Annotated in this window: 109 protein-coding genes, 3 tRNA genes, 1 pseudogene and 1 riboswitch (2 of these 114 running past the window's edge); of the genes and pseudogenes, 45 read left to right on the top strand and 68 right to left on the bottom strand. The window is 33.0% G+C overall.

Features of this window, described 5'->3' with window-relative positions; genetic code table 11:
- The 9 genes from cobA to ACXHHC_RS08105 all read right to left on the bottom strand — a co-directional run.
- Positions 1 to 189, bottom strand: partial view of a uroporphyrinogen-III C-methyltransferase gene (gene cobA / locus ACXHHC_RS08065; RefSeq protein WP_458229119.1) — the start only. The gene continues 570 nt to the left of window position 1, outside the view; the window shows 189 of its 759 coding nt (coding positions 1-189); the start codon lies at positions 187 to 189; its stop codon lies beyond the left edge, outside the window.
- A gap of 153 nt (positions 190 to 342) precedes the next feature.
- Positions 343 to 2,442 (bottom strand): HEPN domain-containing protein, encoded by a 2,100-nt coding sequence (locus ACXHHC_RS08070; protein ID WP_458229120.1) that lies wholly within the window; start codon positions 2,440 to 2,442, stop codon positions 343 to 345.
- 162 nt (positions 2,443 to 2,604) lie between these two features.
- Complete coding sequence (locus ACXHHC_RS08075) at positions 2,605 to 3,846, bottom strand: sulfate adenylyltransferase subunit 1 (RefSeq protein ID WP_458229121.1); 1,242 nt, start codon at positions 3,844 to 3,846, stop codon at positions 2,605 to 2,607.
- 126 nt (positions 3,847 to 3,972) lie between these two features.
- Positions 3,973 to 4,872 (bottom strand): sulfate adenylyltransferase subunit CysD, encoded by a 900-nt coding sequence (cysD, locus tag ACXHHC_RS08080; RefSeq protein WP_458229122.1) that lies wholly within the window; start codon positions 4,870 to 4,872, stop codon positions 3,973 to 3,975.
- A gap of 116 nt (positions 4,873 to 4,988) precedes the next feature.
- Complete coding sequence (locus ACXHHC_RS08085) at positions 4,989 to 5,615, bottom strand: phosphoadenosine phosphosulfate reductase domain-containing protein (RefSeq protein WP_458229123.1); 627 nt, start codon at positions 5,613 to 5,615, stop codon at positions 4,989 to 4,991.
- Entirely contained in the window at positions 5,612 to 5,872 is a 261-nt protein-coding gene (locus ACXHHC_RS08090) for a DUF2061 domain-containing protein (protein ID WP_458229124.1), read from the bottom strand. Before ACXHHC_RS08090 ends, ACXHHC_RS08085 begins: the two co-directional genes overlap by 4 nt.
- Before the next feature lie 171 nt (positions 5,873 to 6,043).
- The gene (locus tag ACXHHC_RS08095; protein ID WP_458229125.1) at positions 6,044 to 6,256 is read right to left on the bottom strand and encodes a putative signal transducing protein; all 213 of its coding nucleotides are present in this window, start codon (positions 6,254 to 6,256) and stop codon (positions 6,044 to 6,046) included.
- 95 nt (positions 6,257 to 6,351) lie between these two features.
- Entirely contained in the window at positions 6,352 to 6,765 is a 414-nt protein-coding gene (locus tag ACXHHC_RS08100) for an RrF2 family transcriptional regulator (protein ID WP_458229238.1), read from the bottom strand.
- A gap of 95 nt (positions 6,766 to 6,860) precedes the next feature.
- On the bottom strand, positions 6,861 to 7,319 hold the full coding sequence (locus tag ACXHHC_RS08105; RefSeq protein WP_458229126.1) for a helix-turn-helix domain-containing protein: 459 nt from the start codon (positions 7,317 to 7,319) through the stop codon (positions 6,861 to 6,863).
- A 328-nt stretch (positions 7,320 to 7,647) separates the two neighbouring features.
- Here ACXHHC_RS08105 and ACXHHC_RS08110 point away from each other — a divergent pair, with 328 nt between their 5' ends.
- Positions 7,648 to 7,803, top strand: a complete 156-nt coding sequence (locus ACXHHC_RS08110) for a hypothetical protein (protein ID WP_458229127.1) — start codon at positions 7,648 to 7,650, stop codon at positions 7,801 to 7,803.
- A 39-nt stretch (positions 7,804 to 7,842) separates the two neighbouring features.
- On the opposite strand, the gene ACXHHC_RS08115 is transcribed toward ACXHHC_RS08110, so the two are convergent.
- The 3 genes from ACXHHC_RS08115 to nirB form a co-directional block, all read right to left on the bottom strand.
- Positions 7,843 to 8,211, bottom strand: coding sequence for an RDD family protein (locus tag ACXHHC_RS08115; RefSeq protein ID WP_458229128.1), 369 nt, complete (start codon positions 8,209 to 8,211; stop codon positions 7,843 to 7,845).
- Between the two features lie 103 nt (positions 8,212 to 8,314).
- Positions 8,315 to 8,689: a nitrite reductase small subunit NirD gene (gene nirD / locus ACXHHC_RS08120; RefSeq protein WP_458229129.1), complete on the bottom strand. Its 375-nt coding sequence runs from the start codon at positions 8,687 to 8,689 to the stop codon at positions 8,315 to 8,317.
- 25 nt (positions 8,690 to 8,714) lie between these two features.
- Positions 8,715 to 11,237: a nitrite reductase large subunit NirB gene (gene nirB / locus ACXHHC_RS08125; RefSeq protein WP_458229130.1), complete on the bottom strand. Its 2,523-nt coding sequence runs from the start codon at positions 11,235 to 11,237 to the stop codon at positions 8,715 to 8,717.
- A 239-nt stretch (positions 11,238 to 11,476) separates the two neighbouring features.
- On the opposite strand from nirB, the gene ACXHHC_RS08130 reads away from it, so the two are divergent.
- The 25 genes from ACXHHC_RS08130 (at position 11,477) to ACXHHC_RS08250 (ending at position 38,053) form a co-directional block, all read left to right on the top strand.
- Entirely contained in the window at positions 11,477 to 12,055 is a 579-nt protein-coding gene (locus ACXHHC_RS08130) for a Crp/Fnr family transcriptional regulator (protein WP_458229131.1), read from the top strand.
- A 168-nt stretch (positions 12,056 to 12,223) separates the two neighbouring features.
- Positions 12,224 to 13,594 carry a CmpA/NrtA family ABC transporter substrate-binding protein gene (locus ACXHHC_RS08135; RefSeq protein ID WP_458229132.1) on the top strand — a complete coding sequence of 457 codons (1,371 nt, stop codon included), beginning with the start codon at positions 12,224 to 12,226 and terminating at the stop codon, positions 13,592 to 13,594.
- A 114-nt stretch (positions 13,595 to 13,708) separates the two neighbouring features.
- Positions 13,709 to 14,944, top strand: coding sequence for an ABC transporter permease (locus tag ACXHHC_RS08140; RefSeq protein WP_458229133.1), 1,236 nt, complete (start codon positions 13,709 to 13,711; stop codon positions 14,942 to 14,944).
- A gap of 21 nt (positions 14,945 to 14,965) precedes the next feature.
- Complete coding sequence (locus tag ACXHHC_RS08145; protein ID WP_458229134.1) at positions 14,966 to 15,817, top strand: ABC transporter ATP-binding protein; 852 nt, start codon at positions 14,966 to 14,968, stop codon at positions 15,815 to 15,817.
- A 13-nt stretch (positions 15,818 to 15,830) separates the two neighbouring features.
- A complete protein-coding gene (locus tag ACXHHC_RS08150) occupies positions 15,831 to 16,637 on the top strand; it encodes an ABC transporter ATP-binding protein (RefSeq protein ID WP_458229135.1) in 807 nt (268 codons plus the stop codon).
- Positions 16,638 to 16,724: 87 nt separating this feature from the next.
- Positions 16,725 to 17,978: an alginate export family protein gene (locus tag ACXHHC_RS08155; RefSeq protein WP_458229136.1), complete on the top strand. Its 1,254-nt coding sequence runs from the start codon at positions 16,725 to 16,727 to the stop codon at positions 17,976 to 17,978.
- Positions 17,979 to 18,252: 274 nt separating this feature from the next.
- On the top strand, positions 18,253 to 18,732 hold the full coding sequence (locus tag ACXHHC_RS08160; RefSeq protein WP_458229137.1) for a globin family protein: 480 nt from the start codon (positions 18,253 to 18,255) through the stop codon (positions 18,730 to 18,732).
- Positions 18,733 to 18,774: 42 nt separating this feature from the next.
- Positions 18,775 to 19,587, top strand: coding sequence for a c-type heme family protein (locus ACXHHC_RS08165; RefSeq protein ID WP_458229138.1), 813 nt, complete (start codon positions 18,775 to 18,777; stop codon positions 19,585 to 19,587).
- A gap of 16 nt (positions 19,588 to 19,603) precedes the next feature.
- Entirely contained in the window at positions 19,604 to 20,083 is a 480-nt protein-coding gene (locus ACXHHC_RS08170) for a hypothetical protein (protein ID WP_458229139.1), read from the top strand.
- A gap of 13 nt (positions 20,084 to 20,096) precedes the next feature.
- Positions 20,097 to 21,122: a 2Fe-2S iron-sulfur cluster-binding protein gene (locus ACXHHC_RS08175; RefSeq protein ID WP_458229140.1), complete on the top strand. Its 1,026-nt coding sequence runs from the start codon at positions 20,097 to 20,099 to the stop codon at positions 21,120 to 21,122.
- 5 nt (positions 21,123 to 21,127) lie between these two features.
- Positions 21,128 to 21,838, top strand: coding sequence for a cytochrome c3 family protein (locus ACXHHC_RS08180; protein ID WP_458229141.1), 711 nt, complete (start codon positions 21,128 to 21,130; stop codon positions 21,836 to 21,838).
- Between the two features lie 155 nt (positions 21,839 to 21,993).
- Positions 21,994 to 25,524 (top strand): molybdopterin-dependent oxidoreductase, encoded by a 3,531-nt coding sequence (locus ACXHHC_RS08185; protein ID WP_458229142.1) that lies wholly within the window; start codon positions 21,994 to 21,996, stop codon positions 25,522 to 25,524.
- A 5-nt stretch (positions 25,525 to 25,529) separates the two neighbouring features.
- A complete protein-coding gene (locus tag ACXHHC_RS08190) occupies positions 25,530 to 26,969 on the top strand; it encodes a rubredoxin (RefSeq protein WP_458229143.1) in 1,440 nt (479 codons plus the stop codon).
- Positions 26,970 to 27,001: 32 nt separating this feature from the next.
- Positions 27,002 to 28,195: a molybdopterin molybdotransferase MoeA gene (locus ACXHHC_RS08195; protein WP_458229144.1), complete on the top strand. Its 1,194-nt coding sequence runs from the start codon at positions 27,002 to 27,004 to the stop codon at positions 28,193 to 28,195.
- Between the two features lie 10 nt (positions 28,196 to 28,205).
- Entirely contained in the window at positions 28,206 to 28,775 is a 570-nt protein-coding gene (mobA, locus tag ACXHHC_RS08200; protein ID WP_458229145.1) for a molybdenum cofactor guanylyltransferase, read from the top strand.
- Complete coding sequence (locus ACXHHC_RS08205; protein ID WP_458229146.1) at positions 28,769 to 29,008, top strand: MoaD/ThiS family protein; 240 nt, start codon at positions 28,769 to 28,771, stop codon at positions 29,006 to 29,008. The genes mobA and ACXHHC_RS08205 overlap by 7 nt, the downstream gene beginning before the upstream one ends.
- A 79-nt stretch (positions 29,009 to 29,087) precedes the next feature.
- Positions 29,088 to 29,516: a molybdenum cofactor biosynthesis protein MoaE gene (locus ACXHHC_RS08210; protein ID WP_458229147.1), complete on the top strand. Its 429-nt coding sequence runs from the start codon at positions 29,088 to 29,090 to the stop codon at positions 29,514 to 29,516.
- 91 nt (positions 29,517 to 29,607) lie between these two features.
- Complete coding sequence (moaCB, locus tag ACXHHC_RS08215; protein ID WP_458229148.1) at positions 29,608 to 30,516, top strand: bifunctional molybdenum cofactor biosynthesis protein MoaC/MoaB; 909 nt, start codon at positions 29,608 to 29,610, stop codon at positions 30,514 to 30,516.
- Positions 30,517 to 30,622: 106 nt separating this feature from the next.
- The gene (gene moaA, locus ACXHHC_RS08220; RefSeq protein ID WP_458229149.1) at positions 30,623 to 31,633 is read left to right on the top strand and encodes a GTP 3',8-cyclase MoaA; all 1,011 of its coding nucleotides are present in this window, start codon (positions 30,623 to 30,625) and stop codon (positions 31,631 to 31,633) included.
- Between the two features lie 79 nt (positions 31,634 to 31,712).
- Positions 31,713 to 32,306 (top strand): DUF975 family protein, encoded by a 594-nt coding sequence (locus ACXHHC_RS08225; protein WP_458229150.1) that lies wholly within the window; start codon positions 31,713 to 31,715, stop codon positions 32,304 to 32,306.
- 91 nt (positions 32,307 to 32,397) lie between these two features.
- Positions 32,398 to 33,339 carry a GTP-binding protein gene (locus ACXHHC_RS08230; protein WP_458229151.1) on the top strand — a complete coding sequence of 314 codons (942 nt, stop codon included), beginning with the start codon at positions 32,398 to 32,400 and terminating at the stop codon, positions 33,337 to 33,339.
- An 87-nt stretch (positions 33,340 to 33,426) separates the two neighbouring features.
- Positions 33,427 to 34,188 (top strand): 5'-nucleotidase C-terminal domain-containing protein, encoded by a 762-nt coding sequence (locus tag ACXHHC_RS08235; protein WP_458229152.1) that lies wholly within the window; start codon positions 33,427 to 33,429, stop codon positions 34,186 to 34,188.
- The gene (locus tag ACXHHC_RS08240) at positions 34,188 to 35,102 is read left to right on the top strand and encodes a bifunctional metallophosphatase/5'-nucleotidase (RefSeq protein ID WP_458229153.1); all 915 of its coding nucleotides are present in this window, start codon (positions 34,188 to 34,190) and stop codon (positions 35,100 to 35,102) included. The genes ACXHHC_RS08235 and ACXHHC_RS08240 overlap by 1 nt, the downstream gene beginning before the upstream one ends.
- Positions 35,103 to 35,354: 252 nt before the next feature.
- On the top strand, positions 35,355 to 36,701 hold the full coding sequence (locus tag ACXHHC_RS08245) for a 3-keto-disaccharide hydrolase (RefSeq protein WP_458229154.1): 1,347 nt from the start codon (positions 35,355 to 35,357) through the stop codon (positions 36,699 to 36,701).
- Positions 36,702 to 36,712: 11 nt separating this feature from the next.
- Positions 36,713 to 38,053 (top strand): Gfo/Idh/MocA family oxidoreductase, encoded by a 1,341-nt coding sequence (locus tag ACXHHC_RS08250; RefSeq protein WP_458229155.1) that lies wholly within the window; start codon positions 36,713 to 36,715, stop codon positions 38,051 to 38,053.
- A 69-nt stretch (positions 38,054 to 38,122) separates the two neighbouring features.
- Here ACXHHC_RS08250 and ACXHHC_RS08255 read toward each other — a convergent pair whose 3' ends face one another.
- From ACXHHC_RS08255 to ACXHHC_RS08290, 8 genes are all read right to left on the bottom strand, one after another.
- The gene (locus ACXHHC_RS08255; protein ID WP_458229156.1) at positions 38,123 to 38,395 is read right to left on the bottom strand and encodes a hypothetical protein; all 273 of its coding nucleotides are present in this window, start codon (positions 38,393 to 38,395) and stop codon (positions 38,123 to 38,125) included.
- 74 nt (positions 38,396 to 38,469) lie between these two features.
- Positions 38,470 to 38,826, bottom strand: a complete 357-nt coding sequence (locus tag ACXHHC_RS08260; protein ID WP_458229157.1) for a hypothetical protein — start codon at positions 38,824 to 38,826, stop codon at positions 38,470 to 38,472.
- Between the two features lie 64 nt (positions 38,827 to 38,890).
- A complete protein-coding gene (locus tag ACXHHC_RS08265; protein WP_458229158.1) occupies positions 38,891 to 39,721 on the bottom strand; it encodes a type IV pili methyl-accepting chemotaxis transducer N-terminal domain-containing protein in 831 nt (276 codons plus the stop codon).
- 16 nt (positions 39,722 to 39,737) lie between these two features.
- The gene (locus ACXHHC_RS08270) at positions 39,738 to 40,562 is read right to left on the bottom strand and encodes a hypothetical protein (RefSeq protein ID WP_458229159.1); all 825 of its coding nucleotides are present in this window, start codon (positions 40,560 to 40,562) and stop codon (positions 39,738 to 39,740) included.
- A gap of 338 nt (positions 40,563 to 40,900) precedes the next feature.
- On the bottom strand, positions 40,901 to 42,076 hold the full coding sequence (locus ACXHHC_RS08275; protein ID WP_458229160.1) for a trans-sulfuration enzyme family protein: 1,176 nt from the start codon (positions 42,074 to 42,076) through the stop codon (positions 40,901 to 40,903).
- Positions 42,077 to 42,188: 112 nt separating this feature from the next.
- Positions 42,189 to 44,618, bottom strand: coding sequence for a bifunctional aspartate kinase/homoserine dehydrogenase I (thrA, locus tag ACXHHC_RS08280; protein WP_458229161.1), 2,430 nt, complete (start codon positions 44,616 to 44,618; stop codon positions 42,189 to 42,191).
- Between the two features lie 91 nt (positions 44,619 to 44,709).
- On the bottom strand, positions 44,710 to 45,684 hold the full coding sequence (locus tag ACXHHC_RS08285) for an alpha/beta fold hydrolase (protein ID WP_458229162.1): 975 nt from the start codon (positions 45,682 to 45,684) through the stop codon (positions 44,710 to 44,712).
- A gap of 95 nt (positions 45,685 to 45,779) precedes the next feature.
- Positions 45,780 to 45,883, bottom strand: a riboswitch (SAM riboswitch).
- 143 nt (positions 45,884 to 46,026) lie between these two features.
- Positions 46,027 to 47,301, bottom strand: a complete 1,275-nt coding sequence (locus tag ACXHHC_RS08290; RefSeq protein ID WP_458229163.1) for an O-acetylhomoserine aminocarboxypropyltransferase/cysteine synthase family protein — start codon at positions 47,299 to 47,301, stop codon at positions 46,027 to 46,029.
- A 307-nt stretch (positions 47,302 to 47,608) separates the two neighbouring features.
- Here ACXHHC_RS08290 and metK point away from each other — a divergent pair, with 307 nt between their 5' ends.
- The 3 genes from metK to ACXHHC_RS08305 all read left to right on the top strand — a co-directional run bounded on the left by metK (position 47,609) and on the right by ACXHHC_RS08305 (position 50,293).
- Positions 47,609 to 48,862 (top strand): methionine adenosyltransferase, encoded by a 1,254-nt coding sequence (gene metK, locus ACXHHC_RS08295; RefSeq protein WP_458229164.1) that lies wholly within the window; start codon positions 47,609 to 47,611, stop codon positions 48,860 to 48,862.
- A gap of 75 nt (positions 48,863 to 48,937) precedes the next feature.
- Complete coding sequence (locus ACXHHC_RS08300) at positions 48,938 to 49,651, top strand: hypothetical protein (protein ID WP_458229165.1); 714 nt, start codon at positions 48,938 to 48,940, stop codon at positions 49,649 to 49,651.
- Between the two features lie 27 nt (positions 49,652 to 49,678).
- Complete coding sequence (locus tag ACXHHC_RS08305; RefSeq protein ID WP_458229166.1) at positions 49,679 to 50,293, top strand: deoxynucleoside kinase; 615 nt, start codon at positions 49,679 to 49,681, stop codon at positions 50,291 to 50,293.
- A gap of 83 nt (positions 50,294 to 50,376) precedes the next feature.
- On the opposite strand, the gene ACXHHC_RS08310 is transcribed toward ACXHHC_RS08305, so the two are convergent.
- Together ACXHHC_RS08310 and ACXHHC_RS08315 are read right to left on the bottom strand one after the other, a co-directional pair.
- On the bottom strand, positions 50,377 to 51,291 hold the full coding sequence (locus tag ACXHHC_RS08310) for a manganese-dependent inorganic pyrophosphatase (RefSeq protein ID WP_458229167.1): 915 nt from the start codon (positions 51,289 to 51,291) through the stop codon (positions 50,377 to 50,379).
- Positions 51,292 to 51,422: 131 nt separating this feature from the next.
- A complete protein-coding gene (locus ACXHHC_RS08315; protein WP_458229168.1) occupies positions 51,423 to 52,403 on the bottom strand; it encodes a pyruvate dehydrogenase complex E1 component subunit beta in 981 nt (326 codons plus the stop codon).
- Positions 52,404 to 52,546: 143 nt separating this feature from the next.
- Here ACXHHC_RS08315 and ACXHHC_RS08320 point away from each other — a divergent pair, with 143 nt between their 5' ends.
- The 12 genes from ACXHHC_RS08320 (at position 52,547) to ACXHHC_RS08375 (ending at position 66,394) form a co-directional block, all read left to right on the top strand.
- On the top strand, positions 52,547 to 53,293 hold the full coding sequence (locus ACXHHC_RS08320) for an electron transfer flavoprotein subunit beta/FixA family protein (protein ID WP_458229169.1): 747 nt from the start codon (positions 52,547 to 52,549) through the stop codon (positions 53,291 to 53,293).
- Positions 53,294 to 53,343: 50 nt separating this feature from the next.
- Entirely contained in the window at positions 53,344 to 54,306 is a 963-nt protein-coding gene (locus tag ACXHHC_RS08325) for an electron transfer flavoprotein subunit alpha/FixB family protein (RefSeq protein ID WP_458229170.1), read from the top strand.
- Between the two features lie 16 nt (positions 54,307 to 54,322).
- Positions 54,323 to 54,946, top strand: coding sequence for a bifunctional nuclease domain-containing protein (locus ACXHHC_RS08330; protein ID WP_458229171.1), 624 nt, complete (start codon positions 54,323 to 54,325; stop codon positions 54,944 to 54,946).
- A 92-nt stretch (positions 54,947 to 55,038) separates the two neighbouring features.
- On the top strand, positions 55,039 to 55,863 hold the full coding sequence (locus ACXHHC_RS08335; RefSeq protein ID WP_458229172.1) for a thymidylate synthase: 825 nt from the start codon (positions 55,039 to 55,041) through the stop codon (positions 55,861 to 55,863).
- Positions 55,864 to 55,952: 89 nt separating this feature from the next.
- Positions 55,953 to 56,966: a hypothetical protein gene (locus ACXHHC_RS08340; RefSeq protein ID WP_458229173.1), complete on the top strand. Its 1,014-nt coding sequence runs from the start codon at positions 55,953 to 55,955 to the stop codon at positions 56,964 to 56,966.
- Positions 56,967 to 57,036: 70 nt separating this feature from the next.
- Complete coding sequence (locus ACXHHC_RS08345) at positions 57,037 to 57,519, top strand: dihydrofolate reductase (protein WP_458229174.1); 483 nt, start codon at positions 57,037 to 57,039, stop codon at positions 57,517 to 57,519.
- A gap of 33 nt (positions 57,520 to 57,552) precedes the next feature.
- Positions 57,553 to 59,961 carry a TonB-dependent receptor domain-containing protein gene (locus ACXHHC_RS08350; RefSeq protein WP_458229175.1) on the top strand — a complete coding sequence of 803 codons (2,409 nt, stop codon included), beginning with the start codon at positions 57,553 to 57,555 and terminating at the stop codon, positions 59,959 to 59,961.
- 222 nt (positions 59,962 to 60,183) lie between these two features.
- On the top strand, positions 60,184 to 62,097 hold the full coding sequence (gene htpG / locus ACXHHC_RS08355) for a molecular chaperone HtpG (RefSeq protein WP_458229176.1): 1,914 nt from the start codon (positions 60,184 to 60,186) through the stop codon (positions 62,095 to 62,097).
- A 71-nt stretch (positions 62,098 to 62,168) separates the two neighbouring features.
- On the top strand, positions 62,169 to 62,918 hold the full coding sequence (locus ACXHHC_RS08360; RefSeq protein ID WP_458229177.1) for a hypothetical protein: 750 nt from the start codon (positions 62,169 to 62,171) through the stop codon (positions 62,916 to 62,918).
- Positions 62,919 to 62,975: 57 nt separating this feature from the next.
- Positions 62,976 to 63,785 (top strand): HAD family hydrolase, encoded by an 810-nt coding sequence (locus ACXHHC_RS08365; protein WP_458229178.1) that lies wholly within the window; start codon positions 62,976 to 62,978, stop codon positions 63,783 to 63,785.
- 171 nt (positions 63,786 to 63,956) lie between these two features.
- A complete protein-coding gene (locus ACXHHC_RS08370; protein WP_458229179.1) occupies positions 63,957 to 65,627 on the top strand; it encodes a solute:sodium symporter family transporter in 1,671 nt (556 codons plus the stop codon).
- A 77-nt stretch (positions 65,628 to 65,704) separates the two neighbouring features.
- On the top strand, positions 65,705 to 66,394 hold the full coding sequence (locus ACXHHC_RS08375) for a DUF4369 domain-containing protein (protein WP_458229180.1): 690 nt from the start codon (positions 65,705 to 65,707) through the stop codon (positions 66,392 to 66,394).
- On the opposite strand, the gene ACXHHC_RS08380 is transcribed toward ACXHHC_RS08375, so the two are convergent.
- On the bottom strand, positions 66,384 to 66,845 hold the full coding sequence (locus ACXHHC_RS08380) for a DUF4442 domain-containing protein (protein WP_458229181.1): 462 nt from the start codon (positions 66,843 to 66,845) through the stop codon (positions 66,384 to 66,386). The genes ACXHHC_RS08375 and ACXHHC_RS08380 overlap by 11 nt on opposite strands.
- Before the next feature lie 36 nt (positions 66,846 to 66,881).
- On the opposite strand from ACXHHC_RS08380, the gene ACXHHC_RS08385 reads away from it, so the two are divergent.
- Positions 66,882 to 67,241, top strand: a complete 360-nt coding sequence (locus ACXHHC_RS08385) for a DUF4870 domain-containing protein (protein WP_458229182.1) — start codon at positions 66,882 to 66,884, stop codon at positions 67,239 to 67,241.
- Here ACXHHC_RS08385 and gldA read toward each other — a convergent pair.
- Positions 67,234 to 68,127: a gliding motility-associated ABC transporter ATP-binding subunit GldA gene (gene gldA, locus ACXHHC_RS08390; RefSeq protein WP_458229183.1), complete on the bottom strand. Its 894-nt coding sequence runs from the start codon at positions 68,125 to 68,127 to the stop codon at positions 67,234 to 67,236. The two genes, ACXHHC_RS08385 and gldA, sit on opposite strands and share 8 nt — an antisense overlap.
- A gap of 68 nt (positions 68,128 to 68,195) precedes the next feature.
- Here gldA and ACXHHC_RS08395 point away from each other — a divergent pair, with 68 nt between their 5' ends.
- Together ACXHHC_RS08395 and lipB are read left to right on the top strand one after the other, a co-directional pair.
- The gene (locus tag ACXHHC_RS08395; protein ID WP_458229184.1) at positions 68,196 to 68,936 is read left to right on the top strand and encodes a hypothetical protein; all 741 of its coding nucleotides are present in this window, start codon (positions 68,196 to 68,198) and stop codon (positions 68,934 to 68,936) included.
- Positions 68,917 to 69,624, top strand: a complete 708-nt coding sequence (gene lipB, locus ACXHHC_RS08400) for a lipoyl(octanoyl) transferase LipB (RefSeq protein ID WP_458229185.1) — start codon at positions 68,917 to 68,919, stop codon at positions 69,622 to 69,624. The genes ACXHHC_RS08395 and lipB overlap by 20 nt, the downstream gene beginning before the upstream one ends.
- Here lipB and ACXHHC_RS08405 read toward each other — a convergent pair.
- The 3 genes from ACXHHC_RS08405 to ACXHHC_RS08415 are packed head-to-tail and all read right to left on the bottom strand — an operon-like array spanning position 69,621 to position 71,864.
- Entirely contained in the window at positions 69,621 to 70,298 is a 678-nt protein-coding gene (locus ACXHHC_RS08405; protein ID WP_458229186.1) for an ABC transporter ATP-binding protein, read from the bottom strand. The two genes, lipB and ACXHHC_RS08405, sit on opposite strands and share 4 nt — an antisense overlap.
- Entirely contained in the window at positions 70,285 to 71,208 is a 924-nt protein-coding gene (locus tag ACXHHC_RS08410; RefSeq protein ID WP_458229187.1) for an ABC transporter permease, read from the bottom strand. Before ACXHHC_RS08410 ends, ACXHHC_RS08405 begins: the two co-directional genes overlap by 14 nt.
- 53 nt (positions 71,209 to 71,261) lie before the next feature.
- Positions 71,262 to 71,864 (bottom strand): ribonuclease HII, encoded by a 603-nt coding sequence (locus tag ACXHHC_RS08415; protein ID WP_458229188.1) that lies wholly within the window; start codon positions 71,862 to 71,864, stop codon positions 71,262 to 71,264.
- A gap of 158 nt (positions 71,865 to 72,022) precedes the next feature.
- On the opposite strand from ACXHHC_RS08415, the gene ACXHHC_RS08420 reads away from it, so the two are divergent.
- Entirely contained in the window at positions 72,023 to 74,035 is a 2,013-nt protein-coding gene (locus ACXHHC_RS08420; RefSeq protein ID WP_458229189.1) for a putative porin, read from the top strand.
- A gap of 70 nt (positions 74,036 to 74,105) precedes the next feature.
- Here the strand turns inward: ACXHHC_RS08420 and ACXHHC_RS08425 are convergent, their stop codons facing one another.
- From ACXHHC_RS08425 to nhaB, 41 genes and pseudogenes are all read right to left on the bottom strand, one after another.
- Positions 74,106 to 75,626: a hypothetical protein gene (locus ACXHHC_RS08425; RefSeq protein WP_458229190.1), complete on the bottom strand. Its 1,521-nt coding sequence runs from the start codon at positions 75,624 to 75,626 to the stop codon at positions 74,106 to 74,108.
- A gap of 2 nt (positions 75,627 to 75,628) precedes the next feature.
- The gene (dtd, locus tag ACXHHC_RS08430; protein WP_458229191.1) at positions 75,629 to 76,081 is read right to left on the bottom strand and encodes a D-aminoacyl-tRNA deacylase; all 453 of its coding nucleotides are present in this window, start codon (positions 76,079 to 76,081) and stop codon (positions 75,629 to 75,631) included.
- Complete coding sequence (gene rsgA / locus ACXHHC_RS08435) at positions 76,081 to 77,019, bottom strand: ribosome small subunit-dependent GTPase A (RefSeq protein WP_458229192.1); 939 nt, start codon at positions 77,017 to 77,019, stop codon at positions 76,081 to 76,083. The genes dtd and rsgA overlap by 1 nt, the downstream gene beginning before the upstream one ends.
- A gap of 99 nt (positions 77,020 to 77,118) precedes the next feature.
- A complete protein-coding gene (locus ACXHHC_RS08440) occupies positions 77,119 to 78,201 on the bottom strand; it encodes a chorismate mutase (protein WP_458229193.1) in 1,083 nt (360 codons plus the stop codon).
- A gap of 14 nt (positions 78,202 to 78,215) precedes the next feature.
- The gene (locus tag ACXHHC_RS08445; RefSeq protein ID WP_458229194.1) at positions 78,216 to 79,064 is read right to left on the bottom strand and encodes a prephenate dehydrogenase; all 849 of its coding nucleotides are present in this window, start codon (positions 79,062 to 79,064) and stop codon (positions 78,216 to 78,218) included.
- Position 79,065: 1 nt separating this feature from the next.
- The gene (locus tag ACXHHC_RS08450) at positions 79,066 to 80,214 is read right to left on the bottom strand and encodes a pyridoxal phosphate-dependent aminotransferase (RefSeq protein WP_458229239.1); all 1,149 of its coding nucleotides are present in this window, start codon (positions 80,212 to 80,214) and stop codon (positions 79,066 to 79,068) included.
- 2 nt (positions 80,215 to 80,216) lie between these two features.
- On the bottom strand, positions 80,217 to 81,032 hold the full coding sequence (locus ACXHHC_RS08455; protein WP_458229195.1) for a prephenate dehydratase: 816 nt from the start codon (positions 81,030 to 81,032) through the stop codon (positions 80,217 to 80,219).
- A 238-nt stretch (positions 81,033 to 81,270) separates the two neighbouring features.
- Positions 81,271 to 81,344 (bottom strand) — tRNA-Thr (locus ACXHHC_RS08460).
- Between the two features lie 114 nt (positions 81,345 to 81,458).
- Positions 81,459 to 83,834 (bottom strand): polysaccharide biosynthesis tyrosine autokinase, encoded by a 2,376-nt coding sequence (locus tag ACXHHC_RS08465; RefSeq protein WP_458229196.1) that lies wholly within the window; start codon positions 83,832 to 83,834, stop codon positions 81,459 to 81,461.
- A 2-nt stretch (positions 83,835 to 83,836) separates the two neighbouring features.
- Positions 83,837 to 84,622 carry a polysaccharide biosynthesis/export family protein gene (locus ACXHHC_RS08470; protein ID WP_458229197.1) on the bottom strand — a complete coding sequence of 262 codons (786 nt, stop codon included), beginning with the start codon at positions 84,620 to 84,622 and terminating at the stop codon, positions 83,837 to 83,839.
- A 40-nt stretch (positions 84,623 to 84,662) separates the two neighbouring features.
- Positions 84,663 to 86,057 carry an undecaprenyl-phosphate glucose phosphotransferase gene (locus ACXHHC_RS08475; RefSeq protein ID WP_458229198.1) on the bottom strand — a complete coding sequence of 465 codons (1,395 nt, stop codon included), beginning with the start codon at positions 86,055 to 86,057 and terminating at the stop codon, positions 84,663 to 84,665.
- Between the two features lie 114 nt (positions 86,058 to 86,171).
- Positions 86,172 to 86,879: pseudogene (locus tag ACXHHC_RS08480) on the bottom strand (WecB/TagA/CpsF family glycosyltransferase).
- Positions 86,880 to 86,883: 4 nt separating this feature from the next.
- Positions 86,884 to 87,972, bottom strand: coding sequence for a glycosyltransferase (locus ACXHHC_RS08485; RefSeq protein WP_458229199.1), 1,089 nt, complete (start codon positions 87,970 to 87,972; stop codon positions 86,884 to 86,886).
- A complete protein-coding gene (locus ACXHHC_RS08490) occupies positions 87,969 to 89,063 on the bottom strand; it encodes a glycosyltransferase family 4 protein (RefSeq protein ID WP_458229200.1) in 1,095 nt (364 codons plus the stop codon). Before ACXHHC_RS08490 ends, ACXHHC_RS08485 begins: the two co-directional genes overlap by 4 nt.
- The gene (locus ACXHHC_RS08495) at positions 89,056 to 90,174 is read right to left on the bottom strand and encodes a glycosyltransferase (protein ID WP_458229201.1); all 1,119 of its coding nucleotides are present in this window, start codon (positions 90,172 to 90,174) and stop codon (positions 89,056 to 89,058) included. Before ACXHHC_RS08495 ends, ACXHHC_RS08490 begins: the two co-directional genes overlap by 8 nt.
- 51 nt (positions 90,175 to 90,225) lie before the next feature.
- Entirely contained in the window at positions 90,226 to 91,068 is an 843-nt protein-coding gene (locus ACXHHC_RS08500) for a glycosyltransferase family 2 protein (protein WP_458229202.1), read from the bottom strand.
- The gene (locus tag ACXHHC_RS08505) at positions 91,065 to 92,165 is read right to left on the bottom strand and encodes a glycosyltransferase family 4 protein (RefSeq protein ID WP_458229203.1); all 1,101 of its coding nucleotides are present in this window, start codon (positions 92,163 to 92,165) and stop codon (positions 91,065 to 91,067) included. Before ACXHHC_RS08505 ends, ACXHHC_RS08500 begins: the two co-directional genes overlap by 4 nt.
- A complete protein-coding gene (locus ACXHHC_RS08510) occupies positions 92,162 to 93,316 on the bottom strand; it encodes a glycosyltransferase family 4 protein (RefSeq protein ID WP_458229204.1) in 1,155 nt (384 codons plus the stop codon). The genes ACXHHC_RS08505 and ACXHHC_RS08510 overlap by 4 nt, the downstream gene beginning before the upstream one ends.
- A gap of 15 nt (positions 93,317 to 93,331) precedes the next feature.
- Positions 93,332 to 94,570 carry a hypothetical protein gene (locus ACXHHC_RS08515; protein WP_458229205.1) on the bottom strand — a complete coding sequence of 413 codons (1,239 nt, stop codon included), beginning with the start codon at positions 94,568 to 94,570 and terminating at the stop codon, positions 93,332 to 93,334.
- A gap of 6 nt (positions 94,571 to 94,576) precedes the next feature.
- Positions 94,577 to 95,530: a hypothetical protein gene (locus tag ACXHHC_RS08520; protein WP_458229206.1), complete on the bottom strand. Its 954-nt coding sequence runs from the start codon at positions 95,528 to 95,530 to the stop codon at positions 94,577 to 94,579.
- On the bottom strand, positions 95,531 to 96,427 hold the full coding sequence (locus tag ACXHHC_RS08525) for a hypothetical protein (protein WP_458229207.1): 897 nt from the start codon (positions 96,425 to 96,427) through the stop codon (positions 95,531 to 95,533). It abuts the gene before it with no gap.
- Positions 96,428 to 96,430: 3 nt separating this feature from the next.
- Positions 96,431 to 97,435 (bottom strand): acyltransferase family protein, encoded by a 1,005-nt coding sequence (locus ACXHHC_RS08530; RefSeq protein WP_458229208.1) that lies wholly within the window; start codon positions 97,433 to 97,435, stop codon positions 96,431 to 96,433.
- A gap of 239 nt (positions 97,436 to 97,674) precedes the next feature.
- Positions 97,675 to 97,938, bottom strand: a complete 264-nt coding sequence (locus tag ACXHHC_RS08535) for a hypothetical protein (RefSeq protein WP_458229209.1) — start codon at positions 97,936 to 97,938, stop codon at positions 97,675 to 97,677.
- Between the two features lie 79 nt (positions 97,939 to 98,017).
- Positions 98,018 to 99,061, bottom strand: a complete 1,044-nt coding sequence (locus ACXHHC_RS08540) for an acyltransferase family protein (protein WP_458229210.1) — start codon at positions 99,059 to 99,061, stop codon at positions 98,018 to 98,020.
- Positions 99,062 to 99,072: 11 nt separating this feature from the next.
- Positions 99,073 to 100,044, bottom strand: coding sequence for a hypothetical protein (locus ACXHHC_RS08545; protein WP_458229211.1), 972 nt, complete (start codon positions 100,042 to 100,044; stop codon positions 99,073 to 99,075).
- Positions 100,041 to 101,573, bottom strand: a complete 1,533-nt coding sequence (locus ACXHHC_RS08550; RefSeq protein ID WP_458229212.1) for an MATE family efflux transporter — start codon at positions 101,571 to 101,573, stop codon at positions 100,041 to 100,043. The genes ACXHHC_RS08545 and ACXHHC_RS08550 overlap by 4 nt, the downstream gene beginning before the upstream one ends.
- Before the next feature lie 127 nt (positions 101,574 to 101,700).
- Positions 101,701 to 102,828, bottom strand: a complete 1,128-nt coding sequence (gene gmd, locus ACXHHC_RS08555) for a GDP-mannose 4,6-dehydratase (protein ID WP_458229213.1) — start codon at positions 102,826 to 102,828, stop codon at positions 101,701 to 101,703.
- A gap of 56 nt (positions 102,829 to 102,884) precedes the next feature.
- Positions 102,885 to 103,835 carry a GDP-L-fucose synthase family protein gene (locus ACXHHC_RS08560; protein ID WP_458229240.1) on the bottom strand — a complete coding sequence of 317 codons (951 nt, stop codon included), beginning with the start codon at positions 103,833 to 103,835 and terminating at the stop codon, positions 102,885 to 102,887.
- 8 nt (positions 103,836 to 103,843) lie between these two features.
- Complete coding sequence (locus ACXHHC_RS08565; RefSeq protein WP_458225955.1) at positions 103,844 to 104,815, bottom strand: type I phosphomannose isomerase catalytic subunit; 972 nt, start codon at positions 104,813 to 104,815, stop codon at positions 103,844 to 103,846.
- 12 nt (positions 104,816 to 104,827) lie between these two features.
- Complete coding sequence (locus tag ACXHHC_RS08570) at positions 104,828 to 106,153, bottom strand: UDP-glucose dehydrogenase family protein (protein ID WP_458225956.1); 1,326 nt, start codon at positions 106,151 to 106,153, stop codon at positions 104,828 to 104,830.
- Between the two features lie 6 nt (positions 106,154 to 106,159).
- Positions 106,160 to 107,437 carry a nucleotide sugar dehydrogenase gene (locus tag ACXHHC_RS08575; RefSeq protein WP_458225957.1) on the bottom strand — a complete coding sequence of 426 codons (1,278 nt, stop codon included), beginning with the start codon at positions 107,435 to 107,437 and terminating at the stop codon, positions 106,160 to 106,162.
- Between the two features lie 67 nt (positions 107,438 to 107,504).
- A complete protein-coding gene (locus ACXHHC_RS08580; protein ID WP_458229241.1) occupies positions 107,505 to 108,473 on the bottom strand; it encodes a Gfo/Idh/MocA family oxidoreductase in 969 nt (322 codons plus the stop codon).
- A 121-nt stretch (positions 108,474 to 108,594) separates the two neighbouring features.
- Positions 108,595 to 108,669 (bottom strand) — tRNA-Val (locus tag ACXHHC_RS08585).
- 26 nt (positions 108,670 to 108,695) lie between these two features.
- Positions 108,696 to 108,770: transfer RNA gene (locus tag ACXHHC_RS08590), tRNA-Val, on the bottom strand.
- 58 nt (positions 108,771 to 108,828) lie between these two features.
- On the bottom strand, positions 108,829 to 109,857 hold the full coding sequence (locus tag ACXHHC_RS08595; protein ID WP_458225958.1) for a mannose-1-phosphate guanylyltransferase: 1,029 nt from the start codon (positions 109,855 to 109,857) through the stop codon (positions 108,829 to 108,831).
- Positions 109,858 to 109,867: 10 nt separating this feature from the next.
- Positions 109,868 to 110,893: an NAD-dependent epimerase gene (locus ACXHHC_RS08600; protein ID WP_458225959.1), complete on the bottom strand. Its 1,026-nt coding sequence runs from the start codon at positions 110,891 to 110,893 to the stop codon at positions 109,868 to 109,870.
- A gap of 67 nt (positions 110,894 to 110,960) precedes the next feature.
- Complete coding sequence (locus ACXHHC_RS08605) at positions 110,961 to 112,181, bottom strand: bifunctional folylpolyglutamate synthase/dihydrofolate synthase (RefSeq protein WP_458225960.1); 1,221 nt, start codon at positions 112,179 to 112,181, stop codon at positions 110,961 to 110,963.
- 3 nt (positions 112,182 to 112,184) lie between these two features.
- A complete protein-coding gene (locus ACXHHC_RS08610) occupies positions 112,185 to 113,030 on the bottom strand; it encodes an energy transducer TonB (RefSeq protein WP_458225961.1) in 846 nt (281 codons plus the stop codon).
- A 2-nt stretch (positions 113,031 to 113,032) separates the two neighbouring features.
- Positions 113,033 to 113,422 (bottom strand): ExbD/TolR family protein, encoded by a 390-nt coding sequence (locus ACXHHC_RS08615; protein WP_458225962.1) that lies wholly within the window; start codon positions 113,420 to 113,422, stop codon positions 113,033 to 113,035.
- A gap of 4 nt (positions 113,423 to 113,426) precedes the next feature.
- On the bottom strand, positions 113,427 to 114,107 hold the full coding sequence (locus ACXHHC_RS08620; RefSeq protein WP_458225963.1) for a MotA/TolQ/ExbB proton channel family protein: 681 nt from the start codon (positions 114,105 to 114,107) through the stop codon (positions 113,427 to 113,429).
- 113 nt (positions 114,108 to 114,220) lie between these two features.
- On the bottom strand, positions 114,221 to 115,343 hold the 3' portion of the coding sequence (nhaB, locus tag ACXHHC_RS08625) for a sodium/proton antiporter NhaB (protein ID WP_458225964.1). 341 nt of this gene lie beyond the right edge of the window; 1,123 of the gene's 1,464 nt are visible here — the last part of the coding sequence; its start codon lies off the right edge, out of view — the gene reads right to left on this strand; the stop codon is at positions 114,221 to 114,223.

The following is a 115,343-nucleotide window of genomic DNA, read 5'->3' on the forward strand; positions in this document are numbered from 1 at the left end:
TTTATGCATCCCTTTTCGCTTACCAACAAATATCTTTTCTGCTTTCTCTGCATGCTCTAACAACTGTGGATTGGCCAATGCATCGTACAACACAACATCTGCTTCTTGCAACGCTCTAACACCTTTTAGTGTAATTAGCTCTGGATCTCCAGGTCCGGCTCCTACTATTGTTAATTTTCCTACACTCATACCTTTTATCTGAGGAGTTAAGAAGTTTAGTAGTTATAGTTTGCTTTGCAAACAGTAGTTAAGGAGACAACTGTACTTGTAAACTTCTTAACTTCTAAATAGCAAAGCTATTGCTAACTCCTGAACTTCTTAACTTCTTATATGTAACTACGCTTAAGCCAACTCAGCAGCTCTATACGCTTCAATCAATCCTAAGAATTTTTCTGCATCTGCAATGTATGCCTTAGCAAATTCTTCTGACTGCTCGTTTTTATTAATCTGATACACAAAACTTTCAAAATCAGTTCCTAATTCTACTTTACCAGTAGCTACTAACTTTTCGTTAAAGTCAGAAATAATTTTATTGTGTGTATTCGTTTTTACTCCTTCTCCTGTTAAAATAGCTTTGGCTGTATGTACCATTGAGCTATAAGAGAAATAAATTGCATCGCTTAATTTTCCTTCGGCTAATGCTTCGTTGGCATTGTTTAATTTCTCTTTAGAATCGAATAATAAAGTAGCTACTAAATCAATTACTACACCAGCACACTCTCCTACTCCTACAGCTTTTTCGTACTTTTCTTCGTTACCCCAGTCAATAAAGTCAGATTCTACTAAATCATCTGTACTAGACAATGGCTTTAAGAAATCGTAGAAATATTTTTGTCCTCCTTTAGACTCGTAGTATTCTATAAAATCTACTCCTCCAGAGTTTGCTATGTAATCGTTTAAGATTAATCTTAATGCTTCTGGTCCTCTTTTAGATGGTACTTTAATTACCTTATCTGCAATTCTAGCTTCTCCATCTCCTACAGTTCCACCTCCTAATAACACCTGTAATGCTGGAGCTACATATTGTCCTGCTTTTACAGACATTCCTTGGAAACCAATATTACATAAGTTGTGTTGTCCACAAGCATTCATACATCCAGAAATCTTAATTACTAAATTAGAATCAATTGCAAATTCTGGGTATTCAGCCTTTAAAACTCTTTCCATTTCTTGAGCAGCTCCTGTAGAAGAAGCAATACCTAAGTTACAAGTATCTGTTCCTGGACAAGCAGTAACATCTACTACAGACTCATATCCTAATTCTGTAAAACCTAATTCTTTTAATTTTGTGTAAAAGAATGGTAATAAGTCTTCGCGTACGTGACGTACTAATATATTTTGACGTAATGTAAATCTTAATTCGTCTGCTGCATATTCTTTAATCAAAGCTGCTAAAGCTCTCGCTTCTGGCAAGTAGAAATCTCCTACATTTACTCTAATTCCAATAGCAAATAATCCATCTTGTTTTTGAGCAAATACATTATTTGCTTTCCAAGTTTCGTAAGCTTCTACATCTTCTATAGTTACCTCTGGAGCTACAATTCCAGAAACATCTGGATTGTTCTCAAATCCTTCTGTAGCAATTGGGTAAGATTGATACGCCAATGCTTTTTGTTCTTGTGCTACCAATTCGTTAAAAGCCTCTAAGCCTAAGTCTTTAACTAAGAACTTTAATCTTGCTTTTGCTCTCTTAGAACGCTCACCGTATCTATCAAAAATACGTAAGATAGATTCCATGTAAGGAACAATCTTATCTGCTTCTAAGAACTCGTGTGCAACATCTGCCAAACGAGGCTGAGAACCTAATCCTCCTGCCAACATTATCTTAAATCCTATTACAGGCTTACCATCTACTACTTTAATTTTAGCAATAAAACCAATATCGTGCATGTAAGACAACGCTGTATCATCGTCTGTAGAAGAGAATGATACTTTAAACTTACGTCCTAATTCTTGACAAATTGGGTTACGTAAGAAAAATTGGAAAACTGCATGTGCATATGGTGTTACATCAAATGGTTCCTCTGGGTTGATTCCCGCATCTGGAGAAGCTGTTACGTTACGAACTGCGTTACCACAAGCCTCACGTAAAGTAATATCACTCTTCTCTAACTCTGCCCATAATTCAGGTGTTCTATCTAAACTTACATAGTGAATCTGAATATCCTGACGAGTTGTAATGTGTAAACGTCCTCTAGAATACTCTTCAGAAACATCACAAATTCTTAATAATTGATCAGAAGTTACTTTTCCGTATGGTAACTTAATACGAATCATTTGTACACCAAACTGACGTTGACCGTAAACACCACGTGCTAAACGTAAACTTCTAAATTTTTCTTCATCAATTTTACCTTCGTTAAATTGTTGAATTTTATCTGCTAATTCAATAATGTCCTTCTGCACTATTGGATTTTCTATTTCTGATCTAAAACTTTGCATGTTAAAAACTTTGTTTTTAGTATTAAGTATAGAGTACTGAGTATTAAGTTAACCTTATTACTACTTACATGAATTCACTCTACCTTTAAATCATATTTTATTAATTCTACTTTACTACAAATACTTTTGTACGCTGTACTAATACTCAGTACTTAATACTAATTACTGAATAAATCCAGCTCCTGAAGTATTATTTGTTTGTGGATCTATTAAAATAAAAGATCCTGTTGTTTTGTTTTCTTCAAAAGTATCGTAGAATAAAGTTTTAGCCAACTTTAAAGATACTTTTCCTATTTCGTTAATCTTTAATTCTGTAGCTGGAGTTTCTCCAGAGAAATCTGTAGCAATTACAGATTCTATTCCTGCTACCTTTGCAGCAATAACATTTGCTCCTTGCTGAACTAAATATTTTTTACCAACTACTAAATTGTTAGCATCCATCCAACAGATTTTAGCATTGATTTGTTTTGCCTCTTTTGGTAATTCTGTAGACTTTACAATAATATCTCCACGAGAAATATTGATGTCATTTTCTAAGGTTACATTGATAGATGTTCCTCTTGGAGCCTCATCGTATGTTTTATCAAAGAAATAGATATCTTTTACTTTAGATGCTGTTTTAGATGGTAAAACTGTTACGTCATCTCCTACTGATAAAGAACCTCCGTATAATTTACCTGCGTAACCTCTAAAATCGTGAAATTCATCTGTTTTAGGACGAATTACTGTTTGTACAGGTAAACGAGCTACAGACTCTTGATATACATCTTGCGCTTCTAATCCTTCTAAGTGATTTAACAAAGTAGTACCAGTATACCAAGGTGTATTTTCTGATCTATCTACCACATTATCTCCCTGTAAAGCAGAAACTGGAATAAACGTAATATTTTGTGTAGAACCCGCTCTTTCTGCCAAAGCAGAAATCTCAGTTTTTATTGCTTCGAACTTATCTTGTGCAAAATCTACCAAGTCCATTTTATTTACCGCAACAATAATATCTTTTACTTTTAACAAGTTGTTGATAAAGAAGTGACGGTATGTTTGCTCTATTACTCCATTACGAGCATCTACTAAAATAATAGCTGCTTGCGATGTAGAAGCTCCTGTAACCATGTTACGTGTGTATTCTACATGCCCTGGAGTATCTGCAATAATGTAACTTTTCTTAGCTGTAGAAAAGTAAATATGTGCCACATCAATTGTAATTCCTTGCTCTCTTTCTGCTACCAACCCGTCTGTTGCCAAAGAAAAATCCAAGTAATCAAAACCTTTTTGCTTACTTGTACGCTCAATTGCCTCTAATTTATCGTCTGTTAATGAACGTGTATCATATAATATACGACCGATTAATGTACTTTTTCCGTCGTCAACACTTCCTGCAGTTGCTATTTTTAAAACTTCCATGTTTTTTTTTAAGCTTTAGGCTGTAAGCAATATGCTTTAGGCTTACCTCCTTATTAATTTTATGTTTTTAAACTTGCTTATAGCTTAAGGCATAAAGCCTATAGCATAAAATTTGCAGTGCAAATTTTAGAAATATCCTTGTTGCTTACGTTTCTCCATTGCTGCTTCAGAACGTTTGTCGTCTATACGAGCACCACGCTCAGAAATAGATGAATCTCTAATTTCTTCTACAACTTTACCTATAGAAACGGCATCCGAAGGAACAGCAGCCGTACAACTCATGTCTCCAACAGTTCTAAAACGCACCATCATTTCTACTACCTCTTCATCTTCTTCTCTATAAACAACTTCATCTTCTGCAGACCAAATCATTCCATCACGTAAGAATACGTTTCTTTTGTGTGCAAAATAAATAGATGGTATTTCAATACTCTCTTTTTCTATATAAGACCAAACATCTAATTCTGTCCAGTTAGAAATAGGGAATACACGAACGTTTTGTCCTAATTCAATTTTTCCGTTTAATAAGTCGAACAACTCTGGACGTTGGTTTTTCTCATCCCACTCTCCAAAATCGTTTCTTACAGAAAAAATACGTTCTTTAGCTCTTGCTTTTTCTTCGTCTCTACGTGCACCACCAATAGCTGCATCAAAACCAAACTCCTCAATTGCATCTAACAATGTTTCTGTTTGCAACATGTTACGAGAAGCATATTTACCTGTTTCTTCTGTTACCTTTCCAGCATCAATGTTATCTTGTACATTACGTACAATTAATTCAATTCCTAAGTCCTTAGCCAAACGATCTCTAAACTCAATCGTTTCTGGAAAATTGTGCCCTGTATCTACATGTAAAAATGGAAAAGGAATTTTAGCTGGCCAGAAAGCTTTTTGAGCCAATCTCACCAAAGTAATAGAGTCTTTTCCTCCAGAAAATAATAATACTGGCTTTTCAAATTGTGCAGCAACCTCTCTCATGATGTAGATTGCTTCACTTTCTAATGTATTTACTCTTAAATTGTTCATTTCTTTATTTAGTATAAAGTAGTTAGTATTAAGTACGAAGTACTCATCAACTACATTTTATATTTTGTTTTATCTTCTAAAAACTCAATACTTTGTACTCAGTACTCAGTACTAAATTAATTATGCAATCCACATTCTCTGTTTCCTAACACCTTTGTAGGATCAAAGTATTTGTGTTCGTTTGGAATATTATTTTCTTCCAAGTACTTGTCTAAATCCTCATCAGAATAATCGTAGAAAGGACTTACTTTTAATACCCCGTTTGCATCTTGAGAAACTACTTCTATAGAATCTCTAAAAGCAGTTTGTCCTTTTCTTAAGTTGGTAAACCATACATCTGGTTGATGTGCAGCCATGGCTCTTTTAAAAGGCTCTAACTTTACTTGCTCTGTAAACACCTTGTGCATTGGATCATCTATCTGAGGAATCCCCATTACAGCATCTCTATGAGAAGAAGTTTGTTTAGGAACATACAAATCAATGTTCAACCCTAACAACGCTATTAATTCTTCTGCGTGCTTATAAGTGTTACGAGTATTGTACCCTGTATCACACCAAACCACATTCATATCTGATTTAACCTTAGTAACAGCATGCAAAATTGCACCTTCGTAAGGTCTAAAGTTTGTTGTAATTACCGGTTTTTCTGCTTTTGCAATTGCCCAAGCAATAACCTCATTTGGTGTTTTACCTTCTAGTTCAGCATTGAATGCTGCGATTTCTTGTTCTGTGTATTTGCTCATTTTCTTCCCCATTTAATAGCATTCCATGCACGTTCGTGAAAAAAGTATAATATCATCTTAGTAACAAAATCAATAGAGGCTATTGCAGTTGCAGTTCCTACATTATCTACAACAAACCAAGACACGACCAATGTATCAATCGTCCCTATAAGCCTCCAACTAACAGCTTTAACTACACTACGCACCGGTGTTTCCGATGATGTAGACTTGCTAAAACTATCGTCTGTTTTATCCCCTATGATTCTTTCTGTTATCATTCGTTTCTTTAACTTTGTTTTTATTATCCTACTCAACAAGTAGGGAAATAACACAATATAGGTCGCAAAGATATAGGAACTATTACAACTGACAAAGAAAAAAATAAAAAATCCTACTAAAAAAGTAGGATTATATATTTTCTATTGAAATAAAATTAATATTAGTAAACTCTAAGCCTTATTCTGCATGACTTCCAAAGCTTTATCTACCTCATCTTGGTGCACAAATAATTCTTGAAAATCTGGATTGACAGCTCCAAAACCAGACATTAAAGCTGTGTTTGCAGTATCTTTTAGCACTGGTTCAATACCCACTTGCTGAATTAATTGTCTCATATGTTGCGTATCCACTAAACTTCCTGAAAATATTTTTACGTATGCCATAACTAATTACACTTTTTAAGGTTAAAAATTACGAATGTAAAACACCATTCGTCCCTAGTATAATATACTAAATACTTGGCTTATTTCCTAATCCTTTAAAACAATATCAAGTCTTGTAAAGTAGTATTTCTAAAAACCTCTAAAGTTTTATCACGCACCTGAATCATTAACTTACTTACGGCACAAGTTTTTTCATCTACACAGTCATCGCACTTTTCATAAAAATTTAAAGAGACACAAGGCACCATAGCAATAGGCCCTTCTAAAGTACGAATAACCGAAGTCATTGGAATTTCCTCTGGTGTTTTAGCTAAAAAATAACCTCCACCCTTTCCTTTCTTAGAATCTAACACTCCTGCCTTTCTTAATTCCAAAAGTATACGTTCTAAAAATTTAACAGAAATATTTTCACTTTCAGCAATTTCGGATATCTGCACAGGGCAATCTCTATTCTGCCTAGCCAAATAGGTTAAGGCCTTAATTCCGTATTTTGTCTTTTTAGATAACATATGCGCAAATATACAAATCCTACTTAAATAGTAGGAATTCATCTTATTTATTTAATAACTAAAAAAACACCAAATAAGACAATTCAACAGAGAGATTATTTTCGCTTAAACCTCTTATCAATCATTCTCTCCTTCCAATCTTTTCCAAAAACATCAAAAGTATCAATATAAGACACCCCAATAAATATAGCCCAAAAAACAAACATACCTCCAAAAGCTCCCCAATTTCCAGCATCTTTAACAGCACTTATCAAAGCAATCAATAAAATCATGCAAGCAACTACACACACCATATAAAACCCTTTGACATTTTCAATATACTCGTCCTCTTTTTTGGCTTGCTCCATTTCACTCCCCTTATCTGAGTCAATAATATTGGTTTCAAATACTGCTGCCAATGCTTTTAAAGATTCAAAACTAGCATTTTCCCCATTCTCAATTCTCTGAATGGTCCTTATACTCAAACCACTCATTTCTGCCAATTGCTCCTGAGACCAATGACGTTCTAATCTCATTTTTTTTAGCTCTCTTAAATTTATTTTTTCAGTTTTCATTTGAAATACAATTTAACATTTGATTTACGGAATCAAAAATAAAGAACATTCAATTTTAAGACTAAAAACCATATGGACAAACCTGTAACAAATAGACGACAGCATTATGACAGCACAAAACACATTAACCAACATAAAGATATTACACCCCATAATTAGATTCTTAAAAAACAAAACAACAAATGCAAAAACACAGAACACCTGCGAAATCACTCACAAACTAAAAAGGGAAGTTAACCTGCTTAAAGTCAGATTTTAAAACACTCATTTCCAGTAACTTTGTATATATAAAATTCTTCTTAGTTAATAATTTAAAAAAAGCAGCCTTATGAAAAGTTCTTCTTACACACACTACTTTGACATGATTCTAAAAGTAAAAAGCAACAATCCTGAGTTATACGTAGCCACGTATAATGAGGCTAAAAGAAATTTAATCCCAAAAGAATTTCGATTGCTGCAACAAAAAATATCTAAAGCTGCTTAACAAAAAAATCCTCTCAAAAACTGAGAGGATTTTTTTTGTTTATAACCTGGCTTCATCTAAAACTACTCTTGATTTTGAGAATTTATCATGCCACATTGTTCTTTCCTTACTAAAGAAAATTGAAAAAGCCTCGAAAGGCACAAATCTCAACAAACTCCTTATCAATACTTTTGTTATTGATTTCCCTCCAACAAAATCTACTCTTAACTTAAACAACTTCTTACCTAAGGTACGATCAGAAAAATATTCTGACAACCAAAAATAAAGTGTTTGAACAACGACAATAATAACAAATGTATTGGTAGAATAAGCACCTAATTCGGCCTTTCTAATAATAGGGGAAACGATAAAAGAAACAAAAAAAGTATCCACATAAAAAGCCGCGAATCTTCTAATCAAATAATTCATTCTATTTTTTTTTCAAAAGTACACTAAAAACCAAAAAGCCCAATGAAAAGATCACTGGGCTTCGTTGAGTATAAAACAAACTTAATTAATAAAACATTTTTTACTAATTAGTACCTATGTAGACGTATCCGTCTTCAATTTTTACTGGATAAACTGCAATTGAGTAGTCTTCTCCATTTAAGTTCTCTCCTGTTTCTAAAGAGAATGTTTTTTTATGCAATGGACATGCTATTTTTGGTGTACCACAATCTTCACCAATCATACCTCTAGACAAAACCATCTCCATTTTATGAGGACATACGTTTTGCGATGCATACCATTTTCCTTCTGCAGCAAAATTGAACACTGCAATTTGTTTATCTTCTATTTTTACACAAGCTCCTCCATTTTCTGGAAATTTAGATACTGGAGCCGCTTTGAACCAAGTTGTTACTTCTGATTCTGATAATGTTTTATATTGTTCTAAAATTGAACTCATGTTTTTAATTTTTAATAGTTAGAAATTAAGACCACAATTTTGGCATTTTTTGATCTCTTAAAGCAACAAACTCAATATTACTGTCACTTTCCTCCGAATTTACAAAGTGCGCAAAACGATTGTTTTGATCATCTATGTTTTCGATAGCCTCTTTCCACTCACACTTATAAGCATCAACCAACCCTTGCATATCTTTATCAAACTCCTCGCATAAACCTAAAGAGTCATTAATTACCACATCTTTTACATGCTCAATTCCTCCTTCTATTTTATCTAACCAAGCTGCAGTTCTTACCAAAGGTCCGGCTGTCTTAATATAGTACATTAAGAAACGGTCTGTATACTTAATTACCTCTTCGTTGGTAATTTTTTCTGCTAACAATTCAGCATGTCTTGGAGTAGCACCTCCGTTACCACCAATGTATAGGTTCCATCCACCTTCTACAGCAATGATACCAAAGTCTTTTCCTCTTGCCTCTGCACACTCACGAATACATCCAGAAACTCCTCCTTTTAATTTATGTGGAGAACGCAATCCTTTGTATCTGTTTTCTATTTCAATACCAAAAGATACAGACTCATCCATACCGTAACGACACCAAGTAGAACCTACACATGTTTTTACTGTACGTAAAGATTTACCATACGCATGTCCCGATTCGAAACCTGCATCAATCAATTCTTTCCAAATTAATGGCAACTGATGTAATTCTGCCCCAAAGAAGTCAATACGAACCCCTCCTGTTATCTTTGTATATAAATCGTATTTTTTACCTATTTCTCCTAAAATAATCAACTGATCTGGAGTAATTTCTCCTCCTGGAATTCTAGGCACTACAGAATACGTACCATTACGTTGAATATTTGCCAAGAACTTATCATTAGAATCTTGGTACTGGTTATGATCGTTACCAGTATCTGCATAAATACTTGCAAATAAAGAAGAAGCCAAAGGCTTACAAGTTTCACAACCTAATTTTCCTTTACCATGCTTTTCTAACAACTCGTCATAGGTCTTAATCCCTGTAACCTTAATAATATCATATAACTCTTGACGAGAATAATCAAAGTGTTCACAAACAGTTTCTTTTACAGTAACACCTAAAGATTTTAATGACTCATTTACCAAGTCTGTTACCATAGGCTTACATCCACCACAACCTGTAGTTGCTTTGGTTGCAGCTGCAACTTCCTTAACAGAAGTCATTCCTTCGTCTGTTACTTTACAACAAATATCTCCTTTAGTTACACCTTCACAAGAACAAACTACCGCAGAATCTGGCAAATCCATTGCAGAACCAAACGCTGCATCTTCACCTCCACGAGCCCCTAAGATTAAATCTTCTGGATTCTCTGGAATTGCCATTCCGTTTAAGTAAATCTGGTGTAACATATTGTAGTCAGATGCATCCCCTACCAAGATTCCTCCTAGTAAAGATTTTCCATCTTTAGATACAACTATCTTTTTATAAACTCCCTGAAATTTATTTTCATATACAATAGCTTCTGAATCTTCATTTTCCTCTAAAGCATCTCCAAAACTTGCCACATCAATACCAGACAACTTTAATTTAGTTGACATATCAATATGAGTTGGCATAGCCGATTCTGTTTCACCAACAATTTGATCTACAGCAACACCCGCCATATCATATCCTGGAGCAACCAAACCATAAATCATTTGGTTTAACAAAGCACATTCTCCAACAGCATAAATACTATCATCAGATGTTTTCATATCGTTAGTTACCAAAATTCCTCCACGAGTACCTACTTCTAAACCACAAGTTTTAGCTAGTTCATCTCTTGGTCTAATACCTGCAGAAACTAACAACATATCTACTGGTAAAGTTTCATCCTCAGAAAACTTCATTCCAGTAATAGCTCCATCACCCTCTATATTCTGAGTTCCTTTACTCAATAAAATCTTTATTCCTAAATCCTCTAATTTAGACTGTAAAGATTTACTTGCATCGTTATCTAACTGTCTCGGCATTAACCTAGGAGCAAACTCCACTACAGAAGTCTCTAAGCCCATATCTATAATTGCCTTTCCAGCTTCTAAACCTAACAAACCACCACCTAAAATAGCCGCTTTCCCATCAGGTTTTTGCTTTTTAATTTCGGCAACATAAGCCATTGTAGCATCTAAATCCTCTATTGTTCTATATACAAAAACCCCTTTTTTCTCTACCCCTGGAATTGGAGGCACAAAAGCAGAAGATCCTGTAGCCAGTACCAATACATCATAAGAATACTCACTATCTTTAATTGTAGTAATTGTTTTTGAATCTCTATGAATGTCGGTTACACGTTCATTTGTGATCAATTCAATATTATTTTCTTCGTACCAAGATCTTGGAGCCATACTTAAACGCTCAGCATTTTGGTCTGCAAAGTACTCGCTTAAGTGTACTCTATCGTATGCTGGCCTAGGTTCTTCACCAAATACGATTACCTTATAAGCTTCGTTTCCTGCCTTAGCAACAAGCTTTTCACAAAACTTGTAACCCACCATTCCGTTACCTATTACTAAAATTGTTTTCATATATAAAGAAGTTTGTTTTACTTTGTAAAGATAATGCAAATATACGTAGAAATACTTAGTTTGACAAAATAATTCATAAATTTGCATATAAATACGTAGTAAAAATGAGTTACAACTGTTCGAGTTGCACTAATGAGAAGTGCCTGATTAAAAAGAATCTAAACCACATAAACAACATTGACCCAAACATTACGGATCAAAAACACACGATCCAATGTAAAAAGTCCAGACAGTTTATTATGGAAGGGGCTCCTGTAAACGGCCTATACTTTATATATAGTGGTAAAGTAAAAGTGATTAAAACCGGATACAACGGAAAAGAACAAATATTAAGACTATCCAAAGACGGAGAAGTTATTGGACACCGTGGTTTTGGTATGGGAGAAACTTACAAGATTGGTGCTACCGCAATTGAAGACACTATATTATGTAACTTCTCTTCTACATTACTTAAAGATATTTTAATGTCTGAACCAAAAGTAACTTTTGACTTTATGCATTTCTACGCAAATGAACTGAATAGAAGTGAAACCAAAGTTAAAACCATGTCTCAAATGACCGTTAGAGAAAAAGTTATCGACATGCTTTTATATATATTTAGAAAGTTTGGTAACCAAGAATCTGGCAACGTAGGACTAGAACTATCTAGAAAAGAATTGGCAGACTACGCAGGAACTACGGACGAACAAGTAATACGTATTTTATCTGCTTTAAAGAAAGAAGAATTGATCTTTACCAAAGCAAAACTAATTAAAATATTAGACGTCAATAAGTTAAAGAAAGAAATCTCTGAACACAACTTCTTCTTAGACAGCTAACAAACTAAGTAAATACCTAAGTAACAAATACAAAAACTGCCCTCAGGCAGTTTTTTTTATGCCTAAAAACTTGTTTCAACGTGTAAAACCAGGTGTTACCTAAATAAATTACGTACATACCTTTGCCTCATCTAAGTATTAGTACGTAATTAATTAAAAACATCGAATATGAAAATTACATTCTTAAAGATCTCTTCTTTATTCGCAGCAGCTATTTTATTAGCTTCTTGTGGTGGTAAGAAAAAAGAGACAAAAACAGAAGAGGCTGCTCCAGTGGCTGAAACTTTAGAAATTGAGAAGCCACAGTTAACTTTTGGTTTCATTAAATTAACAGATATGGCTCCTTTAGCAATTGCTAAAGAAAAAGGATTCTTTGAAGAAGAAGGATTATTCGTATCTGTAGAAGCACAAGCTAACTGGAAAAACGTATTAGACCGTGTAATTGATGGACAATTAGATGGATCTCACATGTTAGCAGGTCAGCCAATTGCTGCTCAAGCAGGATTTGGACGTCAAGCTGAATTAGTAACTCCTTTCTCTATGGACTTAAACGGAAACGGTATTACAGTTTCTAACAAAGTATGGGACGGTATGAAACCACACGTTAAAAAAGGAGCTGACGGAAAACCAATCCACCCAATTAGTGCAGAAGCATTAAGACCAGTAGTAGATAGCTACAAAAAAGAAGGAAAGCCTTTTAAAATGGGTATGGTATTCCCTGTATCTACACACAACTACGAAATTCGTTACTGGTTAGCTGCAGCTGGAATTCACCCAGGTATGTACTCTTCTGATAACATTCAAGGACAAGTTGATGCTGAAGTTTTATTATCTGTAACTCCTCCGCCACAAATGCCAGCTACATTAGAAGCAGGAACTATCTACGGATACTGTGTAGGAGAGCCATGGAACCAACAAGCTGTATTTAAAGGTATTGGAGTTCCTGTTACAACAAACTACGATATTTGGAAAAACAACCCAGAGAAAGTATTTGTATTAACTAAAGAATTTACTGAAAAATACCCTAACACTACTGTAGCAATTACAAAAGCATTAATTAGAGCTGGTAAGTGGTTAGATACTCCAGGAAACAGACAAGAAGCTGTTGAAATCTTATCTATGCCTCAGTATGTAGGAGCACCTGTAAACGTATTAGCTAACTCTATGACTGGAACTTTCGAATTCGAAAAAGGAGACAAAAGAGAAATGCCAGACTTTAACGTATTCTACCGTTACAACGCAACTTACCCATTCTACTCTGATGCAGTATGGTTCTTAACTCAAATGAGAAGATGGGGTCAAATTCCAGCATCTAAGCCAGCTGAATGGTACGCTAACAAAGCAAAAGATATTTACAAGCCAGGAATCTGGAAGAAAGCTGCTGAATTATTAGTAAAAGAAGGAAAAATTCCTGCTACTGATATTCCTCAAACTGATGGATACAAGCCAGCTACTGCAGACTTTATTGATGGAACTAAGTATGATGGTAAAGATCCAATTGGATACATCAACTCATTCAAAATTGGTAACAAAGACTAATCTACACATAGATTAAATACTCAATGCAGAGCACCTAACCAGTGCTCTGCATTTAAAAAAAGCTTACACACACTGAAGAATTAAGTAAGTATTAAGGAAACACAAAAATATATCATGAAAGATTCAATTATTAGAGTAATTAAATTTATCGGTTTGGGGTTCTTAGAACCAATCGTTCGATTAATATACAAAGAAGACCCAAAGAAGAATGTGAATGAAATTTTCAAGAAAATCATCGCACCATTGGGTTCTATCATCGCTTTTATGTTCTTATGGAACATTGCAGCAAATTCATTGTACGATAGTCTTTCAGAATCAAAAATTGAAAAAGCAAGAGAAGTTGGTGGAGACAAAGAAGCAGATAGAGTAGCTAAACTAATTTTATCAGCTAAGAAAAAATTAAATGGAGAATACATTGTAAGCGACGATCCTGCAGCATTGGAAGAATTAAAAAGAGACGATGTAAACGCAGTTGCAATTGCACAAGAAGATGGTACTTATAAAATTAAGAGTGCCTTAACTCCAGACGAAAAGAAAGAAGTACCAGTAACATTGCCTTCTCCTTTTCAAACAAAAAATGCTTATTACACATTATTAATTGACTACAAGGTAGTAAGCGCAGACAAATCTGCATTTAAAGCTAGAACACAAAAAATGAACGAAAAACGTGTAGCTGCTGGAAAAAAAGCCATCACATACACAGGTAGACCATCGTTTGTTGATCAGATTTTAACAAGTTTAAAAACGGTATTTGCCGGTTTCTTATTAGCCTTATTTATTGCAGTTCCAATAGGTATTATTATTGGATTGAACGAAACATTAAGAGCCTCTATCACTTGGATTATACAAATATTTAAGCCTGTTTCTCCTGTAGTGTGGTTATTATTAGTAACAATGGTAGTTACCACCTTATTAAGAAACTCTGACGGAGATAGCTCTTTTATCATATCATTTATATCAGTTGGATTATGTTCTATGTGGGCAACTTTAGTAAACACTGCAATGGGAGTATCGTCTGTAAACACAGATTACATTAACGTTGCTTCTGTTTTAAAACTAAAACCATTACAGAAAATCACCAAAGTTGTACTACCAGCATCATTACCATTAATCTTTACAGGTTTACGTATTACTTTATCTGTTGCTTGGATGGTATTAATCGCAATTGAATTATTAGCACAATCTCCTGGTTTAGGATCATTTGTATGGGAAGAATTCCAAAATGGAGCGAACGACTCAAATTCAAAAATTATTGTAGCCATGTTTGTTATTGGATTGATTGGTTTTGCATTAGACAAAATCATGACACTTATCCAAGGATTAATTTCTTTTGAAAAAGACGCTATATAACAAACTATAAACTGAATAATTATGGCAATTTTAGAATTAAAAGACATATACAAAACATACAATCCCACCAAGGAGTACAAAGGAGAAATATTAGACAATATAAACCTAAGTATTGAAGAAGGAGAGTTTGTAGCCATTGTTGGTTTCTCTGGTAGTGGAAAAACCACCTTAGTAAACTTAATCAATGGCTTACTAGAACCAACAGAAGGAGAAGTTCTTTTTAAAGGAAAAAAGGTTGAAGACACTAGCCACGAACGTGGAGTAATCTTCCAAAACTACTCTTTACTTCCATGGTTAACCGTATATCAAAACATTGATATGGCAATACAAGAAGCTTTTCCAAAAGCTTCTAAACAAGAAAAAGATGTTCGTGTAAAAGAATATATAGAAATGGTTGGATTAACTCATGCTACCAACAAAAGACCTAAGGAACTTTCGGGAGGTATGAGACAGCGTGTATCTGTAGCCAGAGCATTATGTATGGATCCAGAAATGATCATTATGGACGAGCCTCTTGGAGCACTAGATGCTTTAACTCGTGGTAATTTACAAGATGAAATTTTAAAAATCTGGGAGCGTAACAAAAGAACCGCTCTGTTAATTACCAACGACGTAGATGAAGCAATCTACATGGCAGACAGAATTATTCCTTTAAAACCAGGACCAAAAGCAACTTTAGGACCAGAATTTAAAGTGAATATAGAAAGACCAAGAGACAAGACTAGTTTAAATGATAACCCTGAGTATAAAAAAACTCGTAATACAATTATTGAGTATTTAATGAACTTAGGAGAAGAGCAAGCTGCTCAAAGTACGGCTGAATACGAATTACCAGATATTCAACCAAAAGACTTTAGATGGCACTCTAAATAAAACACTGAAGATTATGTTTACAGGACACAAAGAAATAGAAAAATTCCCCTCTAACGATGTAATGCTTGACTTAGTAGACCTAAAGAAAGTATACCCAACACCAAAGGGAGACTACGTAGTTTTAGAAGACCTAAACCTACAAATAAAGAAAGAAGAATTCATTACAATTATTGGGCACTCTGGTTGTGGAAAAACAACCATGCTTTCTATGATTGCTGGATTAAATGAAATATCAGGAGGAAAAATTACAGTATTAGGTAGTAGTATTAAAGGACCTGGACCAGACAGAGGTGTTATATTTCAATCGCCTAGTTTAATGCCTTGGCTAACTGTTTTAGACAATGTAATGTTAGGGGTAAAAAAGGTATACCCACACGCTACTAAAAAGCAAAAAGAAGATATCTGTAAATACTACTTACATAAAGTAGGAATGGATGCTTATTTAAATAAAAGAGCTTCTGAAATCTCTCAAGGAGAGCAACAACGTGTAGGTATTGCAAGAGCATTTGCTATAAAACCAAAAGTATTGTTATTAGACGAACCATTTGGGATGTTAGATTCTTTAACCCGTGGTCAGTTACAAGATGTATTAATTGATGTATGGAACAAAGAAAAAATTACTGCTCTAATGATTACACACGATGTGGATGAGGCAGTTTTCTTAGCAGACCGTGTAGTAATGATGACCAGTGGTCCTAAAGCTAAAATTGGAGATGTTTTATCTATTGACTTTGAAAGACCAAGAACTCGTAAAGCAATTTTAGAGCACGACGATTATTACAAGTACAGAAAACACTTAATAGACTTCTTAGAGCACTAAGAAGCACATGACAAAAATCACATGAATTAAGACCCAACAGTCTTAATATTACAAATTAGATAATAAATTAAATTAAACTTCAAAATTATGAAACTTAAACAATCATTATTAGTTGCTGGTTTTGCTTTAGCTGGAATCGCAAGCACACAGGCTCAAAAATTTTCTTTATCTGGAGAATTTAGACCACGTACAGAATTAGGTGGTAACGGAGGTCCTTTTACTAACACTCCAGCTACACCAGGAGGTAACACAGCTGCTGTTGGTTCTGAAGCATTTATCAAAACTTCTGTTAGAGCTGCATTGAAAGCTACTTACACTACAGATTCTTACACTGTATTTACAAGCTTTCAAGAAGTTTTCTTCTTAGGTGATAGACCTCAAATTTCTGCTGGAGGTAACGGAAACTTAAGAGTTCAGGAGGCTTGGGCTGACTTGAAATTAGGAGAATATGCTAGTTTAAAAATTGGACGTCAACCACTATCTTACGACGATCAAAGAATCTTAGGAGGATTAGGATGGGCACAACAAGCAAGAACTCACGATGCTGTTGTTTACAAATACTCTAAAGACGGTTACAACTTAGACTTAGGAGCATCTTTAAACACTTATGCTGGTACTGTGTACCCTACAGCTAACTTATTCTCATACAGAGACATGGGATTCTTAAGAGTTAACAAAAAATACGGTGGATTAAACATTAGTTTATTAGGATTAGTAAACACTTACCAAGCCGGAACTGAAAATAAATCGACTTTAACAACTGCTGGTATTCATGCAGATTATAAAGTTGGAGGGTTAGGATTACACTTAAACGCATTCATCCAAGACGGTCAAAGAGCTGGAGATGTTACAGTTGACGGTGCATACTTAGCTAGTTTAGATGCTGACTACAAATTAGACAAAGTTACTTTAGGTTTAGGGTACGAAACTATCTCTGGTAGAACTGACGACTCAGCTGCTTTCTTCCCATTATACGGTACAAACCACAAGTTTAATGGTTTAATGGATAGATTCTATGTTGGTAACAATGGTAACGCTGGAGGTTTAAATGACTTTCACGCTTCTGTAGCAACTAAAATTGCTGGAGCTGCAGTATCTTTAAAAGGTCACATCTTTACAGAAGTTGAAGACGTTGCTACTGCACCAGGAAGTAACACTGGAGCGGTTGGTTTAGACGGAAAAGATTTAGGATCTGAATTAGATTTAGTTGTAGCTAAAGGATTTAAAGGATACAAAGTTGTTGGAGGATACTCTCAATTCTTTGAGCCAGATGGTGTATCTGCTCAAGGTGCTCAAAACTGGGCATGGGTTATGTTAATCATCGCTCCTAAATTCTTATAAGATATTTAAAACATTAAGGAATTCCTTAATCCTTAATTATTCAGTGTTAAGAGCTCAAGCATTATTGCTTGAGCTTTTTTCGTTTATGCACACAAAAAATCATCATCAAAAAAAAACAAATACTTAAAAACCAACATCTTAAAAACTATCAATTAACATATAATTATACATAATAAAACACCCGCCACTTTGCAGTTACACATACACCACTAGATACATACTCCGTATTTTTACGTAGACAAACTAAGTATTAATTCTAAATTTTATATATACCATGAGTTTTTTATCAAAACTATTCGGAAAGAAGAAGGAAGTTGCTGTAGAGGAAAAAGAAATCATTCCAGCAAAAACAGTTGAACTGGTTCAGACTTCTTTTGAAAAAGTGAAACCAATTGCCGCTACTGCTGCAGAAATCTTCTACACTAAGTTGTTTGAATTAGATCCTAATTTAAAACCATTATTCCCTGCTGCAGACGAAGACAAAATGAAAGAGCAAGGAAACAAGTTAATGACTATGTTATCTGCTGCTGTTGCTGGTTTATCTAACGTAGAAGGCTTAATTCCTGTTTTACAAGACTTAGGTAAAAGACATGTTGCTTACAGAGTAGAAAAATCTCACTACGATACAGTTGGAGCCGCTTTATTAGATACTTTAGCCGCTGGTTTAGGTGACGAATTTACTCCTGAAGTAAAACAAGCTTGGACAGATGTATACGGAGTGATGGCTTCTGTTATGATTGAAGCTGCTTACTAAACAACTCACATTCATTATAATAATCAACTAAAAATAATCAACATGAATACTATCAAACTATACCTAAAAAAAGCTACTCTATTCTGCTCTTTAATAGTAATCTCTTGTGGAGGGGTACCCGAAGAAACTACGACTACAAGCACAGAGTCTAAAGCATTTGCAGTTGCAGACGTATTAACTATGGTAGCACACGAGAACGACATTACAAGAACTTTATACACAAAAGCTATTGTTGGTGGTGGTAAAAAACAAGGATTTAAATTCGACGAAGACTGGCAAGACGAAGCTGTAGAAGCAGGACCATTACCAGCTTTATTTTTAAGAGGAATTGCAAACGATATTCGTAAAGGAGATGTGCCTTTAGGTCTATACTTAGGATCTGACTTCCCAATCAACGCTTCTAACAAATTAGAAGGAAAGCAAGCTACATTGTTCGAACAAATTAAAAAAGACAGAAAACCTGCTCATTTCTTTGACGAAGAGGCAAAACAATACACTGCAATGTTTGCTGATGTTGCCGGAGCTGCTCCATGTGTAAGCTGTCATAACAAACACCCACAAACTACTAAAACAGACTGGAAATTAGGAGACGTAATGGGTGCTACTACTTGGCAATATCCTAAAGACTCTTTAAGCTACACAGAAGCTATGGGTGTGTTAAAAGCATACAGAGATGGTACAAAAGCAATCTACAACGACTACTTAGCTGAAATTGCTGCATTTAAAGAAAGTGAAAAACCAACAGTTGGTGACAAATGGCCATCTGCAGGTAAATACTTACCAACTCCAGAAGTATTTATTGATAGTGTAAGAAAATTATCTGCATACACTACCATGTCTTCTTTAATGAAATAATTTTTAATCAGATTTGATGAAAAATCAAAAGATCATAACTATTATAGGACTAGTATTATTCTGTAGCTATTTGCTACAGGATATACTAGGACTAAAAATTCAAGCCCTTGAAACGCTTCAAGCTCAAGAAATGTTCACTAGATGGACAGGTTTAGCTTTAGGAATATTTATTGCTTTTCAATGGTCACTTACTTTTGTAAGAATCATCCCTAAACTTAGAGCCAAATCTCTTCTTTTTACGGAAATTCATAAATGGATTGGTGTATTTAGTCCCATATTATTCTACATACACACTACATCATTTGGATACGGATACCTAGGATTATTAAGCTACGTATTCCTATCTAACATGCTACTAGGAACCATCAATTTAGATGTGATTAAATCTCAGAAAGACTGGGTCTTTAAATCATGGATGATTTTACACGTAGGTTTCTCCATGTTGATAACAGTAATTATGTTTCTGCATATAGGAACAGTTTTCTACTACAAATAAACCTGAATAATTAATGAAACTAAAAGTAAAAGAAATAATCCCAGAAACTAGGGATGCTGTAACCGTTTGTTTTAAAAATGGTAATTTTTTCAGAAAGATTAAGTACTTACCTGGACAATTCATTATGTTGGATTTTAAAATAGGGAAAGACGTAGTAAAAAGAGCCTACTCTTTTAGTAGTAGTCCAGACACAGAAACAGATCTAAGAATTACTGTTAAAAAAGTAAAAGGAGGTTACGTATCCAACTACATTAACAATATTTTAAAGGTAGGAGACACCGTTAAGGTAGATGTAGCAATGGGAAGTTTCTTAGTAAACCCCAACAAAGACAACGTTACACAATATGTTCTTTTTGGTGCAGGTAGTGGAATTACCCCTGTTTATTCTATTGCAAAGTCTGTTTTACTAAAAGAACCAAAATCTAAAGTGTTATTGATTTACGCAAATCAAGACAAAGACAATATTATTTTCTTTAACGAAATTAGTGAACTTGCAAAAAAATACCCTCATAGTTTTTCTGTAGAACACGTACTTGCAGAAAACGACAACCCCGATTATCACTCAGGATTCTTAACAACAGAAATACTAGAAACTATTTTCTTAAAACATGAATTAGCTTTTGAACCACATAAATACATGATGTGTGGACCTAGTGGATTTATGGACAACACCGTTAAGCTTTTAAAAGAAAAAGGAATACAGAGAAACCAAATAATGCTTGAAGCCTTTAAAGCTCCAGCTGTAAAAGTATCTGGTAAAAACCTAAAAGCACAAGTTACCTTAAAATACAAAGGAAAAACGTACGAAATGGAAGTCCCTGGAGATAAAACCATTTTGCAAACAGCCATGAACAACAACATTCCTCTTCCCTACTCATGTAGATCTGGAATGTGTAGTACTTGTATTGGAAAATGTATAGATGGTGAAGCCACTATGAGCAAAGGTCATATTCTAAGCGAAAGCCAAGTACAAGATGGTGAAGTATTAACCTGCGTAACTTACCCAAATAGCGAAAAAGTAACCATAGAAATAGCATAATTAATATGTTCGAAATAAACCCTTTAAGAAAAAGACAATTTTATGGTATTATCATCGGTATTGTAGTAGCAACTATAGCCGTTTGTACTTTAATATTTGTAAAGCCTGCAGAGGAATACATGAGTATAGGACCTATGAATACGGGTCATGAAGGTTTTTCTTGTAACACATGTCACTCTGATGCTAAGGGTAACTGGATGCAGCAAATTCAATCCAACTCCCAATACGCAATAGGTATGAGAAAACACGCTGTTGAATTTGGATCGCTGCCTGCAGACACCAAAAAATGTTTGGCTTGTCACGAAAGAGACAATGACAGACACCCTACACATCGTTTCTTAGAGCCTAAGTATAAAAAAGCTGTAAAAGAGATTGATGCTACGAACTGTAAAACATGTCATACAGAACACAACGGAATTAGACTTACGTTGACAAACGGTAACTATTGTATCAACTGTCATAGCGATACGAAAGTTAAAAACGACCCAGTAGACATTCCACATGAAGAACTGTTTAACAAAGGAATGTGGAGTACTTGTTTACAATGTCACGATTTCCACGGAAATCACCAGGCGAAAGCAGCCACTTTAATGAAAGACACCATACCAATGGCTACGATTCAAAATTATTTTATGGGGGGTAACGACCCTTACAAAGGTGTTAAAAAATTCAAAGCTCTTTCCGAGCAAGAATGGATTAAGAAATACGTAAAATAGTTTTTTCATTTTTTTAAATATTTGTTTTGTAAGACCACTTGCTATCGCAGGTGGTCTTTTTTTTACGTCTTAAAACAACATCTACGTATTTATACTTAAAATTTACGTAATTTTTTAATATCTTTGTATCAGTATTCTATCTAAATACAAATCACATGTCTGTAAATAAATCATATAAATCAACTTGTTCTTACTGCGGAGTAGGTTGTGGAATCATAGTTGACAAAGATGCAAATGGAACTTTAAAAGTAAAAGGAGATCCAGAACACCCAGTAAACAAAGGAATGCTTTGTTCCAAAGGAATGAATCTTCACTATGTAGCACAAGACACTACAGACAGGATTTTGTACCCAGAAATGAAATGGAGTAAAAACCATCCTTTAAAAAGAGTTTCTTGGGACACTGCTTTTGAAAGAGCTGCTGCTGTTTTTAAATCGATTATTGACAAGCATGGACCTGACAGTGTTGGTTTCTACGTATCTGGACAGTGTTTAACAGAAGAATACTATTTAGTTAACAAACTAACTAAAGGATTTATTGGAACCAACAACATAGACACCAATTCCAGACTATGTATGAGTTCTGCTGTAGTAGGATACAAAAAAACGTTAGGAGAAGATTCTGTTCCTATTGCTTATGCAGATATAGAACTGGCTGATACTTTCTTAATTACTGGAGCAAACCCAGCTTGGTGTCACCCTATTTTATTTAGAAGATTAGAAGCACACAAAGAAGCCAACCCAGACACTAAAATAATAGTTGTAGACCCTAGAAAAACGCAAACAGCTGCTATGGCAGATTTGCATTTACAAATTCAACAAGGTACCGATGTTGTTTTAAACAATGCAATTGTACGTGAATTGATTGAAACCGGAAAAGCAGACTACGATTTTATAAATAACTATACCAACAATTTTGAAGACGTTAAAAAATTAGTTTTTGAGACCACGATTGAAGATGCTGCTAAAATCTGTGATATTAAGGTTGAAGAAATAAAATTAGCTGCAGAATACATTGGAGATGCCAAAGGATTCATAAGTATGTGGACCATGGGATTAAACCAAAGTATTATTGGAGTAGATAAAAATGTTTCTTTGTTAAACATTTCATTGGTTACAGGGCAAATTGGTAAGCCAGGTTCTGGTCCTTTCTCTTTAACAGGACAGCCCAATGCAATGGGAGGTCGTGAAGTTGGAGGAATGGCAAATTTATTAGCGGTTCATAAAAACTTAGAAGACCCAGCACACAGAAAAGAAGTTTCTGACTTCTGGGGATCTAATCCTATAAACCCTAAACCAGGGTACACAGCAACTAAAATGTTTGATGCATTAGACAAAGGTGATTTAAAAGCCATTTGGATTATTTGTACAAACCCAGTTGTAAGTTTACCAAACTCTAACAAAGTAGAAAGAGCACTAAAGAAAGCGAAATTTGTAGTAGTACAAGACATTTCTCATAATGCAGAAACGACTAAATTTGCAGATTTATTATTACCTGCAGCAGGTTGGTTAGAGAAAGAAGGGACTATGTCTAACTCAGAACGTAGAATTTCTTACTTAGAAAAAGGAATAGAACCTCCTGGAGAAGCATTACCAGATGTAGAAATCTTATGGAAATTTGCACAAGCAATGAAGTACAAAGGTTTTGATTACAACAATGCAGAGGAAGTTTACAAAGAATACGTACAGATGACCAAAGGAACCAATATTGACATTACTGGTTTATCTTACGACAAATTAAAAGCAAACGGAACGGTACAATGGCCAGTTCCTACTGAGGACAGCGAAGGAACACCAAGGTTATTTACAGACAATAAATTCTACACTAAAGACGGAAAAGCCAACTTTAATGTACCTCAACAAATATTTAACCAATCGGAACAACCTACAGAAGAACACCCTTTAATTTTAAATACGGGTCGTATTCGTGATCAGTGGCATACACGTACCAAAACAGGTAAGGTTAAACGTTTATTAACGCACATAGAAGGACCTTATGTAGAAATGCACGAAGAGGATGCCAAAGAAAGAGGAGTTGAAGAAGGAACCGTGGTAATTGTAAGTAACGAAAGAGGTACTACTAGAGTAAAAGCTGTTATTAATAAAGACATTAAAAAAGGCTCTATTTTTATGCCAATGCACTTTGGTAGAGTATCTGGAGACGATTTTGGTCGTGCCAATAACTTAACCAACGAATTAATAGACCCTACTTCTAAAGAGCCTGATTTTAAGCACGCAGTTGCTCAGGTAACAAAATACAAGAAAGAAAAACAGAAAATTTGTTTAATTGGAGCGGGTTCTGCTTCTTACAGATTTATACAAACCTATAGAGAGCACAATTACGAAGATCAGATTGATGTATTTTCTTTAGAACCATACCCATTCTACAACCGTGTAATGTTACCAGAATACATTAACGAAGAGATGACATGGGAGCAATTACAAAAGATTAAGAAAGGAGAACTTGATAAACTACAGGTTACCTTACATGCAAGTTGTAGCATCCAAAAAATTAACAAAGAAGAAAAAACAATTGTTGATAGTAACGGAAACACGCACAATTACGACATCTTAATTATGGCTACAGGAAGTAGAGCCTTTGTACCTAACAACTACAGAATGGACATTCCTGGTGCATTTACCATGCGTACCAGAAAAGATGCCGATGCATTAAAAGCACACCTAGAGAAATCTGGATTGCCAGAAAGCGAACAACATGTTACTATTGTTGGTGGTGGATTATTAGGATTAGAACTTGCTGCTTCTTTATCTAAAATAGACATTAAATCTAGTATTATACAACGAGCAAACCGACTAATGGAACGTCAGTTAGACTTAGTTTCTAGTAGATTGCTTGGACAAGATGTTGCAGAAAGAGGAATTCAGGTTCACTACAACAACGAGGTAGATACTGTTTTTGAAACAGATAAAGAAACAGAATTAGAAGTTAGATTAAAAACTGGAAAAGTGATTAAAACCAATGCCGTTGTATACGCTATTGGTACCATTCCAAATATTGAACTAGCAAGAGATATAAAATTAAAATGTGGAAGAGGAGTTGAAGTAAATCAACACTTACAATCTAGCGACCCAAGTATTTTTGCTCTTGGAGAAATTGCTCAGTTTGGTGGTTGGTTGTTCGGAATTACTTCTGCTGCAGAACAACAAGCAGATATTGCAGCAAAATATATTTTAGGAGATTTAGGAAGTATCTATCAAGGATCTGTACTAATGAACATCTTAAAATTTGAAAACTTAGACTTGTGTAGTATTGGGAATATAGAAATTCCTAAAGGAGACAAATCTTACGAACAAATTATTCTTACAGACGAACGCAAACGTTACTATAAAAAATGTGTTGTTAAAGACGATGTATTGGTAGGATGTGTTCTTATGGGAGACAAAAAAGAATTTGCAGAATTCAAGACTTTAATAGAAGATAGAGTAGAATTATCTGACAAAAGAGATGAGCTGCTACGTGGTAGCGGTGGTGGAGAACCAGTACTAGGTAAATTAGTTTGTTCTTGTAGCCAAATTGGAGAAGGAAACTTACAAAAAGCTATAGACGGAGGATGTACAGACTTTACCGAACTATGTAAATCTACTGGTGCAGGAATGGGATGTGGTAGTTGTAAACCAGAAGTAAGAGATATTTTAAAAGAATCATTAATGACTGTTAACGCTTAAGCAAAATGGATACGTTAAAAAGAATTTTTATCAACGGAGGAGTAACTACTCCTAATGAATTAAAACAAATTATTCAATTAGCCAAAGCCTTAAACTTAAACAGCATTAGCTTTGGTTCTAGACAGGATATTCTGTTGCCAGTAAAAGAGAATCAGGAACATTTACTAAAAACTTATTTCCCTGAATTTAAACAGGACATAGAAGAAAACCACAAGTTTCAAAACATTGTATCTTCATACGTTTGTGCTGATGTATTCCCGCAAACATCTTGGTTAAGTGCTACTACCTACTTGTACTTACACGAAGAATTTAAATACAATCCTGCCCTAAAAATAAACTTGGTAGATCCGCAACAAAACTTAGTTCCTATTTACAATGGACAGCTAAACTTTATTGCCTCTAAAGATCCAGATTATTGGTTCTTAAACTTAAATCTTCCTGGATGGGATAAGGACATTAATTATCCTGTTCTAGTATACACTTGGAACATCTCTAAAATTGCAAAAGTAATAGAAGATGAATACCAAAACTTTACCAACATTCAGGATTTATACAACCGTGTAAACGAATTGGTAGACACCAACAATAAGGTAATTACTGAACCTTTATCTATTCCATACAAACCATTTCCTTATTACGAAGGAATGAACAAAATGGGAATTAGCCAATATTGGCTAGGTCTGTATTGGAGAAACAATCAATACGACATTAAGTTCTTAGAAGACTTTTGCGACTTCTGCATGGACTACAAAATAAGTAGAATTTGTATTACTCCTTGGAAATCTATTATTGTTAAAGGTATTGACAAAGAATATAAATTTATGTTGGAAAAATTCTTAGGACAACGAGGAATCAACGTTCGTCACTCGTCTTTAGAATTAAACTGGCATTTACCTGTAGACAATGAAGAAGCTTTAAAACTAAAACGTTTTATTGTAAAATCATTCGACCAGAACGATATAAGCACTTATGGATTGACCATTGGATACGGAGAAAGAGACAGAAACACACAGTACTTTACCTCTATGGTGATCGAGAAAAATCCATCGCCTAAGATTGTAAACGAATTCGAAAACTTTAGTACTTACAACGTGTTGTACTGTAAAAACTTTAATCCTAATACCAAAGAGTATATTTCGCACGCTCAAAACGTAGAAGAGATAGAATTACCTGGATTGTTAATGCAATTAAGTCAATTGTACTTTGAACAGTTAGACAATAATACAGAAAACATAGCCAAGCCTACAGAAATTAGCGATACCGGACTGGGAGAAAATACAGTACACCAGTGTGCACACTGTATGTCTGTATACGATTCTGAAATTGGAGACGAATTGGCCGACATTACTCCTGGAACTTCGTTTGAAGAACTTCCAGAAGATTATGAATGCAACCTGTGTGGTGCACCAAAATCTGATTTTAAAGAAGTGATATTACAAGCATAAATACTAATTTTGCTTCTTAAAACTCAAATTTTATGGACGGTAAATTTATGGTTAGCATAGAAGAAGCGATTGAATTAGTTCACGCATCTACAGGTTTAGGAGAAATTAAAAAAGTTTCACTTTTAGAAGCTTTAAACCTGTATTTAGCAGAAGATTCTTTCTCTCCTATTCACATGCCGCCATTTAACCAATCTGCAATGGATGGTTATGCCGTTCTATACGACAATGAACATCAGAATAACTTTGCTTTAGTTGATGAAATAAAAGCTGGGGACAATAAAAACCCATTATTAGAAAAAGGACAAGCTGTTAGAATTTTTACAGGTGCCCCTACTCCAACCAACGCGAATGCGGTTATTATGCAAGAAAACACCAACGTAGAAAATGGTGTTTTAATTATAGAAGATACATTAACAACGCACAAAAACATCCGTTTAAAAGGGGAGCAAATTAAACAAGACAATTTAGCTTTAGCCAAAGGAGAAAAATTAAACGCTGCCGCTATAGGTTTCTTAGCAACATTAGGAATTACAGAAGTGGCTGTATATAGCAAACCTAAAATATCTATTGTAGTTACTGGTAACGAATTAGTAACTCCGGGAACAACATTAGAATTTGGTCAGATATACGAAAGCAATGCAATTATGCTACAAGCTGCTTTGCTAAAAAAAGGCTTTAACAATAGCAATATCCTTAAGGTGAAAGACGATTACGAGTCTACCAAAACAATGCTAAAGACTGCCATTGAGGATAGTGACTTTGTAATCATTTCTGGAGGAATCTCTGTTGGTGATTATGATTTTGTAGGAAAAGCTTTGCTAGAACTAAATACAGAACAAGTTTTCTATAAAATCAAGCAAAAACCTGGAAAGCCAATGTTCTTGGGTAAAAACGGAACAACCACCATTTTTGCATTACCAGGAAACCCTGCTTCTGCCCTAACTTGTTTTTATATTTATATAGAATCTGCGTTACAAAAATACATTGGAAACACAGACTACATTCAAAACTCTATTGACCTAGTACTCGAAAACGATTACGTAAAAAAAGGAATTAGAGGAGAATTTTTAAAAGCCAAAAAAACCAAGAATGGTGTAGAAATTTTAGGAAGTCAGAGTTCTGCTATGCTAAATACCTTTGCGCAAGCAGATGCATTGATTTACCTAGATGAAGAAGTTAGAACTTATCATAAAGGAGAAATTGTTAAGACTTATATAATTCATTAATCCAATTGCTATGGAAAAGAATATTACAGGAATTATTCTCGCTGGCGGTAAAAGCTCTCGCATGGGTACCGACAAAGGGTTTATCCTATTAGACGGCACTCCATTTATACAACACATCATTAACAACCTTAAAGACATTGTTGATGAAATTATTATTGTTAGCAATAACTCAGATTACGATCAATTTGGAATAAAACGAATTCCAGACAACATTAAAGATTACGGCCCTATTGCAGGTGTATACACAGGATTAAAAGCCAGTAAAACAGATTATAATTTAGTCATTAGTTGCGATGCTCCTAAGGTAGATTTAGAAGTGTTTAAACCCCTACTTAAAGAACGCAACGATTATTACGATGTGGTACAATACATTGCCAACTCTAGAACAACCCCACTAACAGCCTTATACCACAGAAAGTGTTTAAAAATATTTAAACTAGCTTTGCAAAATAAAATACAGAAACTTCGTTTTGTAGTAAAGCAATTAAACACAAAGACACTAGTAGCCCCAGACGAAATAAGGCCCAAAATTGTGAATATAAACACCCCAAGAGATTTAGAGAAATACAATATATGTTAGTAAAAGTTAAATATTTTGGAATGATTCTAGAACAAGTAAAAACTGATAGTGAATTATTAACTATAGAAGAACACTCTTCTATTAAAGATGTAGAATCTGTTATTTTAGCTAAATATCCTGGTATTAAAAACATAACTTACAACATTGCATTAAACCTTTCTATTAAAGATACATCTACGCTCTTAAACAACGGAGACGAATTAGCCTTTTTACCACCATTTGCTGGAGGATGATTATATTTGCACTATCAATTAAAGATTTAAAATTAAAGACCGAAAAGTCTTGAGTATTGAGTCTTGAATCTTAAATTACATGAAAAACGTTTTTATACAGGGAGCCATTACTCCTAGTTTTATAGCAAACTCAATAGAAAAACACCAAACCAAGACCACTATTGGTGCCCACGATATTTTTTTAGGACAAGTAAGAGCCGATGAAATTGATGGTAAAACTGTTGCCGCAATTGACTACACTGCCTACGAAGAAATGGCCAATATTAAATTTGATGAGATTAGAGAAAGTGCTTTTGATAAATTCGATTTAACTTGCTCGCACATATATCACAGTTTAGGGCCGGTAAAAGCCGGAGAAATCTGCTTATTTGTATTTGTATCTTCTCCTAGAAGAAAAGAAGCTATGAAAGCTTTAGAATACTTGGTAGAAACCATCAAAGCAGAAAGCCCAATTTTTGGAAAAGAAATCTTTGAAGACGAAACCCATCAATGGAAAGTAAACTCGTAGAATTTATTGCCATAGGCTATAAGCTATATGCTTTACGCCTTTTAACAAAAACCGCCTACAGCATAGAGCTTAAGGCTTAAAGCACCATGAAATGGTAGACATTACCCACAAAAACTCAACATTAAGAACCGCTACCGCACAAGCAATTGTAAAAGTAAGCAAGCAAGAAACAATAGATGCCATTAACAACAAAACCGTTCCCAAGGGAGATGTTTTTGAAATGAGTCGTGCTGCTGGTTTATTGGGAATTAAGCAAACACCTTATTTGTTACCAGACTGCCATCCACTACCTATTGAATATACCGGAGTGGAATATAAAATAAATGGTTTAGAGATTACTGTTTTAATGACTGTAAAAACCATTTACAAAACAGGAGTTGAAGTAGAAGCTATGCATGGAGCAAGTGTGGTTGCTTTAAACATGTACGATATGTTAAAACCTATCGACAAAGAAGTTGAAATTGGTAGCATTAAGTTATTGGAAAAACGTGGAGGAAAATCTACGTTTCATAAAAAAACAGGAGAAGGATTAAAAGCTTCTGTAATTGTTTGTTCAGACACCATTTCGGCTGGAACCAAAGAAGACAAAGCAGGAAAAGCAATTATCCAAAAGCTAAAAGAATGTAAAGTTAGCATTGGGGAGTATACTATTATTCCTGATGAAAAAGATAGTATTCAAGAAAAAGCAATTACAAACAGTCAAAAAGATTTTGACTTGATTATATATACTGGAGGAACAGGGTTGTCTCCTAGAGATGTAACACCAGAGGCTCTACTACCATTAATAGAAAGACGAATTCCCGGAATTGAAGAAGCGATTAGAAGCTACGGGCAAGGAAGAACTCCCTATGCTATGTTGTCTAGAAGTGTAGCCGGAGTAATTAACAATTCTTTGGTTTTAGCATTGCCAGGGTCTACAAATGGAGCAAAAGAATCTATGGATGCTATTTTTCCAGCAATTTTACATATTTACGGAGTATTAAAAGGAGAAAGGCATTAATCAGTAGGTAGTAGGCAAAATTAAAAACTGAAATTGAAACACAAATAATTAGAATTTAACTCATCAACAAAAAGCTATATAAAGCTTAGAGCATAGAGCCTAAAGCATGAACAAAGTGAATAACATATTAATAGATTCTTACCAAAGGGAACACACCTACTTGCGTATCTCTATTACAGAGCGATGTAATTTTAGATGTACCTACTGCATGCCCGCAGCAGGAATTCCTTTGTCTCCAAAGAATCATATTATGAGCTACGAGGAAGTATACCAAATAGCAAAGAAGTTTGTGGACTTAGGCGTTACTAAAATTAGGATTACAGGTGGTGAACCCTTAGTACGTAAAGATGCTACAGTTGTGTTAAGAAAACTAGCTACCTTACCTGCAGAACTTTCTATTACGACCAACGGAGTACTGATTGATAAATACATTGACATTTTTAAAGAATGTAACATTCAAAAAATCAATATCAGTATTGATTCTTTGACTAAAGACAAGTTCAATAACATTACCCGTAGAAAAGATTACGAAAAAGTGATGGAGAATATTAAAACTTTCACAAAAGATTCCTTTTTTAAAGTAAAACTGAACTGTGTGTTGATGAAAGATTTTAACGAAGATGAAATCACAGGTTTTATTGAATTGACCAAAAACCTCAACACCAATATTCGCTTTATAGAGTTTATGCCCTTTGATGGAAATAGCTGGAATTTAGACAAACTAGTTTCATACGAAACCATAGTAAACAAGGCTAACGAATATTTTGGAACAAATAAAGTGATTCGTTTACAAGATGCTCCCAACGATACTTCTAAAAACTACCAAATAGAAGGCTTTACAGGAAGCTTTGCTATTATTAGCACCGTTACCAATCCTTTTTGCGATAGTTGCAATCGTATTCGTTTAACCGCGAATGGAAAATTAAAAAACTGTTTGTTCTCTAACGGAGAAACTGACCTACTAACTACGTTAAGAGAAGGTGGAAACATTGAAAAACCGATTCAGATTGCTGTGAATTCCAAAAAGAAAACTCGCGGAGGAATGGATACGCAACTTAAATTCACTTCTGATGAGCATCGACTACAAAACAGAAGTATGATTGCTATTGGGGGGTAATTTATCCGAAAATTTTTCTCCTTACAACCTCTAATTTTCACTTATTTAGTAAATTGTGCTCATCTTAAAAAAAAATAGCATGGCTACAGAGAATATAAAATTAATGCAATCCGCTAGAGAATCTTTAAAAGGCAAATGGGCAATAGCAGTAGTTGGAGTACTTCTTCACTCGTTAATCATTTCAGTTGGATCATATGTTTCCTTAATAATTGCGGGACCTCTTTCATTAGGTATTTCTCTTTTTGCATTGAATATATCTAGAGGTAACGAAGTTAAAATAGAACAAATATTCAAAGGCTTTAATCATTTCACTAATACTCTAGTAGCATATTTACTTTATATTTTATATGTTTTCTTATGGTCGCTATTATTTCTTATACCCGGAATCATAAAAGCATTGGCATTTTCTATGACCTTTTTTATTCTTGCGGACAACCCTGAACTTGGTTATATGGAAGCATTAGAACAAAGCGAACAAATGATGAACGGATACAAATGGAAATTATTCAAACTTAACCTACGATTTTTTGGATGGGCCTTAGTTTGCATATTAACTTTGGGAATTGGTTTCTTTTTCTTAGCTCCCTATGTAAAAGTTACCTATGCTAAATTTTATGAAGATTTAAACGTTGCAGACAATTTAGATGCAATAGGTGAACCTGTCAATATTTAATAACAATACACACTATAACTCTAAAGCCCCGATATATCGAGGGCTTTATTTTTTGTTTAAACATTAACAACTCTCCTTATAGTATTAGAACATGGAAGCAATAATTACAATAGTTGGCTTTTTAGGAGCTGGTAAAACGACCTTATTAAAACACTTAATAAATAGCTATTTAGAACAAGGATGGGATCCATTTGTAATTTTAAACGATTACGAAAATGCCTACTTAGACTCACAACAACTAAGCAAAGAAAGCAACCCAAAATGGATTAAATCTTTAAGCGGAAGTTGCATTTGTTGTAGTGGTTTAAACGAATTAAGAGCGACTGTAAATAGAATTCCGAAAAGAGAAAACGGAATTACCTTGATAGAAGCCAACGGAACTTCCGATGCATGTTCGCTACTAGAGTTCTTAGGTGTTGGCATAGACGAACACTACCTTCCCCCTATTCAAATATCTGTAGTAGATGTTAAAAACTGGCAAAAACGAGAAGAACACAACGAACTGGAGGCAAATCAAATTCAGGCTTCTTCTTTAATAGTTTTAACACATTTAGATCAAGTAACTCCAGAAGGGAAAGAAGAAGTAACCAAGAGTATTGAAGAATTCAACCCTTCCGCTAAAATTGTTGATTTAGAAGAATTGGACGTTACCCTTCTTCCTAAATTAAACCAAAATAATAACAAAGCACAAAACTTTGAACACTTAAAAGCGCACTGGGCATCTTGTTCTGTAGACTTACCTATTCTACCCAACAGAGAGGCCATTGAACGTATTTGTAAATTAATTCCTAGTAAAATTCTACGTGTTAAAGGCTGTGCTAAAATAGACAACGAAGAAAACTACACCTATTTTGAGCGCACACCAGATGGGAAAGTTACTATTAGACCTTTTAACGGAATTCCCGTTACCGGCACTAAACTATTAACCATTGGTGCTGGTAGTGAAATCTCTGTTTTAGAAGCTGCTATTCTACAAGGATTACAAGATTATTTTTTTTATACATGCATTCGTGAAAAATTCCCCAACAAATAATTTATTAACCTAAGAACAACTTAAAAATCACATTTTTTAAAAGTTAAAATCATAGTTTTCAAACCTCTAACAGTTTTGAAAATTATAATGAAACTACAAAGTCTAAAATTCACTACACTCTTTTGTGTATGCTTAGCATTTTTCTCTTGTAAAGAGAAAGAATATAGCTTAACTAAAGTAACAGCTAGCATAATTTCTGTAGACAGCACTACAAACGCTGTTTTAAACATACAAACTACCATATCCCCATATAAAGAAAAACTAGCTACCGAAATGCAGCAAGTTTTCTGCTATGCACCAAAAACATTTACCAAACACGACGGAAAAGAACAAAGCACTCTAGGAAATCTAATGGCTGATTTGTCTTACAACATGGCCAATTCGCTATTTACAAAAAAAACTCAACAACAAATAGACTTTGCATTTTTAAACTATGGAGGCATGAGAACTATCTTATCCAAAGGACCTGTTACCAAAGAGATGGCTTTTAAACTAATGCCTTTTGACAATAAATATGTAGTTACCACACTATCAGGAAAAAAGGTTGAGGAGTTAATTCAGTACTTTATTAAAACCAAACGAGCTCACCCTATATCTAAACAAGTAAACCTAATCATAAAGGACGGTAAATACACACTCTCTATCCACGGAAAACCTTTTAACAAAAACAAAAGTTACCATGTATTGACCTCGGACTACTTACAAAAAGGAGGAGATAGCATGAATTTCTTTAAAAATCCTGAAAAACTAACCTCGTTAAATGTAAAAGTAAGAGATGTTATTATTGATTATTTTAAACAAACAGACACCCTAAAAGCCACTATTGACAACCGTGTAATTTTAAAGTAATGGAAAGAAGAAAATTTATAAAACAAATAGGAGGAGTTTCTGCATTGGCAACTGTAGGAGGACTTACACTGCCTTCTTTTACAGCTAAAAAACGCAAACACATTACAATTCTACACACCAACGACACCCATAGTCATATTGAGCCTTTTAAACCCAATCATTATAAATATGCCAATAGAGCTGGGGTTGCCAAAAGAGCCACATTGGTGGAACAAGTACGTAAAGAAAACCCCAACACTTTATTATTAGATGCCGGAGATATTTTTCAAGGCACTCCTTATTTCAACTATTTTGGAGGTGAATTAGAATTCAAATTAATGAGCATGCTAAAATACGATGTGGCAACGCTAGGAAATCATGATTTTGACAACTCTATTGAGGGTTTTCACAAACAACTACCACATGCAGCATTTGATTTTGTTTCTGCCAACTACGATTTTAAAAACACGGTTTTAGACACACACGTAAAACCGTATAAAATTATCTTTAAAGACGGAATTAAAATAGGAATTTTTGGCTTGGGCGTTAAACTAGAAGGATTGGTAGGCCCAACACTTTACAAAGAAACAAACTACCTAAACCCTGTAGAGATTACACAAGACATTGTAAAAGAATTAAAAGAAACTCAACACTGCCATTTAATTATTTGTTTATCGCACTTAGGGTACTTTTACAAAAACGCTCCGCAAACTATTTCGGACATTAACCTTGCAAAAGCAACTAAAGACATAGATTTAATTATTGGAGGACATACCCATACTTTCCTACCCAAGCCTACTATTGTAAAAAATATAGAAGGTAAAAACACATTGATAAATCAGGTGGGAGCGTATGGAATTAATTTAGGAAGAATAGATTTCTATTTTGATGAACTAGAGGAAAAGAGTAATAAAGGAACAACGATTGTAGTCTAAAAATTTGTACTCAACAAATCAAAAAAAAGCACTACCAGCTACAAAACACACAACTCTTTTTACAACACATTTACGCTTTTACTACGAAAAAAACTAAAAACTAGTCTTGGTTTTATCTAAAGAACAAAAAATCCACCTTTTTGATTGATTTTTTACGATTCTAAAACAATTTTTCAGTAATATTGTGTTCGCACACGGAAACTAAAGCTTTTTAGTAATTCCCAAAGAAAAAACCAATTAAAAACTAACAAAATGAATCGTATCTACATTGTTGCACTTGCATTTGTTGCCTTTGTTACAACTTCTTGTCAAGAAAAGAAAACCAGTTCTTGGGAAAATTTAATCAAAGAAAATACGTTGGATGGATGGAGTATTAAAGGAGGTAAATCTACTTACGAACTTAAAGATGGGGTTATTATAGGTACTACAATTAAAAATGAACCGAACACCTTTTTAACAACAAACAAGCACTACAGTGACTTTATTTTAGAACTAGAGTATTTAGTAGACGATCATACAAATTCTGGTATACAAATAAGAACCAATAGCTTTCCTGAATATAAAAATGGTAGAGTACATGGTTATCAAATAGAAATTGATCCTTCGGAAAGAGCTTGGAGTGGAGGAATTTTTGAAGAAGCAAAGAGAGGTTGGCTAAACGACTTAGAAGACAACGTACCTGCTAAGAAAGCTTTTAAGGCTGGTGATTGGAATAAATATAGAATTGAAGCAATTGGAGACACCATCAAAACTTGGATAAACGGAGTCCCTGCAGCCCATTTAGTAGATAACGAAACAGCTAGTGGATTTATAGGATTACAAATTCACAGAGGTAAAGCAGGTAGACAAATTAGATGGAGGAACATTAGAATTATTAGCGAGAATGTTAGAAAACATGCTAAAGCAACTACAATACCTGTAGTAGCAAAAAGAAACCATTTAACTAAAGAAGAAAAAGAAAACGGATGGGAATTACTTTGGGACGGTAAAACAACCAAAGGGTGGAAAAGTGCTAAAGCAGATCATTTCCCTAAACAAGGGTGGAAAATTAGAAATGGAATTTTACGTGTATTGGCTTCTGGTGGAGCTGAATCTGCTCATGGAGGAGATATTGTGACCAAAGAGTTATACGATAATTTTGAATTAAAAGTTGACTTTAAAACAACTCCTGGTGCAAACAGTGGTATTAAATACTATGTAGATACAAACATTAACAAAGGCCCTGGTTCTTCTATTGGTTTGGAATATCAAATTTTAGACGATGCATTACATCCAGATGCTAAAAAAGGGAGTCATGAGGGAAGTAGAACAGTTTCATCACTATACGATTTAATTCAAGCAGACACAAACAAGCCAATTAAACCTGTTGGGGAGTGGAACACAGTCTATATTAAGTCTGTAAACAACCATGTAGAACATTGGTTAAATGGAGTAAAAGTTATAGAATACGAAAGAGGAAGCAAGCATTTTAAAAAGTTAGTTGCAGAAAGTAAGTACAAAAAATGGAAAGGTTTTGGGCTGTTAGAAAAAGGACAAATCTTACTGCAAGATCATGGAGACTTAGTTTCTTTTAGAAATATTAAAATTAAAAAACACTAAAACCTTATATAATGGACACTAGAAGAGAATTTATTAAAAAAACGGCTGCTGGTTCTGCAGGAATAGCTTTAGGTAGTTTGTTAATCCCAAACTTAAGTTTTGCTGCAAACGGAGCTCAGATTATTGGTGCTAACGAAAGATTAAACGTAGCAGTAATTGGAGTAAGAAGTAGAGCTAAATCTTTAACAAAAGCAATAGGGAAATATAAAGAAGCTAAAGTTGCCATAACTTGTGATGTAGATGATAAAATTATTGAAAAGAATAATAAATTTTGTCAAGAAACTTTAGGATACATTCCTGCTGTTGAAAAGGATTTTAGAAAAGTTTTAGAAAACAAAGACATTGATGCTGTTTTTATAGCTACACCAGAACACTGGCATGCACCAATGGCTATTGCTGCACTAAAAGCAGGAAAACATGTATATGTAGAAAAACCATGTAGTCATAATCTTTACGAAAATGAAATGCTAGTAGCAGCTCAAAAGAAATACGGTAAAGTTGTACAAATGGGAAATCAACAGCGTTCTGCTATTACAAGTAAAATGGCTGTTGAGGGAATTAGAGAAGGAATTATTGGAGATGTATACAAAGGAGAAGCATACTATAATAACAATAGAGGTTCTATTGGAATTGGAAAGAAAGTTGCTGTACCAAACACTTTAGATTGGGATTTATGGCAAGGACCCGCTCCTAGAGAAGACTTTAGAGACAATGTACACCCATATAACTGGCACTGGTTTAAAACTTGGGGAACTGGAGAAATTCATAACAACGGAACGCACGAAATTGATATCTGTCGTTGGGCTTTAGGTGTTGATATTCCTAAAACAGTAACTTCTTTTGGTGGTAAATATACTTATAAAGACGACTGGGAATTTACCGATAATCAACAGGCTACTTTTACGTATGACGATGATAAATTTATTACTTGGACAGGGCATAGTAGAGGTAAAATACAGCCCAAACAACCAGGTAGAGGTGCTACAATTTACGGAAGCAAAGGAGCTATTACTCTAAGCCGTGGTGGGTATGAATTATTCGATTTAAAAGGAAACTTAATTAAAAAAGAGAAAGAAGCTGGTAAGAATGTAACTTTGGGTACTGCTGGTGGAGGTAGTTTAGATGTTAAACATATTGCAAACTTCTTTAACGCTATCCGTGTTGACGAAGCTCAGAATTCACCAATTGCAGATGCTAGTATTACTACCATGACTTGTCATTTAGGAAACCTTTCTCAGGAATTAGGAAAAACACTAGAGATAGATACCAAAACAGGAAAAGTTACCAACGATAAAAGAGCTAAAAAGCTTTGGAAACGTGAGTACGAAAAAGGTTGGGAACCTACATTATAAGACTACTTTTATTTTTTTATACTTAAAGAGCTCATCAATTTAACTGATGAGCTCTTTTTTATTAATTACTTATTTTTTTGTCTTACAACAAGGCTTCTTATCTTCTGTATGACATGTAGCTTTGTCTGCTTTCTTAGTATCACAACATTTGTGCTTACATTCTTTATGCTTGGTAACATCGCATGTTTTGTCTTCTTTACAACATTTTGAATCTACACACTGTTTTTTACAAGCTTCTGTCTTACAACATTCTTTAGGACAAATATTAGAATTTGGCACAGCAAATGCACTTAAGAATACAACACACAATACTACAGCTCCTAACTTTATTATTTTTTTCATCTTGGATATTTTAAAATTATTAATTTGATAAATGCATCCATATACGGATGACTGACTAAAATGTATTAAAAATTTTAAACCAATGCAGGAGGATGAAAAATATCAATATCAAAAGAAGAAGAACTCTCTGTATAACCAAAAAGACTCTTTTGATAGGTAAATGGTAAGAATGTTATTTTCTCTAAATTAGGGGTCAAAGCAATTACGGTTACACAACAACTCATTTTAGAAGTTCCTGTACAACAACCGTTCTTTTCTTTATTGTCTTCTTTAGTACTCTTTACAGTACAGCAAGCATGTTTTTTAGAAACCTCTTTTTTAACCATGCAAGGCATCTCAGCTTTGCCCTCATGTACCGGCATGGCTTGCACTGTTACAAAAGCTTGCAACAGAAAAGATAATGATATGATGATGGATAAAATCGATTTCACAGTATAAAGTTAAACAAAAAACGAACCAAAAATGGTCCGTTTCTTATTTAAAATAAAATCAATTTTACGATTTATTTAAATCTGCATACATCTTTGTAGCTGTATTTGCCTTTTGCAATACCGTATTAGCCAAATTAAACAACTCTTTTGCTGTAATCTGACTCTTGTTTAAATCAATAACTCCATCTGTATATATAGCCTTTTTAATCTTAGACCAATGGTACTGAACTTGACTTAAAGCATCATCTATTTCCAATGTATTAAATTCTAATATGGTTAAATAATTTAAATTCTCATCCATAGTCTTAAAGATTTCATCAATCTCAGCAGGTTTTACAGTTGTAATAGCAAACTCTCTCATTGCAAAATACAATGTTAGTCTCTGAGTTAAGTACCTTAACTTTCCAGAAGCTCCAGTAGCTTCCGCAATTTTTTCTAGAATATACCTTTGATTTTTGTCTTTATTCTCTTTTGTTTTAATTTTAGAGTACTTAATTAACTCTGTCACCAAATCATCACAAATAGCTAAGAAAATAGTGTTTGTATTAATAACATCTTCCATTGACGAATTAGAACCTTTAAGAACTTCCTTTTTGTAATATTTAAAAGCATACTCCTGAACGCTTACTTTGTATTTTATAGTCTCTGTAGGTGCATAACTTTTAATCTTTGCTAACCCAGACTCAAATGCAGCAATGGCTTTCTCTTGCTCTACCTCAGCATTTTCTTTTAACTGATTGGCTTTTATAAATACCTTGTCCTTAGCTATTCTTTGCCCAAGCATTCTTTGTTTACCTGCTAAATTTACTATATGCGATAAGTGTAATTTTTCTTGTCCGTTTGCAACTACAAAGAACATTGAAAACATTATGAATAACGTGTATATTTTTTTCATATTTCTTTTTCTTAAATTATTTGATTTCACTTGATGATTTTAATGTTCTAACTAAATAATCTGCTTTTTTCAACAAATTATTACAGTCGGAGCTAAACTTTACACTTTCTGGATGATTTTCAGAAGTTAAAACGTCTTCCAATAAAAATTGATCCAAATTTGACTTAACAACGTCCCAGTTACTTTTTAAAGTATCAATTGACTTTATTAACATCTCATCGCTAGGATTAAGTTTAGAAATTGCTTCAAGATCCACCTCCATTTTTGCAATTATTTCCTTTACAGAATTATTTACATTATCATTATGGAACTCTGTTAATTCAGAAAAATAGGTATTGATGTAAAATGGCAACTGTTGAGACAAAGTTTTAATTTCATTAGCAGCATTAAATGCATCTACAAAAGAAATATCTTCTTGTTTATAAGGATACTCTTTCTTTTTCTCAGCTTCTTTTAACAATGCTTTGTTAGCATTTTTACAAGACTCTAACATAATTGCACTATACAAAAGTATTTTTCTATTAGAGGTAGTAGCTTTACTTAAAACAACTTCTTTATAACCTGCCCATTGCAATTCTATTGTTTTTAACTTTAGCATTATTTCAGAATCGAAGGAAGTTTTACCTAAGATTTCTAGATTTTGTTCAAACTGAATTACGGAAGAAGAAGATTCGGAAATTCCCCCAGTTTCTTTTCCTAAGTTTAACATTTTTTCGTTGGCAATTTTTTGCGACAGCATACTCTGCTTGTTTGTTATGCTTATCGCCTGAGAAATACTCACATTTTGCGAAAAACCAACTCCACACATAAGTAATAATAAAACCTGTAATGTTTTTTTCATTTTAATCATTTTACATTTTCTTTGATACGAAAGTAAAGAGAACCCAAAACGAATACTTAGTCTAAAACTTTAATAAATTGTAAAAAATTACGTATTTAAACCTAAACAAATACGTATTTATACGTATAAAATAATTTTATTACATCGAATATTAACAGAAAATTAAACTCGATTACCATCTTTAAAAAGATGAAGGAGTATTAAGCCTAGCTATTTTTAAAAAAGAAAAAACAATCATTAATAAATCATTATTTAATTACCTCTTGACAAGTGAAACAGCATACGACTCCATATGTCAAAAAAAAATCGAACTCTTAAGAGTTCGATTTTTTTTCTTGTTAAGCTTCTAAAGCTTGTTTTATATCTGCAATGATATCATCTATATGTTCCAAACCAGCAGAACAACGAACCATACCTTGCGTAATATTTACTTTTAACTGATCTTCTTCTGCCACAGAATGATGTGTGGTAGATGCAGGATGTGTTACAATAGTTCTTGTATCTCCTAGATTGGCTGATAAAGAACACATTTTAATAGCATCAAAAAACTTTTTACCAGCTTCTTTACCTCCTTTAACTTCAAAGGCAACTATAGAACCTCCTAACCTCATTTGCTTTTTAGCAACCTCGTATTGAGGATGAGATTTTAAAAAAGGATATTTTACCCAATTCACCTTTGGATGACTTTCTAAAAACTGTGCCAATTTATAAGCATTCTCACAATGTCTTTCTACTCTTACCGCTAAAGTTTCTAAACTTTTAGACAAAACCCAAGCATTAAAAGGAGACATTGCAGGTCCTGTTAAACGAGCATATAAATAGATCTCTCTAATTAAATCTTTAGGTCCAACAGTTACTCCTCCCAATACACGTCCTTGTCCGTCTATTAATTTAGTAGCTGAATGAATGACCAAATCGGCACCAAATTTAATTGGATTCTGTAAATAAGGAGTCGCAAAACAGTTATCTATAATCAATAAGACACCATATTTTTTAGCTATTTTACTCAACACCTCTAAATCCAATACGTCTACAGCTGGATTGGTTGGTGTCTCTGCATAAATAAACTTTGTGTTTGGCTGAATTAAACTTTCAACTATCTCTACCTCATCCACTCCAAAATAAGAAGTTTCCACTCCCCACTTTGGAAAATACTTGGTAAACAAACCATGTGTAGCCCCAAAAACAGAACGCGCAGATACTATATGATCTCCAGACTGTAACAACGCTGCAAAAGTGGTATACACAGCAGCCATACCTGTAGCAAAAGCAAAACCTGCCTCTGCTCCTTCCATCAAACAAATTTTCTCTACAAACTCATTTGTGTTTGGATTGCTATAACGACTGTATAAATCTCGCTGCTTCTCTTCAGCAAACGAAGCACGCATTTCTTCTGAATCTTCAAAAACAAATCCCGATGTTAAATACAACGGTACTGAATGTTCTGAAAACTGAGAAGTCTCTGCTTGTGTTCTCACCGCAAGGGTTTCAAAATTCTTTTTATTATCGCTCATTTCTTTCGCTTCGCTTTTAGCTGTAGGCTCTATGCTTTAGGCTAAACAGCATTTATTTTTAATGTTTTTCACTGCCTATAGCTTATCGCTTAAGGCATATAGCATCTTGAGTTTACAACTCAAGGTCTGTCAATCTCATTATATCTCCAAACACCCCTCTTGCAGTTACCTCTGCTCCTGCTCCTGCTCCTTGGATAACTATAGGTTGTGCTCCGTAAGACTCTGTATATATTTCAAAAATAGAATCTGCTCCTTTTACCTGACCTAAAGCCGAGTCGCTAGGTACAGAAACTAATTTTACTTCTAAAATTCCTTTATCCGAAGACAAATCTCCATGTAAATCTCCTATATATCTTAATACATGATTTGCCTCTTGCTTTTCTTTTACCTCTTTATAAATTGGATCTAAATCTCCTAAACTATTCAAGAAAGTTGCAGTATCTCCATCTCTTAAATGTGTAGGAATTAAATTGTGAATCTGCACATCTTCAAACTCATTTTGCAAATCTAATTCACGAGCTAAAATCAACAACTTACGTCCAACATCGTTCCCATTTAAATCTTCTCTAGGATCTGGTTCTGTAAACCCTTGGTCTGCTGCTTCTTTTAATACTTGACTAAAAGACACATCTTCTGCAGAAAAATTATTGAATAAATAACTCAATGTTCCTGAAAACACCCCTTTAATTCTAGTAATATTTTCTCCTGAAGCATGTAACAACTTAATAGTATCAATTAAAGGCAACCCAGCTCCAACATTTGTTTCGTATAAGTATTGTTTTCCATTCTGCAACAACGCAACTCTTAAATCATTATAAAAACCTAAAGACTTGGTATTTCCAATTTTATTAGAAGACACTAAATTAAAACCATTTTCAATCAATGGAATGTAATTTTCGGTCATACCTGCACTCGCAGAATTATCAACCGCTATTAAATTCCCTAAATGATGTTCTTTGGCAAAAGCCACAATCTCTTCTATAGATCTGTAAGAAACTCCTTTTTCTTCAATATCTTCTTTCCAAGTATCTGTAACACCATCAGCATTAAAATAAACACTTTTAGAATTTGCTACAGCAAACACATTTAAATCTATTCTTTTACGCTTTAAAATAGCAGCTCTACTTTCTAAAATTTGTTTGATTAAGGTACCTCCTACCAAACCAACTCCAAATACTGCAATATTAATTTTTTTGGCAATTCCAAAAATCTCACCATGCATTACATTCACGGCTTTTCTTAAATCGTTATTCTCTATCACTAAACAAACATTATTTCCTGTAACCGTATTATTAATAATTAACGGATGGATGTTATTATTTACTAGTGCAGTATACGACGTTTTAAACGAACTCAAAGAATTCCCTAAAACAGAAACTACTGCTACTCCTCTTTTTATTGAAATATTATTGATGTCTTGGGTATGGAAGTCTAAATTAAACTCCTCTCCTAACGCAGCTTTAGCTTTGTGCGCATCTTTTTCGTCTACCGTAAAACTAATCCCTCTTTCCGATGATGCTTGAGAGATTATACCAACACTAATATTCTGATTTCCTAATGCCGTAAAAATACGTGCATCAATCCCTGCTTTTCCAAACAATCCTCTACCTTCTAAGCTTAACAAAGCAACATTCTCTTGTACAGAAATGGCTTTAATTCCCTTTTTGTTATTTTGTTGATGATTGATAACAGTCCCTTCTCCTTGTGGATCAAAAGTATTTTTAATTCGCAAAGAAATATTTTGATTTACCAATGGAATAATTGCCTTAGCATCTAACACATTCTCTGGCAAATTTGCCAATTCATTTGCTTCTTGATAAGACAGGTGGTTAATTTCTTGTGCACCTGCTACCCAATCTGGATTGGCAGTAAAAATACCTTCTACCAAAGTGGTATAATTTTCTAACTCCTCTGCATTTAAATATCCTGCCAATAAAGCCGCAGAATAATTACTCCCGTTATTCCCTGTTGATGTTGTTTCTCCATCCAAACTCTCTCCAACAAAACCTGTAACTACAGGAATTTCTTTTGATAAATCTATCTTCTTAAAAAATCCTTTAACCGTAGATTTGGTAATGTCTTCTAACAACTCCGCTTTTCCAAAAAATTGATCTGTTTTAAACAACTCTCTAGAATCTACATATTTGGCTTGCGTTTTATTTTGTTCTAATAAAGCACTTACCAACTTCCCAGACAACAACTCTCCATAAGAAATAACCAAGTCCTTAATTTTTGGACTGTAATCTCCTAATAGATGTACTCCCTCAAAAATTCTCTCTAAGAAAGAAAACTCTTCAGAAAAATCTATACTTGGTAATGGAGCAACCTGATATTCTTTAAAAGCAACAAAAGCACTTTGGTAATCATCTCCCTTTTTTGCTTTTTCTAACAACTCAAACAAATCATTTGTAGCAGTACCACGAGCAGCAACTACCACAACAATTTTTTCTTGTTGTTTTATTTTATCCAAAAGAATAGAAATTACACTTTGGATTCCTTCTCCATTCTCCAGTGATTTTCCTCCAAACTTTAATACTTTCATTTTTTTTAAATATTTGTTCTCTACTCCGCTCGAACACCTTCTCTGATTGATGGTCATCGAGCGGAGTCGAGATGTAGAATCCTTACTATTATTAAAAAACTTCTTTTAACAATTCTTTTAACTGATTATCTTCTACCAAGAAACCATCGTGTCCATGGATAGAAGTAATTTCTTTATATACAGATTCAATCCCTACAGATTTTAAGACTTTATATGTTTCCCTATTTTCTTCGGGCACAAAAAAGAAATCAGAATCAATTCCTATCTGTATAATTTTTGCTTTGATCGTTTTGGCAACCTCATCAAAAGTACCTCTTCCTTCGGTAATATCTAAAGTACTTAACAAATGATTTACCATTTTATAAGCCTTTAGTTCAAATCTATTTTCTAATTTATGACCATGGTGCAACAACCAGCTTTCTACATTTGCAATCCCCAATGCATCGTTTTGAGTTCTGTTAAACTTTTGTTTAAAAGAAGCAGCTGTTCTGTAAAACAACATTGCCATCATACGAGCATCGTGCACTGGTTTTTTAGAATTCAGCAATATTTGTTCTTGGGTTTTGTTATGTGCCAAAATCCAATCGGTAGCTTTCCAATCTGTTGCTATCGGAATTAAATACTCTGCCAAATTTGGAAACAACACCGCCATTTCCCAAGCAATACCACCTCCCAAAGACCCAGCTAAAATAGCATGTACCTTAGTAATACCTAATTCGTCTAATAACAAACCAAATAATTTAGCAATGTCTCTAGCAGTAAAGCTCTTTACATCATCTATTAAATTTTCTGGTTTTTGATCGTAACCATTCCCTGGAATATCAATACAAACAATAGTGTATTTATCTGTATCTACTAAATTTCCAGGAGATATAATCCCTTTCCACCAACCTGTATATTCCCCTGCAACATCTGAATTTCCAGTCAATGCATGATTTACCAATACAATAGGAGCCGTATGCAATGGCTGTCCAAAAACTTGGTACGATAGTTCCAAGCTTGAATAGTGCACACCTACTAATGTAGTGTAATCTTTTAAGGTTTTATGTTGTAAACTTTTATTCAATGTTTCAAAAATTTATAACTCACCCTGCTTTCTTAAAAAGAAAGTTGTTTCTATCCGTAAAGTTATCGTAGGGAATTTTATAGAGAATTGCTCCTTGGTTATCTATCCAACTTTGTTGGTAGAACGTAGCACCTTCTTTGCAGGCAAAGGGTTGCTAAGGCTTCAACGGGTCTAATCCCTCTACCTTTCTTGATAACTTACTTCAGTACATAATGAGCTGGCAGCAAAGATATAAAAATAGTTTTTAGTTTTTATAGTTCGCTGTTATATTTATCTCTATCCCGTCTAAACACAAAAAAGCCACTCTAAAAAGAGTGGCTTTTGTATCTTTATTACGTCAATTTACAATTCGCTAAACGCTTGTTCTAAATCAGTTTTTAAATCTTCTACATTTTCCAATCCTACAGACAAACGAATCAAATCGGCACCAACACCTGCTGCAGCTTGCTCTTCTTCTGTTAACTGTTGATGTGTGGTACTAGATGGATGGATGATTAATGATTTTGTATCTCCAATATTTGCCAATAACGAGAAAATCTTGGTTGCATCTGTAACTGTTTTAGCAGCTTCAAAACCTCCTTTTAATCCAAACGTAACCAATCCACTTTGCCCCTTAGGCAAGTATTTATTTGCCAAAGCATTGTATTTGCTACTTTCTAATCCTGGATAGTTTACCCAAGCAACCTCATCTCTACCCTCTAACCAAGTAGCCAACTCTAATGCATTTGCACTGTGCTGTTTCATTCTAACAGGTAAGGTTTCTAATCCCTGAATGATATTAAATGCATTTGTTGGACTTAACGCTCCACCAAAATCACGCAACCCTTCTAAAATTAATTTAAAAGTAAAGGCTGCAGCCCCTAATGCCTCATGATATACCAATCCATGGTATCCGGCAGATGGCTCAGTAAATTCAGGGAACTTACCGTTTGCCCAATTAAAAGTTCCGGCATCAACAATAGCACCTCCTAAAGAGTTCCCTTGTCCGCCAATATATTTTGTTAAAGAGTGAATTACCAAGTTTGCCCCATGTTTAATAGGATTTAACAAGGCTGGAGAAGCAACTGTATTATCTACAATAAAAGGAACCTCTGCCGCTTGTGCTTGTGCAGCAATAGCCTCTAGATCTAATACATCTAACTTTGGATTCCCCAAAGACTCTACAAAAAAGGCTCTTGTGTTATCTTGCACTGCCTCTTTAAAACTTTCAGGATTAGTTGCATCTACAAACGTAGTTGTAATTCCCAATCTAGGTAAAGTAACATTTAATAAGTTGTAAGTACCTCCATACAAACTACTAGAGGCAACAATATGATCTCCAGCCTTTAACAAAGTCATTAATCCTGTTGCAATAGCTGCTGTTCCAGATGCAAAAACCACTGCTCCAATTCCTCCTTCTACCGCAGCCAAACGCTCTTGTAGAATCTGATTGGTTGGATTGTTTAATCTTGTGTAGATAAAACCTAACTCTTTTAAAGCAAATAAATTTGCCGCGTGTTCTGTATTGTTAAACACATAAGACGAAGTTTGATAAATAGGTACCGCTCTGGTTCCTTGCGTATTACTAACATCATGACCTGCATGCAATGCAGCTGTTTCAAATTGTTGATCGCTCATTATAAATTCTTTTAATAGTTTCTAGCTACCCAAATCTAAGAAATAATAACGTTTCTTGCACAGCTTATTTATAATGTTTCAAAAGAAAAAACCAATTTTAGTTTTCAATCCATTTCTTTTTTATAATTTTGCCCGACCAAAGAGAGGATAAATTTGACTGATTGCAACCTCTTCTACAATATACAATTGACAATGCGCAATTAACAATATTGTATAAACAAAAATCGCTAAAGCAGTAATTCACTACTCTTTATTGCGACTACTGCAACCAGCAAAACTGATTTTATAACAAAAAAAGATAAATCGAATGTCGTATTTATTTACATCGGAGTCTGTTTCAGAAGGACATCCAGATAAAATTGCAGACCAAATTTCGGATGCATTAATTGACCATTTCTTAGCTTATGATGTGGATTCTAAAGTAGCTTGTGAAACATTAGTTACTACAGGACAGGTTGTTTTAGCAGGAGAAGTAAAATCTAAAGCTTATTTAGATGTTCAAAAAATTGCTCGTGATACGATCAATAAAATTGGATACACCAAAGGAGAATATCAATTTGATGGAAATTCTTGTGGAGTATTATCTGCTATCCACGAACAATCTCAAGACATTAGTCAGGGAGTAGATAGAGAGACTAAAGAAGAGCAAGGAGCAGGAGACCAAGGAATGATGTTTGGATACGCAACCAACGAAACAGAAAACTTTATGCCCTTGGCTTTAGAGATTTCTCACCGTTTGTTAAAAGAGTTAGCAGCATTGCGTAGAGAAATGAAAGACATTACTTACTTACGTCCAGATGCTAAGGCTCAGGTAACCTTACAATATTCAGATGATAACCAACCTGAAAGAATTGATGCCATTGTAGTTTCTACACAACACGATGATTTTGATGAAGACGAAGCAATGTTGGCTAAAATTAAAGAGGACATCATTAACATTTTAATTCCTCGTGTAAAAGCGACATTCAATGCAGAAATTCAAGCTTTATTTGGTGATGATATTAAATTTCACATTAACCCAACTGGAAAGTTTGTAATTGGTGGACCTCATGGAGATGCTGGCTTAACAGGACGTAAAATTATTGTAGATACTTATGGTGGTAAAGGAGCTCACGGTGGTGGTGCTTTCTCTGGAAAAGACCCTAGTAAAGTAGACCGTTCTGCAGCTTATGCAACTCGTCATATTGCTAAAAACTTGGTAGCTGCTGGTGTTGCTACAGAAATTTTAGTACAAGTTTCTTATGCAATTGGTGTAGTAGAACCTATGGGGATTTTTGTAAACACCTACGGAACTAGCAAAGTAGATGTAACCGACGGTCAAATTGCAGAAATTGTTTCTTCTATTTTTGACATGAGACCAATTGCTATTGAGCGTAGGTTGAAATTAAGAAACCCTATTTATTCTGAAACTGCTGCCTACGGACACATGGGACGTACTCCTGAAGTAAAAACAGTTGTTTTTAACTCTATGTACGAAGGTACCAAAGAAATTGAAGTGGAAACGTTTACTTGGGAAAAGTTAGATTACGTTGATAAGGTTAAAGAGGCTTTTAAAATTTAAGAAACTCTTTTTTCATAACATTCAAAAGCATAGAATTTACTTTCTATGCTTTTTTATTTCACTTATCTTTAAACCATGAAACTATGGAAATTCCTTTTTATACTTACATTAAGCAGCTATAGCCAAACACTACTACACAACAATGTAAATCAATTTATAGGAGTAGATGTTTTTGAAAATTACTATTACCTAAAAGAAAACACGCTCTACAAAAGTAACATAGAGAACAATTACCAAAACATAAACTACGGAGCTCCAGACATTGTAGATATTAGCAATCCTTTACAAATTTTGGTTTATTACAAACACTTTAATAAAGTTGTGCTACTAGACAACGTACTAAACTATCTGTCTGAATTTACCATCCCTATTGGTATAGACCTAATAGCCAATGCCGGAAAAGATAAAATTTGGATGTATAACAACCTAAACACAACCTTAAGCCTATACCATATTAAAACCAACAAAACAGAAGTAAATTCTCTCCCCAACATACGCAATGTTAAAAACTTAAAAGCCGACTTAAACAATGCTTTTATTCTAAATAACAACGGAAATTTAGACACCTATAATTTCTTAGCTCGTAAAACCAAAACACAAAAGACAAAAGAGTTTTTACTACCTATTTCTTTACACGCTACATTTTATTACAAAGACAAAACTATTTTTAAAAACCATAGCCCCACCATAACCCTTCCCCAAAAAGCGGAGTCTTTTGAAGTTATTAACGACCATTGCTATTTTTTTAGCAACAAGACTATTTACCGTATGAGTATCTCTAAAAAATAACTATTTTTAAGCTCTAAACTAAAAGACATGCACATAGCCATTGCGGGAAACATTGGAGCAGGTAAAACCACGCTAACCAAACTATTAGCGAAACACTACAAATGGGATGCTCACTTTGAAAGTGTAGACGACAACCCATACTTAGACGACTTCTACAACGAAATGGAACGTTGGTCTTTTAACCTACAAGTATATTTCTTAAACAGTCGTTTTGAACAAATTTTAAAAATTCAACAAAGCGGAAAGGACATCATTCAGGATAGAACTATATACGAAGATGCTAAAATATTTGCTCCTAACCTACATGCAATGGGACTGTTAACCAATCGTGATTTTTCTAACTACAATAAGTTGTTTGAGCTGATGGAGAATTTAGTTACTCCTCCTGATTTGTTAATCTACTTACGAGCAGATATTAAAACATTGGTGGGTCAAATTCACAAAAGAGGACGTGAGTACGAAAGTTCTATCAACATAGATTATTTAAGCAGATTAAACGAACGTTACGAAGCTTGGATGAGCACCTATAATAAAGGTAAAAAATTAATTATAGAAGTAGACGATTTAAACTACTTGGACAACCCAGAAGACCTAGGAGCTGTTATCGATAAAATAGATGCCCAAATACACGGATTGTTTTAAAAAACTCCATAAAAGCAAAAACTCATCAATATTTACATTGATGAGTTTTTTTTATCTAAAATCTTATTTATAAAACCTAAATACTAAAGCACCGGAATAATTTGTTTCTTACGAGATACGATTCCTGGCAACACTACTAAGTCACTCTCTACAGTTGCGTTAAACTTAGACTCAGCCACCTCTTTTACCGCATCGTTAGGAACAAAAAATGTAGCAGATTCGCTTAAAATATCAATTACAAACAATAAAACCTCATCCAATCCTTCAGCTGCTTTAACAGTATCCATAGAAGCTATTATAGAATCTTTTCTTTCTAAAACTACATTTGGAGCTGTAGTCTCTAATACAGAAACTCTGTATTTATTCCCACTAGCTTCGTAAATTTTACTATCCATTTTAATCAACTCTTCATCAGAGAAAGCAGAAATATCAGACTTTGCTTCAAACATTTTTGTAGCATACTCATTAATATCCAACTCTAACTTATGAGCTAAGTGTTCTGCCATCGCTTTGTCATCATCTGTAGTAGTAGGACTACGGAACTCTAATGTGTCCGAAATAATACAAGACAACATTAAACCAGCAATTTCGTTTGGCAAGTCAGCAACCTCGTCTACTCCCATCATTAAATACATAACAGAAGCTGTAGAAGCTAATGGTTTAATAGTAATATCTATTGGAGCAGCAGTTTCTAATCCTCCAACCAATTTGTGGTGATCTATAATTTGAACAATACTTGTTTCGTTAATATTCTCAAACAACTCACTAGGGTTGTTGGTATCAACAATTACTACTTCATCTTCAGCAGAAACAGAAGTTAAAACCTCTGGCACTTTAAATCCCCAATGCTCTAAAACATACAACGCTTCTGTATTAGGAGTCCCTAAAACATAAGGAGTAGCCTCAATTCCTTGTTGATTTAAATACCAAGACCATACTATTGCTGATGCTGTTGCATCTGTATCTGGTGATCTGTGTCCAAAAACTTTTAATGCCATTTTTCTTTTATTGATTAATTATTTTTTTCTAAAACTGAAAGCTTTCTATGCAATAGAAAGCATAAAAAAATTCCTTTCTCAAAAATAAGAAAGGAATTGATTATATCTAATATAACTTTAAACGTTTAAAATTATTTAACGTATAAAGTAGCTTTTACTGCATCAATCACATCTTGAGCATTTGGCAACCACTCTTCCATTAATACAGGAGAGTAAGCAGCTGGAGTATCCGCAGTGTTAATTCTTTGGATAGGAGCATCTAAATGATCAAATGCCTGCTCTTGTACTCTATAAGCAATCTCAGTAGCAACAGAACCAAATGGCCAAGCCTCTTCTAAAATTACCAATCTATTTGTTTTCTTAACAGACTCTAAAATTGCATTTGTATCCATAGGACGTACTGTACGTAAGTCTATAACTTCTACAGAAATTCCTTCTTTCTCTAATGCATCAGCAGCCTTGTAAGCTTCTTTAATAATCTTACCAAAAGAAACTACTGTTACGTCTGTTCCTTTTCTTTTAATATCGGCAACACCTAAAGGAATAATATATTCTCCTTCTGGAACTTCACCTTTATCACCATACATTTGCTCAGACTCCATAAAGATAACTGGATCGTCATCTCTAATAGCAGCTTTTAACAATCCTTTAGCATCGTAAGGGTTAGATGGTACAACTACTTTTAACCCTGGAGTGTTAGCAAACCAGTTTTCAAAAGCCTGAGAGTGTGTAGCTCCTAACTGACCTGCAGATGCAGTAGGTCCTCTAAACACAATTGGACATTTAAATTGCCCACCAGACATTTGTCTGATTTTTGCTGCATTGTTAATAATCTGATCAATCCCCACTAAAGCAAAGTTAAATGTCATGTACTCTACAATAGGTCTGTTACCTGTCATCGTAGAACCCACAGCAATTCCTCCAAAACCTAACTCGGCAATTGGAGCATCAATTACACGTTTCTCACCAAACTCATCTAACATACCTTTAGACGCTTTGTAAGCACCGTTATATTCTGCAACTTCTTCACCAATTAAATAAACGCTTTCGTCAGCACGCATTTCTTCGCTCATTGCCTCACATACGGCTTCTCTAAACTGTATTGTTTTCATGTATTTTATTTTAACTAAACTGTTGACAAAAGTAACAAAAACGCTTCCAACTTTTCTAATATTAAAATAAATTATTTGTAAAATTTGATTTACATTAGCTTTTACTTATTTTTAAAGATAAAGAACTTCATAACCTTTTAAATATGAATATATTAGTATGTATAAGTCATGTCCCAGACACGACATCTAAAATAAATTTCACGAACGATTCGACAGAATTTGAAACAAATGGAGTACAATTTGTTATAAATCCATACGATGAGTTTGCATTGACTAGAGCAATTTGGTTTCAAGAAAAGCAAGGAGCAAAAGTAACTGTTGTAAATGTTGGAGATGCTACTACAGAAGCTACGCTAAGAAAAGCATTGGCCATTGGTGCAGATCAGGCAATTAGAATAGATGCAAAACCTACCGATGGTTTTTTTGTTGCACAGCAATTAGCAGAAATTTACAAGCAAGGTGCTTACGATTTAATCTTAACTGGTAAGGAATCTATTGACTATAATAGTGCAATGGTTCCTGGTTTATTAGCTTCTTTCTTAGACATAGATTGTATAAATGCGTGTGTAGGGCTAGAAATTGAAGGTACAGATGTAAACGCTGCTACCGAAATTGATGGAGGAACCGAGAATTTAAAAGCTAGTTTACCAATTGTAATTGCCGGACAAAAAGGATTGGTAGAAGAAAAAGACCTAAAAATTCCGAATATGAGAGGAATTATGATGGCTCGTAAAAAACCTCTAACAGTAGTTCCTGCATTTGATGCAACAGCAACTACAGAAATTAATAGCTTTGAAAAACCTGCAGAAAAAGGTGCTTGTAAAATGGTAGCTGCAGATAATATAGATGCATTAATTGATTTATTACACAACGAAGCAAAAGTTATTTAAGAACTCTAATGCTCTAAAGATTACTACTTAGAGCTCTAAAAAAAATATTTATGTCAGTATTAGTATTTGCAGACAATAGCGAAGGTGTTTTTAAAAAAGCTACTTTCGAAACTGTATCATATGCCAAAGCCATTGCAGATGAAATGAGCACTGAATTAGTGGCGATTACTATTAATGCTCAACAAGCAGAAGAATTAAAAACTTATGGAGCTAACAAAATTTTAACTGTTAGCAACTCAGATTTATCTTCTTTTAACGCAAAACAATATGCAGCAGTTGTTGCGAATGCAGCTACAGAAAACGCAAGTAATGTAGTGGTTATAGGAAACAACGCAAGCGGTAACAGTGTTGCTCCGTTGGTTGCAGCACAATTAAAAGCTGGTTATGCTTCTAATGCTGTAGCAACTCCAAGTAGCCTAGAGCCTTTCTCTGTAAAAAGAAAAGCTTTCTCTGGAAAAGCATTTAGCAACACCGTAATTACATCGGAAACGAAAGTAATTGGATTGGCTAAAAATTCTTTTGGAATTGTAGAAAACCCAACAGAAGCAAGCATTGAAGAATTTTCTTCTGAAATTGTCAGCTCTACTGTTAGCTCTGTCTCTGTAGACAAAAACTCTGGTAAAATTGCCATTGCCGATGCAGATATTGTTGTTTCTGGAGGACGTGGTTTAAAAGAAGCTGCTAACTTTAGCATGATAGAAGAATTGGCAGATGTTTTAGGTGCTGCTACCGCATGTTCTAAGCCTGTTTCAGATTTAGGTTGGAGACCACATGCAGAGCACGTAGGACAAACAGGAAAACCTGTAGCTTCTAATCTATATATCGCAATTGCTATTTCTGGTGCAATTCAACATTTAGCAGGTGTAAACGCTTCTAAAACAAAAGTAGTTATTAATACAGATCCAGAAGCTCCTTTCTTTAAAGCAGCAGACTATGGTATTGTAGGTGATGCTTTTGAAGTAGTACCACAGTTAATAGAAAAATTAAAAGCATTTAAAGCAGAAAATGCTTAACACGTAAAACTAAAGCATGAATTTAGTTCAATTAGACATTCGCGGTATCTCTTACAGTCAAACTCAAACAGGAGCATATGCTTTGGTATTAAATGAAGTAGACGGAGAAAAAACCCTTCCCATAGTTATTGGTGCTTTTGAGGCTCAATCTATTGCAATTGCATTAGAAAGTGAAATTGTTCCTCCTAGACCTTTAACCCATGATTTATTTAAAACATTTGCAGAATCTTATCAAGTAAGCATCAAGCAAGTAATTATTCATAAATTGATAGACGGTGTTTTTTACTCTAGCATGGTATGCGAAAAAGATGGTGAGGAAAAAGTATTTGATGCTAGAACTTCTGATGCTATTGCTTTAGCCATAAGGTTTAACACTCCTATATATACTTATCAAGAAATTCTTGACAAGGCTGGAATTATTCTGAAACAAGAAGATTTTATAGAGGACGATGAAGAAGACGAGTTGGCAGAAGAAGAATTGGTAGACTTATTACAAAACACCGAGGTACCTGTAGAAAACTCAAATTCTAAATACCAAAATCTATCTACACAAGAACTTGAGAAAAAACTAAATCAAGCGATTGACAAAGAAGACTATGAAACTGCCGCTCAGATTAGAGACGAATTGAACAAAAGATAAACTGTTAACAAATTTTTATAAAATAGAAAAAAGTCAATACTTATGCTATTGACTTTTTTCTATTTTTACAGCAACTATATAAATGCGGGGGCATGAAACAATATTTAGATTTTATCAAGCACATTAAAGAAAACGGTGTGCAAAAGGGAGACAGAACAGGAACAGGTACCAAAAGCGTGTTCGGATATCAAATGCGATTTGATTTGTCTGAAGGTTTCCCTATGGTAACCACTAAAAAGTTACATTTAAAATCTATTATTCATGAACTGTTATGGTTTTTAAAAGGAGACACCAACATACAGTATCTTAAAGATAATAATGTTAAAATATGGGATGCTTGGGCAGACGAAAACGGAGACCTAGGCCCAGTATACGGTCAACAATGGAGAAACTATAATAACGAAGGCATTGACCAAATAAAAGAAGTAATAGAAACGATTAAAACAAATCCTAACAGCAGAAGAATGTTAATTTCTGCTTGGAATCCATGTGTTTTACCAGATACTACTGTTTCTTTTGCTGAGAATGTAGCCAACAACAAAGCAGCACTTCCTCCATGCCATGCTTTTTTCCAATTTTATGTTGCAGATGGTAAATTGTCGTGTCAGTTGTACCAAAGAAGTGCAGATGCTTTTTTAGGTGTACCTTTTAACATTGCTTCTTATGCTTTATTAGTCCTAATGATTGCACAAGTTACAGGTTTAGAGGCCGGGGATTTTGTTCATACTTTTGGAGATGCACATATCTACAACAATCACTTTGAACAAATTGATTTACAACTTTCTAGAGAACCTAAAGCTTTACCTAAAATGGTTATAAATCCAGAAATTAAAAATATTTTTGATTTCACTTTTGACGATTTTACGCTTTTAGACTACAACCCACACCCTACAATTAAGGGTAAAGTATCTGTCTAAAAATAAAACTTATGTATGAAGCAGATTCTCATTTGCTTTTTTAACTTTAGCAACTGATTTACAACATATAAAGACAAAGCAATTATTGGATGTTTAAAACAATCTTAAATATCATTATTATTATAATTACGCTTTCTTCTTGCAGGAGTAAAAGAGACATCGCATTTAATTCGTCTTTCTCTAATACACCGTCAGAAAAAATAAAAGACTCTGTTTTAAACTCTAAGTTCCCTATTTATACAAATGATAGTGTTGAAAAATACAACACATACGAATCAATTATCATTAATAATACAGAAGAATCTACAACACTAAACAATAGAATTACACATCATTTTAGGAAATATATTACACCTAGCACCTTAAAAAAAATAAAGTTTGGTAAAGAAACCAAAGACATCCACATTACTTTTAATCTAAACAGAAACAAAGAACCTGTAAATGTAGAAACCAACGCTAACATTAAAGAGTTAGACTCTGAACTAAAAAAAGGATTTGAAGAATTAGATTTTAGCTATGTTGAAATTATAGAATTCGATTCTCACTACAAATACACCTTAATCGTAATTCAAAAAATTGAGAAGAAAGCTGAAGTAAGATGTAATATTGTTGCAGTTGGCTACACTCCACCTATATATATTAAATGTACGCATGAATTTAATTACGACAATTTAAATTATTGCAACTATCAATACTTAACAGAATACATATACAATCATATGGATTTAAATTTAGTCCGAGTAGAGGACATTGATTTTAACCATAGAATGGATATAAAATTTATTGTGGACTATACTGGTAAAGTGGTTGCCGTAAAAATTGAATCTCAAAATAAAAAGCTGTTAGAATCTTGTTACAATGCAGTTATTAGATTGCCAAAAGCAAAAGTACCTGCTCAAATGAATGGTGAAAATTACTACTACGGTTACGACTTCCCCACCACTATTAATCATATCATTAGAAACAACAAACTTTTTAAAAGCTACTACCACTTTAAAAAGCGTAGTGGTATTAAGTTAGATCAAATGATGAAAGAGTATTTGGTCATTTTAGATCGTGTTAAAAAAAGAAACATGATTTTTAATTATAAAATGACTCATTAAAAGATATTTGTCCTACATCTGGTATACATTACTAAAACATAGTATCTTGCGTCGGATTTAAAAGTAAGAGATGACGACAATTATTGCTGCGGTTGGAAAAAACAACGAACTAGGAAAAGACAATGATCTTATATGGCATTTACCTGCCGATTTAAAACGATTTAAAAACGTAACTTCTGGTCACCATATTATAATGGGACGTAATACCTATGAATCTATAGGAAGACCTTTACCTAACAGAACTACTATTATTGTTTCTAGAAATAATTATCAAGCAGAAGGGTGTATAACAACAAATTCTTTAGAAAATGCACTAGAAATAGCTAAAGATGACGACAATGCATTTGTAGTTGGTGGGGCACAAATCTATAAAGAAGCTATTAAATTAGTTGATTGCCTTGATATATGTGAGGTTCATAGAAATTTTAGTGCTGATACTTATTTTCCTGAGATAGACTTAACAGTTTGGCAAGAAATTAGCAGAGATAATTATTCTGCTGATGAACGAAATGAATATGATTATAGTTTTGTTCGTTATCAGAGAATTAAATAACAAAACTAAACACCTTTCTAAGCTCTAATTGTTATGAAACGATTTTTCTTGCTCTTTATTTTTATAGGACAATTTGCCTTTGCTCAACAAGCACAAAAAAGCATTACAGGTACCATTGTAAACAAAAAAACAAACGAAACAATTCCGTTTGTTACCATCTTTATTAAAAACCCAAAAGAGACTAAAACTAGTTTGGCAGATGAAGAAGGAAATTTTCTAACCAAAGGGCTTACTAAAAAAAACTACTCCATTGTTGTAGAGGCAATAGGTTACAAACCTTTTCAAAAAAAAATTGTTCTTTCCGATAAAAACACACTAAACATTGGAAAAATAGAACTAGAACAAGACATTCATGCTTTAGAAGCGGTTGAATTAAGAGCTGAAACTACCTCTATTGAACAAAAAATAGACAGAGTGGTTATTAAAGTAGGAAAAGACTTAACCAGTGTGGGTACAGATGCAGCAAGTGTTTTAGACAATGTACAATCGGTTACGGTAGATCAACAAACTGGTGAATTGTCTTTAAGAGGGAATAGCAACGTAAGAGTTTTAATTGATGGTAAACCAACCAATATTCCTACAGAGCAATTAATAAAACAGCTACCTGCTAATGCTATTAAAAACATTGAATTAATTACCAATCCGTCTGCTAAATACAGCCCAGAAGGGAATAGTGGAATTATTAATATAGAACTGGTTAAAAATTCTAGAAAAGGATTTAATGGAAGTGTAAATGGTTCTTTAACTCATGGTAGAAATTACAGAGGAAATGCAGGAACTAACTTTAACTATAAAGTAAAGAATTTAAATTTTTATGGTAATTATAGTTACAGGGGTGGTGATGATGACATCAAAGGTAAAATTGAAAGACACGGTGTAAGCAGGCAAGACAATTATGGAATTAATCAGAGAAATAATCACTTCTTAAAATTAGGTTCTGACATTGACTTGGATGATAAAACAAGTATTTCCCTTTTCACGGTTCAAACCTTCAATAAATTAAACTACACTAACAGTTCGTTGATTACTGACCTTACTGATAATAAATTTTTAAATGACAATGTATTTTCACTAGAGAGAAAACCAAGGTCTCAAAATTATGATGCTAGTTTTCATAAAAAATTCGATGACAAAAAACACACCTTGGATTTTGGTATAGCTTTTAATACTTCTGAGTCTCCTGAAACAAGTGATTGGTCAGATACAGTTGAAACAAGTAAACAATCTAACTTTACAGAAGATATTGAAGCTACCTCTAAAAGATGGATTGTAAACTTAGATTATGCCAAACCAATTAATGAAGATATCTCTATAGAAACTGGTTTAGATTTTAGAAACTGGATCAATAAAAAATCTAACTTTTCAGATCAAATTGTAAATGATAAGCTTGACAATCCTGTTTCAAGAAACTCAACCCGTTTTGATTTTGATAGAAAAATCTACGCGGGTTATTTTAACTACCGTCAACAAATAGGTGATTTAGGTTTACAGGCTGGTGTAAGAGCTGAATATTATGACTTATTCGCTAACTTTAACGCCTATGTAGACGACCTGGACAAAGATGCTGTTGATGATAAGTTCTCTATATATCCATCTTTTTTTGCTACATATAAAGTAACAGAAAAGGATCAAGTTCAATTTAGTTATAGTAGACGTGTAGATCGTCCATCTGTAAGACAATTGAACCCTATTAGAACCTGGGGAACTCCGTTGGTCATTTCAAAAGGAAACCCTGACTTAACTCAACAATTCACTAATTCTTTCGAACTTCGATACAACAGAAAAGTTAAAGGTGGTAATGTTTCTTTAACTGGATTTTATCGAAAATTAAATGACTTTATAAGCCGTTCATTAGACGTTGACGAACAGGTAGATGGAAGAACTTTACTCTCTTATGACAACTTTGATAAGACAGACAACTACGGTTTTGAATTAGCCTCTTATCTTAAAATCAGAAAGTGGTGGAATTTAAATGGAAGTATAGATATATACTACCGTGATCAACAAGGAGTAGTTGCAAAAATACAAGAAGACGGGAGCGTTATTCGAGAATTAGTCTCTGTAGACAACTACTTATTTAACTTTCGACTAAACAATAAATTTACCATTGGTAAAAAGTTCAGTTTTCAAATGACTCAAATGTATCGTGGTAAAGACAAAAACGTACAATTTGAAAGAAAAACAATGTTTATGATGAATTTAGGGGCTAGTTACAAAGTCTTAAACGACAAAGGAACTATTACCCTAGGAGCATCGGATATTTTTAATGTCTTTAGAGCTAAGTTCAACATTGTAAACCCATACCCACAACAAGGTCAATTTAATTGGGAAAGCCAGAACGTCACACTTGGTTTCAACTACAATTTTGGAAACCAATTCAAACAAAAAAGAAGATCTAAAAGACCTGGTCACGAAGAAGGTGGTGGTGGTGGAGTATTTTAACCTCCCGTACACAGTGTTTTAGTCCGCAGTCTTTAACAATAAAAAATAGCTCAATTGTAACTAGTTACAATTGAGCTATTTTTTTATCATTATTCTACACTGAATAATGCGAACTGAAAAACTGCGAACTAAATTCTGCCAACCTGTCACACCAAAATGTTTGGTATTCTATTTGTCTAAATGAAAACACAAAGTTTAAACAAATAACAAAACATATAAATTATGGCTAAAGGAAATATTAATGTATCGGTAGAAAATATCTTTCCATTAATTAAGAAGTTTTTATACTCAGATCACGAAATCTTTTTGCGTGAGTTAATTTCTAACGGAACAGATGCAACTTTAAAATTACAACACTTAATTACAATTGGTGAAGCTGCTGGTGTAGAATTAGGTGATGCTAAGCTGGAAGTAAAGATTGATAAAGAAGGAAAAAAACTTCACATTATTGATCAAGGTTTGGGAATGACAGAAGAAGAAGTTGAAAAATACATCAACCAAATTGCTTTCTCTGGTGCCGAAGAATTTATTGAGCAATACAAAGACAAAGTAGAAGATTCTGGTATTATTGGTCACTTTGGATTAGGTTTCTACTCTGCATTTATGGTTGCTAGTAAAGTAGAATTAATTACCAAATCTTTTAAAGATGCACCTGCAGTAAAATGGTCTTGTGACGGTTCTCCTAACTACGAATTAGAAGAAGTAGAAAAAGCAGAAAGAGGAACTGAGATTATCTTACACATTGCAGAGGATTCTGAAGATTTCTTAGAAGAGTCTAAAATTTCTGAGTTGTTAACTAAATACAACCGTTTTAACCAAGTGCCAATTAAATTTGGAACTAAAAAGGTAAACGATCCTGACTTTGAACCACAAGTAATTAAAAAAGAAGATGGTACAGAGGAAAAGGAACCTCACAAACAAATTGATGTAGACAACATCATTAACAATACAAACCCTGCTTGGACTAAAAAACCGTCTGAATTAGAAGATGAAGACTACAAAACTTTCTACAGAGAGTTATACCCAATGCAGTTTGAAGAGCCATTATTCAACATTCACCTAAATGTTGATTATCCTTTTAACTTAACAGGTATTTTATACTTCCCTAAATTGTCTAAGAACTTAGACATGCAAAAGGACAGAATTCAGTTATACCAAAACCAAGTATTTGTTACAGACAATGTAGAAGGAATTGTTCCAGATTTCTTACAGATGTTAAAAGGAGTTATAGACTCTCCAGACATTCCATTAAACGTATCTCGTTCTTACTTACAAGCTGATGGAGCTGTAAAGAAAATTTCAGGATACATTACTAAGAAAATTGCAGATAAATTAAGTTCTATCTACAAAAAAGATAGAGAAGCTTTTGAAGGTTACTGGGATGACATCAAAGTAATTATTGAGTACGGAATGTTATCTGACGAGAAGTTTTTTGAAAAAGCAAACAAATTTGCTTTGTACCCAACTACAGATGGTAAATACTTAACTATAGAAGAAATTAAAGAACAATTTGCTGCTGCTCAAACAGACAAAGACGGTAAATTAGTTGTATTATACGCTGCAAATAAAGAAGCGCAACACAGTTTCATTCAGGCAGCAAACGATAAAGAATACAAAGTATTATTGTTAGACTCTCCTATTGTTGCACACTTAATTCAAAAATTAGAGCAAACAAACGAGAATGTAACTTTTGTACGTGTAGACTCTGACCATGTTGACAACTTAATTAAGAAAGACGACAATGTAATTTCTAAGTTATCTGATGAAGAAAAAGAAACATTAAAGCCTATTATTGAAGGAGCTGTTCCTAAAGAGAACTATACCGTTCAATTAGAAGCTATGGATTCTTCTGCATCACCATTTATTATTACAGTACCAGAATTTATGCGTAGAATGAAAGAGATGAACGCTACTGGTGGTGGAGGAATGATGTTTGGAATGGAGAACATGCCAGAAATGTACAACTTGGTGGTAAATACCAACAACGAATTAGTTTCTGAAATTTTAAGTGCAGATGAAGAAAAACAAAAAGCGTTGATTTCTCAAGCATTCGATTTGGCTAAATTATCTCAGAATTTATTACACGGAGAAGATTTAACCAACTTTATAAAACGTAGTTACGAAATGATTAAGTAAGATTTTTACATTATATACTACTAAGCCTCTAGTAAACCTAGAGGCTTTTTTATTTTGTATATTTAATGCTTATGAAACGTTTTTTTAAACACTTACAAACTCTCATCATACTTACCTTCGTTTTATCTTGTAATAACAACGATGACAGCCCCAGCTCTAATAACTTTTCTGACTATTTAAAAACCAAACAAAGTCAACCAGAAGAAGTTATTGCATGTGCTGCATCTAGCAAAGATGAAAAAAGCATTTTTGTTTATTTTTTTCCAGAAACAAATACATCTAACTACAGATTGTACCTCTTACCTACTGCAACACATCAAAAGGACGAATTTGATTTTTACCAATTACAACCAGAAATCTCTACCATAAAAGTTGCCAATACTATTAGAGGTTTTGAATTAAGCAGCAGTCAAGAAGAAGTTTGGGCCATTGTCAGTTTTGAAAAAGACAATGAAATTCACTACTCCAACCCCATCAACCTAAAACATAAGACTAGCCCAACTATTTATAATAACCAAATCTTAGTAGACACCGCTACACTTGCATTCTCTTGGACAAATACTTTAGGAGCAGATAATACAGAAAACGCAATTTACTTTGAAATTTTAATGGAAGACAACAGCGACTTAATTTCTGGTACGTATACGTATGAAAATAGATACACTTATTTAGACAATAGCAACGTAGTTTTAAACATTACCCAAAACAATACCCAACAACTATCTTTAAACACCAACTATGGTTTTGCCGTTATGGGAGTAAGCGAAGACAATTGGGTAAATTTTATTGCGGAAAAAAACTTTAAAACGAACAACTTTTAATAGTAAAGCTTTGCCAAAACTACAGATTGCCTATTTTTGATTTTATAACTAAAGCTTATGGAATTAAAGATCGCATTCACAGATATTGATGGTACTCTGTTAAACTCAGAACGTGAAGTTTCTGAAATGCTAAAAGAGCAAGTAGCTAGAATTAGCGAAAAAAACATCCCTTTTATTTTAATATCTTCTAGAATGCCAAGTGCTATGACACACTTGCAACAAGATTTAAATATTGTAGACCTACCTATTATTTGTTATAATGGAGGTTTAATTTTAGCCGATGGAGAGGTAATTGATGACATCTCTATCCCTCCTACTATTTTAGAAGACATTGCCGACTTAAACAAAGATGAAAACTTTCATATTAGTTTATATAACAATGACGATTGGTACGTACCATCTATGGATTTCTGGGCTAAGAGAGAAGAAAACAATACCAAGGTTACTCCAATTGTAAAACCTACTAAGGACGTAATTAATTTATGGACTCAAGAACAAAAAGGGGCTCATAAGGTTATGTGTATGGGAGATAAAGAACACATAGACAAAGTATATTCCGAATTGGGAAAATTACACGGAGACAAACTTCACTTGTACAGGTCTAAAGACACCTATTTAGAAATTGCCAACAAACAAATATCTAAATTAACAGGTATTAACGAATTACTTGCTTGTAAATACCCTCACTTTTCTTTAGAAAACTGTATTGCTTTTGGAGACAATTACAATGATATTGAAATGTTAAAAGCTGTTAAGATGGGGGTTGCTGTTGCAAATGCCAAAGAAGAAGTTTTATTAATTGCGAATGCCGTTTCAGACATCAACAAAAAAGATGGTGTTGCTAAAGCAATTCAAAAATTCTTATAAAAAGTCCTCTTTTTTGTCTTTATCAGTAAACAAAAAATGACGTTGCTTGTATATTATTATATCGTTTTCATAAAAAAAAATATATTAAATACTCAGATTATAGTAAAATCTGTAATTTGTCGCTCGTTAAAAAACACACTTAACTAAAAACTTAATTAAACACTTAAATATATGTTTTTATCAATAGCTTCTTTTTTAGGATTTACCTTGTTGGTAGCCTTAATTGCCTGGTTAGCTACCAGAAAAAATGTTAACAGTTCAGATGGGTACTTTTTAGGAGGACGAAGTTTAACAGGACCTGTAATTGCAGGATCATTGTTACTAACAAACCTTTCTACAGAACAATTAGTAGGATTAAACGGAGCTGCTTTTGACGAAGGAGTTTTAGTAATGGCTTGGGAAACTTTAGCTGCAATTGCAATGGTTATTACTGCTGCATTTTTATTACCTAGATATTTAAAAGGTGGAATTACTACAGTTCCTCAATTTTTAGAGAAGAGATATGATAAGATGACTAAAACATGGGTATCTGCATTATTCCTAAGTGGATATGTATTTATCTTAATTCCTATTGTATTATTCTCTGGTGCTTTGGCCATTAACACAATGTTCGATGTTCCTGAAGCTTTAGGATTAACTATTTCTGAAGATTTAGCAAATACTTTATCTGCTACAGAATTGGCAGACTTGCAAAGACAAAAAGACTTTATTGCCTTGTGGCCTACAGTAATATCTATTGCAATAATTGGTATTATCTATGCAGTATTTGGAGGGTTAAAAGCCGTTGCTGTATCTGACTCTATAAACGCTATTGGATTAATTATTGGAGGTTTAGCAATTCCTGTTTTTGGTTTATTAGCTGTAGGAAACGGAAGTATTGGAGAAGGAGTTAATACATTATTTACAGAACATGCAAACAAGTTTGTAGCTGCCGGTGGACCAGATGCTTCGGTTCCTTTCCACACTATCTTTACTGGTTTAATGTTAGTTCAGTTATTCTACTGGGGAACAAACCAAGCAATTATTCAAAGAGCATTAGGAGCTAAAAACTTAATAGAAGGACAAAAAGGACTTCTATACGCTGCTTTCTTAAAAATATTAGGACCTTTAATGTTAGTATTACCTGGTATCATTGCATACCATATGTCTGTTCACCCAACAGAATACAGCTACTTCTCTAGTGAAATCATTAAAGATCAGGCTTACCCATTATTAGTTAAACAAGTATTACCTGCTGGATTGGTAGGATTCTTTGCTGCTGTATTATTTGGAGCTATTTTAAGTTCTTTTAACGGAGCATTAAACTCTTCTGTAACTATTTTTGGTTTAGATATTTACAAGGCTCACATTAACCAAGAAGCTTCTGAAGCTAAAGTGGTAAAAGTTGGACAAACTTTTGGTATTTTCTTAGCAATTGGAGGTGCTTGTATTGCTCCTTTTATTATTTACGCTAATGATGGATTATTTGGATACTTACAAAAAATTAACGGATGTTATACAATTCCAATTTTTACAATTATCATTGTTGGATACTTAACGAAAAGAGTTCCTGCAATTGCAGCTAAAGTTGGATTAATTTCTGGTGTAGCATTGTACGCTTTATATGTAATTTTAGACGAGTTTGTAATGCCAGGAGAGTTACCGCATTTCTTAGATATCTGTGCTATTTTATTCGTTTTAAACACAATTATTATGTTGGTTATTGGTAAGTTAAAACCAAGAGAAGAAGACTTTGTACAACAGTACACAGAACAAGTAGATATTACTCCATGGAAATTATTAAAACCTGTTGGAATTGTGATTACTGTTATCGTAATTGCTACATATCTCTATTTTAGTTAAAAAATCAATTAAAATTGTTCATTTTATTTATAAACCCGCTATTTTTGTAGCGGGTTTTTTTATTACTTTAGCAGCACATGAAACAATACATTTATTTCTTACTTTCTGTAGCTTTTTTATCTAGCTGTTCCAACTCTTCTGATAAGAACTTTGTCATAAAAGGTGAAATTGTTGGACTAAAAAAAGGAACTATTTATTTAGAAAAAATTGTTGACTCCAAAATTGTTGCCATAGACTCTGTCTATGTAGACAATGGTGAGGAAGAATTTAGTTTTGAAAACAACATTACAGAACCTGAAATGTTTATTATTTCATTAGATAAGTTAAATACCAAACAACTCTCTTTTTTTGGAGAACCCGGTATGATACACATTAAAACCAAATTGGATGGTTTTATATACAAAGCAGATATATCTGGTTCTGAGTTACACGCACTTCTAGAAACTTTTGAAAAATACATCAAGAAATTTCAAGACGAGAATTTAGATTTAATCAAAAGTAAATTCGAGTCTCAAAAGCACAACGACTTTGCTGAAGTTGAAAAGATAGAAGAAAGAAGGCTGCAAAACTTAAAAAGAATGTATCTTTTCTCTGCAAACTTTGCCATTGCACACCACGATAAACAAATTGCACCTTACATTGCATATGCAAGAATGGATCAGGCTTCTCCTAAATTAAAGCAAAAAATTTACGATGCTTTAGAAGAGAATATCAAAGCAAGTAAATACGGTGTGGCTCTAAAAGAATCTATTACTGTTAAAGAATAGTTTTTAGTTTAATACTCCATTTAAATTCAAAAGTAGCAACAGTATCTCCTGCTTCATCTGTACCTACAGAATACAACGTAAAGGTTACTCCTTCTTTTGTTTCTAATGCTTCTTTAATTGCTGTATCAATAATTTTACCTTGATCGCAACTAAAAGTTACTTTCCCTCTAGCTTTTTTAGTAAAACTAGCTGTATTCCCCAATACCAACGAGGAAAATTTTCGCCCTGTCTCTGTCGTTTTCTTTATAACCAACGCACCTGTAGACAGCTCTGAAACCATGGCTAAAACTGCAAAATAAATTGAGTTAAAAGGATTTTTATTCATCCATTTATAACGAACAGTTGCTGTACACAACTCATTATCTATGGAACCAACTCTAACCCCACACCAGAAAGCAGAAGGTAGTTTAAAAAATAAAAATCTATTTAATTGTTTAGCTGTCAGTTTCATTGTACTTTTATTACACAATCAAGATACATAAATTTCATGAGAGTTGTTAATAACAAAAATGATCAAAATATAGCTACCATATTACATTTATCTGGTTTTCTTAGTGGTTTTTTACCAATCGTAATTCCTTTAGTAATATGGATTTCTAAAAAAGACGAAAGTGAGTTTATAAACGAACATGGAAAATCTGCATTAAACTTTCAAATCTCTGTTATTATTTTAGGCCTTATAGCCTTTGGAGTTGTCCTTTTTACATTGGGAATTGGAGCATTTTTGATAATACCACTCACACTAATCTTTTGTTTGCTATATGTTGTTTTTATCATTCAAGCAGCAATAGCAGCCTACGGAGGAAAATACTACAAATACCCTTTTAGTTGGGATATTATTAAGTAGTAACTTCTTTAAAAAGAGTTTCTAAAGTTTTATTCTTGGTATTCATCTCTAAAATTTTTAATCCCTGCTCTTGGGCAAAGTCAAAAATAGAAGAACGCTTGTCTTCTTTGGTTTTAAAAACTAGCTCCCACTCGTTGTCATGAAAATTAGTAGCCAATTTTAAATCGGGAATACGATTTATAAATTGTTGTTCTATTTTAAAATCAAAAACAACGTGTATTACCTGTTCCTGACCAGCTTTAAGGACTTCTAAACTTTCGTCTACTTGTAGCTCCCCTTTGTTAATAATAATAACTCGATCGCAAACAGCCTCTACTTCTTGCATTATATGAGTAGAGAATAGCACCGTTTTTTCTTTACCTACTTTTTTAATCAGTTCCCTAATTTCAATTAACTGATTAGGATCTAATCCTGTAGTAGGTTCGTCTAAAATTAACACCTCTGGATCGTGAATTAAAGCGGCAGCTAAACCAACTCTTTGCTGGTATCCTTTAGACAATTGATGTATTTTTTTAGAAGCTTCTGGAGTTAAACCAGTTTCTTTTATAACCTCAGCAATTTTGTGCTTATCAACCTTATGAACAGAAGCAATGAAACCCAAATATTCTTTTACGTACATTTCTTTGTACAAAGGGTTATGCTCTGGCAAATAACCTATCTTTAATTTAGTAACTACAGATTTAGAATTTACTTTTTTGTCTCCTACAAAAAGAGCCCCTGCTGTAGGCTCTATATAACCAGTTAACATTTTCATTAAAGTAGATTTCCCAGCTCCATTGGGTCCCAAAAAACCAACTATTTCTCCTTTATCTACTTTAAAGGCTAAATTATTTACAGCAATTTGCGCTCCATACTTCTTTGTTACATTTTCTACTCTAATAGACATACAATAAAAGTTTGGGCTAATTTAATTATTCTTTTGCTACTTTTGGTTCACAAAACATGATTACTATTATGAAAAGAATATTGCTAGTTTTATTTGCTACAATCTCGCTATTTAGCTGTAACATTAAAGAAGAAATATACATTAATAAAGACGGTAGTGGAAAAGTTAACTACGAAGTAGACTTTGGTTCTTTATTATCTCAAATGGCTACTATGGCAAAAAGTTCTAAGGGAGATAATTCTAAAATGGATAAAAAAGTAGATACTATTATCCGTTTTAAAGATGTCATTAAAATGACCAAAGACTCTATTGCTAAACTTAGTGCTGAAAAGCAAGCTCTTTATGAATCTATGAAAGATTTTGAGCTTAGAATGCAAATGGATGTAAAGGCTGGAAAAGGAGTTTTTGCTTTAAATTCTGATTTTGACCATATTTCTAAAATAAACAACCTTGATAAAATTTTTCAGAAGGCTAGTAACAAGGTGAATAAAAAAACAATTAAAACTTCTAGTGTAGACAAATACGGATTTAAGTATGAGTTTGAAAAGAAGAAAGTTAGAAGAATTGTTTACGAAAATAAGCTAAGCAAAGAAGAAGAAAAAGAATATCAAGATAAACTAACCAAAGGACAAATGGTATTTTCTCAATCAAAGTATACCATTTTATATCACTTTGAAAGAAAAATTAAAGCAGTAAGTAATAAAGATGCTAAAATCTCTAAGGATAAAAAAACTCTTGAAATTACTTATCCTATGGACACTGTATTAAAGAACCCATATTTACTAGAATTTGAAGTCAAGCTTAAATAAGAAAGTACAATACCAAAACCTTGGTCTGAAGGGATATAAAGAAACATGGGATTATCAAGATCAATTGTTTCAGGACATCCTTTCTTCTAAAGTAGCCAATCGTAAAAGAGACGTTCCAGAACCTACAAAAAATCACTTTTTATTTGTAGAGCATCCGCATGTATATACACTAGGAAAAAGTGGCGATTTATCTAACTTATTACTAAACGAAAAGCAGCTAGAAGAAAAAGGAGCAACCTTCTATAAAAGCAATCGTGGAGGAGATATTACCTACCATGGTCCAGGGCAAATTGTGGGATACCCAATTTTAGACTTAGACAATTTTTTTACAGACATTCATAAATACCTGCGTTTTTTAGAAGAAGCTGTAATACTTACTCTAGCCGAATATGGTATCAAATCGGAAAGAAGTAGTGGAGAAACTGGAGTATGGCTAGATGTAGGAACTCCATTTGCCAGAAAAATATGCGCTATGGGAGTTCGCAGTAGCCGTTGGGTTACCATGCATGGCTTTGCCTTAAACGTAAATGTAGATTTAGGGTATTTTGACAATATTATTCCCTGTGGAATTAAAGGAAAAGCTGTTGCTTCTATGGAAGCGGAATTAGGTAAGAAAATAGATATAATAGAGGTTCAAAAAAAACTACTAAAACATTTAGGAAATCTTTTTGAGTGGAAATTAATTTAAAAATTAAAACCATTTAATTTAGCTCCCAGAGTTATAGTATTCATTTCTTGTTCCAAATCCGAAAATTTATTTTTCTGTACTTTTTTAACAAAAGCCCCTTCTGACAATACATGAATTTCATCGCACACCTCTTTTAAAGTAGAAAAAATATGCGATGATAAAATTATTGTCTTACCCGCTGCTCTTAACTTTTTAATGATCTCTGTAATTAAAATATTACTTTGAATATCTACTCCGTTAAATGGTTCATCCAAAATAAAACATTCATTTTTTTGCAACAAAATGGCGGTTATGGCTAACTTTTTTTTCATTCCTGTGGAATAGTTTTCTGCATATTCTCCCAATGGCAAATCAAAAAAATTGTGATGTTCCATATCTACAGGTTCTATGCCCCTTGCTTTTAGTAGCATTTGTATATACTCTCTACCTGTTATCTTAGAAAAGAAAAAAAGCTCCGTAAATAATAAACCCAAAGAATCTCTTAATGGCTTTAATTCAGATATAATTTCACCTTCGTATTTTTCTAAACCAGCAATACATCTAAATAGTGTGGTTTTCCCTGCTCCATTCTCCCCTACAACACCGTATACTTTTCCTTTCTCAAGGTTTAAATTTACATTCCTTAAAACTTCTTTTTTGCCATAAGACTTAGACAAGTTTTTAATAGTTATCATAAAGCACACTTTTTAAGTTATTTATTGATTTTTTATAAAAAAACAGGATGACAAACAGTAAAAATGGTGGAAATAAAACTCCTAGTCCATAAATCAAAAACTGTGGTAATTCGATCTCTTCAGTTAACTTAACGCTATACTTCATAAAAATAAAAGCCGCTAAATAAATACAGCCTATCATATAAAAAAGAAGTAACAACTCCAGTTCAGTAATAAAGAAAAACCCATATGTGCATATAATTGGAATACTTAACAAGCAAGTATACAGAAATGCCGTAATTATCTTATTTCTTAAAAAAAGTTTTGGAGACAGATTAGAATTCCACACTACATACTCATTTTCTGGTTTGGAATAATAGGAAATAGACACCAAAAATATTCCAATTAAAGCTGCAACACCTAAATTAGGATTATCAACGGTTGTAGAAATATATGCCAAATAATAGAATACTGGATAGACCCAAAATCTTTTTCTGAAACCAACTTGAAACTCGTATAAAGAGTGTGAAAAAGGAGCTGGCATTACAAATAAGCTTACGCTATCTAGTCTTAAAAAAGACAATAAAACAGCTATAAGCCCAAATACAACAGTCAATATAAACTCACTCTTGTAGATCAAAAAAAGTAAAAAAGGCAAAACAATTATTACATTCTCTATTGCTCTTACTTTACGATAATTTTTAAAGTTGAATCTTAAAAACTCATTTCTAGATTTAGCAGATAATCTTACTAAAATTGAAATACAGATTCCTATATACCATATACCAGGAATAGGAGCTTTGTTAAAAATTAAATTTGAAATTAAAACAAAAATAGCTGTCAATCCTAGGTAAGCCATCCAAGGCAACAAGCCTGCATCTTTAAATTTTCTATTTAAAAGTTCAAACTGAAGTAAAAAATAATCTTGCATTCAATTTTTTCGAGATAAATAACCAAGCATCATGCCAAGTAGATAAACTAAAATTAGAATAATTCCAATTGCTCGTCTGGCAATAATTTAAAACTCTGTCTATGATGCAAACAACTTCCGGTTTCTTTAATAGCAGCTCTATGTTCTTTGGTTGGATACCCTTTGTTTTTTTTCCAATTGTACTGTGGAAACTCCTCGTGAATTTTTTCCATGTAAAAATCTCTATACGTTTTAGCTAAAACAGAAGCTGCCGCTATAGATAAATACTTACCATCCCCTTTAACAATGGTATCACTTGGCACATCTTTATAAGGTCTAAACTTATTACCATCAACTATTATATAGTCCGGTACTTTTTCCATCTTATCAATAGAACGATGCATAGCCGTTATAGATGCCTGAAGTATGTTGATTTCGTCTATTTCTTCTTGATACACAAAAGCAACTCCAAAAGCCAAAGCCTCCTTTTCTATAATTGGCAGTAACAACTTACGTTGTTTCTCCGATAGTTTTTTGGAATCGTTTAGCAAAGGATGGGTAAAATTAGCTGGTAAAATAACCGCTGCAGCAACTACAGGACCAGCCAAACAGCCTCTACCTGCTTCATCTGTTCCTGCTTCTAATTTTTTACTTGAAAAATTTGATAATAAAGGCATGTTTATTGTTTGTAGTTCCCAATATTAATGATTCTTATTTACTTAAAAAAATTACCTTTGCTTTGCTATTTCTGAATATGGAACTCGTAAAGCGAGTACATTGTATTGAGCGTAACGTTCTACACATGGTAGAGTGATTATAATCGAATTTAAAACCGATGAAAAAAACAATTAGTATTATACTACTTTTTATAAGTTTCCAAGCTTTTTTTGCACAAGAGCTTCCCCAACAACAACCTACTGATAGTGTTGCTTTTAAAAGCGTTGAACTAACTCCTATTAAAAAGAAAGCTAAAAGAACAACACCTATTCCTTTAGACAGTATAAAAAACAGCTATGGAGCCAGATATATAGACTACAAAAAAGTAAATTATGCTTTTGACACCATACAAATAGATACGACCTTAGACATAAAAAACTATTTTAGGCATAATTTTACACAAAAAGATGATTTTGAACTGAATGCTTTTGCCAATCAGGGACAAACATTTAACAAATTAGGGTACGATTTTATTGACAATGAAATTATCCCTACCTATGGAGCTAGTGCAAAACAATACAACTACTACGGAGTTAAAGACATAGAATATTTCCACGTTCCCACTCCTACTACAATTTTATTCTACAATTCTGGTTTTGACGGTCAAGTTCTAAACAGTATTTTTACTACGAACTTTAGCAAATTCAGTAATTTTTCTGTTGCCTACAAAGGATTAAGATCTACCGGAGATTATCAAAAATCTAGAGCAAGTCACACCAATTTTAGGACTACTTATAGTTATTACAACCCAGATAAAAGATATCAATTTAGAACGCATTTTATTTCTCAAAAATTAGATAATTTAGAAAACGGTGGAATTACAGAAGCCTCTTTACAAGAATTTAAAGACGATAATCCTGATATTAGCTCTAGAGGAAGAATTGACGTAAATCTTTACAACTCTGAAAGTTTGTTAAAAACAGATCGTTTTTACTATGAGCACGAGTTAAGAATCTTAAACTCTAAAGATAGTTTACAAAAGAACTTAACCAACCTAAAATTAGGACACCAATTCACTTTTGAAAAAAGCAAGTATCAATTCACCTCTCAAGACATCGAATATTTTACAAAAAACGAAGACTTTTTTGGAGAAATGTTGCTTACAGATACTAAGGATAAAAACGAAATTAGTTATTTAACCAATCAGGTTTATTTAAAATTTAACTCTCCTTGGATTCTAGGAAACTTTAAAGTTTTTGCTCAAACAGATAGAGTTCAGCAAGAGTTTGATGAAACTACGATTGTAGCATCTGAAACTGAAGAGGAAGAAAGCGAAGTTGTATCGACACTTAGAAAACGTAGGTTAAACTACACTTCTTTTGGTGGAAGTTGGAATGGTAAGTACAAAGGAATTTTTATTAATGGTTATGCACAACAAGTAATAAACGGAGAACACCTTAATAGTAATTTACATGCCAATGCTGGATTTAGACTAAAAAACAACATGGCAGCCAAAGCTGGTTTTCAATTAAAAACAGTGACTCCTAATTTAAACACTACATTAAATCACTCTAACTTTTCAAACTTTAACTGGAATCAAAATTTTGATCATGAAATATACAGAACCATCTACGGTAGCATAGGTACAAAGTGGTTTGATGCCAGTTTATTCTTACATCAAATAGAAAATTACACTTATTTTGATGCTGCTAGTAAAGCAAGTCAGTACAACCAAGTAATCGATTATTTAAAAATAAGAGTCAACAGTCAATTACAATTCTGGAAATTGCACTTTAACAACAGTATTCAATATCAAAAAGTAATACAGGGAGACGAGGCCTTAAGGGTTCCAGAATTTTTAACTAGAAACACTATTTATTACCAAGACTATTTCTTTAAAGGAAAGCCTTTATTAGCACAAATAGGGATTACTTTTAAGTATTTTAGCAACTACTACGCAAACGACTTTAATCCTGTCTTAAATGAGTTTTACATACAAAATACAACAAGAATTGGTGGTTACCCTACCTTTACTGCTTTTGTAAACGGAGAAGTAAGAAGAACACGTGTTTATTTTAAAATAGAAAACTTTACTTCTGACTATACGGGTAGAGATTACTTTGTTACCAGAAATCAGCCCGCTAGAGATTTTGTAATGCGTTTAGGAGTAGTATGGAACTTTTGGAATTAGTTCTATCGGTAGCAGGTAAAAAAAGTAATTCTGAACTCGTAATTCGAAATTCACATTTTCTGCTTGACAACTATTTTTTCACCAATTGGCTCATGTTTAATTTAACTCCAACATCTAACAAGTAAGGGCTAAAGTTTCCGCTTACACCTCTTATTTGTCCAGCGTTTGCGATAAAATGCCAACGTTTATTTAAAACATGTTCAAAACCTAGTGTATATTCATAAGCGAGTCCACTACCCAGGTCTATATCTCCTCCTCCACCTGCTCCAACTAAACCTTTTACATTTAGCCAAGACTTAGTACTTAACGCATAATTATATTGTAATCCCAACCAACCTTCTGCATAGGCTCCATAACTACCCTGATAAGCCCAAACAGTGGCTGCAACTACATCTATATTAGCATTGATTTTCTTTCCTAATTCAAACCCTAACAAGTTAAATACAGGGTCATAGTCTCTTCCTTTCTTATCCTGTTTCTTTCCAGATGCATAAGACCTATTAAATACAGAAAACATAAAATCTTCTTTCTTAACACCGTTGTCTTTAATAACTTCTATTTCTTTTGCCTTTGGATTTCCATACAAACTAAATCTTTTACCTAAAGCAATATCCAAATGGTTCGATTCAAAATTACCATTAGGAGCATAGGTATTCCCTCCATTAATACTAATTCTATAATCTGCTAACTTTAAACTTAGTCCTGCTTCTATCTGAGCGGCTAATCCACCACCAAAATCTACGGCACCTCCTCCAGCACCTCCTATCATCCCTTTTGCATCAATACTTAGCCAATTGGTTAGCGGTAATTCATAACCTAAACCAGTTAACAACATCATAAAACCATCTACTCCACCATCAAAAGCACCTCCTAATTTTAATGCTCCGTAAAAATTACTATTCTTATGTTCTGTTTTTATCAAAGCACCTATTAAGGAGATTCTTGGAGCACTTTTATTCACCGTTGTATTAGACTTTAAAGGCCCTTTGGAGTAATTTAGTAAATTCATAGACAAACCACTAATGGTAATACCGTGATAGTTGGCCGCAGATAAACCTTTATTTGCTTTAATAGAATTTGCAATGTATGTATTGCTTCTAATAATTGCTCCAATATTTACGTGCAAACTATTAATGTCTCCACTAGGGAAAGTAACACCTGTTACACCTGCTCTTAAAGCTATTTTATCACTCAGGTCGGCTTGCAAATCAAAATGAGGTCTAATCATTAAACCACCTCCATCGGCAGCTCCTCCTCCTCCTCCTCCTCCAAGGAACAAACCAGTATCGTAACTTAGCCAATCTTTATAAAAGTATTTCTGAATTCCTCCTGTAATACCAAAAATGATAAAACCAGCTCTTTGACCTGTAATAGCGGCATATGAGTTTACTCCAAAGTATAAATTGGGATATTTTTTTGATAAACCAAAAACCTCATAACCATGTCCTAGAAATCCTATATTATCTTCATTGTTCATTTGTAGCAGCTCTCCCGACATACGAACTCTAGATGGTAAATTTTCTACTTGGTAAGCAGATTGAGAAAATCCAAACTGAATTGCTAATAAAGTCAATAATAAAATTCGTTTCATACCTACTCTTTTTGATGTGAATCTATAATAATGGTTACCGGACCATCGTTAATCAAACTTACTTTCATGTCTGCCCCAAACTCTCCACATTGTACTTCTTTTTTTAACAACTCAGAAAGCCTCTTTTTAAAACTTTCGTACAACGGAATAGCCACCTCTGGTCTAGCAGCCTTTATAAAACTTGGCCTATTTCCTTTTTTGGTTTGTGCATATAAAGTAAACTGGCTTACCACAATAATTTCTCCATCAATATCACTTACAGACAGATTCATTAAACCATCCTCATCTCCAAAAATCCTTAGTTTTACTATTTTTTGGCACAACCATTCTATATCTTCTTTACCATCTTCTGTAACAATACCTAACAACACAACCAATCCATTCCCTATATTGGCAACTTTCTTGTTGTTAATTGTAACAGCACCTTCAGAAACTCTTTGTATAACAACTCTCATTACTTAAAAGTATCTTGTCTGTAGTTTTCTTCTTCCTCTTCTAGCATCTGCAAGTAGCTTTCATATCTTGTTTCAGAAATAGTGCCTTCTTCCAATGCCTTTTTTACTGCACACTTGGGTTCATCTACATGAATACAATTGTTAAACTTACATTCCGATTTTAATGCAAAAAGCTCTGGAAAATAATCTGTTACTTCTTGTTTATTAAAATCAACCACACCAAAACCTCTAATACCAGGAGTATCTATAATATAGCCACCAAAAGACAAAGGATGCATTTCTGCAAAAGTAGTCGTATGTTGTCCTTGTTGATGTTGTTCTGAAATTTCTTTTGTTTTTAAATTTAAATTAGGTTCTAATGCATTTACCAATGTAGATTTCCCTACCCCCGAATGTCCTGCAAATAGACTTACATTATCTTTCATAATCTCTTTAACCACATCTATTTGAAAGCCCTCTTTGGCAGATACATCAATACATTCATAACCTATACTTGTATAGATAAACTGAAAGGCTTCTCTATATTCGTCCATTTCCTCATCATGCGTATCCACTTTATTAAACAATAGAATGGTTTTAATACTATACGCCTCGGCAGTAGCTAAAAACCGATCTATAAAAGTAGTTGTCGTTTCTGGATTGTGTAAAGTAACCACTAGAAAAGCCACATCTATATTAGAAGCAATAATATGCGTTTGCTTGGATAGATTTACAGACTTACGAACGATACAATTTCTACGCTCTTCAATTTCTTTCACCACTCCTGTTTCCTTTTGTGGCTCTAATTCAAATACTACCTCATCGCCTACAGCAATAGGGTTTGTACTCTTAATCCCTTTCATTCTAAACTTTCCAGGAATCCTACATTCATATACTTTCCCTTCCTCAGTTCTTACTGAATACCAACTCCCTGTAGATTTTGTTACAATTCCGTTCATGGTGTAAAAATAAGAGTTCAAAAATTATATTACCAGTCTAAAACAAAAAAAGGGAACAGATTTTCTCTGTTCCCTTTTATATCTTAAAGTTATTCCTAATTACTTAGAAGCAACTATTTTTTCTTGCTTGTTAATAGACTCTTGGTGAATTGCTTTAAAAACAACTTTAATAAAGTCCTCGCTTAAACCAGCTTCAGAACCAGATTTAACCATAGCATCTAAAATCTCAGACCAACGAGCATCTTGTAAGATAGATACGTTTTGAGATTTTTTAACCTCACCAATCTTTTCAGCAACAGTCATTCTTTCTGCTAAAGTTTGGATTAAGTGGTTATCGATAACATCAATCTCAGCTCTTAATTCTTTTAATTGATCTAAAGCTTCTCCTTCTGCTTTAGGTTGACGAACTTTTAAGTCGTTCATAATCTCTACTAAACGAGCTGGAGTAATTTGCTGTGCAGCATCAGACCAAGCATCGTCTGGAGTAACGTGAGTTTCGATCATTAATCCTTCGAAATTTAAATCTAAAGCGATTTGAGAAATTTCTTGAATTCCTTCTCTGTTACCACAGATGTGAGATGGATCGTTGATGATTGGTAAATCCGGGAAACGTCTCTTTAATTCAATTGGTAACTGCCATTGTGGTACGTTTCTATATTTTGTTTTCTTGTAAGAAGAGAATCCTCTGTGAATAACTCCTAAGTTTTTAATATTAGCAGTGTATAAACGCTCAACTCCTCCTAACCATAAAGCTAAGTCTGGGTTGATAGGGTTTTTAATTAAAACGATTTTATCAGTTCCTTCTAATGCATCTGCAACTTCTTGTACTGCAAATGGGTTTACAGCTGTACGAGCTCCTAACCATAAAATATCTACATCTGCTTCTAAAGCTAATTTTACGTGTGCTACGTTTGCAACCTCAACAGCAATTTTCATTCCTGTTTCTTTTCTTACTCTCTGTAACCATGGTAAAGCTAAAGCTCCAACTCCTTCAAAACCTCCTGGTCTTGTTCTAGGCTTCCATACACCTGCTCTAAATATAGTAGCATCTGTATCTTTTAATTCATGAGCAATTTTTAATACTTGCTCTTCAGTCTCAGCACTACAAGGTCCTGCAATCACCAATGGATGATCTAAATTCATGTCATCCAACCACGTTCTAAATTCTTTTGTATTTTCCATCTTAGTTATATATTCTATTTTTTAATTCCTTTTAATACTTCTTTAATATAATTGGTATCTCTCATTGTTTGTTTTAGAGAGTCACTATTTTCATTATTGATAAGTTCTCTAAACTGAACTAGATTCTCTATGTATTCATCTAGTGAGTTTAATACATTTTCTTTATTCTCTATAAATATTGGAGACCACATATTAGGAGAACTTTTTGCCAAACGAACGGTAGATTCAAATCCAGAACCCGCCATATCAAAAATATTTTTTTCGTTCTTTTCTTTCTCTAAAACGGTCTTACCCAACATAAATGAACTTATATGAGACAAATGAGAAACATACGCTATGTGCTTATCATGTTCTTCACTTTTCATAAAAATGGTTCTCATCTTCAACGCTTCAAAAATCTGCAATACCTTGTCAACCGCATTCTTACTACTCCTCTCTCTATCACAGATAATATTCACCTTCTCATCAAACAAATTATATATTGCTGCCTCTGGTCCAGAAAACTCTGTTCCAGCTATTGGATGAGCGGCCACAAAATTACTTCTTTTTTCGTGATTTTCAACTGTTTTACACAGATTCTCTTTTGTAGAGCCCATATCAAACACGATAGCGTCATTTTTTATGAAATTTAACACATTGATTGCCAAATTTGGTAAAAAATTAACTGGTACTGAGAGCACTACCATATCACTTGCTCCTATCTCTTCCAAATTTACAATAGCATCAACAATACCTAACTCTAATGCTTTTTGTGCGTTGTCAGGATTTACATCAACCCCTTGAACAGTATAGTTCAATCGCTTCTTTAACTCCAAAGCTAAAGAGCCACCTATCAAACCTAAACCTATTACTGTTACTAACATATTATTGTTGTACTCTGTTTAACACCTCATTCAATTCATTTTCGGACACACATAATGACAATCTTATATACCCTTGCCCATTGCTTCCAAAAACAGTTCCTGGAGTAATAAACACATGCTTATTGTATAATAATTGATCCGTCATTTCTTCTGATGTAATCCCTGATGGTAATTTTGCCCACACAAACATTCCTACATGAGACGTATCGTACACACAATTTAAGCTATCTAATATCTTATAAACGATCTCTCTTCTTTTTTGGTAATGACTATTAATACTATCATACCAATCCTTACCTGCCTTTAGTGCCTCTATGGCTCCTTTCTGAATTCCGTAAAACATTCCAGAGTCCATATTGCTTTTCACCTTTAATATTTCGGTTAAGTACTCTTTTGCTCCCACAAACATTCCAACTCTCCAACCTGCAAGGTTTGCACTTTTACTTAGAGAATTTAATTCTAAAGCTACTTCTTTAGCTCCTTCGTAATTTAAAATACTAGCAGGGGCATCGTTTAAAATAAAACTGTACGGGTTGTCATTTACCAACAAAATTTCATTTCTTTTTGCAAAAGCAATCAACTCTCTATACATTCCTTCTTTTGCCAAAGCTCCTGTTGGCATATGCGGATAATTTACCCACATCATTTTAACTTTAGACAAATCTTGAGCTTCTAAAGCTTCAAAATCTGGTTGCCAACCATTGGATGCAACTAAATCGTAAAACATGGGCTTTGCTCCTACCAACTTAGTTACCGATGCGTAGGTTGGATAACCAGGGTTTGGAATTAAAACTTCATCTCCAGGATTTAAAAAAGCCATGGATACATGCATAATTCCTTCCTTGGATCCCATTAGCGGTAAAACCTCTGCATTGGGATCTAAATCTACATTGTAATTAGATTTATAAAAATTCGCCATTGCGTGTCTTAACTCAGGAATTCCTTGATACCCTTTGTATGCGTGAGCCATGGGTTCTTCCATAGCTTCAATCAGAGATGTTTTCACCTCTTCCGCAGGATTCAAATCTGGGCTACCAATACCCAAACTAATAATTGGGTTCCCTTGCGCTTTTAAGCTAGCTACTTCTCTTAATTTTTTAGAGAAATAGTATTCCTTTACCTCGCTTAATCGATCTGCTGTAGCAACTATCATTACTTATTATCTTTATATTCTCCTAATATTTTTAAACTAGACACCTTCTTACTAATGTCTGCTATTGCATTTTTATACTCTTGGTAATCCTCAAAAACCAAGTCTGCAAAAAATGCATATTCCCACGGTCTATCTATTATTGGTAAAGATTGAATTTTAGACAAGTTTACCTTGTGCCCCGCCAACAACATTAAAACCTCTCCTAAAGAACCGCTTTCATGCTTTAAAACAAACTTTAACGAAGCTTTTGTTGCACTAGTATCGTCTACTTTTTCTTTCTTCTGAACAATAACAAACCTTGTAAAGTTTTTCTTTATTGTTTGAATTTGCTCCGCTACAATATCTAACTCGTATATTTCTGCTGCTCTTTTGCTAGCAATGGCACCAACCTTGGTTAACCCGTTATCCTGAATTCTTTTAGCAACATCCGCAGTATCCACATCTTCTATTAATTTTATATGCGGATAATCTTTAAAAAAACTTCTACACTGCAACAAGGCCATAGGATGCGAATACACTTTTTTAATATCTTCTATTTTTTGACCTTTAGAAGCCATTAAATTGTGATTTATCTCTAAATAAAACTCCCCTACTACCACTAAGTTCGATTCGTCTATTAACGCATAGTTTGGCAATAAAGCACCCGCAATAGAATTTTCAATAGCCATAATTGCATAATCCACCTCATCACTTAAAACTCTATCTGGCATTTCGGCAAATGTCATACACTCTAACAACTCTATTTCTTTACCAAAATAGTTCTCTGCTACTATATGATGAAATGAACCTTTTATTCCCTGTATTGCTATTTTCATTCTTTATTTTATTGCAAAAAAAAAGTCTCGATATATCGAGACTTTTTTTGATGCTATATGTTTTAAAATTAACACGTAAAAAGTCTCTTTTCCTCTATAAAAAAGAAAAAGTAGTAGAACCCTTTTGTGTTAAATAATTTCATAATCGTTGTTTACACAGCAAATGTATAAATTTAATTTGTTCAAACAAATATTATCTATAAAAAAAGCTCCTTGAAAATTCAAGGAGCTTTACAAGAGCCGATAATAGGACTCGAACCTACGACCTGCTGATTACAAATCAGCTGCTCTAGCCAGCTGAGCTATATCGGCATTGCGGGTGCAAATATAGTTGCTTTTTACAATATGACAAACATTTTTTTAGAAAAAATATAAAGTTTTAAACCACAAAAAAACTCCTCATTGATAATGAGGAGTTTAGTCTATTTATTTTCTAAATATTTTTTGAAAAAAGTTTTTATGTTCGTGCTCTTTAGGATAACCATAACCTCCGTAGCCATAACCATAACCTCTAGTGTAGTCTAATCCATTTAAAAGAATTGCCATATTTGGCAAACGTTTTTCTTGGTACAACCTCTCTGGAACTTCTAAGAAACGTTTGTCTAAGTAATTAGCTCTCGTTGTATATAATACCATGTCAGCATGATGGCTTATCATCAGCGTATCTGTTACTAAATTAACAGGTGCAGTATCCACCACAATATAATCATACTCCCCTTTTAACTCCTCAAACAACTCACTTACTCTATTATTTAACAATAACTCAGCAGGGTTAGGAGGAACCACACCAGAACTCAATAAATGTAAGTTATCAAAAGCATCCATCTTAAATATCAAATCTTTCAATTCAATATTTTTATCCACCAAATAATTCGTAACTCCATTTCTATTCGGTAAATCTAAATATTGAGTGATTTTGGGAGCTCTTAAATCCATACCAATAATTAAGACTTTCTTACCTGTTAAGGCAATTGATGCTCCTAAATTTACAGCAACAAAAGTTTTACCTTCACCGGAAATTGTAGAAGTAACAAAGATAGTCTTGCAAGGGGTTTGCACTGAAGTTAACATAAAATCAAGGTTGGTTCTTAACAACCTAAACGCTTCCGCTGCACTTGTTCTACTTCCCTTACTAATAACAATTTTATCTCCAGATTTATCTAGGGGTATATCACCCAAAAAAGGAACTGATAAGACATTTTCTAAATCCTTTTTGGAATTTAATTTTGTATCTAATAGAGTTTTTAAATAAATAAAAATAGAAGGTATTAAAACCCCCAGTAGTAAACCTATAACTAAGGTAGTCTTCTTCTTTGGAGCAATAACAGTATTGTCTGTATACGCTCTATCTATTACTTTAGACTTTGCAACAGTTACTGCCATCGTAATTTCATTCTCTTCCTTTTTTTGCAATAAGTATGAATACAATTCAGCTATTATTTCTTGCCTCCTAAGTATGCCTCTATACTCTCTTACTTGTTTTGGTAAAGACTGTATTTTGGAATTAAACTCATCCTCTACAGATTTTAAAGATTCTAAACCAATCTGCAATTGCTTTTTAGAATTTACTAACGATTGATTAATATTATTAATAAACGTTTCTAATTCTATATTTAAATTCTGAACAATTGGATTTTGATTTGAAGAAGTTCTTAAAGTTCTATTTCTCTCCAATAACAATTCGTTGTATTTTGCAATATTAGTTGCTAACATTACACTCTCTTCAATATTAATGTTGGCAGGTAACAACTTATAATTATCTCCTGACTTTAGTGAAATACTTTGAATCATAAAATTAACCAATCTCAATTGAGTTTCTTTTTCAAAAATCTCTTGTTCATTAAGAGACTTCCCTTCAATAAACACCTGAGATTGAGAAGATAAATTTGTTATACTTTTATCTTTTTTGTACACCTCTTCTAGTTTATCAACTTCATCCAATTCTGCTTTTACAACTCTTAATCTATTTTCTATAAAGTCACCTGTTTTCTTACATACTAAATTCTGATCATCAATTGTCATTTGATTGTATAAATCAACTAACGTATTTATGATTAACTTTGCCTTTTCCTTAACAGGGTACTTCAAAGAAACTTCTACAATGTTTGAATCAAAATCGATATAATTTACTCCTACCATTTTTCTATAACTATTAGTTACAGACTCTATACTCCTAATTTTTATTTTATACTCTTCATTTGGAAATTTTGAGTTTACATTTTTCGGTACAATTAAAATTTCGTTATTCTTAATACTTAACCTTTCTCCAAACTTGCCTTTTACAGACTCACCATCCTCACCTATTCGATATTCAAATTCATAATTATCTAAAGGCCTTATAAAAACCAGAGTATCTAGTAGATAAAATTTCTCCATATCTGTTAACACTTTTAACTTAAATGGATTGGTTTTACCGTATAATTCAATTTTTCTTAACCCCTTTCTTACATATACACTTGTGTTTAAGTTTAATTTTTTAGAATACTCTTTAGCTAAAAATCTAGATTTCAACATTTCTATCTCATCTAAGACATTACTTCTAGAACCTACACCCAAAGAGGACAAATCTTGAAAAACCTTTAAGTCTGTTGAAGCTCCTCCATCCTCTTTGATTAGTATTATAGACTTTGACTCATAAATATTTTGTTTTGATTTCACATACAATAAAGCAGAGAAACCACATAAAAAAACAGAAAGTAAAAACCACTTCCAATTGATCAAGTAACGTTCTAATTCAGCCTTAATATTTATAGTTTCTTTAGTGTTAACAATACTAAACTTATTATTTACCTGATTCTCCATTACTATCTCGTTAAAATTGAAATTATAGTTACTAATAAACCAGTAGCAGAAATAAGATATGATGCTGTAGGTGAACTGGCTGATGCATTCACTTGTGGTTTATTAGGCGAAACATACAATAAATCATTTTGTTGTAAGAAAAAATATTCCGATGAAAAAAGATCCTTCGATCTTAAATCAACTTTAAAATATTTTAATTTACCATCTATTTCTCTCACTAATTTTATATCATTCCTTTTTCCATGTATTGTCAAATCTCCAGCCAAACCTATAGCTTGTAAAACGTTTATTTTTTCCCTGTTTACTATGTATTCTCCAGGCTTTTTAACCTCACCTAGAACGGAAATTCTAAAATTCACCAACTGTACATTCGCTTCAGCATCAGGCAAAAAAGGTTTTAATAGGTTTTCTAAAAATTCTTGTAATTCTATTCTAGTTTTTCCCAAAACATTTATCCTACCTAATCTTGGGAAATTTATTTCTCCATTTTTGTCTACCAAATAAGACTGTAATTGTTGTTGACCTATACCTTGGCCACCTGTATTGAAGGCCGCTAGAGGTAAATTATATGGAGCTGCTGCTTTAGCATTTATGGAAGATATTGAGATTGTAATTCTATCGTCTACTTTGTACTTAATCATATTATACACTGAATTATTAATCGTCTGATTAATATCATTCAAGTCTTGGAGATAAATTACATCTTTTCTAGAAGCACATGAACATAAGATTAATAGAACTACACCTACAACAAATCTTTCAAATCTTATTTCTCTCTTTTTATTCATCTTTATATTTAATTAAAAGTACTAGTATCTCAAATATGAACTAAAATGCATTTTCATCTTGTTTAAAAAACATGGACCAAGCAGTGATAAAGATAATTTTTAAATCTAAAATAAAACTCCAATTCTCTATATACCAAATATCTGCTTCTGCCCTATTCGCCATATCTCTCACAAACTTTGTTTCACCTCTATAACCATTAATCTGTGCCCATCCAGTCACACCTGGTTTCGCAAAATGACGAACCATAAATTTATCTACCAATACTCTATACTCTTCAGTATGCTTTAACATATGTGGTCTTGGCCCAACCAAAGACATATGATTCATTAACACATTTAAAATCTGTGGCAACTCATCAACACTTGTCTTACGCATGATTGCTCCAAACTTTGTAATTCTCTTATCACCCTTTGTTGCTTGTTTAGAATCGCTATCAGTATTGACAGTCATACTTCTAAATTTTAAACATTTAAAAGACTTACCATCTTGCCCTGTTCTTTCTTGAGCAAAGAAAACAGGCCCTTTACTTGTTAATTTTATAATGATTGCAATAATAGGAAATAACCATGAAAATATTAATAATACAATTCCCAAAGAAAATACAATATCAAAAATTCTTTTTATTGCTCGGTTTGACAAACTTTGTAAAGGCTCATTCCTTAATTTCATTACAGGAACACTCTTCACATAATTGATTGTAAATGCCTGAGCTAAATATTCTGAAAACTCTGGAATAATACGAACACGTATCATGTTATTATCCGCATATTCAAACAAATCGTTAATTAACTTACTTTGTGTATAAGGTAATGAAATGATAATCTCATCAGCTTTGTTATTATCTAAAAAAGTAATAATCTCATTTAATTTTCCTTTGTAATATTTTTGAAATAAATCTGATTTTATAACGGCATCTGTGTACAATCCCAAAATCTGAAAACCATAATTAGGATTTACATATACCTCGTTTATTAATTTGGCAATGTTTTCATTCATTCCAATCAAAACTATTTTACTTTGCCTATTCCCTTTCTTTCTAGTGCTTTTAAGCCAAAAGACTAAGATAATTCTGAATATTAAGACTAAAATTGTGAAAATAACCAAAGTTACAAACACAAAAAATCTTGAAAATTTATAGTCTGTACCAAAAAAGACCAACCCTGTACTTATAAATGTAAAAAGTCCAATTGCTACAAGATTTTTAGACAAAACCTTATGCATTTGAACTATTCTGGGCACATCATATAAATCCCTTTTCAAGCCGATAGCACACCATATTAAAACCCAACCAAATATCAATCCATTGTATAAAATCTTATTGGGTATTTCCCAATCAAAAATGGTCTCTTTGGCTGTAAAAAATGCTACTAATAACAAAAAAATATCAATTGAAAGTACTGAGATTGAAATAGCTTTGTTTTTATTTTGGAACATAATTATTTTTTTAGCAGCAAACATAATTTTTTTTTTTCATCTAAATTAAAATCTAATATGATTAAAACATTACGTTGCTTATTTTACTTTAAGACTCTTTGATTATCAATCATTTCACAAATGATATTTTTCTTTTAGTATAGAAAGAATATATTTTCCATTTCCTAAAAGGTATCTTTTCCACAATCTTCTAGGTTCTTTAACGAATCTATACAACCATTCTAAACCTAGATTAATCGCCCAATTTGGAGCTCTCTTAACATTTCCTGCATAAAAGTCAAATACAGCACCAATAGCACATATGTGACCTGCATTTATCTTTTCAAAATTAATGTATGCCCACTTCTCCTGTTTAGGTGCAGTCATTCCAACAAATAAAACATCAGGCTGAAAGTCATCAATTTTTTTGAGCATTTTATCACAATCTTCTTGAGTAAAATCCTCCTTATACGGTGGAGAATAGAATTCTATCACTACATTAGGGAATTCTGAACTAGCTCTTATTTTAATTTTTTCTAATGTTTCTTAGGTACTTCCTAAAAAAAAACAAGTTCCTTTTTTTACCTGTAACCTATTCATTTCGTAAAAAAACAAATCAGCACCAGCAATCTTTCTAATTTTTTTCCCCGTTAATGTTTTAACTGCCCAAACAATACTTACACCATCTGGAAGTAGTATATCACAATTCAACAGTGCTTCTTTAAAGACTTTATCTTTTACAGAAACATTGTAAGAATATGCATTGATCGTATTAATTAACATTTTCTTGTTTGGTAAAGACAATAACTCTCTATCAAAAATTTTAAAATGTTTTAAGCTCATAGTTTTAGATACTTTTATCTAATAACTTCAATAAGTTTTGTTCAAACTTATCTAAGGTAAAATATTCAACAAACCTCTCTCTACTCTTTATTCCCATTTCTCTTCTTAAAGATGGCAAATTAATTAATTTTTCTAATTTCTCCGCTAATTCTTTCACATCATTTTTAGAAACTATAAAACCTACATCATCATTTACAATACTTTCAATCCCTCCTTCATTTGTGGTAATAATGGGCAAACCATAGGACATAGCCTCTAACAATACCAAAGGAAAACACTCTTTAGCGTAAAAAGTGGGAAATGCAAATATATCGGCTTGTTTAAAAACGTGCTCTTTTTCTTGGTTAAATTTTTTGCCTAAATAAGCAACGTTATCGGTTAGACCTAAATCACCAACTATTTCCTTAAAAGTTTCACTTTTCCAATCCCCTTCTCCACCAACAAAGTTCCCTTTAAATTCTACTCCTTTACTTTTAAGTATAGCCATTGCCTTTAACAAAATATATACTCCTTTACTCTCTATTAAGTTAGATAAAAAAAGGATAACTGGCACGTTATTTTGAGCTTGTTTTTCATGATTTTCTATGTAAGGAACACCATTAAAACAAATATCAACATCAGACTTGGAAACAAATTGTTGAATATCAAAATACAAATACTCTGATAAAAGAATTACTCTAGCATTCTTAAAAACAAATTTATAAAGAACAGCATTAAACTTATGTAAAGCAGCTTTGGATACCCCTTTATTATGCAAATGATAAACTCTCTTGACTTTAAAGAGCTTTAATATGAAAACTAAAAAAACATCTCTATAAAAACCTATTCCTGTTGTAGTTAAAGCTATATAACATAATCTCGGTCTATTCCTAATTAATTGAGAAATTAACTCAACAACAATACGTAACATACCAACTAATTTACCTAAAGATACTTTTCCACTTTGTTTTACCTCTTTTGATGCTAATAAATTTATAAAGGAACATTTAAAAGAACTATCAATTAGTTTACTGTCTTTAATCCACTTACCCACCATAGAGGAACCATGTACAGGTGGAGGTAAATGTAACATAAAAAGCACTTTTCCCTTCATTTTTTCACCTTTTTATTGTAAATCTTTTCGTATTCTATTTGCATTTTTTCCACAGAAAATTTTTCTACCACAAAATCATATGCTTCTTCTATTAATTTTTCTCTATTCATTTCTATTAATGTAGAAGCAAAAATTCTACTATATGCTTTCACACTATTATTATCTACCTTTAACTCCCAATTTACAGGTAAAGTTTCATTAAGTCCTATACAATTATTAATAATCGTTGGAACTCCATTCATGCTTGCCTCAACTGACAAAAGTCCTAAGCCTTCAAACTTAGAAGGCATGAATAAATAATCAAAGGATTTTAAGTATCTAGATAAATTAAATATTTTATCATAAAAAGATACGTTTGTATAAGTGTGTAAACGCTCCTTCAATTCCTTTTCTAAATTACCAGAACCTACAATATGAAAATGATACTTTCCATTATTTTTTAAGCTCTCTACAACTTGTATTAATTCTTCTACTCCTTTTTGATACTCAAGCCTTCCTGCAAATAAAACATTAATCTTACCCCTACTTAGACTATCAAATTCTTGTTGAATAGTTTTTTCTATTCCATTGTATATTAATGGTATTTGGGATGTATTAAATACTTTATAATATTCATCTCTTGTGGACTTGGATATTGCAATATTTGATGTTTTCTTTATGAAATAACACTCAACATATCTACCTATTTTTTCCCATTGCCCCCAAAGTTTAGTATTATGAATTGTTCTTATTACTTGTAACTTTAATCTAAAAAATCTTGCCAGAAAGGAAAAAAGATAAACACCTAAATCAGGTACTTCTGTATGACTATGAATAATATCTGGTTTTATTTTAACATACTTTAATAATAAAACTATTGGAAATAAAATAATTGCAAGCTTCTTATTTTCAATTGATGATCTGTAATATTTAATATCATTTTCTTCTAACTCTTGAATAAATTCATTAGTAAAGTTTGAGTCTCCCTTGGAAACTTCCAATAGATAATATTGGAATTCCTTGTTTTTTGATTTGGATATATTGACGGCAACTCTCTCTGCTCCACCTAAATCGAAATGGGTTACAATATGAAAAACTTTAACCTTATCCATTATTCACTATCACTTTTTTTAACACACTAATTTGATAATTTGGATTGTACTTACTATCGATTACTTTGTAACATTTCTCTACAAGGATATTATTCTTAACGGGATATCTAACAAGCCATTCTTCAACAACTTCCTTCAAAGATTCCATATTATTTTGTTCAAAAAAGGCTCCATTCTCACCACTCATTATTGCCTCAAACTCTGGCATTTGTTCACAAAAATTAGCATGCGTAATAACTGGAGTTCCAAAAGACAAGGCATGTATAGCTGTTAGCCCTACATTTCCCGGAGATAAACATATATCTGCATTAAAAATTAAATTCCCTATCTCTTTTTCATCGTAACAAGAACCATAAAACCAAACCTTTTTATAAAGTTTTAAAGACAAAGCCTTTTCTTCTAAATTCTGCTTATCATTTCCTTCACCAATAAAAACCACATTTATAGCTATACCCTTATTTTTAAAAGAAGTTTGCAAATCTAAAATCATCGATAATTTCTTCTTTTTCTCTAATCTACCAATAAATAAGAGTACAGGGTCTGAATTGTTAAAAAAATCTGAATACACACTATTTTTAACCAACTGTTGTCTTATTTCTAATTGATTTTCATAATCTAACGAATTTGCAATAACATGTAGTTTTTCTTGGTTGTAACCTTCCTTTAATAAAATTTCTTTGGCATACTCACTGTAAAGCAATAAACCACTAGCTGATAAAAAATATAATCTATTTTTTAGTTTATATAAATTAGACTCATTCCCATAGCATCCGTGTGTCCAAAAAAACACTTTTTTACCCAGTAGTTTAGCTAAGTATATAAAAATCCAAGAGCTTAAACAGGCTGTATCTACAGTTAATATGTAGTTTTTGTATTTTTTAACAAATAACAGTTTTAAAATTTTTTTTTGCCATATAATTTTATTCCTAAACAATACATTTTTATAGCTACCCGAAAAACCTTTTAGTTCGTTGGTATCCATGGCTTTTAATGTTCCTGGCACATTACCCCCAAAAAAGAAATCGCAAGTCAATTCTTCATCCATTTTTTTGTAAATAGATTTTCTGTAATGCGGAGCATAATTAAAAATACAACATATTTTGTTTTTCATTACTTATAAATAAGGTGAAACAGTTATATAATACTGAAGTTTATTGTTATTTTATTTATTACATCTTAATTTCCATATAGAAGGAAAAAAAACTCTTAAGTGATTGGTTAAATAATTAAAAACAGCTCTTGTTAAACCTTTATGCCTTTTTTGAAAAATAAAAAACTCCTCGGGATTATTCCCCAATGGGCTTCTAAATGTTTTCCACCTTTTTGTAAAAGTTTCATCCGGATTACACCAAACTGCCAAACTGTTGTGTACATCACATCTCCCTAGAATACCTGGAGCAACATACATGGCTAATCCATTCTTTTTTGCTCTTAAACCGTAATCAAAATCTCCCAAGGCATGATGAAAACAAGGATCATTTGTTCCCACTTTTTGATATACCGAATTAGGAATTAACACAATATTTCCGTTAAAACAATCACAAGGCTTCATCTCTTCGCTTGGCATTATCAATGTTTCTTTACAATCTCTACCTCCATATGTAACCTTAGTTGAATCTTCTAATGCCGAAGTGGTTCCTATAATAATTGCTTGGTTGTTTGTAACATTTGCACAATTTAATAGTATTTTCAATGCATTTTTACTTAAAATAGTATCATCATTCAACCACAAATAAAAATCATGTCCCATAGTATCATTCAAAGCAGTTTGCCATGCCAAGTACATTCCCCTATTCCAAAACAAATCTCCCGTTCCTTTAATAATCTTTACACTCGAAAAAGTAGCTTTAACAGTTTCTGAGGTTCCATCGGTGGAACCATCATCTACCAAATAGACCGTAAAACGAGTATCTTTTGTAAGTTCTTGTGTGAAAAGATTTTGTAAACAAGCTAATGTTTTTTCTTTTCTATTAAAAACAGTTAATAGTACAGCCACCTCTATCATAAACCCCTGTATATATTGCAGATAGCGTTTACATTCTTTTCAATATCAAATTCTTCATTCACAAGCTTTAACGCTTTCTCAGACATTTTTAAAGCCTCTTCTCTGTGCAAACGCATCCAATTTATATTTTCTGCCAAGACTTTAAAATCTTGTTCAATTAACAAACCATTTAAATTATTATCTATTAAATCTCTAGAACCCGGTGCATTGTATAAAATTACAGGTATATTGCAAGCCATTGCTTCTACTGTTGCCATTCCCAAACCTTCAAACCTAGAAGGCATTAAATACACATCGCTCACAATTAAAAAGTCTCTTACGTTGTTTTTATTCCCTAAAAAAAGTACCCTATCGGAGATCCCTAGTTCTTTTGCCAATTCTTTTTCCTCTGCTTCGGTAGCCCCTGTACCTAAGTGTACATATATAATATCCTTATTATTGAGTAAAGACATTGCTTTTATAATATCGTGATGATTCTTTACCAAACTACAACCACCTATAGAAATCAATACATAGGATTCTAAAGAAATCCCCATCTCTTTTCTTAACTTTTCTTTCTCCAATACGGAAGTAGCAGGATAAAATCGATTATTATCATACCAATTATTAACTTTAATACTGGGTGTTTTGTAATAATGTAATTCATTTTTATACACACTCTGTCCAATAGTTTGAAACTGTAAACCAAACCATTTCCGTGCTGTATACCTTTCTAAAAAGCCTTTAAACCAAGTAATTTTTCTATGTTTAAATACATTATGTACGGTATACACACATTTTATACCAGCTTTTTTTGCAATTAAGGCAAATAACCATTTAGCATTTGACCTGTGTATATGCAAAATATTAATATTATTCTCTCGTATAAAAACGACAAGTTCGTTAATATAATCTATTCTTTTGTATAAATTTGGTAATGCCTTTTGATGAACTTGTATTTGATTCTCTAAAAAAACAGGCACAAAATCTCCTTCTTTCTCACCAGTTTCTAAAGCATACATTTCAATAGCATGGGATCTAAAATACTGAGCTGCATTCGCATACATAATCTCTGCTCCAGAAAACTTTATTTCATTAAAGATATGTAACACTCTCATAAGTAAATCTTTTTATATACTTCAATATATTTTTCACAAACAGCAGATTGTGAAAATCTCTCTTTTACATTTTCAAATCCTCTTTTACTGTAAGTATTATAAACACTTACATTGTCAATCAACTCATCAATAGCTTTGGCTATTAAGGTAGGATTCGTAATATTTACCAACACACCGGCTCTCCCTTTATCTAAGACCCAAGGTACAGCACCTGCTGTCTTGCCAGCTACTACAGGCATTCCTTTGGCCATAGCCTCTATTAAATTGTTTCCAAAACTCTCTTCCAAGGCTGTATGTAACATTAAATCAAACTCTTTTAATCGCTCTAACAAATATTCATGCTTTTGAAAACCTAGAAAATGAATCCCTTTTATTTGATGGTATTCTTTTGCCAATTCTCCGCCTGCTTCGTAGCCTTTCCCAATAAAGAATAATTCTGTATGAGTATGCTTCTTTTTTATAAGTTGAAATGCTTTTACAGCTGTGTGGGGATTCTTTCTAAAATCTGTACCATTGGCTATAAAACATATTTTAAAAGCTTCTTCAGTTCCATGTAATTTTCTAGGAGCTGTCAGTTTATCATCAAAAATAGGATTTCCTATCACCTCTCCTTTTAAGCCTATTAGTTTGGATAAATAAGGAGAATTATAGGTCTTAAATTTTGCTTTTTTTCTCACCCAAGCATCCATACACAGTCTTGTTACACGATATGGGTGTTTTAAAATTTTTAAAATACTTGGAGCATCGTCTCTAAATGTAACAATTGTTTTATTCGGATAAACCAATAAAGCACCTATTGCAAACTCGTAACTCCAATGCGCATTGATTACATCTAAGCTATCTCCTTCCTGCTTTATAAAGCTTTGTATTTGTTTAAACTCTTTATAACAAAAATCTAACGTCTTAAAACGGGCTTTTGCTCTAAAAGCACCGAAAATTATTTTAAGTTGTGCTCCTTCAATTACGTGTTTACCCCTTACTTTGGTGTCTAACGTAAAAACAGTTACCTGATGGCCCGCTTTTAGTAAACCATCTATAATGATGTTTACGGCAGTTCCTCCTAAACCTAAAGACAAATCAAATTCGCTAAGGTGGCTAAAATGCTCTTTTAATGAATAAACTTCTATAGGAGCAGCTATTCCAATTTTCATACGTTTTAATTTTAACTAAAAAATAGTTTGAAACCATTTCTTAAATTCAGCATCTGTCATATTCCTAAAATCTGAAGAAATTCCCATAGCTATCATCATCCAAATAGAAATACTTAAAATATCAAAATTATTTATATCCTCTACCCAACCAAAAGTAAAATGAAAAGCAACAAACACTCCTGCTAATTTTAAAAAAAGACTATTGGACCTGTAAACAGCTAAATAAGCACTTTTAAGATAAATAGCACAATACAAAATCACACCAACCAATCCTAACCAGGTAAATATATTCGGGAAACATACTTCATTTTTATGTCTTTCAAATTTACTTGTACCTAAGACTCGTGCTTGTTCTTTTCCGAATATTTTAGAATCATTACCCCTTGCGGGTGTTCTACCAATTAACCAATAATCGTGTTCTATTGCTGATAAAATTACTTCTTCATATATAAAAGTTCTAGTGTCTATAGTAGCATCATTTATATCTAACCTTCTTTCTGTATTATCCCCCCCCATATAGTTTCTTTTATCGGAGCCTATATCCCTAAAAATATTGAACTGTCCTGAAATACCTAGATAAAGTAAGATTATAGGGGTAAAAACCAACAACCAAAAAGCAAGTTTTAAAACTTTTTCAGAAATATATCTAGACCATATATAGCCAGCACTTACTAGCAAAGCCACTAGTGGCTTTATAACCTGGCTCCTAGCATCTATACCAGAAACCACCAACAATAAAAGTGTAAAAAATAATATAACTTTCCATTTACGAGTTGGTACAATAGGTAAAAAGCAAGCTATAATAAAAACTGGCCCTAAAAAAAATTGATACACTCCTTTATGTGCCAACCATGAATAAACAAAGTAAAAAAGAATCAAACCATATTTTAACCATATTTTGAGGGTGTTTGATAATAACCATGGCACAGAGAATACATATATAAAAACAGGTAAACATAGAGCAAAAACCCCACTAAAAAATTGTTTCCACTCCCAGTACCCATTTACTACTCCGACACCTCTAATTATTCCAATAAAAACCCATAAAAAGTAAAGCCTTAAAATACTAAAACTATCATTTTTTTTAAAAAATTTCCATTTATACCATAATACAACAACAATCGTTATAATGTAAATAAACCATACAATAACTGTATTAACTTTTAATTTACTCCAATCGTTTACCGAAGTAATTGTTATTAATACTATTAATGCTGGTAAAGTTAATGCTATTAATTTATCTTTATTTATCATAATCAGTTACCAATACGCTCCCCCTTCTACTTTTTTGTTATCTCTAGGTGTTTCCTTTTTCAATGGTTTACACCAATATTCATTAAATAACTGTTGATAATTCACCTTCCCTACTATTTTTTCATTCTCCCATCTGCTACCTTTAATTCCAAATAGTAATTGTAAACTCCCTCCCATGTGGACTGCCTTTTTCCCAATCCTTTTAACATGCGCAGCTAAAGGAAAACCGTAGGCTCCAGCCCCTATGAGGCAAATATCAAAATCTGTTTTATCAATTTCAGTCTTCATAGATTCTAGTGCTTCAAACCAATCCTTATAATCAATCGTTTCCCCTGCTAAGGTCTGAACTGCTTTTATAGTTTTTAACTCGAACTCTGGCAATAAAGCATTTTCAAATAATAAATCTTTTTTTTTATACTGACTATTTATGGTGTCTTCAAAGGGATGTACAACCAAAACCTTTTTTTGTTTCAATGCATGAGTCCAAGGTTTTTTTGCCCAAAAAGGGTCTATTTTACCTCTCGAAACTTTTAATTTATCTGAAACTTCATCTTCAATAAACATTTCATTCGACTGCCATGAACCGAGAATATCAGTTTCTTTTAAATCCTCGAACATCATTTCACAAAACTCTTCTATTTTTTTTATTGAGGGTGGAAAAAAGCCTGCATTGACATGTAAAAAATTGATTAATTCATGATTCCACCACCAATCTGGTTCTTTACCTTTAACATAATTTAAAACACTTTTATTTTTATTTTTCACCCCTTTATAGTTAACCATGACACCTAGTTCAAATGCACCTAACCTAGCTATCATCGTAGGTTTATCACTCATCAATTCATTATAAATCAGCATTGACACCTTATCAATATCATCTAGTTTCTGAGTTACATATGAATCTGCATATACAGAAAATAGCTTCCTAAGTATTTTTAAAAGAAACTCTTGACCCTTCATTTAATTTAGTTTTAAGTTATACTCTTTTACTATATTTTGCATATAATTATCGTTCTTTTTTCCGATCACATTTTCTGCAGCTAAATGACCTATTTTAGACGAATCCAAAACAATACAAACAGGACAAGCGCTAGAATAAACATTAGGATTATAGATTTTAATATTATTTTTCCATGTCATTGCTTTAAACCAAAAATCATCTCCTGAAGGGGCTACTCTCTGAAACTTTTCTTCATTAAAAAACTCATCATCAAAACAACCAGGAAAATATAAAACTCCTCCAACACCTGTGGGAAATTGCAAAAGACTCGGCTCTTTAACCTCATCACTCTTTCCCCATAGATCATAGGGTAAATGCTTTCCTTTTTCATCTTGTTTAATAACATGAGACCTATGGCAACATATACAATTTGGATATTTTAAATGGGCGTCATACAGTCCTTCTATCATCTCTACATCATATATAATATCATCATCGATAGTTATAATAATATCGTTTGGAAAATCTCGAACTGTATATATCAGTTTTTTATATGATTTAATATCCTTACAAAACTTTATTTCTAGGCCTCTTGCTAGCATTTTTTTTAAACTATTTGGAATATCTTCTATAGTAAACTCATCCTCAGCTAACCATAGTATTATTTTATCAGGCTTGTGCGTCTGTCTAGCTATACTTTCTAATGTAATATACACACTCCTTATTCTTTTCCCAAATGTAGTTAAAGACACAATTAATTTTCGCTCAGTTAAATCATTCGCATCGGTATTAATTAAAGAACTCTGATTAATTAATGCTGAATCTTTAACTGATTGAATACTTATCAAACGTTTCGTATTCTCTTCTACAGAAGAAACAAAATCATTTTTAACCTTTCTATATAGTCTCTTAATCATAAATTATTTTTGTTTAAAATTCAGTAACCTTTCTCTTAGATTAATTAAATCAATATTGCTACCCACTAATAATGCTCTTGAGATGTAGTGAAGAGAAAATAACCTATACAACATGAAAGAAATAATGGTTGTAAGTATAACTATTAAAAAATGGTTATCTCCCAGTATTTTAACAAAAATATCTCTAATTGCTAAATGAACATACATTATAACCATTGATGATTTACCTAGACTTGAAAAAAAAAGGCTCAAAAAATTAAATCTCGAAAATAAAACAGCAATATCTTTGGTCAATAAGACCATTAAATAGCTTGCATAAAACGTCAATATTGGCACACCGTACTTTGTATATTTAAAATCATACGAATATCCTTCAAATCTTATTAAAAAAGGTAACAAAACAACTAAAGTTACATACAAACAAAACCTTTTTGTTTTATTAAAAGGTTTAATTTTATTTAAACCTCCCAAAAAAACAAAAGGAAATACAGCCAATACTACATTTGAATTCCAAAGCAACCAAAATTCTTTAAAGTATAAACTATTAGCGTAACTCAAAACTAAACTAACAAAAGCAATAAAACATACAGTAATATTTCTTTTAGTATAAACATTAACTAAATTATAGAGTTGTTGAACCATAAAGAAAACTGTTATAAACCAAAAAACACCTATCATATATTTCCCTCCTAATAAAGGTTTATTTATATAGTTTATTATTTCTTCGAAACTATGATTAAAAGGATTTATTGGCATTAGAATAAAGTATAGAATAATGGCATACACTACATAAGGTACACCTAAATATGCTAGCTTACTATAAAAATATCTTTTTGTTTCCTTCCTTTTCCTGTAAAGATACCCTGCAATATAAAAAAACAAAGGCATATGAAATAAGTAAATAAACTCTTTGATAGCTCCTTTATCATAAACATGACCTATCACAACAAGTAGTATACCTATGCCCTTTGCCACATCAATCCATCTTAAGTGTTCTCTTGTTTTCATTTAAAATTAATTTTCTCTTTGATAAATTTTCGTTCTTCCTTTGTACTCAATACAAGAGAATAAAAAATAACAAACATACCTACGATTACAATACATATAATCATTAATCTAATAAAACCAGGTTTATTAAAAACAGATATTAGATAACCTGAAAAGAAAAAAACTATTGACAAAAAAGATGTTGAAAAAAACCAGCATTATTCTGCATATGTTCCAATAATTTTTTCATTCCACCACCACTATTCTTGTTTTTCTTTTATATAGTTTAATATATTTCTATTTTCTTCTATAACACCTAAAAAATTAACCATTGTTGCAAGATCAAAAGCTCCGAACCTAGCAACTATAGACGGTTTAGTCTCATCTTTTAGTTCCTTATAAATTATTTCAGAAACTACATCTGGAGATTTATTATAAAAAGGGTTATCAATTTTCTCAATTGTAAAGAAAAAGGTTACAACCTTTTTGAGTAGTCTCAATATATTTCTATAAAAATTTGTCATTAGTCACCCATTTTTTTTCTTTAACTTCTTTAAAATTTAAATTTTCTATTTCAATAATATTTATATGATGGCAAACTAGCTATTCTTTTTTCATATCCAATCTTAATATAATTTTCTTACCTATCTCTTGAAAATTGGTCTCAATTAAATAATGAGTAAATCTAGATATTATAGATGAAATCAGTATGGTAATGATAAAAAACAAAAAAGCAAATAAGATATCTTCACTATACTGCTTAGGAACAAAGCTTCTAATTTCATGCAAAACAGCAAAATGAACTAAATACATACTATAACTTATTTTACCCATAAACATAGTAAATCTATTTACTAGAATAAAAAATTCTTTTTGAGACAAAAGATAGACTAAAAACAACCAGCATATACTAAATAATATTGTTCTAGTAAGAACAATATTCCAAACAAGATGTGAGAGTACAAGAAATAAGATAAAAAACTTATATATCTTATTAATACAATAATCTTTACGAATAATAAGAAAATATGAAATAATTCCTAAACCAAAAACTGGTAGTTGATTTATTAAATTTGAATAAATAAAACTATGCATTAAAGCTACATCTGAAACAATAGGATATTTTTCTAAAACAATTCTAAAAAACATTGAAAAAACATACACAAATAAAGTAAACACAACTGCAGCATTAGTGTTTTTTATTTTTTTAGCAAGCAAAGGAACTAACAAATAAAACATCATCTCAACAGCAATTGACCACCCTCCAGGAACAATTGATGAAATCTGATTTGGATGTAAACCATGCATAAAAAAAACATTTGAAATAACACTTATAATTCCTTCTATCTCTAATTTCTCAACACCTGTGATTGTAAAATATAAGACTCCCAAATAATACATAGGTGCAATTCTAAAAAAACGTCTGATAAAAAAATTTCTAACGTAATTTAGCTCTGTTTTTTTTCTATGATTAATTGATAAAAACAAAGTAAATGCACTTGCCACAAAGAATAATTGTACACCTTTAGCTCCCATATCAAAAAAGAGTTCTAATGATTTATTTAACTCAAATGTTTGAAATGAGTGAACCATTATTACAAGTAAAACCGCTATACCTCTTAGAGCATCAATGTATCTTAACTTCATAACATCATTTTTTAATTCACAAACTCTCCATTATTATTACACATGACCCAATCATTAGTCTTGGGATAACCATGCCAAAAAATTTCTGGAACAATTTTTACTCCTTTATTTAAAAGAGCTGGTTTATAAGAAAAAGAGCTTTTACTAGTAATCAATATATCTGCATAAGCCATATGTAAAAACGATTCTTGAGCTCCATAATCCAAACACCAATTAAGTTCTTTATATTTATTAAATTCTTTATAGTCTTCTGGTTTACCTTGAGAGAAGAAAAAGATTGCATACTTTTTTCCTACAGTGTATTTTTTTAATACTTCATCTAAAACTTTCTCAAAATATCCATTACTTATATATCTCATCTGTAAATTAGGATTACTTGGATCATTTAAAATATCTCCTCTTCTTACATGAATTGCAATGTTTATACATTTTTTTTCATACACTAATTCTTGACAATTTCTAGACTTAGCATTGTAAAACTTTGTCTTTAATTCCTCTATTACTCCATATTGGTCTCGGTAATACTGATCCTGTTCACAAACGAAAATTACTTTTTTACTTTTGTACGATTTAATTATTCTTTTTATTGTTGCTACTTCGGATACTTCACCTTCTTTAAACAAGGGAATTTTAACTTTTTTGTAGCCCGATTTTACTAATTGGTCAACACTAATTTCAACTTCTCCAAAACCTAAAAAACTTTCCCACTTATTACTCGAAAACGGTAAATGAGCAAACGGTAAATTAAATTTTTTAGCAAACCAATATCCTGCTATCCAATTAGCTATTTGATGCCCTATTCCTGCCCCCAAATTAGGCTGTGCTGTAAAATAATGTTCTGATGACTTTGATATACTATTTCCTTTAAAAATTAAGCTACGCCAATATGACTTGTATAAATAAAGATAGAATCTCTTCTCTTTGGAAAACGAAACTAATTTATGCCAAGCTACTCTTCTTATTTTATCTATTAAAGAACTCATTTTAATATTTTATTTCTAACTCCTAAGTATATATTTACTATAATTTTTTTCTCTTCTTTGGATAAAAAAAGATTATAAACAAATATTATAAAAGTAATTGTTGTGGTCACACAAACTAGTAGAAGTCTTAAAAATGATACTTCCATAAAATTTTTAATTAAAAAACCTGTTATCAACATCAAAATGGTAACAGTACTACAAGGCAATAACACATCCTTTATGTAACTTCCATAACTTAAACCGCATTTCCATTTCACAAAATAAAGAGAAACCAAACCTCCTAGTATACTTGTAATTACAATCCATACGATATATAAAAAATAAGGAGGCATGTTATATTTAAAACCTACATAAGTTAATCCCAACGGGAGAAAGTTTAAAACACTTCTATAAATAGTGTAACATCTTATATCACCCTGAGCCGAAATTGCTCTTGGTAGCATAATTGTCAACTGCTCTATAAGCGATCTAATTAATTGTAAAACCGAAAATATCACAGCCCATTGAGGAACATTTTTAATCCAAAATTTTAACACAAACTGTGATTCTACTATAAAAGGGATTGCAAATAAAGCCAACATCCAAAATGAAAACTTAGAACTGCTAAGAGTAGTACTTAACATTAGTTTCCTATCTCCTTTACCCTCGCTTTTAGCAATTACAGGATTCACAGCTTTCATCATGGTATTAGAAAATGTCATCAATTGTCCCGAAATTTGATTCGCGATACCTAAAGCCGCATTTAAAATAGTACCAAAAAAACTATTTAATACTATACCCATTCCATATTGTGAAATCATCCCAGTGGCACTACCCAAAAAACTCCACCCCGCAAAGGATGTCATTTCTCTCATTAAAGATTTATCCCAATATTTCTTTGGGGCAATTGTGCACTCTTCATAGTTTTGATGGCAATAAATCCTCATAATGGTTAATACAAGTAGTGGAATACAAGCCATTAATATTCCATATAGTTCTAACTTATCTCCTGCATAGTTTACTATTATCAGTGCAACTGTCAATTTAAGCAAAGATTCCAATACACCAACTATAGAATAATACAGCATATTCTCATGCGCATTTAAGACTGCTTCATAGGGAACTGTCATAACAGTAAACACCGTACTAATAATTAAAGCTCCATATACAACTTTGGCTGCATAAATTCTTTCTGCCTCAATATTTAAAATACCATTTAAAAAAAAGTATCCAGCAACTAATAGGATCAAACCTAATACAATAGCAATTAAAAAGTGTAGAACAACACTTACATTAAAAATCTCTTTTTGTTTTTGTTTTTCTCCTTTCCCTTCATAAAAAGACATAAAACGTTGGGTAGCTGCAGACATTGCTGCATGTAAAAAACCTAGCATAGCTATAGCTCCACCGACTACATTAAATACCCCAAAATCAGAGGCTCCTAAGGCATTCAACACTAAGCGAGTTGTATACAAAGAAATAAACATGGTTATTCCCATTTTAATATACAAAAATCCCGTATTTTTTATAATTCTATTAGCTGTGGACATTTCCTAAAATTAGATTCATCTGAATACTTAAAAAAATAATTTTCTTTATTAAAGATTATAAAATAAAAAACCATGAACAAAAACAACTTGATTCATGGTCTTATTAAAATTCTAATATTCTTTTAAATTATTCAACCTGCTTTAAAATCTCATGCCCAGCCTTTAATAAATCAACATCTTTCTTCATTAAAGCAACATCACCTTCCATCATATCTTTAACTAACCCAGCTAAGTCGTATTCCGGAACCCATCCTAATTTTTCTTTCGCTTTGGTAGGATCTCCCAACAATAAATCTACCTCGGTAGGACGGAAATACGAAGGATCTACAGACAATACCTCTTTACCAATCTCTAATTGATATTCTTTATTATTACAAGCTTTTACATATGCTTTTTCGTCTACTCCTTCTCCTTTAAATTCTAATTCAATACCAACTTCTCCAAAAGCCATACGTACAAAATCACGAACAGTTGTAGTAACTCCTGTTGCAATAACCCAATCCTCAGCTTTATCAGCCTGTAAGATCATCCACATCATACGAACATAGTCTTTAGCATGTCCCCAGTCGCGTTTTGCCTCTAAGTTACCTAAGAATATTTTTTCTTGTAAACCTAATGCTATCTTAGAAACCGCACGAGTAATTTTTCTTGTTACAAAAGTTTCACCTCTTCTTGGTGATTCATGGTTAAATAACAACCCATTACATGCGAACATATCGTATGCTTCACGGTAGTTTTTAGTAATCCAGAAACCATAAATTTTTGCAACACCATAAGGAGAACGAGGATACAATGCAGAATTCTCATCGTAAAAACCTCTTTCGTTTTTATTCTCTGCCAAACCTCCAAACAACTCTGATGTTGATGCTTGATAAATTCTAGTTTTTTCAGTTAATCCTAATAGTCTTACAGCCTCTAAAATTCTTAAAGTTCCTAAACCATCTACATTACCTACATATTCAGGGCAATCAAAAGAAACCTTTACATGAGACATTGCTCCTAAGTTATAAATTTCGTCTGGTTGACATTCTTGAATAATACGAGTTAAGTTCATAGAATCCGTTAAATCACCATAATGTAATTTTAATCTTTGATTAGGATCATGTGGATCTTGGTATAAATGGTCAATTCTATCAGTATTAAAAAGAGAAGATCTTCTTTTTATACCATGCACTTCATAACCTTTCTCCAATAACAATTCAGCTAAATAAGAACCATCTTGCCCTGTAATTCCTGTGATTAATGCTACTTTCATACTACTTTTATTTATTTTCTTTGTGTCTTAATTAAATCTTACTTAAGATTGAGTCCTTATAATTTCACCTCTTTAAAATTCTCTATGTTTTCTAGGAACCATGCATATGTCTTTTCAATTCCTTCTGCTAAGTCTACTTGGTGCTTCCATCCTAAATTATGCATTTTGCTTACATCCATTAATTTTCTTGGAGTACCATCGGGTTTGGAACTATCCCAAATAATTTCTCCTTTATGCCCTACAGCTTCTTGAATGGTTTCTGCTAATTCTTTAATCGTTAAATCTACACCTGTACCAACGTTGTATAAATACTCTGGTAATACATTTTCTAAAGCAAATATTACCGACTTAGCCATATCATCTACAAATAAAAACTCCCTCATAGGTGTTCCACTTCCCCATAATGTAACTGGAGTATGACCATTCTCTTTTGCTTCATGAAACTTACGTATCATTGCAGGTAATACATGAGATGTCTTTAAATCAAAATTATCATGAGTTCCGTATAAGTTTGTAGGCATTAAGCTTACAAAATCTTTCTCAAATTGATTTCTAATTGCCTGACATGCTTTTACCCCAGTAATTTTTGCAATTGCGTACCATTCGTTGGTTGGCTCTAAAGTATCCGTTAATAAATGCTCCTCTTTTAATGGTTGTGGAGCAAATTTCGGATAGATACAAGAACTTCCTAAAAATATGAATTTTTTAACATTATTCTTGTTAGCTGCATCTATTAAATTATTTTGGATTTGCATATTCTCCATAATAAACTGGTATGGATAATCATTATTCGCTAATATCCCTCCAACTCTTGCAGCAGCATCTATAACTACTTCTGGTTTTTCTGTCTCAAAAAAGTCTTCAACTTCTTTTTGAGACCTTAGGTCTAACTCAGAACTCCTTTTCCCTATAAGATTTGTATAACCCTCTTGTTCTAGAATTCTCCACACGGCACCTCCAACCATTCCTCTATGACCAGCTATGTATATTTTAGCATCTTTTTTCATCATTGATTTTATTTAATATATACTTCTAAAACTTCAGCAGTTTCTGCTTTTAAACTTACCAGTTTCTCCTTCGCAGGAATTAACAATGTCCCCCCTTTTTTCACAACTTCTTTATTTTCTCCTATAGTAATTTCCACACTTCCATCTACACACATAAAAATCACAAAAGAATCTAATAACGAATAGTTTTTTGCGACTTCTCCTTCTACTTTTAAAAAGTTGGTTGTAAAATATTCACATGACGCAATATTAGAACTCTCGTTAGAAAGAGTCTCGTAGGAACATTTAAAATCGTTGTTAAATTTATAATCTAATGCATCTAATGCCAATTCGGTATGCAATTCTCTCGAATTCCCATCAGAATCCACTCGATCCCAATCGTATATTCTATAAGTAATATCAGATGTCTGCTGAATTTCGGCAATAATACAACCAGCTCCAATAGCGTGGACCAACCCTTCTTTTATAAAAAAACTATCTCCTTTTTTTACTTCTTCAAAATTTAAAACTTCTAAAATTTTCCCAGAATTTAAAGCTTCTAAATAGGAATTTTTATCTAAATTTTTAGAAAAACCTACATTCAATTTTGAGTCCTCATCCGCATCCATTACATACCACATCTCAGTTTTCCCAAAAGAATTATGTCTCTCTTTTGCGAGTGCATCGTTTGGATGTAACTGAATGGATAAATTTTCTTTCGCATCAATAAACTTAATTAACAATGGAAAATTTTCACCAAATTCTCTATATATCTTAACCCCCACTAAATCCTCCTTGTATTCCGCAATCAAATCTGTTAAAGTTTTTCCTGCAAGAAGACCATTTGAAACTGTAGAAACATCTCCAGGTACATCGGAAATCTCCCAGCTCTCTCCAGTAGTTTCACTTTTAGATGCTTTGTTAAAAGAGTCTTTTAATTTTGTTCCTCCCCATATTTTATCTTTAAGGATAGGATTAAATTTTATAGGATAATTAATCATCGCCATTAATTTTTAAGCTTTACCTATTTGGTAATATTCAAACCCCTCTTTATCTAATTCATAAATACCATACTGATTTCTTCCATCGTATATGATAGGGTTCTTTAACAACTCTTTAATCTCCATAAAATCTGGCGATCTAAATTCTTTCCATTCTGTTAGTAAAATCATTGCATCTGCACCTTCTAATGCTTTGTATTTAGATTCTACATACTCAAGACCTTCCACTCCATTTAGGTAACACTCCTGTGCTTCATGCATTGCTTTTGGATCATATGCTTTTACTACAGCTCCTCTTTTCACCAATTCTTTTATCACGTAAATCGCAGGTGCCTCTCTCATATCATCTGTTCCTGGTTTAAAAGCCAATCCCCACAAACCAAAAGTTAAGCCTGTTAAATCTTCACCAAATTTTGATATAATCTTATTTGCAATCACGAATTTCTGAGCATCATTTACATCTTCTACAGACCTGATCAACCTTGCATCGTAACCATTTTCTTCAGCAATTTTCTTTAATGCTTTAACATCTTTAGGAAAACACGACCCTCCATAACCAGCACCTGGATAAATAAAACTATATCCTATTCTGTTATCTGACCCAATACCAATTCTTACTTTATTAGCATCAGCTCCAACTTTTTCACAAATATTAGCAATTTCATTCATAAACGAAATCTTAGTTGCTAACATTGTATTCGCTGCATATTTTGTCATCTCAGCAGAGCGAACATCCATCTCTATCAAACGATCATGGTTATGAGTAAATGTTCCATATAATTTACGCATTACTTTAAAGGCAGCTTCAGTTTCTGCACCAACAACAACTCTATCCGGTTTCATAAAATCATTAACAGCTGCACCTTCTTTTAAAAACTCAGGATTAGACACTACATGAAACTCAATAGACTCTTCTCTTTTATCTAACTCCTCTTGAATTGCAGCTTTCACTTTATCAGCTGTACCAATAGGAACTGTAGACTTATCAATAACAACTAACTTCTTAGTCATTACCTGTCCTATTTGTCTAGCAACAGCCAACACATACTGTAAATCTGCAGAACCATCATCACCCATTGGCGTTCCAACAGCAATAAAAGCCACCTCAGAATTATCTAAACCATCTTTGATATCAGTACTAAAAAGTAAATTCCCTAGTTCTACATTTTTTTTGACTAATGGCTCTAAACCTGGTTCATAAATCGGAATAATTCCGTTTTTTAATGCATCAACCTTTTTTTGGTCAATATCAATACAAGTTACCTTGTTTCCCATTTCAGAAAAACAAGTTCCAGTAACTAATCCAACGTATCCTGTTCCTACTACTGTAATATTCATTGTCTTTTATAATTTTCCGTTTACTCTTTCTTTATCTAAAACACTTTTCACATCATATACAACTCCATCATCTTTCAACAAACGCTCAATCTCCAAACCTAAAAACTCTTTGTGTGCTACCGCAAAAATTACAGCATTGTATTTCTGCACACCTAATTCCTTTAGAATTTCTATATTATATTCTTGTTTAACTACCTTAGCATCTACCTCGGGGTCAAAAACATCTACCTCTATACCATAATCTTGTAACTCCCAAACAACATCAACTACTTTTGTATTTCTTACATCTGGACAGTTCTCCTTAAATGTAATCCCCAAAACTAAAGCCTTTGCTCCTTTAACAATCCCTCCTTTTTGTATCATTAACTTAGCAACCTGAGAAGCAACATATTGCCCCATGCTATCGTTCATTCTTCGTCCTGCTAGAATAATTTCGGGATGATATCCAAATTCCTGAGCTTTTTGAGCTAAATAGTATGGATCTACACCAATACAATGACCTCCTACTAACCCTGGTTTGAATGGTAAAAAATTCCATTTAGTTCCAGCAGCCTTCAACACTTCATCAGTATCAATCCCCATCAAATTGAAAATTTTAGCTAACTCATTTACAAATGCTATGTTAATATCTCTTTGTGAATTCTCAATGACCTTTGCAGCTTCTGCTACTTTTATATTTGGAGCTAAATAAGTTCCAGCTGTTATTACAGATCCGTAAACCTCGTTTATCTTTTCTCCTATTTCCAGAGTAGAACCCGAAGTAACTTTCAAAATTTTATCAACTGTATGCAATTTATCTCCTGGATTTATCCTTTCTGGAGAATACCCAGCGAAAAAATCGACATTAAATTTTAACCCTGATATCTTTTCCAATACAGGTATACAATCTTCTTCCGTTGCACCAGGATATACCGTAGACTCATAAACTACAACATCTCCTTTAGACAAAACTGCTCCAACAGTTTCACTCGCTTTTATCAAAGGCGTTAATACAGGCCTATTATTTTTATCAACAGGAGTAGGTACAGTGATAATATAAAAATCACACCTCCCCAACTCTTCTATACTACTCGTACACAACAATCCCGACTCTAGCCCTTCCAAATCTTTTGTCAAAACAGACTGCAACACACTCTTTTCAAGTTCCTTAGTCGTATCTATACCTCTTGACAATTCTGAAATCCTCTTCTCATCTATATCAAAACCAACGGTTTTATATTTCGTAGCAAACAACCTTGCCAATGGCAAGCCAACATATCCCAAACCAATTACACCAATTCTCATATTCACTTTTTAACGAACTACAAATATATATTAAAACAAATAAACGTATGTTAAATTTATTTTGTATTTACGTAAATGGATGTTTGCTTTTAGGCTCATAAAACAACTGATGAGTCTTGCTTATATTAGGTTCAGAAAAACTCATATTCCTAATAGCATGGACTATATTTATTGAATTTCTAGCATCTTCCAATCCAAAACCACCTCCATTTAAAATCTCTTTATAACTCTCTGTATGCAACTCTGTAAAACCTTTACTAAATTCAACTTCCATACCATCCACCTTAATAGAACGATACGTTCGCTGCCCTTTTTCTTTAATACGCTCAGGAATTAAGTCATAGTTAATTGAAAGAAACCATTTAACCTTCGCTTTTTCAAAAACAAAATAACCACAAGCCCTATCATGAGTATGTTCGAAAACTAAATTCTCTTTTAACTCACCAAAAACCCATGATAACATATCAAAAAAATGCACACCAATATTAGATGCAATCCCTCCAGACTTAGAAACATCGCCCTTCCAAGAAGCATAATACCATTTACCTCTAGATGTTAAATAAGTCAAATCCACATCAAAGACCTTATCTTTAGGAGATGAATCCACCATCTTCTTTAAATCTAATATAGCTTGATGATGACGTAACTGAAGAATTGTATATATCCTCTTACCGGTCTCCTCCTCTATTGCCTTAAGCGCATCAATATTCCAAGGATTCAATACCAAAGGTTTTTCACATATTGCACTCGCCCCAGACCTCAATGCCATTCTTATATGAGCATCGTGCAAATAATTAGGAGAACATATACTCACGTAATCTAACACTACATCATTTTCTCTTTTTATTTTCTCTAGATACCTATCAAATCGTTCAAATTCAACAAAAAAAGAAGCCTCCGGAAAATAAGAATCAATCACCCCAACACTATCATTCTTATCCAATGCAGCTAGCAAATCATTGCCAGTATCCTTTATAGCTTTAAGATGCCTTGGAGCTATATAACCAGCTGCTCCGATTAACGCAAAATTTTTCACTTTCGTCATATACACTTACAATAGCAGATTAGCCATCTAGAGATCAAATATAGAAAAATCATACTGACAAAAAAGAGTAATGAGAAATAAAAAAACCTGTCTTACGACAGGTTTAAGTTTGTGGGCGATGAGGGATTCGAACCCCCGACCCCCTCGGTGTAAACGAGGTGCTCTGAACCAACTGAGCTAATCGCCCTAAGGCTTTTTTTACTAAGAATATTGTGGGCGATGAGGGATTCGAACCCCCGACCCCCTCGGTGTAAACGAGGTGCTCTGAACCAACTGAGCTAATCGCCCTTAGCGGGTGCAAATATAAGACTTATCTTTAATTAAACACCCTTTTTATTTAAAAAATTTACAATAATTTTTTATCTATATCTCCTGCGTAACCTCTAATCTGCTTCACCTCTTCACTTTTATCCTTGGATATCAACAAAATACAATCATCAGACTCAACTAACACAACGTGATCAATTCCTCTGGTAGCAAATACAGGTTTTGAACAATAAGCATAAGAGTTAACAACATTCTCTCCTTTAATCATGTCAAACAAGCTATCATCACCAAAATCTTTAGCATATTCTATTAAAGAATCAAACGACCCTAAGTCTGACCAGATAAAGTGCGATTTAACCATTTTAATTATTTTAGACTTTTCTAAAACAGCAAAATCTATACTATCCTCAGGAATCTTTTCCATATCCTCCTTAGCAATATATCCATCCTTAGAGTTTTCATATGCCACAACAGAAGCTTCGTACATTTCTGGCTGATACTTTTTCAATTCCTCTAAAAATACAGAAGCTTTAAAACAAAACATACCACTATTCCAACAGAAGTTCCCAGAACGTATATACGTAATGGCAGTATCCTTGTTTGGCTTCTCTCTAAACGCCTTTACATCTTCACCATCATACTCAATATAACCATAACCTGTCTCAGGCTTTAATGGCTGTATACCAAACGTTACAATATTCCCTTCTTTAGCCAACCTAACAGTATTAGTAACCGCTAACTTATATTCATTCACATCTCCAATCATATGATCAGAAGGGGTAATAAACATAATATCATCAGGATCCAAAGTTAATGCTGCCAATGCAATTGCCGGAGCAGTATTTCTACCAACAGGCTCAACTACTTTCTTTTCTATTGCTAAACCTAAATCTTTTGCTTGAGACTCTGCCATTGCCAATTGAGACTCATTTGTTACCAACATAAAGTCATCAACTAATTTTTCGTTTCTCAATACAGTATACTGAAATAAAGACTTAGATTTCTCTTCAAAGATTTTCAAGAATTGCTTTGGTGCTGTTTTTCTAGAAATAGGCCACAGTCTTGAACCTACTCCACCACTTAAAACTACATTTACAATCTTTCCCATAAATATCGATTTATTTTAAATTATTATATTCTTTATACCAGTCAATAAACTTTTTCACACCTTCTTCTACAGATGTATCGGGACTATAACCATAGTCTTTGATCAAATCAGAAACATCCGCCCATGTTTTTGCAACATCACCTGGCTGCATATCCATCATTATCTTTTCTGCCTTAGCCCCCAAATTCTTTTCTATATTAGAAATGTAATCGCTTAGTTTAACAGAATTATTGTTTCCAATATTATACACTTTATAAAGAGAACCATTTTCTTCCCTAGAATCTACTTCTCCCTCAATAATCCTCATAACACCCTCAACTATATCTCCTACATACGTAAAATCACGTTCCATTTCACCATGATTAAAAACCTTAATAGGATTGTTTTTTCTAATTCCTTCTGCAAATAAATAAGCAGCCATATCGGGTCTTCCCCATGGACCATACACCGTAAAGAAACGTAAACCTGTGGTAGCAAAACCAAACAAATGAGAATATGTATGAGCCATTAACTCATTACTTTTTTTAGATGCAGCATACAAACTAATTGGTGTATCAACTGTATCTTTGGTAGAAAAAGGAATTTTAGAATTCAACCCATACACACTAGAACTACTTGCGTACACTAAATGCTTAACTTCAGTATTCCTACAAGCTTCTAGTAAATTAACATACCCTACAATATTGCTATCAACATAAGCTCTTGGATTCTCTATACTATAACGAACACCTGCTTGTGCTGCTAAATTACAAACTACCTGAAACTTCTCTTTTAGAAACAAGGAATCTACAGACTCTCTATCTTCTAGGTTTACTCTTAAAAATTTAAAGTTTTTTAACAAAGAAACTGTTTCATTACCGAATCTTTCAGCAGCTTCCCTCTCTATACCTAACCGGGCTAAACGCGCAAATTTTAAATTTACATCGTAATAATCGTTAATATTATCAATACCCACAACTTCATGCCCCCTACTCAATAGCAATTCAGACAAATGATATCCTATAAAACCAGCAGCTCCTGTAACTAAAACCTTCATTAATTAACATATTTTAAGCGACAAATATATTATTTTAATTATAGGTTTTCTTTTTTTGTATTTTAAGTTATGTTAAATAATCTGCAACAACAAAAGTACTCCCCCCTACAAACAACAAATCAGAATCATTCAAAACCTGTTTTGCCGCAGTCACTCCTTCTTTAACCGATTCATAACTAACACCTTCCAAGCCTAATTCTATCGCACTATTCATCAACAAGACAGAGGAAAGCCCTCTACCTATTGAAGGCTTTACAAAATAATAACATGCTTTTTTAGGCAACAAAGGCAAAACAGAAGACAAATCTTTATCATCAACTACTCCAAAAACAATATGTAACTTTTTGTATTTTTCTTTTTCTAACTGAGACAACACAAGAGACAACCCTTCTTTATTGTGACCTGTATCGCAAATAATCTTAGGACTCTCTTGTACAATTTGATATCTTCCTAGCAATCCTGTGTTTGCAACTACAGAATTCAAACCTTTTTTAACAGAACTCTCTGAAATACTCACCCCTAAACTATTTAAAACTTCAATGACTTTTAGAGCTGTTCTTTTGTTTTTCTCCTGATAAACACCTTTTAAATCAGACTCTACAAACACACCTTCTAACTCAAAAGCTTTAAACAAAGGAGCCCTTTTATCTTTAGCAACTGTTTCAAAAACAGAAAACGTATCTTTCTGATACTCTCCAATAACAACAGGCCTGTTCTGTTTTATAATCCCCGCTTTTTCAGCAGCAATCTTAGGCAATGTATTTCCTAAAAACTGCGTATGATCTAAACCTATATTTGTAATTACGGAAACCAACGGATCCACAACATTGGTAGAATCTAGCCGTCCTCCAAGCCCAGTCTCCAAAACCACATAATCTACCTTAACATCTTTAAAATATTCAAAAGAAAGACCAACCGTCATCTCAAAAAAAGACAATGAATTTTCCTCAAAAAATGTTTTATGTTTTTTTACAAAGTCAACAATGTATTCTTGTGATATTTCTTGTCCGTTAACTTTTATTCGCTCTCTAAAATCTACTAAATGCGGAGAAGTATACAATCCCACTCTATAACCTTCTTCTTGCAAGACAGAGGCCAACATATGACTAGTAGAACCTTTTCCATTAGTCCCAGCAACATGAATTGCTTTTATGGATTCATGTGGATTTCCTAAATACTCCATTAACAACCAAGTATTAGACAAATCTTTTTTATAAGCACTGGCACCTTGCTTTTGATACATGGGCAGTTGATGAAACAACCAATCTAAAGTTTCTTGATAATTCATAAATTATTCTAAAAGTACAAATTTGTAACGAATCAACCCAACCTGTCTATTTGGAGCATCTCCATCTGGATTCCATTTAGTAGCTAAAGCAGCTTTTTTAGCAGGTTCTAAAAGACATGGATTATTATTAGTAGTTCCTTTTACTCCAGGAACTGCTCTTATAACTTTACCATTCTTATCTACCTCTATACGGACAACAACAGTCCCTTCTTCATTACAATTTGGTTTCTCTTTGGGCTTTGTTAATGCTCTTCTACCTTTTAATAAATAATTACCATCTCCACCCAAACCATCGTTCCCATAATACTTATTGCTGTTAGGGTCTCCTTTTTCACTTCCTTTTAACCCTTGCTTATCATCATCTCCTTCTCCGTTGGTAGTTTCTCCACTAGAAGGATTTCCAAATAAATTATCTAAAACGCTCTGAGTTTGTTTTGTTGGTTTTGGTTTTTCAGGCTTTGGAGCCTCTTTAGGTTTTGGTTGTGGTTTCTCTTTTTTCTTTACAGGATCCATCACCTTTTTAACCTCAGGAGTTTTCTTCTCCTGAACTACCGGAGCTTCCTCTGTACTTTGAGTCAATACTTTTTCTTGAACTGGTGGCTGAGGAGTTTTTACTACCTCTTTTGGTTGCTCAACTTCTTTAGTCGTTTCTTTTGGAGCAGACTTCACACTTTCATTTAGTTTAGGCTCACCAGCACCAACATCTGAAGTACCAAAATTTATAGCAACCCCATATTCTTCTGGAGGATCCACATATCTTAGCCCTGAGAAAAACAGCAAAAACAATACAACCGCAGTAAACAAAACGGTTACTACAACAGACTTTCTTTCGTGCACTGTTTTAAACATACTTAATTCCCTTTTACTGCTAAAATCATTTTAATTTTATTGCGATTTGCAATATCTATCACTTGCATAATATTCTTGTAAGCGGATTCTTGATCTCCCCTTATCACTAAAGTTCCATCCTTATCATTAGAAAACTTTTTTAACAGCACATTTTCCAATTGATTAAAAGCAACTTTATCAGCATCTACATAATAAACACCATCATTCGTTATGGAAACAGAAATAACTCCTTTATTCTCCGTCTTCCCCCCTGCTTTAGGCAAAAGAACATCTATTGCATTGACCGTAACTAAAGTCGATGCCAACATAAAGAAAATCAACAACAGAAATACAATATCAGTCATAGACGACATATTAAAATCTGCACTTACTTTATTCCTTCCTTTTATCATAACACTATATTGGTTCGTCTAACAAATCTAAAAACTCAAAACTTTTAGCCTCCATCTGATAAATTACTTTATCTGTCTTTACCACTATATCATTATACGTTATATACGAAATAATCCCAACGATAAGTCCCCCTACAGTTGTAGTCATTGCTGTGTATAAACCATCCGACAACATTTTAATATCTATCTGCCCTCCCGAATTTGCAATTTCATGAATAGACACAATCATCCCCAATACAGTTCCTAAAAAACCAATCATTGGAGCAGCACCCGAAATAGTTGCCAGTATACTCACATTTTTCTCCAATTTGTAGATTTCTAACTTCCCTGCATTCTCAATCGCGGTATTGATATCCTCTAATGGTTTCCCTATTCTAGACACTCCTTTTCCAATTAAATTAGCTACTGGAGTATCGTATTTTGCACTTAAGGATTTAGCACCATCAATGTTACCTATACTAACCTGCTCCTTAATCTGATTCATGAAATCCTTATCAATTTTCCCTGCTGATTTAATCGCTAGGAATCGCTCTACATAGATATAAACAGCAATAATTAGTAAAACAAAAAGAATCGCCATTATAATCTGACCTCCTACACCTCCATCTAATATTAACTGAATTATAGAGAGTGTTTTTTCTTGACTTACATCTGCTGGCAAAGCATCCAGTTGATTTTCATTCATAATTGAAAAAGTTTATTTACTAAACGAAAATACAATTTATTATTGCATCTATAAAAACAAAAAAAAGGAACCTTTTATTAAGGTTCCTTTTTTTATTTATCTAAAAAATATGTCTACAACATAATTTTAACCATAATGTAACCTACACCTCCTAATACAACTGTATAAGGCAATGCCATTTTCACCATTTTACCATAAGACAAGTTAATTAATGGAGCTAAAGCAGATGTTAACAAGAATAAGAAAGCTGCCTGACCATTAGGTGTTGCAACACTTGGTAAGTTTGTTCCTGTATTAATAGCCACTGCTAATTTCTCAAAATGCTCTCTATCTATAGTACCAGCCTCAAAAGCTTGTTGTACTTCCCCAATATATACAGTAGCAACAAACACATTATCACTAATAGCAGACAAGACTCCGTTTGCAATATAGAATAAACCTGGTTGAGACTCTGGAGATTGATGTAATGCCCAATCAATAATTGGCTTAAATAAATGTTGATCATGAATCATTGCAACCACTACGAAGAACACCACCAATAAACCTGTAAACGGTAAAGCCTCCTCAAAAGCATGACCTAAATCGTGCTCTTCGGTAATTCCCATAAACGCAGTTTGTAAAATAATCAACGCTAAACCAATAAACCCTACAGGAGCTAAATGCAATGCCAATCCAACAATTAAGAAAATTGCCGAAACTGCCTGAACTTTTAAAGCAAATTTCTCTTTGTCAGTTCTATTCTTATCTTCTTCTAAAGCATACCCTTGTAATATTTTATCAACTACTGAAGGTAATTTTGCACCAAAACCAAAAGCTCCAGTCAACTCTAAAACCACAGTTGTTAACAATCCACACACCAATACAGGAATGGTAATTGGAGCCATTGCTAAGAAGAACTCAACAAAGTGCCATCCCATTCTTTCTCCAATCAACAAGTTTTGTGGCTCACCTACCAATGTACATACACCACCTAAAGCAGTACCCACAACACCGTGCATAATTAAACTTCTTAAGAAACTCTTAAATTCCTCTAAAGTCCCTTCGTTCAATTGCTCTTTATCTAAAACTCCATCTCCATTGTAATCTGCCTCTCCTGAATGAATTTTCTTATAAATTCCATAAAAACCTACAGCAACACTAATTAATACAGCTGTTACTGTTAATGCATCTAAGAAAGCCGATAATATAGCTGACAAAAACACAAACAACAACGACAATACAACTTTAGACTTTACT

The sequence above is a fragment of the Wenyingzhuangia sp. IMCC45574 genome (assembly GCF_054182685.1).

What these genes read in the sequence shown, in the direction of transcription:
- ACXHHC_RS08525 (WP_458229207.1), bottom strand. Translation starts at nt 96,427, where the DNA reads ATGATTAAGAGACTATATAGAAAGGTTAAAAATGATTTTGTTTCTTCT.
- moaCB (WP_458229148.1), top strand. Translation starts at nt 29,608, where the DNA reads ATGGTAGACATTACCCACAAAAACTCAACATTAAGAACCGCTACCGCA.
- ACXHHC_RS08440 (WP_458229193.1), bottom strand. Translation starts at nt 78,201, where the DNA reads ATGGAAAATACAAAAGAATTTAGAACGTGGTTGGATGACATGAATTTA.
- ACXHHC_RS08540 (WP_458229210.1), bottom strand. Translation starts at nt 99,061, where the DNA reads ATGAAGTTAAGATACATTGATGCTCTAAGAGGTATAGCGGTTTTACTT.
- ACXHHC_RS08600 (WP_458225959.1), bottom strand. Translation starts at nt 110,893, where the DNA reads ATGAAGGTTTTAGTTACAGGAGCTGCTGGTTTTATAGGATATCATTTG.
- ACXHHC_RS08370 (WP_458229179.1), top strand. Translation starts at nt 63,957, where the DNA reads ATGTTTTTATCAATAGCTTCTTTTTTAGGATTTACCTTGTTGGTAGCC.
- thrA (WP_458229161.1), bottom strand. Translation starts at nt 44,618, where the DNA reads ATGAAAGTATTAAAGTTTGGAGGAAAATCACTGGAGAATGGAGAAGGA.
- nirD (WP_458229129.1), bottom strand. Translation starts at nt 8,689, where the DNA reads ATGAGTTCAATTTTAGAACAATATAAAACATTATCAGAATCAGAAGTA.
- ACXHHC_RS08500 (WP_458229202.1), bottom strand. Translation starts at nt 91,068, where the DNA reads ATGATAGAGGTGGCTGTACTATTAACTGTTTTTAATAGAAAAGAAAAA.
- ACXHHC_RS08330 (WP_458229171.1), top strand. Translation starts at nt 54,323, where the DNA reads ATGAATTTAGTTCAATTAGACATTCGCGGTATCTCTTACAGTCAAACT.
- ACXHHC_RS08275 (WP_458229160.1), bottom strand. Translation starts at nt 42,076, where the DNA reads ATGAGCGATAATAAAAAGAATTTTGAAACCCTTGCGGTGAGAACACAA.
- ACXHHC_RS08560 (WP_458229240.1), bottom strand. Translation starts at nt 103,835, where the DNA reads ATGAAAAAAGATGCTAAAATATACATAGCTGGTCATAGAGGAATGGTT.
- ACXHHC_RS08410 (WP_458229187.1), bottom strand. Translation starts at nt 71,208, where the DNA reads ATGCAAGATTATTTTTTACTTCAGTTTGAACTTTTAAATAGAAAATTT.
- ACXHHC_RS08475 (WP_458229198.1), bottom strand. Translation starts at nt 86,057, where the DNA reads ATGTTCCAAAATAAAAACAAAGCTATTTCAATCTCAGTACTTTCAATT.
- ACXHHC_RS08380 (WP_458229181.1), bottom strand. Translation starts at nt 66,845, where the DNA reads ATGAAACTGACAGCTAAACAATTAAATAGATTTTTATTTTTTAAACTA.
- ACXHHC_RS08485 (WP_458229199.1), bottom strand. Translation starts at nt 87,972, where the DNA reads ATGAAGGGAAAAGTGCTTTTTATGTTACATTTACCTCCACCTGTACAT.
- dtd (WP_458229191.1), bottom strand. Translation starts at nt 76,081, where the DNA reads ATGAGAGTTGTTATACAAAGAGTTTCTGAAGGTGCTGTTACAATTAAC.
- ACXHHC_RS08095 (WP_458229125.1), bottom strand. Translation starts at nt 6,256, where the DNA reads ATGGCATACGTAAAAATATTTTCAGGAAGTTTAGTGGATACGCAACAT.
- ACXHHC_RS08375 (WP_458229180.1), top strand. Translation starts at nt 65,705, where the DNA reads ATGAAACAATACATTTATTTCTTACTTTCTGTAGCTTTTTTATCTAGC.
- ACXHHC_RS08360 (WP_458229177.1), top strand. Translation starts at nt 62,169, where the DNA reads ATGAAACGTTTTTTTAAACACTTACAAACTCTCATCATACTTACCTTC.
- ACXHHC_RS08405 (WP_458229186.1), bottom strand. Translation starts at nt 70,298, where the DNA reads ATGATAACTATTAAAAACTTGTCTAAGTCTTATGGCAAAAAAGAAGTT.
- cysD (WP_458229122.1), bottom strand. Translation starts at nt 4,872, where the DNA reads ATGAACAATTTAAGAGTAAATACATTAGAAAGTGAAGCAATCTACATC.
- ACXHHC_RS08250 (WP_458229155.1), top strand. Translation starts at nt 36,713, where the DNA reads ATGGACACTAGAAGAGAATTTATTAAAAAAACGGCTGCTGGTTCTGCA.
- ACXHHC_RS08365 (WP_458229178.1), top strand. Translation starts at nt 62,976, where the DNA reads ATGGAATTAAAGATCGCATTCACAGATATTGATGGTACTCTGTTAAAC.
- ACXHHC_RS08105 (WP_458229126.1), bottom strand. Translation starts at nt 7,319, where the DNA reads ATGAAAACTGAAAAAATAAATTTAAGAGAGCTAAAAAAAATGAGATTA.
- ACXHHC_RS08115 (WP_458229128.1), bottom strand. Translation starts at nt 8,211, where the DNA reads ATGAATTATTTGATTAGAAGATTCGCGGCTTTTTATGTGGATACTTTT.
- ACXHHC_RS08145 (WP_458229134.1), top strand. Translation starts at nt 14,966, where the DNA reads ATGGCAATTTTAGAATTAAAAGACATATACAAAACATACAATCCCACC.
- metK (WP_458229164.1), top strand. Translation starts at nt 47,609, where the DNA reads ATGTCGTATTTATTTACATCGGAGTCTGTTTCAGAAGGACATCCAGAT.
- ACXHHC_RS08305 (WP_458229166.1), top strand. Translation starts at nt 49,679, where the DNA reads ATGCACATAGCCATTGCGGGAAACATTGGAGCAGGTAAAACCACGCTA.
- ACXHHC_RS08415 (WP_458229188.1), bottom strand. Translation starts at nt 71,864, where the DNA reads ATGCCTTTATTATCAAATTTTTCAAGTAAAAAATTAGAAGCAGGAACA.
- htpG (WP_458229176.1), top strand. Translation starts at nt 60,184, where the DNA reads ATGGCTAAAGGAAATATTAATGTATCGGTAGAAAATATCTTTCCATTA.
- ACXHHC_RS08550 (WP_458229212.1), bottom strand. Translation starts at nt 101,573, where the DNA reads ATGTCCACAGCTAATAGAATTATAAAAAATACGGGATTTTTGTATATT.
- ACXHHC_RS08210 (WP_458229147.1), top strand. Translation starts at nt 29,088, where the DNA reads ATGAAAAACGTTTTTATACAGGGAGCCATTACTCCTAGTTTTATAGCA.
- ACXHHC_RS08170 (WP_458229139.1), top strand. Translation starts at nt 19,604, where the DNA reads ATGAAAAATCAAAAGATCATAACTATTATAGGACTAGTATTATTCTGT.
- gmd (WP_458229213.1), bottom strand. Translation starts at nt 102,828, where the DNA reads ATGAAAGTAGCATTAATCACAGGAATTACAGGGCAAGATGGTTCTTAT.
- ACXHHC_RS08140 (WP_458229133.1), top strand. Translation starts at nt 13,709, where the DNA reads ATGAAAGATTCAATTATTAGAGTAATTAAATTTATCGGTTTGGGGTTC.
- ACXHHC_RS08155 (WP_458229136.1), top strand. Translation starts at nt 16,725, where the DNA reads ATGAAACTTAAACAATCATTATTAGTTGCTGGTTTTGCTTTAGCTGGA.
- ACXHHC_RS08290 (WP_458229163.1), bottom strand. Translation starts at nt 47,301, where the DNA reads ATGAGCGATCAACAATTTGAAACAGCTGCATTGCATGCAGGTCATGAT.
- ACXHHC_RS08090 (WP_458229124.1), bottom strand. Translation starts at nt 5,872, where the DNA reads ATGATAACAGAAAGAATCATAGGGGATAAAACAGACGATAGTTTTAGC.
- ACXHHC_RS08185 (WP_458229142.1), top strand. Translation starts at nt 21,994, where the DNA reads ATGTCTGTAAATAAATCATATAAATCAACTTGTTCTTACTGCGGAGTA.
- nirB (WP_458229130.1), bottom strand. Translation starts at nt 11,237, where the DNA reads ATGAAAACAATTTTAGTAATAGGTAACGGAATGGTGGGTTACAAGTTT.
- ACXHHC_RS08495 (WP_458229201.1), bottom strand. Translation starts at nt 90,174, where the DNA reads ATGAAAAACAAAATATGTTGTATTTTTAATTATGCTCCGCATTACAGA.
- ACXHHC_RS08315 (WP_458229168.1), bottom strand. Translation starts at nt 52,403, where the DNA reads ATGAAAACAATACAGTTTAGAGAAGCCGTATGTGAGGCAATGAGCGAA.
- ACXHHC_RS08235 (WP_458229152.1), top strand. Translation starts at nt 33,427, where the DNA reads ATGAAACTACAAAGTCTAAAATTCACTACACTCTTTTGTGTATGCTTA.
- ACXHHC_RS08270 (WP_458229159.1), bottom strand. Translation starts at nt 40,562, where the DNA reads ATGAAAAAAACATTACAGGTTTTATTATTACTTATGTGTGGAGTTGGT.
- ACXHHC_RS08225 (WP_458229150.1), top strand. Translation starts at nt 31,713, where the DNA reads ATGGCTACAGAGAATATAAAATTAATGCAATCCGCTAGAGAATCTTTA.
- ACXHHC_RS08165 (WP_458229138.1), top strand. Translation starts at nt 18,775, where the DNA reads ATGAATACTATCAAACTATACCTAAAAAAAGCTACTCTATTCTGCTCT.
- ACXHHC_RS08350 (WP_458229175.1), top strand. Translation starts at nt 57,553, where the DNA reads ATGAAACGATTTTTCTTGCTCTTTATTTTTATAGGACAATTTGCCTTT.
- ACXHHC_RS08245 (WP_458229154.1), top strand. Translation starts at nt 35,355, where the DNA reads ATGAATCGTATCTACATTGTTGCACTTGCATTTGTTGCCTTTGTTACA.
- ACXHHC_RS08150 (WP_458229135.1), top strand. Translation starts at nt 15,831, where the DNA reads ATGTTTACAGGACACAAAGAAATAGAAAAATTCCCCTCTAACGATGTA.
- ACXHHC_RS08395 (WP_458229184.1), top strand. Translation starts at nt 68,196, where the DNA reads ATGAAAAGAATATTGCTAGTTTTATTTGCTACAATCTCGCTATTTAGC.
- ACXHHC_RS08515 (WP_458229205.1), bottom strand. Translation starts at nt 94,570, where the DNA reads ATGATAAATAAAGATAAATTAATAGCATTAACTTTACCAGCATTAATA.
- ACXHHC_RS08205 (WP_458229146.1), top strand. Translation starts at nt 28,769, where the DNA reads ATGTTAGTAAAAGTTAAATATTTTGGAATGATTCTAGAACAAGTAAAA.
- ACXHHC_RS08610 (WP_458225961.1), bottom strand. Translation starts at nt 113,030, where the DNA reads ATGTTTAAAACAGTGCACGAAAGAAAGTCTGTTGTAGTAACCGTTTTG.
- ACXHHC_RS08240 (WP_458229153.1), top strand. Translation starts at nt 34,188, where the DNA reads ATGGAAAGAAGAAAATTTATAAAACAAATAGGAGGAGTTTCTGCATTG.
- ACXHHC_RS08620 (WP_458225963.1), bottom strand. Translation starts at nt 114,107, where the DNA reads ATGAATGAAAATCAACTGGATGCTTTGCCAGCAGATGTAAGTCAAGAA.
- gldA (WP_458229183.1), bottom strand. Translation starts at nt 68,127, where the DNA reads ATGTCTATTAGAGTAGAAAATGTAACAAAGAAGTATGGAGCGCAAATT.
- ACXHHC_RS08180 (WP_458229141.1), top strand. Translation starts at nt 21,128, where the DNA reads ATGTTCGAAATAAACCCTTTAAGAAAAAGACAATTTTATGGTATTATC.
- ACXHHC_RS08130 (WP_458229131.1), top strand. Translation starts at nt 11,477, where the DNA reads ATGGAAGGGGCTCCTGTAAACGGCCTATACTTTATATATAGTGGTAAA.
- ACXHHC_RS08085 (WP_458229123.1), bottom strand. Translation starts at nt 5,615, where the DNA reads ATGAGCAAATACACAGAACAAGAAATCGCAGCATTCAATGCTGAACTA.
- ACXHHC_RS08070 (WP_458229120.1), bottom strand. Translation starts at nt 2,442, where the DNA reads ATGCAAAGTTTTAGATCAGAAATAGAAAATCCAATAGTGCAGAAGGAC.
- ACXHHC_RS08255 (WP_458229156.1), bottom strand. Translation starts at nt 38,395, where the DNA reads ATGAAAAAAATAATAAAGTTAGGAGCTGTAGTATTGTGTGTTGTATTC.
- ACXHHC_RS08385 (WP_458229182.1), top strand. Translation starts at nt 66,882, where the DNA reads ATGAGAGTTGTTAATAACAAAAATGATCAAAATATAGCTACCATATTA.
- ACXHHC_RS08530 (WP_458229208.1), bottom strand. Translation starts at nt 97,435, where the DNA reads ATGAAAACAAGAGAACACTTAAGATGGATTGATGTGGCAAAGGGCATA.
- ACXHHC_RS08190 (WP_458229143.1), top strand. Translation starts at nt 25,530, where the DNA reads ATGGATACGTTAAAAAGAATTTTTATCAACGGAGGAGTAACTACTCCT.
- ACXHHC_RS08575 (WP_458225957.1), bottom strand. Translation starts at nt 107,437, where the DNA reads ATGAGAATTGGTGTAATTGGTTTGGGATATGTTGGCTTGCCATTGGCA.
- ACXHHC_RS08520 (WP_458229206.1), bottom strand. Translation starts at nt 95,530, where the DNA reads ATGAAGGGTCAAGAGTTTCTTTTAAAAATACTTAGGAAGCTATTTTCT.
- ACXHHC_RS08470 (WP_458229197.1), bottom strand. Translation starts at nt 84,622, where the DNA reads ATGAATAAAAAGAGAGAAATAAGATTTGAAAGATTTGTTGTAGGTGTA.
- ACXHHC_RS08310 (WP_458229167.1), bottom strand. Translation starts at nt 51,291, where the DNA reads ATGGCATTAAAAGTTTTTGGACACAGATCACCAGATACAGATGCAACA.
- ACXHHC_RS08565 (WP_458225955.1), bottom strand. Translation starts at nt 104,815, where the DNA reads ATGATTAATTATCCTATAAAATTTAATCCTATCCTTAAAGATAAAATA.
- moaA (WP_458229149.1), top strand. Translation starts at nt 30,623, where the DNA reads ATGAACAAAGTGAATAACATATTAATAGATTCTTACCAAAGGGAACAC.
- ACXHHC_RS08175 (WP_458229140.1), top strand. Translation starts at nt 20,097, where the DNA reads ATGAAACTAAAAGTAAAAGAAATAATCCCAGAAACTAGGGATGCTGTA.
- ACXHHC_RS08300 (WP_458229165.1), top strand. Translation starts at nt 48,938, where the DNA reads ATGAAACTATGGAAATTCCTTTTTATACTTACATTAAGCAGCTATAGC.
- ACXHHC_RS08570 (WP_458225956.1), bottom strand. Translation starts at nt 106,153, where the DNA reads ATGAATATTACAGTAGTAGGAACAGGATACGTTGGATTAGTTACTGGA.
- ACXHHC_RS08135 (WP_458229132.1), top strand. Translation starts at nt 12,224, where the DNA reads ATGAAAATTACATTCTTAAAGATCTCTTCTTTATTCGCAGCAGCTATT.
- ACXHHC_RS08545 (WP_458229211.1), bottom strand. Translation starts at nt 100,044, where the DNA reads ATGAGTTCTTTAATAGATAAAATAAGAAGAGTAGCTTGGCATAAATTA.
- ACXHHC_RS08340 (WP_458229173.1), top strand. Translation starts at nt 55,953, where the DNA reads ATGTTTAAAACAATCTTAAATATCATTATTATTATAATTACGCTTTCT.
- ACXHHC_RS08615 (WP_458225962.1), bottom strand. Translation starts at nt 113,422, where the DNA reads ATGATAAAAGGAAGGAATAAAGTAAGTGCAGATTTTAATATGTCGTCT.
- ACXHHC_RS08490 (WP_458229200.1), bottom strand. Translation starts at nt 89,063, where the DNA reads ATGGATAAGGTTAAAGTTTTTCATATTGTAACCCATTTCGATTTAGGT.
- ACXHHC_RS08325 (WP_458229170.1), top strand. Translation starts at nt 53,344, where the DNA reads ATGTCAGTATTAGTATTTGCAGACAATAGCGAAGGTGTTTTTAAAAAA.
- ACXHHC_RS08455 (WP_458229195.1), bottom strand. Translation starts at nt 81,032, where the DNA reads ATGAAAATAGCAATACAGGGAATAAAAGGTTCATTTCATCATATAGTA.
- ACXHHC_RS08110 (WP_458229127.1), top strand. Translation starts at nt 7,648, where the DNA reads ATGAAAAGTTCTTCTTACACACACTACTTTGACATGATTCTAAAAGTA.
- ACXHHC_RS08425 (WP_458229190.1), bottom strand. Translation starts at nt 75,626, where the DNA reads ATGAAACGAATTTTATTATTGACTTTATTAGCAATTCAGTTTGGATTT.
- ACXHHC_RS08195 (WP_458229144.1), top strand. Translation starts at nt 27,002, where the DNA reads ATGGACGGTAAATTTATGGTTAGCATAGAAGAAGCGATTGAATTAGTT.
- ACXHHC_RS08420 (WP_458229189.1), top strand. Translation starts at nt 72,023, where the DNA reads ATGAAAAAAACAATTAGTATTATACTACTTTTTATAAGTTTCCAAGCT.
- ACXHHC_RS08445 (WP_458229194.1), bottom strand. Translation starts at nt 79,064, where the DNA reads ATGTTAGTAACAGTAATAGGTTTAGGTTTGATAGGTGGCTCTTTAGCT.
- ACXHHC_RS08605 (WP_458225960.1), bottom strand. Translation starts at nt 112,181, where the DNA reads ATGAATTATCAAGAAACTTTAGATTGGTTGTTTCATCAACTGCCCATG.
- ACXHHC_RS08345 (WP_458229174.1), top strand. Translation starts at nt 57,037, where the DNA reads ATGACGACAATTATTGCTGCGGTTGGAAAAAACAACGAACTAGGAAAA.
- ACXHHC_RS08230 (WP_458229151.1), top strand. Translation starts at nt 32,398, where the DNA reads ATGGAAGCAATAATTACAATAGTTGGCTTTTTAGGAGCTGGTAAAACG.
- ACXHHC_RS08510 (WP_458229204.1), bottom strand. Translation starts at nt 93,316, where the DNA reads ATGAAAATTGGAATAGCTGCTCCTATAGAAGTTTATTCATTAAAAGAG.
- ACXHHC_RS08535 (WP_458229209.1), bottom strand. Translation starts at nt 97,938, where the DNA reads ATGACAAATTTTTATAGAAATATATTGAGACTACTCAAAAAGGTTGTA.
- ACXHHC_RS08100 (WP_458229238.1), bottom strand. Translation starts at nt 6,765, where the DNA reads ATGTTATCTAAAAAGACAAAATACGGAATTAAGGCCTTAACCTATTTG.
- ACXHHC_RS08320 (WP_458229169.1), top strand. Translation starts at nt 52,547, where the DNA reads ATGAATATATTAGTATGTATAAGTCATGTCCCAGACACGACATCTAAA.
- ACXHHC_RS08465 (WP_458229196.1), bottom strand. Translation starts at nt 83,834, where the DNA reads ATGGAGAATCAGGTAAATAATAAGTTTAGTATTGTTAACACTAAAGAA.
- ACXHHC_RS08595 (WP_458225958.1), bottom strand. Translation starts at nt 109,857, where the DNA reads ATGGGAAAGATTGTAAATGTAGTTTTAAGTGGTGGAGTAGGTTCAAGA.
- ACXHHC_RS08505 (WP_458229203.1), bottom strand. Translation starts at nt 92,165, where the DNA reads ATGAGAGTGTTACATATCTTTAATGAAATAAAGTTTTCTGGAGCAGAG.
- rsgA (WP_458229192.1), bottom strand. Translation starts at nt 77,019, where the DNA reads ATGAACGGAATTGTAACAAAATCTACAGGGAGTTGGTATTCAGTAAGA.
- ACXHHC_RS08335 (WP_458229172.1), top strand. Translation starts at nt 55,039, where the DNA reads ATGAAACAATATTTAGATTTTATCAAGCACATTAAAGAAAACGGTGTG.
- mobA (WP_458229145.1), top strand. Translation starts at nt 28,206, where the DNA reads ATGGAAAAGAATATTACAGGAATTATTCTCGCTGGCGGTAAAAGCTCT.
- ACXHHC_RS08265 (WP_458229158.1), bottom strand. Translation starts at nt 39,721, where the DNA reads ATGAAAAAAATATACACGTTATTCATAATGTTTTCAATGTTCTTTGTA.
- ACXHHC_RS08160 (WP_458229137.1), top strand. Translation starts at nt 18,253, where the DNA reads ATGAGTTTTTTATCAAAACTATTCGGAAAGAAGAAGGAAGTTGCTGTA.
- ACXHHC_RS08075 (WP_458229121.1), bottom strand. Translation starts at nt 3,846, where the DNA reads ATGGAAGTTTTAAAAATAGCAACTGCAGGAAGTGTTGACGACGGAAAA.